The organism is Streptomyces rimosus, from assembly GCF_008704655.1.
Taxonomy (GTDB): Bacteria; Actinomycetota; Actinomycetes; order Streptomycetales; family Streptomycetaceae; genus Streptomyces; species Streptomyces rimosus.
The window spans coordinates 9270248-9361154 of the sequence record NZ_CP023688.1 but is presented as its reverse complement, the minus strand read 5'-3'; the positions used below and the strand labels follow the sequence as shown (position 1 = coordinate 9361154).

Annotated in this window: 89 protein-coding genes and 9 pseudogenes (1 of these 98 only partly in view); 44 read left to right on the top strand and 54 right to left on the bottom strand. The window is 69.5% G+C overall.

From position 1 onward, the window contains the following. Positions 1-445 precede the first annotated feature (445 nt). From CP984_RS40955 to CP984_RS40945, 3 genes are all read left to right on the top strand, one after another. Complete coding sequence (locus tag CP984_RS40955) at positions 446-3271, top strand: DEAD/DEAH box helicase (RefSeq protein WP_030183732.1); 2826 nt, start codon at positions 446-448, stop codon at positions 3269-3271. Between the two features lie 75 nt (positions 3272-3346). Beyond that, positions 3347-3895, top strand: a complete 549-nt coding sequence (locus CP984_RS40950; protein ID WP_030190736.1) for an SLATT domain-containing protein — start codon at positions 3347-3349, stop codon at positions 3893-3895. 10 nt (positions 3896-3905) lie between these two features. Beyond that, on the top strand, positions 3906-4775 hold the full coding sequence (locus CP984_RS40945) for an SMODS domain-containing nucleotidyltransferase (RefSeq protein WP_003986473.1): 870 nt from the start codon (positions 3906-3908) through the stop codon (positions 4773-4775). A gap of 126 nt (positions 4776-4901) precedes the next feature. Here the strand turns inward: CP984_RS40945 and CP984_RS40940 are convergent, their stop codons facing one another. Beyond that, a complete protein-coding gene (locus tag CP984_RS40940; protein ID WP_003986474.1) occupies positions 4902-5336 on the bottom strand; it encodes a protein-L-isoaspartate O-methyltransferase family protein in 435 nt (144 codons plus the stop codon). A 10-nt stretch (positions 5337-5346) separates the two neighbouring features. Between CP984_RS40940 and CP984_RS40935 the strand changes: the two genes are divergently transcribed. Together CP984_RS40935 and CP984_RS40930 are read left to right on the top strand one after the other, a co-directional pair. Continuing rightward, positions 5347-7506, top strand: a complete 2160-nt coding sequence (locus tag CP984_RS40935) for an HNH endonuclease (RefSeq protein WP_226048766.1) — start codon at positions 5347-5349, stop codon at positions 7504-7506. A gap of 11 nt (positions 7507-7517) precedes the next feature. Next, a complete protein-coding gene (locus CP984_RS40930; RefSeq protein WP_003986478.1) occupies positions 7518-8882 on the top strand; it encodes a hypothetical protein in 1365 nt (454 codons plus the stop codon). A 133-nt stretch (positions 8883-9015) separates the two neighbouring features. Here CP984_RS40930 and CP984_RS40925 read toward each other — a convergent pair whose 3' ends face one another. From CP984_RS40925 to CP984_RS40895, 6 genes are all read right to left on the bottom strand, one after another. Then, positions 9016-9591 (bottom strand): hypothetical protein, encoded by a 576-nt coding sequence (locus CP984_RS40925; RefSeq protein ID WP_003986479.1) that lies wholly within the window; start codon positions 9589-9591, stop codon positions 9016-9018. After that, positions 9591-11234, bottom strand: coding sequence for a helix-turn-helix domain-containing protein (locus tag CP984_RS40920; RefSeq protein ID WP_032924409.1), 1644 nt, complete (start codon positions 11232-11234; stop codon positions 9591-9593). Before CP984_RS40920 ends, CP984_RS40925 begins: the two co-directional genes overlap by 1 nt. 239 nt (positions 11235-11473) lie before the next feature. Then, a complete protein-coding gene (locus CP984_RS40915; protein WP_030183720.1) occupies positions 11474-11872 on the bottom strand; it encodes a hypothetical protein in 399 nt (132 codons plus the stop codon). A gap of 11 nt (positions 11873-11883) precedes the next feature. Next, positions 11884-12321, bottom strand: a complete 438-nt coding sequence (locus CP984_RS40910) for an SAM-dependent methyltransferase (RefSeq protein ID WP_030183710.1) — start codon at positions 12319-12321, stop codon at positions 11884-11886. A gap of 1264 nt (positions 12322-13585) precedes the next feature. Next, positions 13586-14584: an amidohydrolase family protein gene (locus tag CP984_RS40900; protein WP_003979323.1), complete on the bottom strand. Its 999-nt coding sequence runs from the start codon at positions 14582-14584 to the stop codon at positions 13586-13588. Between the two features lie 91 nt (positions 14585-14675). Further along, complete coding sequence (locus CP984_RS40895) at positions 14676-15392, bottom strand: SDR family oxidoreductase (RefSeq protein WP_030183705.1); 717 nt, start codon at positions 15390-15392, stop codon at positions 14676-14678. Positions 15393-15613: 221 nt separating this feature from the next. On the opposite strand from CP984_RS40895, the gene CP984_RS40890 reads away from it, so the two are divergent. Then, positions 15614-16651 (top strand): Lrp/AsnC family transcriptional regulator, encoded by a 1038-nt coding sequence (locus CP984_RS40890; protein ID WP_003979321.1) that lies wholly within the window; start codon positions 15614-15616, stop codon positions 16649-16651. A 1220-nt stretch (positions 16652-17871) separates the two neighbouring features. Here CP984_RS40890 and CP984_RS40885 read toward each other — a convergent pair. Both CP984_RS40885 and CP984_RS40880 read right to left on the bottom strand, forming a co-directional pair. Continuing rightward, complete coding sequence (locus CP984_RS40885) at positions 17872-18195, bottom strand: hypothetical protein (protein ID WP_003979320.1); 324 nt, start codon at positions 18193-18195, stop codon at positions 17872-17874. 335 nt (positions 18196-18530) lie between these two features. After that, positions 18531-19304: pseudogene (locus CP984_RS40880) on the bottom strand (hypothetical protein); the annotation flags it as partial. A gap of 117 nt (positions 19305-19421) precedes the next feature. Here CP984_RS40880 and CP984_RS40875 point away from each other — a divergent pair. Both CP984_RS40875 and CP984_RS42730 read left to right on the top strand, forming a co-directional pair. Continuing rightward, positions 19422-20075, top strand: coding sequence for a TetR/AcrR family transcriptional regulator (locus CP984_RS40875; RefSeq protein WP_030183694.1), 654 nt, complete (start codon positions 19422-19424; stop codon positions 20073-20075). A 306-nt stretch (positions 20076-20381) separates the two neighbouring features. Beyond that, positions 20382-20507, top strand: coding sequence for a hypothetical protein (locus tag CP984_RS42730; RefSeq protein WP_255304250.1), 126 nt, complete (start codon positions 20382-20384; stop codon positions 20505-20507). Between the two features lie 427 nt (positions 20508-20934). Here the strand turns inward: CP984_RS42730 and CP984_RS40870 are convergent, their stop codons facing one another. Next, positions 20935-21186 (bottom strand): hypothetical protein, encoded by a 252-nt coding sequence (locus CP984_RS40870; RefSeq protein WP_003979317.1) that lies wholly within the window; start codon positions 21184-21186, stop codon positions 20935-20937. A gap of 876 nt (positions 21187-22062) precedes the next feature. On the opposite strand from CP984_RS40870, the pseudogene CP984_RS40865 reads away from it, so the two are divergent. The 3 genes and pseudogenes from CP984_RS40865 to CP984_RS40855 form a co-directional block, all read left to right on the top strand. Further along, positions 22063-22593 (top strand): annotated as a pseudogene (locus CP984_RS40865) (methyltransferase domain-containing protein); the annotation flags it as partial. A gap of 1098 nt (positions 22594-23691) precedes the next feature. Beyond that, positions 23692-25147: pseudogene (locus CP984_RS40860) on the top strand (NF041680 family putative transposase). Positions 25148-25265: 118 nt separating this feature from the next. After that, positions 25266-25685, top strand: coding sequence for an SgcJ/EcaC family oxidoreductase (locus CP984_RS40855; protein WP_226048765.1), 420 nt, complete (start codon positions 25266-25268; stop codon positions 25683-25685). 201 nt (positions 25686-25886) lie between these two features. Here CP984_RS40855 and CP984_RS40850 read toward each other — a convergent pair whose 3' ends face one another. After that, positions 25887-26405 (bottom strand): phenolic acid decarboxylase, encoded by a 519-nt coding sequence (locus CP984_RS40850; protein ID WP_003979314.1) that lies wholly within the window; start codon positions 26403-26405, stop codon positions 25887-25889. A gap of 99 nt (positions 26406-26504) precedes the next feature. Here CP984_RS40850 and CP984_RS40845 point away from each other — a divergent pair, with 99 nt between their 5' ends. Continuing rightward, positions 26505-26954 carry a MarR family winged helix-turn-helix transcriptional regulator gene (locus tag CP984_RS40845; protein ID WP_003979313.1) on the top strand — a complete coding sequence of 150 codons (450 nt, stop codon included), beginning with the start codon at positions 26505-26507 and terminating at the stop codon, positions 26952-26954. A gap of 15 nt (positions 26955-26969) precedes the next feature. Here CP984_RS40845 and CP984_RS40840 read toward each other — a convergent pair whose 3' ends face one another. Next, positions 26970-27359: a TauD/TfdA family dioxygenase gene (locus tag CP984_RS40840; protein WP_003979312.1), complete on the bottom strand. Its 390-nt coding sequence runs from the start codon at positions 27357-27359 to the stop codon at positions 26970-26972. A 52-nt stretch (positions 27360-27411) separates the two neighbouring features. Between CP984_RS40840 and CP984_RS40835 the strand changes: the two are divergent. Beyond that, positions 27412-27792, top strand: a pseudogene (locus CP984_RS40835) (ATP-binding protein); the annotation flags it as partial. A gap of 50 nt (positions 27793-27842) precedes the next feature. Here the strand turns inward: CP984_RS40835 and CP984_RS40830 are convergent. Beyond that, a complete protein-coding gene (locus CP984_RS40830; protein ID WP_003979310.1) occupies positions 27843-28439 on the bottom strand; it encodes a DinB family protein in 597 nt (198 codons plus the stop codon). A 366-nt stretch (positions 28440-28805) separates the two neighbouring features. On the opposite strand from CP984_RS40830, the gene CP984_RS40825 reads away from it, so the two are divergent. The 4 genes and pseudogenes from CP984_RS40825 to CP984_RS40810 form a co-directional block, all read left to right on the top strand. Continuing rightward, positions 28806-29987, top strand: a complete 1182-nt coding sequence (locus CP984_RS40825; RefSeq protein WP_003979309.1) for a sensor histidine kinase — start codon at positions 28806-28808, stop codon at positions 29985-29987. After that, positions 29980-30645 carry a response regulator gene (locus tag CP984_RS40820; RefSeq protein WP_003979308.1) on the top strand — a complete coding sequence of 222 codons (666 nt, stop codon included), beginning with the start codon at positions 29980-29982 and terminating at the stop codon, positions 30643-30645. Before CP984_RS40825 ends, CP984_RS40820 begins: the two co-directional genes overlap by 8 nt. Positions 30646-30866: 221 nt before the next feature. Beyond that, complete coding sequence (locus tag CP984_RS40815) at positions 30867-32147, top strand: serine hydrolase domain-containing protein (RefSeq protein ID WP_176564566.1); 1281 nt, start codon at positions 30867-30869, stop codon at positions 32145-32147. A gap of 132 nt (positions 32148-32279) precedes the next feature. After that, positions 32280-32527 (top strand): annotated as a pseudogene (locus tag CP984_RS40810) (SDR family oxidoreductase); the annotation flags it as partial. Positions 32528-32880: 353 nt separating this feature from the next. On the opposite strand, the gene CP984_RS40805 reads toward CP984_RS40810, so the two are convergent. From CP984_RS40805 to CP984_RS40795, 3 genes are all read right to left on the bottom strand, one after another. Continuing rightward, complete coding sequence (locus CP984_RS40805; RefSeq protein ID WP_003979305.1) at positions 32881-33288, bottom strand: nuclear transport factor 2-like protein; 408 nt, start codon at positions 33286-33288, stop codon at positions 32881-32883. 195 nt (positions 33289-33483) lie between these two features. Beyond that, positions 33484-33753, bottom strand: coding sequence for a hypothetical protein (locus CP984_RS40800; protein WP_030183688.1), 270 nt, complete (start codon positions 33751-33753; stop codon positions 33484-33486). A 178-nt stretch (positions 33754-33931) separates the two neighbouring features. Next, positions 33932-34504 (bottom strand): helix-turn-helix domain-containing protein, encoded by a 573-nt coding sequence (locus CP984_RS40795; protein WP_030183686.1) that lies wholly within the window; start codon positions 34502-34504, stop codon positions 33932-33934. Between the two features lie 48 nt (positions 34505-34552). Between CP984_RS40795 and CP984_RS40790 the strand changes: the two genes are divergently transcribed. Both CP984_RS40790 and CP984_RS42510 read left to right on the top strand, forming a co-directional pair. Continuing rightward, a complete protein-coding gene (locus CP984_RS40790; RefSeq protein WP_030183683.1) occupies positions 34553-35410 on the top strand; it encodes a class I SAM-dependent methyltransferase in 858 nt (285 codons plus the stop codon). A gap of 312 nt (positions 35411-35722) precedes the next feature. Further along, a complete protein-coding gene (locus CP984_RS42510) occupies positions 35723-35869 on the top strand; it encodes a hypothetical protein (RefSeq protein ID WP_226048763.1) in 147 nt (48 codons plus the stop codon). Between the two features lie 483 nt (positions 35870-36352). Here CP984_RS42510 and CP984_RS40780 read toward each other — a convergent pair whose 3' ends face one another. Together CP984_RS40780 and aroB are read right to left on the bottom strand one after the other, a co-directional pair. Continuing rightward, complete coding sequence (locus tag CP984_RS40780) at positions 36353-36694, bottom strand: lamin tail domain-containing protein (protein ID WP_003979300.1); 342 nt, start codon at positions 36692-36694, stop codon at positions 36353-36355. Positions 36695-36776: 82 nt separating this feature from the next. Beyond that, positions 36777-37880, bottom strand: a complete 1104-nt coding sequence (gene aroB / locus CP984_RS40775) for a 3-dehydroquinate synthase (protein WP_003979299.1) — start codon at positions 37878-37880, stop codon at positions 36777-36779. Between the two features lie 257 nt (positions 37881-38137). On the opposite strand from aroB, the gene CP984_RS41740 reads away from it, so the two are divergent. Further along, entirely contained in the window at positions 38138-38275 is a 138-nt protein-coding gene (locus tag CP984_RS41740; RefSeq protein WP_156100321.1) for a hypothetical protein, read from the top strand. A 717-nt stretch (positions 38276-38992) separates the two neighbouring features. Here CP984_RS41740 and CP984_RS41735 read toward each other — a convergent pair. From CP984_RS41735 to CP984_RS40760, 3 genes are read right to left on the bottom strand one after another with little or no spacing between them, the layout of a single operon-like run. Beyond that, positions 38993-39136 (bottom strand): hypothetical protein, encoded by a 144-nt coding sequence (locus CP984_RS41735; protein WP_156100320.1) that lies wholly within the window; start codon positions 39134-39136, stop codon positions 38993-38995. Between the two features lie 52 nt (positions 39137-39188). Continuing rightward, positions 39189-39482: a DUF1330 domain-containing protein gene (locus CP984_RS40765; protein ID WP_003979297.1), complete on the bottom strand. Its 294-nt coding sequence runs from the start codon at positions 39480-39482 to the stop codon at positions 39189-39191. A gap of 38 nt (positions 39483-39520) precedes the next feature. Further along, positions 39521-40084 carry a carboxymuconolactone decarboxylase family protein gene (locus tag CP984_RS40760; RefSeq protein WP_003979296.1) on the bottom strand — a complete coding sequence of 188 codons (564 nt, stop codon included), beginning with the start codon at positions 40082-40084 and terminating at the stop codon, positions 39521-39523. A gap of 102 nt (positions 40085-40186) precedes the next feature. Here CP984_RS40760 and CP984_RS40755 point away from each other — a divergent pair, with 102 nt between their 5' ends. Further along, complete coding sequence (locus tag CP984_RS40755; protein ID WP_003979295.1) at positions 40187-40462, top strand: winged helix-turn-helix transcriptional regulator; 276 nt, start codon at positions 40187-40189, stop codon at positions 40460-40462. 320 nt (positions 40463-40782) lie between these two features. Here CP984_RS40755 and CP984_RS40750 read toward each other — a convergent pair whose 3' ends face one another. The 8 genes from CP984_RS40750 to CP984_RS40720 form a co-directional block, all read right to left on the bottom strand. After that, positions 40783-41478, bottom strand: coding sequence for a hypothetical protein (locus CP984_RS40750; RefSeq protein ID WP_226048762.1), 696 nt, complete (start codon positions 41476-41478; stop codon positions 40783-40785). Between the two features lie 198 nt (positions 41479-41676). Next, complete coding sequence (locus tag CP984_RS41730; RefSeq protein WP_156100319.1) at positions 41677-41826, bottom strand: hypothetical protein; 150 nt, start codon at positions 41824-41826, stop codon at positions 41677-41679. A gap of 213 nt (positions 41827-42039) precedes the next feature. Beyond that, positions 42040-42306: a hypothetical protein gene (locus tag CP984_RS40745; protein ID WP_003979293.1), complete on the bottom strand. Its 267-nt coding sequence runs from the start codon at positions 42304-42306 to the stop codon at positions 42040-42042. Between the two features lie 125 nt (positions 42307-42431). Continuing rightward, a complete protein-coding gene (locus CP984_RS40740; protein WP_030183665.1) occupies positions 42432-43163 on the bottom strand; it encodes a hypothetical protein in 732 nt (243 codons plus the stop codon). A 460-nt stretch (positions 43164-43623) separates the two neighbouring features. Next, entirely contained in the window at positions 43624-44055 is a 432-nt protein-coding gene (locus CP984_RS40735) for a hypothetical protein (protein ID WP_003979291.1), read from the bottom strand. A gap of 163 nt (positions 44056-44218) precedes the next feature. Next, complete coding sequence (locus tag CP984_RS40730; protein ID WP_003979290.1) at positions 44219-44701, bottom strand: hypothetical protein; 483 nt, start codon at positions 44699-44701, stop codon at positions 44219-44221. Positions 44702-46087: 1386 nt separating this feature from the next. Beyond that, positions 46088-47389 (bottom strand): hypothetical protein, encoded by a 1302-nt coding sequence (locus CP984_RS40725; RefSeq protein ID WP_151416131.1) that lies wholly within the window; start codon positions 47387-47389, stop codon positions 46088-46090. A gap of 96 nt (positions 47390-47485) precedes the next feature. Continuing rightward, positions 47486-47686: a hypothetical protein gene (locus CP984_RS40720; protein ID WP_003979288.1), complete on the bottom strand. Its 201-nt coding sequence runs from the start codon at positions 47684-47686 to the stop codon at positions 47486-47488. Between the two features lie 323 nt (positions 47687-48009). Here CP984_RS40720 and CP984_RS40715 point away from each other — a divergent pair, with 323 nt between their 5' ends. After that, positions 48010-48594, top strand: a complete 585-nt coding sequence (locus CP984_RS40715) for a phosphatase PAP2 family protein (RefSeq protein WP_003979287.1) — start codon at positions 48010-48012, stop codon at positions 48592-48594. A 50-nt stretch (positions 48595-48644) separates the two neighbouring features. Here the strand turns inward: CP984_RS40715 and CP984_RS40710 are convergent, their stop codons facing one another. The 5 genes from CP984_RS40710 to CP984_RS40690 form a co-directional block, all read right to left on the bottom strand. Continuing rightward, positions 48645-49118, bottom strand: a complete 474-nt coding sequence (locus CP984_RS40710) for a hypothetical protein (RefSeq protein ID WP_003979286.1) — start codon at positions 49116-49118, stop codon at positions 48645-48647. 138 nt (positions 49119-49256) lie between these two features. Then, entirely contained in the window at positions 49257-49592 is a 336-nt protein-coding gene (locus tag CP984_RS40705; protein WP_003979284.1) for a hypothetical protein, read from the bottom strand. 230 nt (positions 49593-49822) lie between these two features. Continuing rightward, positions 49823-50245, bottom strand: coding sequence for an Hsp20/alpha crystallin family protein (locus CP984_RS40700; protein ID WP_003979283.1), 423 nt, complete (start codon positions 50243-50245; stop codon positions 49823-49825). An 84-nt stretch (positions 50246-50329) separates the two neighbouring features. Beyond that, positions 50330-50710, bottom strand: a complete 381-nt coding sequence (locus CP984_RS40695) for a hypothetical protein (protein WP_003979282.1) — start codon at positions 50708-50710, stop codon at positions 50330-50332. Positions 50711-50791: 81 nt separating this feature from the next. Then, entirely contained in the window at positions 50792-51379 is a 588-nt protein-coding gene (locus CP984_RS40690) for an HdeD family acid-resistance protein (protein ID WP_003979281.1), read from the bottom strand. Positions 51380-51628: 249 nt separating this feature from the next. On the opposite strand from CP984_RS40690, the gene CP984_RS40685 reads away from it, so the two are divergent. The 8 genes and pseudogenes from CP984_RS40685 (at position 51629) to CP984_RS41720 (ending at position 56429) form a co-directional block, all read left to right on the top strand. After that, the gene (locus CP984_RS40685) at positions 51629-52054 is read left to right on the top strand and encodes an Hsp20/alpha crystallin family protein (RefSeq protein WP_003979280.1); all 426 of its coding nucleotides are present in this window, start codon (positions 51629-51631) and stop codon (positions 52052-52054) included. 38 nt (positions 52055-52092) lie between these two features. Next, on the top strand, positions 52093-52254 hold the full coding sequence (locus CP984_RS41725; RefSeq protein ID WP_156100318.1) for a hypothetical protein: 162 nt from the start codon (positions 52093-52095) through the stop codon (positions 52252-52254). Between the two features lie 719 nt (positions 52255-52973). Continuing rightward, positions 52974-53321, top strand: a complete 348-nt coding sequence (locus tag CP984_RS40680) for a J domain-containing protein (RefSeq protein WP_003979279.1) — start codon at positions 52974-52976, stop codon at positions 53319-53321. 62 nt (positions 53322-53383) lie between these two features. After that, a complete protein-coding gene (dnaK, locus tag CP984_RS40675) occupies positions 53384-55270 on the top strand; it encodes a molecular chaperone DnaK (RefSeq protein ID WP_003979278.1) in 1887 nt (628 codons plus the stop codon). A 2-nt stretch (positions 55271-55272) separates the two neighbouring features. Next, the gene (grpE, locus tag CP984_RS40670) at positions 55273-55809 is read left to right on the top strand and encodes a nucleotide exchange factor GrpE (protein WP_003979277.1); all 537 of its coding nucleotides are present in this window, start codon (positions 55273-55275) and stop codon (positions 55807-55809) included. Positions 55810-55870: 61 nt separating this feature from the next. Next, positions 55871-56074, top strand: a pseudogene (locus CP984_RS40665) (GmrSD restriction endonuclease domain-containing protein); the annotation flags it as partial. Between the two features lie 25 nt (positions 56075-56099). Further along, positions 56100-56213 (top strand): annotated as a pseudogene (locus tag CP984_RS43090) (ribosome-inactivating family protein); the annotation flags it as partial. Positions 56214-56231: 18 nt separating this feature from the next. Then, the gene (locus tag CP984_RS41720) at positions 56232-56429 is read left to right on the top strand and encodes a KH domain-containing protein (protein ID WP_003979274.1); all 198 of its coding nucleotides are present in this window, start codon (positions 56232-56234) and stop codon (positions 56427-56429) included. Here the strand turns inward: CP984_RS41720 and CP984_RS41715 are convergent. After that, complete coding sequence (locus tag CP984_RS41715; protein ID WP_176564565.1) at positions 56417-56689, bottom strand: hypothetical protein; 273 nt, start codon at positions 56687-56689, stop codon at positions 56417-56419. The two genes, CP984_RS41720 and CP984_RS41715, sit on opposite strands and share 13 nt — an antisense overlap. A gap of 174 nt (positions 56690-56863) precedes the next feature. Next, positions 56864-57778 carry a LysR family transcriptional regulator gene (locus CP984_RS40655; RefSeq protein ID WP_030183655.1) on the bottom strand — a complete coding sequence of 305 codons (915 nt, stop codon included), beginning with the start codon at positions 57776-57778 and terminating at the stop codon, positions 56864-56866. Between the two features lie 101 nt (positions 57779-57879). Here CP984_RS40655 and CP984_RS40650 point away from each other — a divergent pair, with 101 nt between their 5' ends. From CP984_RS40650 to CP984_RS40640, 3 genes are all read left to right on the top strand, one after another. Beyond that, positions 57880-58713 (top strand): oxidoreductase, encoded by an 834-nt coding sequence (locus CP984_RS40650; RefSeq protein WP_003979271.1) that lies wholly within the window; start codon positions 57880-57882, stop codon positions 58711-58713. 174 nt (positions 58714-58887) lie between these two features. Next, positions 58888-60291 carry an MFS transporter gene (locus CP984_RS40645; RefSeq protein ID WP_030183653.1) on the top strand — a complete coding sequence of 468 codons (1404 nt, stop codon included), beginning with the start codon at positions 58888-58890 and terminating at the stop codon, positions 60289-60291. Positions 60292-60371: 80 nt separating this feature from the next. Beyond that, the gene (locus tag CP984_RS40640) at positions 60372-60557 is read left to right on the top strand and encodes a hypothetical protein (protein WP_003979269.1); all 186 of its coding nucleotides are present in this window, start codon (positions 60372-60374) and stop codon (positions 60555-60557) included. An 86-nt stretch (positions 60558-60643) separates the two neighbouring features. On the opposite strand, the gene CP984_RS42500 is transcribed toward CP984_RS40640, so the two are convergent. The 10 genes from CP984_RS42500 to CP984_RS40590 all read right to left on the bottom strand — a co-directional run bounded on the left by CP984_RS42500 (position 60644) and on the right by CP984_RS40590 (position 69117). Further along, entirely contained in the window at positions 60644-61180 is a 537-nt protein-coding gene (locus CP984_RS42500; protein ID WP_003979268.1) for a nucleoside triphosphate pyrophosphohydrolase family protein, read from the bottom strand. A gap of 83 nt (positions 61181-61263) precedes the next feature. Further along, entirely contained in the window at positions 61264-61776 is a 513-nt protein-coding gene (locus CP984_RS40630; RefSeq protein WP_030183651.1) for a P-loop NTPase family protein, read from the bottom strand. After that, the gene (locus CP984_RS40625; RefSeq protein WP_003979266.1) at positions 61761-62705 is read right to left on the bottom strand and encodes a nucleoside 2-deoxyribosyltransferase; all 945 of its coding nucleotides are present in this window, start codon (positions 62703-62705) and stop codon (positions 61761-61763) included. The genes CP984_RS40630 and CP984_RS40625 overlap by 16 nt, the downstream gene beginning before the upstream one ends. A gap of 25 nt (positions 62706-62730) precedes the next feature. After that, a complete protein-coding gene (locus tag CP984_RS40620; protein ID WP_003979265.1) occupies positions 62731-63549 on the bottom strand; it encodes a PfkB family carbohydrate kinase in 819 nt (272 codons plus the stop codon). Between the two features lie 22 nt (positions 63550-63571). Then, entirely contained in the window at positions 63572-64363 is a 792-nt protein-coding gene (locus CP984_RS40615; RefSeq protein WP_030183646.1) for a DNA glycosylase family protein, read from the bottom strand. Beyond that, entirely contained in the window at positions 64344-65078 is a 735-nt protein-coding gene (locus CP984_RS40610) for an aspartate racemase/maleate isomerase family protein (protein WP_003979263.1), read from the bottom strand. The genes CP984_RS40615 and CP984_RS40610 overlap by 20 nt, the downstream gene beginning before the upstream one ends. Then, entirely contained in the window at positions 65062-66696 is a 1635-nt protein-coding gene (locus tag CP984_RS40605; protein WP_226048761.1) for a radical SAM protein, read from the bottom strand. Before CP984_RS40605 ends, CP984_RS40610 begins: the two co-directional genes overlap by 17 nt. A gap of 513 nt (positions 66697-67209) precedes the next feature. Beyond that, on the bottom strand, positions 67210-67767 hold the full coding sequence (locus CP984_RS40600) for a hypothetical protein (RefSeq protein ID WP_003979261.1): 558 nt from the start codon (positions 67765-67767) through the stop codon (positions 67210-67212). 673 nt (positions 67768-68440) lie between these two features. Next, complete coding sequence (locus CP984_RS40595; protein ID WP_003979260.1) at positions 68441-68764, bottom strand: hypothetical protein; 324 nt, start codon at positions 68762-68764, stop codon at positions 68441-68443. A gap of 17 nt (positions 68765-68781) precedes the next feature. Then, on the bottom strand, positions 68782-69117 hold the full coding sequence (locus CP984_RS40590; protein WP_003979259.1) for a hypothetical protein: 336 nt from the start codon (positions 69115-69117) through the stop codon (positions 68782-68784). Between the two features lie 130 nt (positions 69118-69247). Between CP984_RS40590 and CP984_RS40585 the strand changes: the two genes are divergently transcribed. Then, a complete protein-coding gene (locus CP984_RS40585) occupies positions 69248-70672 on the top strand; it encodes an NAD(P)/FAD-dependent oxidoreductase (RefSeq protein WP_003979258.1) in 1425 nt (474 codons plus the stop codon). Between the two features lie 1001 nt (positions 70673-71673). After that, positions 71674-72116, top strand: a pseudogene (locus CP984_RS40580) (NUDIX hydrolase); the annotation flags it as partial. 64 nt (positions 72117-72180) lie between these two features. Here the strand turns inward: CP984_RS40580 and CP984_RS40575 are convergent. Further along, positions 72181-74025: a hypothetical protein gene (locus CP984_RS40575; RefSeq protein WP_003979256.1), complete on the bottom strand. Its 1845-nt coding sequence runs from the start codon at positions 74023-74025 to the stop codon at positions 72181-72183. 864 nt (positions 74026-74889) lie between these two features. On the opposite strand from CP984_RS40575, the gene CP984_RS40570 reads away from it, so the two are divergent. The 4 genes and pseudogenes from CP984_RS40570 to CP984_RS40550 all read left to right on the top strand — a co-directional run bounded on the left by CP984_RS40570 (position 74890) and on the right by CP984_RS40550 (position 77733). After that, a complete protein-coding gene (locus CP984_RS40570; RefSeq protein WP_003979255.1) occupies positions 74890-75093 on the top strand; it encodes a cold-shock protein in 204 nt (67 codons plus the stop codon). A gap of 348 nt (positions 75094-75441) precedes the next feature. Continuing rightward, complete coding sequence (locus tag CP984_RS40565) at positions 75442-76926, top strand: DEAD/DEAH box helicase (RefSeq protein ID WP_003979254.1); 1485 nt, start codon at positions 75442-75444, stop codon at positions 76924-76926. A gap of 46 nt (positions 76927-76972) precedes the next feature. Then, positions 76973-77418: pseudogene (locus CP984_RS42495) on the top strand (CBS domain-containing protein). A 6-nt stretch (positions 77419-77424) separates the two neighbouring features. Then, positions 77425-77733, top strand: coding sequence for an SCO5918 family protein (locus CP984_RS40550; RefSeq protein WP_003979252.1), 309 nt, complete (start codon positions 77425-77427; stop codon positions 77731-77733). A 258-nt stretch (positions 77734-77991) separates the two neighbouring features. Here the strand turns inward: CP984_RS40550 and CP984_RS40545 are convergent, their stop codons facing one another. After that, positions 77992-78330 carry a MerR family transcriptional regulator gene (locus tag CP984_RS40545; protein WP_003979251.1) on the bottom strand — a complete coding sequence of 113 codons (339 nt, stop codon included), beginning with the start codon at positions 78328-78330 and terminating at the stop codon, positions 77992-77994. A gap of 796 nt (positions 78331-79126) precedes the next feature. On the opposite strand from CP984_RS40545, the gene CP984_RS40540 reads away from it, so the two are divergent. Beyond that, complete coding sequence (locus tag CP984_RS40540) at positions 79127-79516, top strand: ATP-binding protein (RefSeq protein ID WP_003979250.1); 390 nt, start codon at positions 79127-79129, stop codon at positions 79514-79516. A 336-nt stretch (positions 79517-79852) separates the two neighbouring features. On the opposite strand, the gene CP984_RS40535 is transcribed toward CP984_RS40540, so the two are convergent. Next, positions 79853-80644, bottom strand: a complete 792-nt coding sequence (locus tag CP984_RS40535; RefSeq protein ID WP_003979249.1) for a MerR family transcriptional regulator — start codon at positions 80642-80644, stop codon at positions 79853-79855. A gap of 213 nt (positions 80645-80857) precedes the next feature. Between CP984_RS40535 and CP984_RS40530 the strand changes: the two genes are divergently transcribed. Together CP984_RS40530 and CP984_RS40520 are read left to right on the top strand one after the other, a co-directional pair. Next, positions 80858-82021, top strand: a complete 1164-nt coding sequence (locus tag CP984_RS40530) for a serine hydrolase domain-containing protein (protein ID WP_003979248.1) — start codon at positions 80858-80860, stop codon at positions 82019-82021. A 674-nt stretch (positions 82022-82695) separates the two neighbouring features. Then, the gene (locus CP984_RS40520; protein ID WP_003979247.1) at positions 82696-83475 is read left to right on the top strand and encodes a class I SAM-dependent methyltransferase; all 780 of its coding nucleotides are present in this window, start codon (positions 82696-82698) and stop codon (positions 83473-83475) included. A gap of 897 nt (positions 83476-84372) precedes the next feature. Here the strand turns inward: CP984_RS40520 and CP984_RS40515 are convergent. After that, positions 84373-85266, bottom strand: a complete 894-nt coding sequence (locus CP984_RS40515) for a LysR family transcriptional regulator (RefSeq protein ID WP_003979246.1) — start codon at positions 85264-85266, stop codon at positions 84373-84375. 102 nt (positions 85267-85368) lie between these two features. Between CP984_RS40515 and CP984_RS40510 the strand changes: the two genes are divergently transcribed. Then, complete coding sequence (locus tag CP984_RS40510) at positions 85369-86457, top strand: alcohol dehydrogenase catalytic domain-containing protein (protein WP_003979245.1); 1089 nt, start codon at positions 85369-85371, stop codon at positions 86455-86457. Positions 86458-87156: 699 nt separating this feature from the next. Here the strand turns inward: CP984_RS40510 and CP984_RS40505 are convergent. From CP984_RS40505 to CP984_RS40495, 3 genes are read right to left on the bottom strand one after another with little or no spacing between them, the layout of a single operon-like run. Beyond that, the gene (locus CP984_RS40505) at positions 87157-87762 is read right to left on the bottom strand and encodes a hypothetical protein (protein ID WP_003979244.1); all 606 of its coding nucleotides are present in this window, start codon (positions 87760-87762) and stop codon (positions 87157-87159) included. Positions 87763-87764: 2 nt separating this feature from the next. Next, positions 87765-88856, bottom strand: coding sequence for a WXG100 family type VII secretion target (locus tag CP984_RS40500; protein ID WP_003979243.1), 1092 nt, complete (start codon positions 88854-88856; stop codon positions 87765-87767). A 1-nt stretch (position 88857) separates the two neighbouring features. Further along, positions 88858-89172 (bottom strand): type VII secretion target, encoded by a 315-nt coding sequence (locus CP984_RS40495; RefSeq protein WP_003979242.1) that lies wholly within the window; start codon positions 89170-89172, stop codon positions 88858-88860. Between the two features lie 537 nt (positions 89173-89709). Between CP984_RS40495 and CP984_RS40490 the strand changes: the two genes are divergently transcribed. Beyond that, positions 89710-89967 carry a hypothetical protein gene (locus CP984_RS40490; RefSeq protein ID WP_129820941.1) on the top strand — a complete coding sequence of 86 codons (258 nt, stop codon included), beginning with the start codon at positions 89710-89712 and terminating at the stop codon, positions 89965-89967. A 159-nt stretch (positions 89968-90126) separates the two neighbouring features. On the opposite strand, the gene CP984_RS40485 is transcribed toward CP984_RS40490, so the two are convergent. Further along, positions 90127-90907 carry the 3' portion of a beta-ketoacyl-[acyl-carrier-protein] synthase family protein gene (locus CP984_RS40485; protein WP_003979241.1) on the bottom strand. 443 nt of this gene lie beyond the right edge of the window, so 781 of the gene's 1224 nt are visible here — the last part of the coding sequence; its start codon lies off the right edge, out of view; it ends in the stop codon at positions 90127-90129.

The window sequence follows — 90907 nt, the reverse complement described above, 5'->3', positions numbered from 1 at the left end:
ATTGCTCCGCAATTCAATGCGGGCCGCTTTTCTATGGTGCAGCGTTCGCGGCGCTTGGCTCCTGTCACTGTGGATCAGGCCAAAGATCAGCGGGCTACTTGCCGAGGGCAGACGGATACTCGATGCGGCCCGGGGTCTGCACCGGCGGCGGCGGCGCCCTGACCCCTTCCGCTGCTGAGTGCTTCGTGAACGGACCCGTTGAGGGGCCGCCAGCCTCCACGGTTCGCGCCGCATGCCCCTATGCTACGGGACACAACTCCTCGTGTCTACGTTTCTCCAAAACTGATGCAGCGTGATGCAAGGGCGGGTAGAGTCTGGAAAAACTGGTCACCCCCGGAGCGGACGGAGACGTCTGGTTCTTCGAGTCAGACAAATTATGTAACGCGCCTCAGGGAATTCATGCGCGAGAACTCGCTTGCAAAAATCGTCGGTTGGGAGTCGGTCAGTGACTAGTAGCGGTCTTTGGCGGCATCAGGCAGAAGCCGATGACGCGATTTTCCGGGGCCTTTCCGTACCTCCGGACGGGGTGGTGCCCGCCGGGGGCCTGCGGGGGACGGTGGTGATGGCGACCGGTACCGGCAAGACGCGCCTTGCAGCGGTCTCGGCCCGACGCCTGGTGCCCCGGGGGCGCGTGGGGGTAATGGTGCCGACGCTCGAACTGCTCACACAGACCGTCGAAACCTGGCGAGCCATGGGCCACCAGGAGCCGATGATCGCCGTGTGCTCCCTCGGCGCCGACCCTCTCCTGGAGACGCTCGGCGTGCGGTGCACGACCAACCCGACACAGCTGGCCCTGTGGGCGTCGGCCAGCGGACCGGTGACCATCTTCGCGACGTACGCGTCGCTGGTGCCGCAGGGACTGGAGGACGAAGGCGCCGACCTTGCGGTCGAGGCCGGCGGGCCGGGCCAGGCCGGCGACTCGGCGCCGGGGGCGCTGGAGCGGGCGATGCGCGGCTCCTACGGACAACGCCTCGGCACCTTCGACCTGCTGATCATCGACGAGGCACACCGCACGTCCGGTGACCTGGGCAAGAAGTGGGCGTCGGTGCTGGACAACGAGCGCATCCCCGCGGCGCGCAGGCTTTTCATGACGGCCACACCCCGCCTGTGGGAGGTCCAGCCCGGCCCCGGCGGCACCCGCCGGAGGAAGGGTGAGAAGGGCGCTGAGGAGCGTTCAGAGGCCGCGGAGGGCGATGCGGGTGGTGTGGGGCGGCTGGTCGCCTCGATGGATGACGAAGCGCTGTACGGGCCGGTGCTGTTCGAGTTCGGGCTGATGGAGGCCATCGAGCGCGGCGTCCTCGCCAGCTTCGAGATCGACGTGCTGGAGATCCGCGACCCAGAGATGCCCGGAGAAGGCGCTCCGGTCGAAGAGGTGCGGGGCCGGCGTCTCGCGGCACTGCAGGCCGCCCTGCTCAAGCACCTGAGCACCGAGGCCCTGGGAACGCGCTCCTTGCTGTCGTTCCACTGGCGCACCATCGAGGCGATGGCGGCCGCGCGGGCGCTGCCGGAGACGGCTGCGGAGCTGTACGCGATGGATCCCGCGGTCTACCCGAAGCGGGTGGGTTCGGAGTGGCTGTGCGGGGAGCATCCGGCCGTCTACCGGCGTCAGGTGCTGGGGCGGTTCGCCGACGGCCTGGACGCCGAGGGCTGGGTCAACGATGTGCAGATCCTGCACAGCTGTCAGGTCCTCAGCGAAGGCATCGACATCCGCGGCCGGCGGGGTGTGGACGGGGTGATCTTCGCGGACACGCGCAGCTCGCCGGTGCAGATCGTGCAGATCGCCGGACGCGGACTGCGCCAGAACCCCGGCGAAGGCAAAGTCGCCCGGCTGATCGTGCCCATCTTTCTGAAGCCGGGGGAGAATCCCGAGGACATGATGGCCTCGGCCTCCTACCGGCCCCTGGTCGCCGTCCTCCAAGGACTGCGGGCGCACGATGAGCGGATCGCGCAGCGGCTGCTGCTCACCACCCGCACCGCCCGCGGCCGCGCCACCAGCGTCGTCGGTCTTGACCCCGACGCCGACATCGATGAGGAATCCGCCGAGGCAGGCGAAGGCGGTGTCAGCGCGGACAGCGCGGGTGACGGTGCGGGCCCGGGCGCCGCGGAGTCGCAGGCCGCTGACGGTCAGGCTCCGGGGCCGGAGGAGGATGCCGATGGCGGTCTGGAGGACGGTGGGGCCGACGTCGGCGGGCGACAGGCGCGCAAGAAGACAAAGACGCCGTTGCTGCGGTTCTCGCTGCCGAAGAACCCCGACGTCATCGCCGCCTTTCTGCGTACCCGGGTGTTGCAGCCGGATTCGGAGGTGTGGCTGGCCGGCCTGAACGCCCTGCGGATCTGGGTCGAGGAGAACGGCAACGCGCAGGTACCGCTGGACGGCACCGTCACCCTTGGTGAAGACGGCGACCGTATCTACGCCCTGGGGGCGTGGATCAGCGAGCAGCGCAGGGCGTTTCGGGCCGGGACGCTCAAGGCGTGGCGCGCCGAGCTGCTGGACGAACTCGGGATGGTCTGGTCGGTCGCCGACGCGAAGTTCATGAAGAACCTGTCCGCGGCCCGCACCTATTACGCGGTGCACGGGACGCTCGCCGCCCCGAAGGACGCGGTCGCCGACGACGTGGCGGTCGGGCAGTGGCTCGCCAACCTGCGCAAGACCGGCGGCCTCGGCGCCAACGAGGAACGGGCCACCGAGCGCCGCCGGCTCCTGGAAGCCCTGGATCCGGACTGGAACCCGTCCTGGCCCGTCGACTGGCAGCGCCGCTACGTTCTTGTGCGACGGCTGCTGGAAGACGACGGTGCTACCCCGGGCGAGATCCGGCCGGGGGTCGTCGTGGACGGCGAGGACATCGGACGCTGGCTCAAGGCGCAGCGCGAGGGCTGGGAGCAGCTCCACGACGGGCAACGCGAACGCCTGGCCGCTCTCGGCATCGGGCCCGCCTCCCCGGACGAGGACCAGGACGTGGTGGAGGACGGCCCGGTTGGTACCGAGGCGTTCCCCAACGGCGTGCCCGGCCTCGCCGGCATGAACACCTTCGAGCGTGGTGTCGCCGCGCTGACCCAGTATCAGGCCCGCGAGAACACCCTCACCGTGCCCCGCAAACACACCGAAACCCTGCGGCCCGCAGAAGCCGACGGGGACGGTAAGGACGGTGGCGAGGAAGTGCTGGTGCGACTCGGCGTATGGCTATCCAACACTCGATCCAGGCGCGCCAAACTACGGCCCGAACAGCACACGGTGCTGGCCGACCTCGGACTGGAATGGGCAGCAACGTGAGTAGAGCTCAGTTACGAGAGTTGGCTGTGTGAACGACAGGGTCTGATTGTCAGTGCGCGACGCTAGCGTTGTTCCATGCCGGAAATCAGCCACCAGTCAACCGATGCTGAACGTCGCATGGCCATCGCAAGTGAGCTGGAGCGCTTGGAGGAGAGTGCGAAGTTCAGCTCGCAGTCCCAGTTCGAGCAGTCCAAGCGCTGGCGTGCCATCAATCTCTTGCTGGGTGTCCCGGCCAGTGGCCTGGCCGCCGTCGCCGGCGCCACGGCCTTGGTGACGACCACTGGGCGAGTGGTGGCTGGCCTCGTCGCCCTGGCTTCCGCCGTTTTGGGAGCCATCTTGACGACCACCAACGCCTCGCACCGGATGAACCAGGCCGCGGCAGCGGCTAACGCCTATCTGGAGATCCAGACCGCCGCCCGCCAGGCCCGCGAGATCGATCTTCCTTACTCGTCGGTGGACGAAGCGCGGACGGTCCTGGCCGAGCTCACCGCCCGGCGCGATGAGCAGAACAAGACCGCCGAGCCACCTGGCCGGCGCGCCTACCTGCGCGGCCGAAAGAACATCGAAGGCGGCGGGCAGACCTACGCCGTCGACGCATCACCAGACCAGTCCGAAATACAGTAAAGGGGCAAACATGGCACTTTCCGTGCACCAGGGGTTCGACTCCTTCTTGCAGCAGTTGGTACCTACGGCCGGCGAGCGTGACGCGAAGGCGCGCCATCGGCGCAGTGTGGAGGCTTCGCTGGAAGCCTCACCATTCGGAGTCTTCCTGTTCCGGGAGACGGGATCGTTCACCCATGGCACTGGTGTCCGGGGGCACTGCGACGTGGACCTTCTGGTCAGCATCAAAGCCAGCCGCCCCAACAGTTCGGACACCGCCCTGGGCTGGGTGAAGTCCACGCTCCAGGCAAGCTTCCCGTCTACCGAGGTCGTGGTCCGGCGCCCCACAGTCCAAGTCAGGTTCAACGGCGGGGCAGAGACCTGGGAGGTGCTTCCCGGGTTCGTCACCCTCCGGGGCGGTGACACGCCGGTCTACGACATCCCCGGAGCCGCCGGGGGATGGTTGGACTCCGCGCCTACCGCACACCTGGGCTACGTGAACGAGGTCAACCAGATCCCTGCTGTCGCCGGCGGCGCCAAAAGGCTCGCCCGGCTGGCCAAGGCATGGAAGTACTACAACAACGTACCGATCTCCTCCTTTTACCTGGAGATGCGCGCCGCCCAGTACGTGGCGGGCATATCAAACTTTATTCCGGTTTGGGATATGTGCCTGTTCTTGGAGAAGCTCAGCGGCCACCAGCTCGCTGCCATGAACGATCCGAAGAACAAGGCGGGACGGTTTACCGCCTGCTCCAGCGAGGCAACCCGCCGAGACGCACTGTCCAAGCTCAGTACGGCGGCGACCCGCGCCAGAAAGGCGCTCGATGCCTACCAGAAGAATGATCACTCCACAGCATTCGCCTACCTTGACCTTCTGTTCGGGTATCACTTCCCTATCCGGTGACCCGCCCACAAACAGCCCGATGCATCTTTCACCGAAGGTAGGCGGCCGCGCGACGCTCTCTCCAGCATCGTGATCAGTGGTATCGGTCGGAGGATGCTGAGAGCCTGTAACGTCGGCACCGCACCGTCATGAAGCGGCCTGGCAGGGGTCACTTCCGAATTTGGATGTCTGGCTGTCGTGGTCAGCGATGACGCGCAGGTCTGGGAAGCGGAACCATCCGAGGTCGCGCCATTGGCGGTGTCCGCGCTGGCCGCGTACGGGCATGAAGTTCACGGCGGCCACCAGGCGGCCCTCGGCGGCGCCGTGGCCGTCGCAGCGCAGCAGGGCCAGGGCGTCCGAACCGAACGGGGTGGCCAGCGGGGTAAGGATGGTGCCGCCGGCGCTCATCTGGTCCAGCCAGGCCGGGGGGATCCGCTGGACGGCGGCCGTGGAGATCAGCCGGTCATACGGGGCGCGGGCCCGGTGGCCCTGTTCCCCGTCGCCGACGACGACGGCCGGGGCCAGGTCCAGCGCGTTCAGCTTGTCGCGGGCCTGCTGGGCGATCGTCGCGTCGATCTCCACGGTCGTGACGTTGTCAGCGCCGATCCGCCGGGACGGTTTGGTAGGCGTCTTACACAATTTCAGTACGTTCCGTGCCGAAATGGCTTCTGATGCGTTGTTTAAGTGTCATGCGGTGAAGGGCGGAGATGTAGTGACCGAGCGTGATACCCGACGGCTTTTCAGACAAGATCAGCGGAAGGTGCTGTTCTCCCTGGCCGAGGGGCGCTGCCAGATTTGCAGCGCGGAACTGGGTGAGGACTGGAATGCCGATCACAGAATCCCATGGTCAGAGGGCGGCCCCACCACGATCGAGAACGGTCAGGCAGTATGCGGCCCCTGCAATACAAGCAAAGGAACCGGGTCGCAGTATGCGGACGAGTTCCAAGCTCGCCCCTTTCAGCGCGAAGTTTTGTTTCAGGCGCTTGAGCGCATTCAGGAAAAGCAGCGCTTTTCGGTTGTTCTAGCCTCACCTGGCTCGGGCAAGACGCTCGCATACCAGGCTCTTGCGACCCATCTGTTCCGGCTTGGGCTGATCGACTACGTAGCTGTCTTCGCGCCGCGTATTGCTCTCGCCGTGCAGTGTGAGACGACCTGGATGTGGGTGGACCTGAACAAACAGGTCCACGGCATGTGTCATCTATTCGACCCGGCGAAGCGATTCGGGAGAATCCGGCACAAGATCAAAGAGACTCCCCTCACGAAGTGGAGTGAACCGGGCACGGGGTTCGTCGCCACGTACTGCTCGCTGGTCCACAACGAAAGTGTCTTCATGGAGTGGGGGCGGGAACATCGAGGGCGCTTCCTGCTGGTCGCCGACGAGGCGCAGTTTTGCGGATCAAATTCCGATGACAGGGAAGATGGCGGCACGAAGTCGGGAGCTCTGGTCGAGCAGTTGCACGAGTATGCGCTGCACACGGTTCTGCTGACAGGGACGCCGTACCGAGCTGACGGGCAGCCGTTGATCCTTGCCGACTATGAGTCGGATCCAGACGATCCGAAGAAGCGGATTCTGGTGTCTCACGCGCAGGCGAAGTACTCGGACGGCATCGCTGAGGGGTACTTGCGCACGTTCGAGCTGCATCGTACAGATTCTCGTGTATCGAAGCGCACACTCGGGGATCCCTGCAGCGGAGCGGGAGACAGAGTGCTGGAGTACAACCTGTCCGATGATGGCAGCGAGTTGGTTCCAGTGCTGCGCGATGAGGATGTTTGGAAGCCTCTGGTGGATCGCGTCGTGGCCAAGGTGCGCGATAAGCAGAAGTTTCACGCGTCCTACCGAGGTCTCATCTCCTGCATCGAGCAGCGTGACGCGAAAAAGGTGAAGAAGTACCTTGAGGAGCGGTATCCCGCTCTACGTGTCGGCCTGGCGGTGTCGTCCGAGACCGACGCGGCGCAGACTCTCGAAGACTTCAAGCACCAACCGATGGACATCTTGGTCACCGTTCGAATGGCATTCATCGGCTACGACTGTCCGCAGATCACTGTGGTGGGGATTCTTACCAATTACCGGCACAGCGGGCACCTCAGCCAGTTGGTGGGACGGGGCCTTCGGGTGTGGAAGGAGGGACCGCCGCCACGAGAGCAGTCGTGTGTGATCGTCGCACCGGACGACCCCAAGATGGAGGAGTTCCTGCGGTACCTGCGAGAGGAGGAGCAGCAGGGGCTGGCAATCATCGAGCGACGGGAGCCCGGTGAGCCGGACGGGCCTGGAGGGACAGTCCAGGAGGAGATTTCCTACATCGACAAGGCCTACGCGACGAATACCCGGGCGTCCGACAACGAACGCAACATGGAGGCCTCCACGCTAACGATGATCGAGGGACTGAAGGTTGCGGTGGACTCCGGCGAAGATGCCACCAAACTCTTGAGGCTCCTGGACCTGGCGGGCTTGGCGGTACAAGAGCAGGTCGTACCCGACCCGCGATCGGCACCTCCAGCGCCCCCACCGCAGGTACCCAAGACGGAGCGCCAGCAGGTCGCCGAGATCAACGCCAAGGTGAAGGATGAGATCACCAGCTACCTTCACCTCCGCGGAGTGAGCGTCAAGGCACCTGGCTATGAGCAGGCGGTGACGAATGCGACCGGCCGGGTGAACTCGGTTGCTGGCTACACCTCGGCCGAGGCCGACACGGTGGACAAGGCTGACCGCAGGCTTAGAGCGGCCAAGGCTCTAAGCAGGTATCTCGGTTAGGAAGGGATCAGATGTCTGTTCGTTCTGACTCCAACAGCTACCTCACCGAAGAGCAGCAGCAGGTATACCAGCTTCGGGAGTCGTTGGAACGCAACGGCGGCAGCCCGGTCGGCTTTCTGGGGCTGCTGGCCGCAGTCGTCAAGGCCGACACGTGGCGCAAGGTACCCTCCGGAGTCAATGGGGAGAAGCCCTTCGCCGACTTCACCGACTTCCTGCAGGCCAAGCCCCCGTTCGGGCTGGGGACCAAGGTCGAGCATGTCCGCGTTCTCCTGCAGATCCCACACCCGCATGAAGGCGTCCCCCATATCCGTCAGGAGATGGACGAGATGCGGGCCGTGGTGAATAAGCTCCTCGGCCCTGATCTCTCTGCGGATCCGGTGTTCCAAGACGCGCAGCGCTTTGGCACCTACGCAACGTCGGGCGGGTGGCTCTTCGGCCTCATGGTGGCCCGCAGCGTCCACAAGAACCGTGGTCAACGACCCGGCACGGTGGTAGCTCAGGCCGGCGAACTCGCCGGACCATCCCAGAAGATCCCTCTGACCGCTTTCGCCGCGGCTGCGCGGTGTTCCACCGACCGGGTTTCCCGGTTTTACAACGCGTGGGAACGGGCTGCCACAGCCGGCCTGGTACCCGCCTGCGACGAACTGCGGCCCGGCGACACTGTCGAACTGCCCGACACGAGCCTGTGGAGCACCTACTTCACCAGTTTCGAACGATCCACAGACCGGCGCGAGGCCATCGCCGAGCAAGCTGAAGCATCCGGCACCAGCTACAGCAAGGCCCTCGACATCGCGACAAACCCCAGCGCCCTGCGCACCGCGATCCTCGCCGATCCCAAAGCCGCCACAGCAGCACACGAGGCGCTGATGGACCGTCTGGAGGACGACAGCGAACTCCAGAGGTCAATGGCCCGTGCTCTTGCCGAAGCTCCCCAACTGAAGAAAGCGTTGGCGACCGAGGCACGGCGTACGGACCAACTCGACTACGTCCGCAAGATCGCCGAAGAGGGCACCGTCAAGACCCTGGCGGGACGATGCATCGAGGCGCCCGCGCAGGTGAAGGCCGAGGCCGAACGCTACCTGACCCAGTTGGAGAACACCGCGCTAGACGGCCCGGCCGAGTCGGTCGCGCAAGCCTACGAAGCCGTCCAGCAGCTCATCACCGAGACCATCGAGGCCAACCCGGAAATCAGCCTCCAGGAACGACGCGCCCGGTTCCACAGTCAGGTGACCAAAGCCTCCAAGACGTTCCAGCAACTCGCCCTGGACGACGTCGCCGACCTCTACGAAGCAGACGTAGTCAGCGAACTCGAGGCCCTCCAGACAGCCGTCACCACCTGTCTTGAAGGCATCAAACGCGGAGCTCTGAAGCAATAACCCCACTGTTGCGCCAGCCCGGTGTGCTCAGCGGCATTCCCGGGCACTGCATAGCGGCGCAACAGATGCAGAATGCCCGAGAAGGCCGCTTCGACCGACCATGCCGCCCATGTGATGCGGGATGGCATTGTGGTCAGGCGGCCCAGCCGACGGAGGAGACGTTGCTGTACGCGTCGTAGTCGGAGCCGAGGTCGGTGATGAGGTCATCCCAGATGCGGTCCAACGCCTCGGCGTCGTCGGCCAGCCAGGCATCGACCGCCGCATCCCAGACGCGGGGGCGTACGGACAGCCGTCGGGTGGCCAGGTCCCGCTGGTGGCGGCCTTCGACCCGGGTCTGGTCGACCGGGTTGATTTCGATGCGGGTGCCGCCGCGGGACGTCAGGCGGCGTTTGAGGTCCGCGGCCACGTTGCGACGCCGCAGGTCCCAGTACGCCACGTCCAGCTTCAGGCGGTTGGCCGCGTTCGGCGAGCGCTCCTCCGCGAGCCAGGCGTACAGGGTGCGGGTGGTCACGCTGATGCCCGCGCGCTCCATGGCCGCGTAGCCGGCCTCGGAGGCGGTCAGGTAGCGCAGGCGGGCGGCGATGCCCCGCTCGGAGTGGGGCGAGGACTGCAGGCCCGTCACCATGCGCTCGATGCCGTAGCCGAGGGCGTCACCGCCACCCATACCCTGGGCGTTGTAGCGGCCCAGCTCCATCCACCGCCCCGCCATCAGCGGGCTCCGTCAGGCGCGGTGACGGTGTAGATGACGGGTTCGCCGTCGCGGTCGGTCTTGACCTTCATCTCCCCCAGGCCCCGGCCCTCGGGGAAGACCGGGCGCCAGTCGCCGGCGACGTGCAGCTCGTCGGTGCCCATGACGCTGATGACGGTCAGGCCGGCCTGGTGGGCCTTGTAGGCGCGGTTCCACAGGTTCGCGAACGCCTGGGAGCGCACGAGGTGCATCCAGTCCGGCCGCATGATCTCCCGGTTGTGGACCGACTCGCCCAGGGTGGAGACGAACTTGGCGTACATCGCTTTCACATACGCCTCGGTGACGTCATCGCCTGCCTCGATGGCCTTGGTGCGGGCGCCGGCGAGCAGGACGCGCAGGGCGTCGAGGAAGTTCTCGGTGGCGCCGGAGGTCCAGGACTCGTGGATGTGCGGCGGTTCGTCCAGGAGGCGGTACTTGGGGCCCGCGAGGCGCAGCAGGAGGCGCAGGGTGGACTCCGTCACCCACAGGGGGCCCGGTTCGTCGCGGTCGCCGAGGGGGTTGGGCAGGTCGCGGTGGTCCCACGGGGGTGGGGTGATCAGGTGGACGCCGGCGCGCTTGCGGTCATGCGTGCCGTCGGTGGAGTGCTCCAGCTTGCCGATCGGCAGCCAGGTTTTCATCGCGGAGAGGTAGGCGGCATTGACGTCCAGGGCGGTGACGTGAAGGGGGCCGTCGGGGTGGCGGCGGTGGTCGGGGTGGCGCCAGTTCGGGCGGGCCTCCCAGATCAGATCGGGATCGCCCTTCTTCGGCTTGTGCAGGATGTCCGGCAGGGCCGGGTAGGCGGTGTAGTCGTAGCGGGCGTTGACGCGGGTCTCGTCGAACAGGGCCATCACGTCGGGGATGGCCCGCTTGATCAGCGCGGCCGTCGCGGCATCCGCGTCGCCCTCGGCTTTGTCCAGTTCGGTGCGCACCGCGCGGACGATGAGCTGCTCGGTGTCGGCCTGGGCGCGGGCGGCGGAGCGGGCGCGGCGCTGGGACTGGTGACGCTGCGCGTTGCGTGCCGCCAGCGCGGCCGGGCTCGAATCCGGCCCCGGGGCGGGGGCAGAGCTTGCGGAGGTGGTCGGCGCCGGCACAGCGGCAGCCGGCGCACCCGCGGCCGGCTCCGTGGCCGGAGCAGCCGCGGGCGGCGAAGCGGAGACCGGGGTGGCGGCGGGAGCCGGGCAGAAACCGCCCGGGTGCAGGGAACGGCCGTCGGTCGCCTTGTACGGAGTGGGGGCACCACAGCGCAGACACGGGGCCATCTCGCCCTGGACGACCAGACCGTCGGGACCGAAAGCGCTGTACGCCTCGGCGAACACCGGCGCCACAGCCGCCGCTGGCACCGGCGCGGCAGGAGCCTCGGGCGCCTCGGCCGGAGCAGGGTGGAGCTGAGCCAGGCCCTCCAACAGCCGCAGGTACGCCAACCGCGCCGGAGGCGCCGGCTCGCTGGTCCCGGCCTCCCAGTTCGCCACCGTCTGACGCCCCACCCCGCACGCCTGCGCCACCTGGGTGCGCGACAGCTTCGCCGCCGTCCGCAACCGCAACCGCTCCTCCGGAGACGGCATCACAGCCGCCAACCGCGCCTCCTCCAACAATGACTCCACACTCGGACCCTTGTCGTCAGCCATACGCCCACCCTAGCGGCATTGGGCACTGATTAGGCGACCATTAGGCGGTCATTACCGACGCGGAGGTGGGATCACCATGTGACGCTGATGGAAGGGGCGTTGTGCGGAAGGGGCGTGCCCGGCTCGGTTCACCCGCGCGCCCTCCTCAGCAGCCGCCGAGCCGTAGACAGCCCCGCCGGGTACCCGGCTTCAGCCAGCTGCCGGGCGACCTCCCCGGCCGGCACTCGTGTGCCCGCACATCACTGGGTGCAGGTAGTGGTCAGGTAAGGCTGCGAGGTGGCGGGCTCGGGGGTGCGGGCGGTGACGAGCAGGCGGCGGTCCGCGGGGGTGAAGGATTCGCCCGCATCGCCGAGGAAGTGTACGTCGGTGAAACCGGCCCCGTGCAGCCACCGCTCCCACACGTGGGGGTCGAGCAGACGCATCGACCAGTGGCAGGTGCGCAGGGTGCGGTCGCGGACCACGGTGCGGCGTGAGGCGAGACGGCCGGTGGCGTCGTCGACGGTGATCTCGTCGAGCATGAAGTCCGCGCCCACCCGGCGCAGGCACAGGACCGGGCCGGCGGCGGCCTGCTCGCGCTGAGGCAGAGGGTTGAGGGCATCGATGAGCAGCCGGCCGCCCGGGCGCAGGGCGCGGTGCAACAGGCGCAGGATCAGGTGGTTGTCGGGGTCGGTGGTGTAACCCCGAAGGTGGTGAACCGCATCAGGGCGGCGTCAAAGGCGCCGCGGGCGGTCAGGTGTCGCAGGTCGGTGGCCTCGAAGCCGGCCGGCAGGTGGTGGCAGGCGGCACCGGTGCGGGCAAGCTCGATCAGGTGGCGGCTGCGGTCGACGCCGTGCACGCTCGTCCCGTAGCGGGCCATCTCCAGCGCGATACGACCGTAGCCGCACCCGGCGTCCAGCACCCGCATCCCGGGCTGCAGCCCCGCGGCACGCATCGCGATGCCGGCCTCCCGGCGGTTGAAGTCCGCGGTGTGGTCGGCACGCATGAAATACACGTAATCCGCATCGAAGACCGCCTCCAGGTCGGCCTCGCTCATCGCGCCCCACTGCGCCAACGCGACCGCCCCCGCACCACTCACCTGCCGCACCACGCCCTCACCTCCTCCCGACCGCGCCCCGGCCCCCCAAACGCACATCGTGGCAATGCGACGCCAGGCCCCCACCACAGCCTCGCCACCGCACAACCACTCCCGACAGCGCCCCGCAGCTCACCGCGCCCACCGCCCTGGGGTGAGAAGAGCTGTGCTGTATCCCCTTGAACGGTGCCTGACTGTGACAGGCGGGCAGGTCGGGGTGTGTGCGGCCGGATGCCTTCTGCCGCGCCTGCCCTGACCGGGCGATCCGGCGGTGGTCTTCGGCGCCCGGGCAAACGCTGTCGCGGTCATCGCGATACGACCGCCACCGGAGGGCCGGCCGCGTCAACGCTGACAGGACGGGGCAAGCATGGCGCAAGGACCTGTGTCCCCCATCTCGGACAAGACGGTCCACGACTGACCTCCAACTGCCTGCCGTCACGCTCACCGACGCGGAGAACACGGAGGCCGACGCCTTGTTGCGCACCGTGGCCGATGTCCCGGTCAACGCCACTTGGGGTGCTGCACCGCACCGGGCTCGCCGCGCAGGAACTGCCGTTGCGCATCCGTACCGCTCTGACCGGAATGCGGCTCTACGACAGCCCGCGCGCCCTCGTCGTCACAGGCCTCGGCATCGACGACACCCCCGTCGCACTTCGTGCCCACAGCCGCCACGGGCCGGACCACAGCATGCCCTTGCCCAAGGTGCCCTCGGCGGGTGCGGCCTGGTCGGCCTCGAACTCCACCACCGCCTCGGGCCGTACGGGAAGGCAGGAGATGGGCGGGGAGCCGGCCAGGCCTCCGACAGTGCCCGGCAGCCCGCTGCGACGTACCAGGGTGAGGGCCTGCGGATGCAGCAGTCCGGCAAACTGATGGCACAGCGCGGCCGACAGCGGCAGGCTCCCCCGACGGCCGGCAGGGCACCGCTGGTGCGGAGCAGGCCCAGCACGAGGGCCTGGGCGGCCGGGCCGGTGCCGGTGCCGGCACCGGTGCCGCCAAGGATGGCGACGTCCAGGGTGCGGCGCCGTCTCCACTTGAGTCAGCCGGAGGCCGTACGGCCCGCGGTGTACGGACGGTCCGGCTTGGACACCATGCTTTGACGCCACCGAGCGCGCCCGCTGTCAGAACGGGTCGTCCGGAGGCGGAGGCAGACCGCGCAGCACCGTCTCCGGAAGGCAGATCGCGCACATGGTGGCCGCCTCCGGGCACTTGAGCAGCGCCCGGGGGCCGTCCCCTGCAGGAGCCTGCCGCGCACGCACCGTCAGGAGACACCCGGCCGCAATCACCGGACCTCACCCAGCCGGAACAGGGCCTCCGCGTTGCCGGAAGCGATCCTGGCGCGGTCCGCGGGGCTGGGGACGGCGTCGAAGAACTGCCCGACTGCCGCCGCGCCGGGCCGGTGGAAGGGGTAGTCGGTGGAGAACAGCACGCGGTCTGCGCCGGTGAAGTCCAGGGTGTGGCGCAGCAGCCGTTCCTGCAGCATCCCGCTGCAGGTGATGTGGATGTTGGTCTGGATGTAGTCCGACACCCGGCGTTCGAGGTGTGTGGCGACATGGGAGAGGCCCTCGATGCGGTCCATCCAGAACAGCAGCATCTCGCCCCAGTGACCGAGGACGAGCTGGAGACCGGGGTGGCGGTCGAACGTGCCCCGCAGGATGAGCCGCAGCGCGGCCAGGCCCGCGTCCATGTGCCAGCCCCAGCCGAAACTCGCCAGCGCGAGACCGATCTGTGGACCCAGCCCCCGGTAGGCGGCATCGCGCAGCTCATTGGAGGCGATCTGCGGGTGGAGGAAGACCGGCTGGTGCAGGCGGGCCGCGGTGGCGAGCAGGTCGTCGTAGGCGGGATCGTCCAGCATCCGGTTGCCGGTCCGGCCGAAGACCATGGTGCCGACGTGTCCCAGCCTGGTGGCGCACCGTTCGAGTTCGGCTGCCGCGGCCTGCGGATCGCCGGTCGGCAGCGTCGCGAACGCGCGGAAGCGGTCCGGATGCGCGCGCACCGCATCAGCGGCCTCGTCGTTCGCGTCTCTGGCCAGCACGATGGCCTCGCGGGCGGGGAGGGCCTGGGTGGCAGGTGTGACGACCGACAGGACGGAGATGTCGATGCCGGCGGCGTCCATCGCCTCGATGCGGCCCTGCCCGATGTCCTCGAGCCGGGCCTGGTTGTCGCCCATGGTGTTGAAGATGACGCTGTCGTCCCGCGCCCCGTCCGGCAGGCGATCGAGCGCCTCGCGGATGGTGACGCTGTTCCAGTGTTCTTCGATTGCGATGATTTTCACGGTCATGCCCTCCGGGCCGCCAGTGGTGTGCAGACCAGGGGTTCCAGAGATGCTCTGGGTGTGGTCGGGGGTGTGGTGGGACGTATGCCGGCGGATTTCACCACGGGACGCTCTGACCGAAGCGGTCCAGGTACGCAAGGCCCGGCTTTCCCAGCCTCGACAGGAGTACGTCCACGATTTCCGGGACCGTTTCGTCGATGGTGAAGGGCGCATCCTGTCCTCCCAGGTCTGTACGGATCCAGCCTGGCGCCATGAGCAGGAGGGCGCGCCGGGTCCCGGACTGCCGCACCGCAAAACTGCGCATGAACATATTCAGGGCTGCTTTGCTGCCGCGGTAAACCTCGCGCAGCCCGGTCGTATTGTTCGTGATGCTGCCCTGCCCGGAGGACATCACCCCGATGAGCCCGGTCGGGGAAACGAGGCCCTCAAGGGCTTCGATGACACGCAGCGGGCTGAGCGCATTGGTCATCATCACCTCGGCGAATTCGGCTGCGGGAACCGCGCCGATCGGCGTCGCCTCATTGTTCGTGGTGCCCGCGTTGACAAAGAGAATGTCCAGTTCGCGCTGCGCCAGACGCTCGTGCAGCGGAGCCAGCTGTGCGGGCTCGTTGATGTCGAGATGCTCGATAAGAACACGCCCGCCGGACCGGTCCGCCAGGTCGTGCAGGAGCGTTCGGGCAGCGGTGTCGCGGACCGTGCCGATGACATTCCACCCCCGGGCGGCCAGTTCGGCCGCCATGGCATAACCGAGGCCGCGTGACGCCCCGACGATGAGAGCGGTCGGCGTGTACCGGTCCGCACCAGTTGATGACACTTCCCTTGATGACACTTCCGCGTCATCTCCTTTCTTCGCATTGCAGGCTCGAACCGATTCGCAAGCTCAGAACGAGTCGCGGGCTCAGAACGAGTGGCGGGCTCAGGCCCGGCGGTGAACCCAGGCCGAGGCCCGATGCGCTGCAAGTGTCGCCACTCCCCCGCCTCCGGCTCACGCCCGGGAGACCAATTTGTACGATTGCCCGCATGACGGGAGCCCCCATGACCGAATCCGCCGCCGTACAGCCCGACGATGTGCGAATCATCCGCGCACTCCAAGTCGCCCCGCGGGCCTCGTTCGCCTCGATCGCGGCTGTACTCGGCCTCACCGAAGGCGCCGTCAGCCGCAGATACCGACGACTGCGCGCCGAAGGCGCCATCCGCGTCGCCGGCGTCGTCGACCCCGGGGCCCTGGGACAAAGCAGATGGCTGGTACGACTGCGCTGCCGCCCCGGCAGCGTCACGGCAATCGCCCACGCACTCGCCAAACGCGACGACGTCAGCTGGGTGGCCCTCGGCGCCGCAGGCTCCGAAATCACCTGCGCAGTCCGGTCACGGACCCGCAAACAACGAGAGGACCTCCTCGGCCAGCGGCTTCCGCGCACCGCATCCGTCATCGACATCCATGCCTCCGCCGTACTGCGCCAATTCGCCGGCGGCCGCGGCCACTACTGGGCCGCACTGAACGGCACACTGACTCCGCAAGAAGAAGCGATGCTCGGCAGCGAAGGCCCCCCGTTCACGGAAATCCCGGTCGTCACCCGCGATCCAGTGCACCTCACCCCCGGGGACGAGAAAATGCTCGAAGCTCTCGCCGCAGACGGCCGCGCCAGCCTCGTCGACCTCGGCCAAGCAGCAGACCTCACCCCCGGACGCGCATCACGCCGCCTTCAGGCACTGCTCCGCCACCGCGTCGTCTACATCGATGTCGAAATCGCCCCAGCCGCACTGGGCTACCACGCTCGGGCCCACCTGTGGCTCCGCGTACACCCCTCGGCAGTCAAGAACGTGGGACGCACCCTCGCACAAGAACCCGAAATCGCCTTCGCCGCAGCCACCTCCGGACCCCACAACATCCTGGCCACCGCACACAGCCGAGATCTCGACGAACTCTTCGAATTCACATCGGACCGCATCGGACCGCTGCCCGGCGTCCAGAACATGGAAATCTCCCCCCTGCTCGAGCAGATCAAACAGGTCGGCACACTCGTATCCGGCGACCGCCTCGTCGAACAGCGAAGCACCCCAGCGCGACACTGAGCAGCACACGCCGCAGCCGCTGCCACGCCACGCCGACGCCAGCCACCACCGGACCCCGGTCACGCACCGCGGATCGCGGAGCGCGGATCGCGTACGAAAGGGACTTCCACCGCGGCCCCTTCAAGCACGAGCTCCAGCACCACCACGGTGATTCGGCGGCGGCAAACGTGACCGACCCGGGGCCAGTGGGAGGACGCGGAGCCGTACACGGCGTGGAAAGGAGAAGAGACTGCGGTGCGTCTGCCCCGCCCCTTCCACGGCAAGCGGCCCCGCTGATGCTCAGGCTAGGCCAACCGGCCCTCGAAGGACGGCTGTTCGCCGGTGTGCCGACCGTCGAGCCGAGGGTGGCCCCGACCCGATGACCGGCCGCCGGGCCGCTGCTAGCCTCGCAGCAGCGGCTCGCGGGGGACGGGGGTCCGCGATGAGGTCCGCAGCAGCGAAAGCCGGTCGTTTCACCGCGGTGGTGGCCCTGATGGTGCTCGCCGGTGTCACGGCGTGCGGGCAGCCCGGCGGTGGTACAGGGCCCGGTGGTGCGCCCACCGGTACGGCGTCGCCCGCCGGGTCACGGAACGGCGCTCCCGCGTCCGGCGGGGCAGGCGGGGGCGGAGGCGGCGGGGGCGGTCAGGCCTCGTACAGTCAGGGCGGGGACCCGGTGAAGCCGGTGTCGCAGCCTCCTACGGATACGGGGGACCCCGAGAAGACTGGCCCCGGAACCACGCCTACGTCAGGGATCACGCCCTCGCTCAACTGTACGAGGCCTTCGGATGAGGCAGCCGAGTGCCCGACGCGGACTTCACCGTCGCCCGACAGCTCGCCCAGCCCGTCGTCCGACGAACGTGACAGTTTCCGGAACCCCGGACAGTCCGAGGGCACTCAGCAGCAGCCCGGGCAGGACGAACGGTCTGCGCAGCCGGACACCACCCGTCCCGGCCCCACCCAGCCCGCCTCCAGCACCCCTTGACGGGCGATGGCCGCCCCGCCCGCCGTACCGGGTGATCCGGACGTCGCCCGCGCCCGGCGCCGTCGGCGGATCCGCCGGGCCGCCCCGCCGCCGGGCACCTCCGGCTCTGGCCCCGACTCCGGCACGCCCTCGCAGCCCGACCCACGATTCGAGTTCCTCAACTGCCGACTCGCACGAAAGTGACCTGCGACTTTGCAATCCATGTTCCGGGCATCCCGCACTCGCTGCGCCACACGGTCCGGCATCCCCACCCCGTGGGTCAGGTGCATTTTTGGGTGGTCCGGGGCGCGGGGCCCTGGCCGCGGGTGATCTGGAAGTCGATGGGAATGTCGAAGTCGGTGGATGCGGCGTCGGTGTGTGTGGTTTCCGGGAAGTCGATGATGACCAGGCGAATCCAGGTGTCGGAGGAGCGTTTGATCACGACGGACTGGCCGACGTCGCCCGCTGAGACCTGGCAGGTGGTCCACGGGGTAATGACGGAGTAGACGGCTCCCGGGATGTTGTTGCCGTCGACCGACAGCACGCTGATCGTGACCAGGCCGTCCCGGGTACGGGCCGGGCGGGAGGAATGAGCGGTCAGCATCGCTGTTCCCGGTGTCCACGCCGGCTGAGGCACGGAAGACGGGGAAAGGGAAGCTTTCGCCGTGTTCTGTCCTGCTGTGCGCGAGCGGGTTGGGGTAGCGAGGCCCGTTGCCGAGACGCCCGGGTGGGGCCGGTGTCCGTTGCCCGGCAGCAGGAACACGCACGCCAAGACCGCGGCGGCCACCACCGCCCCACCGGCCACGAAGGGCCACCGCCGGCGCCAGACCGGCACGGCCGGCTCCTTGGCGGCCCCGGCCTGCACCGCAGCGCCGCCGGTCAGTTCCGGGACGGCCGCCGGGAGCGGCTCAGTGTCCGGACAGCGGGAGGGCTCCACTATGCGGCCTGGCCGGGCTCATCGCGTTCGTATATGCCGTTGAGCCGTACCGGGGCCTTGGTCTTTGGGTCGTGCTCGACCACTTCCAGCACTCGCCCACCGCGGTCTCCCGCGCCGCGGTAGGCCGCGGTGCCGAACCCGGTGATGGCGAGCGGCTTCGGGCCTTGGGCCAGGGTGCGCACCGCGTCCCGGAACCGGTCGGCGACCTCGGCGGAGCGGATCAGCTCGAACGTCACGATGTCGAAGGGAGCCCAGTCGACCTGCTCGAACTGGATGGATGCGTAGGTGAGCCTGCCCTGGAAGCGCTCGCGGACCGTGGCCACGGCGTCGCGGAGGAATGCGTTGATGCGCACGCCGAGCTCGCGCATCGCTTCGGCCCGCCGCTCGGGTTGGCTCATCAGCTGCTCGACCCGTTCCTCGGGGCTGTCTCCGGGCAGGAACCCGCGGTTCATCACGCTCAGCTCGACCCCTGCGACGAACACGACTGTGGCCCCCTGTTGCCGGAGCCGTTCCGCTCGCTCGGCGCAGTCGCGGAAGAGTGTGAGGATCTGCTCCGGATCCAGCTCCAGCGGGTAGGGCGAGAACCAGACCTCCATGCCGAGTTCGGCGGCGGCGCCGGCGGCCAGCTCCAGTCGGTCTGGGTCGCCGCCGATGATCTGGATCGCGTTGCAGTGCAGGTCGTCGCGGATGATGGCGAGCTCGCGCCGGACCACCGCGGGGTCGAAGTGCTCGCGGGATATCTGGCCGTGTACGACGAGTCCGGTGTCGTAGGTCATTCCTCTTGCTCGCACGGTGATGTCCTCTCTGCCGGTCCCGGTCGGGGTCGAGACTGACAGGAAAAGTGCGTGCACGCAAGTTTGCGGGCACGCAGTTCTGTGTGGAATTCTGACGCCGTGACGACACCACCATCAGGGCTGCGGGAGCGGAAGAAGCAGGCCACGCGCGAGGCGCTACGCGAAGCGGCCCTGCGCTTGGCCGTGGAGCGCGGACCGGACCAGGTACGGGTCGAGGACATTGCCGAAGCGGCCGGGGTCTCGCCGCGCACCTACAACAACTACTTCGCCAGCCGCGAGCAGGCGATCGTCTCCGCCGTCACCGCGGACCGGGAGGTACGGATCGCGGCGGCGGTCGCGGCCCGTCCTGCAGGAGTGCGCCTGGCTGACGCCGTCACCGAAGCAGTGGTCGAGCAGTACACGAACACCGGAGAGCGCGAACACGAGGCGCTGCTGCTGATCGCCACCCGGACCGCGCTGCGCGACGCGTTCCTCGACACCACCGCCGGCATCGAGCACCCTCTCACCGAGGTGATCGCCGAACGCCTGGGTGACGCCGGTGCACACACAGCCCGCGTCCTCGCGGCAAGCGTGACCGCCGCAGTCCGCATCGCGTTGGAAAGCTGGCTCCGGCCGGCCAACGCGGGGGCCGCTGGGAGTTTCGCCGCCGGAGGACTGGTCCTGCCCTCCGGCTCACTGCCCGACCAGCTCCGCGCAGCGCTGGCCCCGCTCGCGCCCGCGTTCGATGCCGCAGAGCGGCATACCCGGCCGTGAAGTCGACCCAACCGGGCATCCGCTGAACAAACAGTGGATCCGGAACATGCCGATACACCCGGCCGTCATCATCCTCGTCAGCCGATTCAACTGGGCGATGCCGTGTCAGGTCGTGCCTGCGACTGGTGCACCAGCGCCGGACGGGCGTCGCACCGTGATCTACGACCGGGACTCCACTCGCCGCGCCACATAGCCCTGCAGAAATGCCGCCATCTGCTTCCGCACCTCACACGTGACGGTCGGCACGCAGTTCGGCCAGGGCCTCGCAGGGAAAGTCCGAAAGGCCCGATAGCGCCCGATCGGAAGATGCAGGCAGAGGGGTTCACGGCCGAGAACGCGGCCGCGGTGGACGTCGGCATCATCCGGTACGCGGCCGTGCACGGAGTCGTCCTGGTGCCTGTCCACCCGCTGACCGGGGAACCGTCGGCCTAGCCGGCAGCGAGCACGGCCAGGCGCTTCGTCTCGTCCATACCGTTGTTGCAGCACTGCCCGACACCAGCCGCCGTCTCTTGGCCGCCGGTGTCCTATCCCTGGCCCACGGTGCAAGGCAGTGAGGTGGCGTGACGCGCTGACCGTATCCGGCAGATACCCGCTGGCAGCGCCCCCGACCCTGCCGTCCGTGCGGAGTTCGCCTGCGCCGTCCGGCTGAAAGCGGCCCGCGCCGCGGGCGCAGCCGCACCGGCCGGTCGCAACATGCCAGGCAGCGAAGGCGAACCAGCGCAGAGCACCCGGTCGCCGCCCGGCACAGACCCACCCTTCAGCGGCGCGCGGGAGCACGGCAAGAGCGCGAGCAGCCTTCGAAAACACCCTCTTTCAGCGCGTAGTGGCCCGGACCGCCGCCTTCGGGCGGCCGCCCCGGTCAGCGGCTGAACACCTGCGGGTAGCGGGCGCGCCAGCGGTGGGAGTCGTCGACGGTGGGAGTCGTCGACGGCGAGTCGTACCACGACTCGCCGCGCTTCAGGCGCGGCAGCGTGGTGGCCAGCACCGCGATGGTGATGTCCTCGACGTCACGGGCCAGGGCCTCGAGGCGGCGTTGAAGGAGGTGTTCGGGCAGGCCAGCCAGGACGACGTGCAGGGGCGGGTGCCACGACGAGCACGCCGCCCAGCACAAGGACCGCGGTACGCCAGCGCGGCACGGCGAGCGGTACGAGCGGCGCGGATCATACGGTGCATGGTTGCCTCCAGGTCGGATGACGGCGACACCCCGAACGACATGTCGCCTCTCGAGGACCGGTGCTTTCGCGGCTTGCGGCCCGTACCCATGCTTTCCGCTGGTCACGTACCGTGAACACACCCCAGTGGCGACCACGCCAGGAACTGAAGCGCGTCGGGGCGCATGCGCACCCTGGAGCGCTGCCGAGAATCGAGAGACAGATCAGGTCATCCCCCACAGCAGTTCGGCTAGAGGCAGGGCCGAGGTTTCCCCGTCTGCCGCCAGGGGAATCAGGGCCCGCACGGTGCCGGTGTCCCGGGGCAGTCGCGGAGACGCATCTGTGACTGCCCTCCGGCCGGTGGTCTGCGGGGTCGGCCTCAAAACCCTAGGCTCACCGGGCCGAGCGTGAGTGAAGCCGAGTTCCTCACGGCGTGCTCGCCCTGGGCGGCGCCGACCGCACGGGGCGAGCGTCCTACTCGCCGCACGGCCATGGCAGCGGCATCTGGCCTGGGGCGTTGTTGCGGAGCCGGTGGCTTGCGGTCGCCGCTGACCGGTGCCCGGCGGCCTGCCGGCGAGCGGGCGGCGAACACCGGGCCGGGGCGGCATCCGCAGGAATAGAGCAGGCCCGGGGTGACCCCGCCTGGAGATGGAGGGGTCCGTGGACGAACGAAACCTGGTGCGCCAGAGGCTGCAGCGCCACAGAACCATCACGGAACCCCAGGTGTGCACCATGGCCGGCCGGAGCTGGGATCTGCTGCCTGACGTCTTCGTCCCGATGTTCACGCGCACAGCGGAGTTCTTCGCCCGCGCTGTCCCCTCCCCTGCGGCGGATCCTTCCTGGAGATCGGCTCCGGCACGGGCATCGTCGCGGTGACCGCCGCCGTGAACGGCTGCGACCGCGTCACCGCGACCGACCTCTCTCCCCAGGCCGCCGCCAATACCGCACTCAACGCCCACCGTCACGGGGTAAGGGACATCGTCAGCACCGGCTGCGGTGACATGTACGAACCGGTCGGGACCGACCGGTACGACCTGATCTTCTGGAACTCCGGCGCCCGGTACACCGAACTGGCCTGGCCGGAGACGGAGGGCCTGGGGCGTACCATCGCCGACCCCGGCTACACAGCGCACGCAACCTACCTCGCCCAGGCACGCCAGCACCTGACGCACAACGGACGTCTGATGCTCGGCTTCGCCGACAGCGGCGACCGCGCCCGGCTGAACGCGATCGCCCGGCAACACCGGTGGCACATCCTCCATCTGGAGACCATGACGTTCGCCGACTGCCAGAGAACCTCCAGCCTCCTGGAATTCCTCCCCTGCCCGCGCACACCGGACACAGACGCCTGCCCCGCCTGCCCATGATGCCCATGTGCTCGTTTGACCCCGGCACCTTCGCCGGGACCATCCGGTTGGCACTCCCGTAGCTGCCGGCTTGTCGCTGGCCTGAAGTTCCGCGAAGAACGCCCGTACAGGCCCGACCGCCAGGCCATGCTGGTCGAGGAGCTGATACGGCTCCCAGAGATTTCCGGTTTCAACAAGCTCACCGATTTCCGGCAGGACGAAACCGGCCAAGTCCCGCTCGGGACCATTGCGCCCAAGCACGGCCGCAACGCTGCCGAGCCGCTCACGGTCACCGCGCCGTTTCCCGAGGATCAGCCGAGACCAGAGGCGAAACCAGGAACACAGCGGCTCCACCGGACGCATCGCCTCATCCAGAAGCAGCGGCGTCCCGTCCGGCACCCGGCGACGCTCGAACAGCGAGCTCAGCTGGCTGTGGCCGAGACCAGCGGCTTCCCCGGCCCTCCAGATCTTCCGCTCATCAGTGAAGGGCAGCAGCACCCGGCCTCCGCGAACCTGCCCGCCATGTGGCCGGCAGCAGCTTCACCGGTACGAAGGCCACCAGCAAGGACCTCGGTGAGACACAAGCTCGTGTCTGGAGAACCGTCGACCTTAGCCTCAAGATTCCACCCCGGGCCGGTGCGGACCTCGTCGACCGGGCGGGCCAGCGCGAGGTCGGCGGGCAACGGGAACGGCGGCACCTACCAGCCGTACCCGCGGTGGCGCCAGCCCGGTCGCTGTGCCGCCTCAGACCACTCCGCCGCACCACAACGACCAGATCAACCTGGACCTTCGAGCCATGTTCGTCCCTTAGCTTGTTCTTTATGGTCCGGTCGGGATGTCAGTGCCACCGCATAGAGTCCTCGCGATGGGGTCGGTACCGGGGCCACCAGCACCGAAGAACGGCAGCCTCCCTGGTCTGCCCGGGGGTGGTTACGGCCTAACCGGCGTCCAGGCATCAGTTGAGGGCCACGAATGCAGCCCGCCAGCCCGACCCCATCACGCGGTTCGAATGGCCATCGAACTTGGTCCCACAGCTGGGCATTCACAGGACGCTGAGGCGGCCTTCGTCTGATCATGTGCTCCGACCAAGGTGCACCGATCGAGACGAAGGCCGTGAGGGTGAGTCTGCCTCCTGATCCTGGGCGCGGGGATACGTTCGCGAAGGCATCACGCTTCACGGACGACCTGTTCGACTGCCTGACTACGCGCGGGGACGAGCTGTTCGAGTTGGTGGACGCGTTGCTGTGTGCGGACGGGTCGGTGAGGGCCCCGGTGGACTTGACGCTGGTGGCTGAGCACCGGCGCGGGCACGGCGCCATGTACGACGTGCTGAACAACGGGAGCGTGGACGTGCCCCGGCTGCGGCAGGTGTTGGCCGGCCTGCCCATGCCGCAGGCCGCCGATGGCCGCCTGGTCCTGGCGGTCGACATCAGCAACTGGCTCCGCCCTGACGCGCCGACCAGCGCGGACCGCCTGTTCTGTCACGTCTACGGCCGCAGCGGACGGTCCTCGGACCAGTTCGTGCCCGGCTGGCCCTACTCCTTCGTCGCTGCCCTCGAATCGGGCCGGACGGTCTTGGTGCCAGCTCCTGGACGCCGTCCGGCTCGGCCCCGAGGACGACGTCGCCGAGGCCACCGCCGCCCAGGTCCGCCGGGTCGTTGTCGATCTGATCGAGATGGGCCGCTGGCACGTCGGCGACCGTGACATCCTCGTCGTCTTCGACGCCGGATACGACGCCCCCCGCATGGCCCGCCTCCTTGCCGGACTTCCGGTCGAGGTGCTGGGACGGATGCGCTCCGACCGCGTCATGCGACGGCCAACGCCCTCGCTCAAGGAATACGCCCTGGCCTACCCCCAGGGCGGGCGCCCGCCGAAGCACGACAAGGAGTTCCGCTTCGCCAAGCCGGCGACCTGGGGCGAGCCGGACGCGGCAACCGTGCAGGTCACCGACCGGTACGGCACCGCCCAGGCCCTGGCCGGGGACCGCCTCCACCCCCGCCTGACCACCCGCTCCGCATGGATCGGCCACACCGGCGAACTCCCGATCATCGAAGGCACGCTGATCCGCCTCCAAGTCGACCGCCTGCCCGGCGGAGGCGACCCGCTCCCGCTCTGGCTCTGGTCCTCCGCCACCGGCCTGACCAGCGAGGACGTCGACGTGCGCTGGCAGGCGTTCCTGAGGAGATTCGACATCGAACATCTCTTTAGGACGATGAAACAGACCCTCGGGTGGACCCGACCGAAGCTGCGAACCTCCGGGGCCGGCGACCGGCGGACGTGGATCGTGATCGCCGCCCACACCCATCTCCGCCTCCTCCGCCGGGCCGCCGTCGGCCTCCGGCGTCCCTGGGAGAAGCCCGCCGATCCCGGCCGGCTCACCCCGGCCCTCGTCCGCCGCGGGTTCAGGAACCTCCGCCCGCACCTGGCCTGCCCGGCCCGTGCACCGAAACCCTCAGTACCTGGCCCGGGACGGCCACCCGGCTCGAAGAACCGACGGCCCGCCACCCGCTACGACGTAGGCAAGACCGTTCATCGACCAGAAAGCATCACCGAACGAAACCGACTCGGACCATAAAAGACAAGCTAAGGCTGCCCCGGTTCCGCGCCTCCTCGGGATGCTTACGGGCTGGGGATCGATCGACCTTGGGGCGAGGCTTGATCTCAAGTGCGATTGAGGTTCCATGATGATCGGCATGGAGACGACCGTGACGGACCAGCAAACGCAGGAAGCCGAGATCGTGGCGATCAAGCAGGTGTTCGCCACGCTTGAGCATTCCCAGCAGAACGAGTTGCCCGAGGAGTTCGTCGGCCTGTTCCGGGCCGATGCGATCTGGACGACGGGCGGTGGCAAGCGCCTCACCGGTCGTGATGAGATTTCGTCCTTCACTCACCAGGTGCTGCCGGGAGCCATGAAGGACTCGACGGCCACGTACGAGGTGGTGAACGTGCTGTTCATCCGACCCGACGTCGCCGCGGTCAAGGCGCACGCGCAGTACTGGACGCTGGAGGGGAAGCCGATCGGGAACCCGGGCACCCCGCTCTACGTGATGGCCAAGGAGGGCGGGCAATGGCGCCTGGTCGCCTGCCAGAACACGGAGGTTCTCGACCAGTGACGTGAGGAGAGCCGCACAGGTTGGGTGAGTTGTGAGACACGCCTGGGCGCCGTGCGGCCTGTTCCCATCCTGCCCTGTCGGGAATCTCCCGCGCACACCTCGGCGAGCTGCTTGAAGCACGCGGCGAGGGAACAGCGTTCACCGCGTCCCGCAGCCGGTCCGCAGCCAGCGTCAGGTACCCGGCCGGCGCGGGCGGATGACTCAGTCGGTGCGCTGGGACCAGCCGGCAGGAAGGTCGCCGGGAGCGACGGAGACGACCGAGTCGTCATCGGCGCCGACGTGTTCGAACAGCGTGATCTTCGCGAACTCGGGGACCACGTAGATGGGGTAGGTCGGGCCCTGGTCGCGGTAGGCGCGCATCGCGTCCAGGTGGTCGTTCTGGTAGCAGACGGTGCGCTCGCCGTGCCGGCGGATCCAGTCCGGGAAGAAGATCACGCCGTGCAGGCGGCGCTTGCCGGGCATGACGTTGACGGAGACCGAGGTGCCGGTGGGCTCGGTCCACGACACCTTGTAGCTGTCCTCGTCGAGCCGGACGAGGTCGACCTCCTGGTCCTTGACCCACCGGCCGCCGACGTGGCCGCTGTGTATGCGGTAGTCGATGGTGTGGTCGTTCTTCACGTACATCTCGTACTGCCAGCCGTTGGCGTACGTATAGATGAAGCGGTGGCCGACGATCCCGGAGAGGTCCTGGGCGGGGATGGGGTCAGCGACAGTGGTCATGGTGTCCTCCTCGTACGGATGGGATGAGTACGGATCCGCGTCTTCATTTTGCAGCAAAACTGTTTTGGAGCAAAATGTTAGCTGGGGCACAATGGAGTCATGGACACCGCGACCGAATTCGGCCGACTCCTCGGCCCCCTGCGCCGAGCCGTACTGCGCACCCGCCGCTCCGAGGGCCTGCCCGACCTCCCCGAGGCCCAGATCGAACTCCTGCGGGTCCTGGCCGAAGCCGGCACGATCACCCCGCGCGAAGCCGCCGCCCGGCTCAAGGCGGCCCCCTCCACCGTCAGCAACCTCATCCGCACCCTGACCACAGCGGGCCTGGTCGAACGCACCCCCTCCCCCACCAACCTGCGCACAGCCCACCTCACCGCCTCCCCCAAGGCCCTCGACATGCTCGACCGCTACGACCGCACCAGCACCGCCGCCCTGCGCCGTGCCCTGGCCGGCCTGCGCCCGGAAAGCCGCGAGGCGCTGGAACGGTCGCTGCCCGCCCTCGCCGAACTGCTCACCGCCCTGGAAGCAGAGGCCCCCACTGGCCAGGCATGAGACGGTCGTGCCCTCTCATGGCGCGCTCACCAGCCCCAGTGGCGCGCACACCTGGGATCCGGCGGCCCGGATGGCGCGGGACGGGCGCAGGTCGGCGACCGCGAAGCAGCGCCGCAGCCACCGGCCCTGCCCGTCGTAGCGGGGCCGGAAGGCTGTACGGCCGTGCACGGCGGCGCGGTTGTCCACGATGATCAGGTCGCCGGCTTCGAGGGCCGTGCCGGCGAATACAGCGAGCGTGGCCTCGCGCAGCTCGTCGAATGCGCGGGCCGCGGTCTCGTCCAAGGGTTCCATGGCATGGAAGTCGGCGACGATCTCGGGGCTGTCGGCCGGCCCGCTCAGCATGGGGAGGGGCGGCGAGACGGTGCCGGGGTGCCCGTACCTGTGTTCGCGCCCGGTCCGCCGCACGTGTTCGCAGCCCAGGCAGCGGAAGCGCAGCGGGCACCGAGGCCGCCATGCAGGCTTCCGCGTCCGCTACGTGCTGGCGACCAAACTCGTCAACGAGCTGGTCGAAGCCGCCGATGGCAAGCAGCTGTCCAAGACGACCGCCCGCTACGGACGTGTCGGTCTCTTATGCATCGATGAACTCGGCTACATGGAACTCGACCGGCGCGGGCCCGAGTTGCTGTTCCAGGTCCTGACCGAACGTGAGGAGAAGAACAGCGTCGCCGTCGCCTCCAACGAGTCGTTTTCCGGCTGGACGAAGACCTTCACCGATCCCCGGCTCTGCGCGGCCATTGTCGACCGGCTCACCTTCAACGGCGCCATCATCCAGACCGGCACCGAGTCCTATCGCCTCGCCCACACCAAAGCCCTGGCCGAGCAGACCGCAGCCGGCTGAACGGTGCCGCATAGCCGCCCCGGAACCAACGGGGTCGGCAGCAGGCGAGATCAGCCGTTCACTTCCCGCGCCACGCGCTCCAGTCGGCTCCGGTGGCCCTCCCACCACGCCTGATCCCCTGGCGGCAAGCTGTCTCTGCCTTGCAAATAGCCGACGGATCCGTCGATGAGCTCTCGCACGATGTCGGCGTGACCGGCGTGCCGCTGAGTATCGGAGATCACGCGCACCAGGATGTGGTTCAGCGTCACCTCTCGGCGTTCCTCCGGCCACCACGGGACGTGACCGATCGCGTCAAGCGGCAGCGCCGCGATCGTGCTGTTGGAGTGCTCCCACGCCTGGCGATACAACCCAACGATCTGTTCCCGTGATTCGTATGCCGCGGCCCACATGTCCGAGTTGGGCTCTGACTCCTCCGTATACCACCAGGACGGTGGCTCCTCGTTGAAGAACGGCCGCCCAAACGTGTCGCCGAAGTACCCCAACTCCACGCTGGCGACGTGCTTGACCAGCCCCAACAGATTCGTGCCCGTGGGGGTCAGCGGGCGGCGGATGTCGTACTCCGAGAGCCCATCGAGCTTCCACACCAGGGCGTCACGCCCTTCTTGCAAGTACCGGAGAAGGTCCTCTTTCGGGTTCGGTTCGATCATGCCGGGCAGTTTCCCACCCGGCACTGACAGCCAGGAGTGACATCAAAAGTCACTGGCATTGGTCTTGCCTGCTGCCGCGAAACAACTCCCCAAGTCACCTCGAAATGACTCCCCTCGAAAGTGACACAGCCACACGGCCGCGCCGGACTCACGCTCCGCCTCACCGACGGTGACGGACGCTCACTTGGAGAAGGTCCCCACCACCGTCGGTGAGGTCGCTTCCTGGAGCGTCGCCACGGTGGTGCCGTCGACGGAGCGGGCCCTTTGGTCCTCGGTGAGGCGGGTCGAGCCACGACAGCGTGCGAGTGGCTCTTTGGAGTGATGAAGGCCCGCGTGCGAGGTCATAGGGTCGGGCGGATGAGAGTAATGGACGGCAGGTGGCCCGGGTGGGGCGCTGACGCCGGGCTGGTCGTACTGACATTTCTGCCGGCGCTGCTGTCGCAGCCGTACGTGGACACCTCCGGGCCGGCCTGGACGTCGCTCACCGTGTACGAAACGGTGGGCGTGGGGGTCCTGCTGCTGAGGCGGCGACTGCCGACCACCGCTTTCGTCGTGGGTTTCGGGGCCCTTTTTGCTGCGCTGGTGGGGAGTGCGGGCGCGGGAGCCAAGCTGTCGCCGCTGGTCTTTCTGCCCCTGGCGGTGCTGCTCTACAGCCTGGGCAACCACGTCGCGAGCTGGAGGCGGACCGTATCGGCGGTCCTCGGCGTCAGCGTGCTGAGCGTGGCCGGACTGTGGCTGAATCGGATGACGACCGACTCCGGTGACTTCCAGGGCGGCCTGGATGTCCTCGCCGCGCTGGCCCCGATGCCGCTGGCGTGGGCCATGGGGTTCGCCGCGCGGACCCGGCAGGAACTCCTGGCCGCGGCCGAGCGGCGGGCGGCCGACGCACGCCGGGCACAGGCCCTGGAGGCGGCGCAGGCCACGCAACGTGAGCGGGCACGGATCGCCGGAGAGATGCACGACGTGGTCGCGCACTCGCTGACCCTGCTCGTCGTGCACGCGGAGACCCTGCGGGCCCGCGGCGGCGAGCTGCCCGACTGGGCCCGCGTCCAGGCCGACGGGCTGGCGGCGGCGGGCCGGCAGAGCAGCGGCGAGCTGCGTGACCTGCTGCGGATGCTGCGCGATCCCGCGGACGCCGCCCCTCTCCAGCCCGTGCCGGGCCTCGGTGAGCTGGAGGCGTTGCTGGACAGTCACCGTGCCGCGGGAGGAACGGCCGGGCTGACGGTGGGCATCGCGCCGGAGTCCGTACCGGGGCCGGTGCAGCTGGCGACGTATCGCGTCGTGCAGGAGGCACTGGTCAACGCGCGTCGGCATGCGCCCGGGGCGCCGGTCCGGGTGAGTGTCGACGGCGTCGCGGGAGAACTGCGGTGCGAGATCGTGAACGGTCGCGCCCCGCGGCGCGGCACGGCCGGCGCGGGCATCGGGCTCGGCCTGGTCAGCATGGAGGAACGGGTGGGGGCGCTGGACGGCGGACTCACCGCGGGCCCGACCGGTGACGGCGGCTTCCGGGTCGTGGCCACGATGCCGTTGGAGCGTGTGGATGTCTGAGCAGATCAGCGTGTTCGTCGTGGACGACGAGCCGGTCATCCGCGCCGGACTGAGCGCGATCCTGGACAGCCAGGCGGACATCACCGTGGCGGGCACCGCGGACGACGGTGAGAAAGCCGTCGAGGCGTGCGCGCGGCTGCGGCCGGACGTGCTGCTGATGGACATCCGGATGCCGCGCCGCGACGGTCTGTGGGCGCTGGCCGAGCTGGGCCGCCGGAGACTGCTCGGGCCGGGGCGCAGCCGGGTGCTCATGCTGACGACGTTCGACCTGGACGAGTACGTCGACGACGCGCTGGCGGCCGGGGCCTCCGGTTTCCTGCTGAAGAACAGCTCGTACGAGGAGCTGACCGGGGCAGTCCGTGCCGCGGCGGCCGGGCACAGCGCGCTGAGCCCCGCGGTGACCCAACGGATCATCGAGGGCCATCTCAGCGGCCGACGCCGGACCAGCGACCAGGAACTGGCCCGGCTGAGGGACCTCACTGAGCGGGAGGTCGACGTACTGCGTCTGATCCGGGACGGGCTGAGCAACGCCGAGATCGCCGACCGGCTCATGGTGAGCCTGCACACGGTGAAGACGCACGTCAGCCGCATGCTCACGAAGACCGGCTGCCAGAGCAGGGCGCAGGCGGCGGTACTGGCCAGGAACACCCTGCCCTGACCCGCCCCGGTGGGCGGGCGGGGCGGCGAGATGCCGGGTACCTCGGAGTCATTCCTTGGAGTGACCACGCGTCGCCGGGAAGCCCGCCTTCGAGCGATGTAGCGGGGGCGCGCCGCTGACTGAATGGTCGGTGTGCGCGGGACCCGCCGCAAGGCCGCCCGACGGGTGGCTGCCAGGTCCCTCTGCGCGCGCAGCAACTGTCACGCCGAAGGGAACTTGTCATGTCCTCACACATGTCGTCGCGCCGTCACCGGATCCGTCGGGGGGCGCTGACCATAGCGTTGGCGACCTGCCTGGGCGCGGCGCTCGTCAGCTGCTCGGATGCTGGGTCGGACGGGGCCGGACGGAGCGCGGCCGGCACAGCGGCCGCCGCGCGGCTGGCCGGCCTGGCGCAGAAGGCGGCGGACACCGGCTCCCTGGGCGTCATCGTCCGCATCGACTCCGGCGACGGCAAGCCCGTCGAGCTCGCCCGGCAGGCCGCCTGGACGGAGGACGACCACCGCATCGCCGCCGGCGACCGGTTTCGGGTCGGCTCCAACACCAAGACGGTCACCGCCACCCTCGTCCTGCAGCAGGTCGCCGACAAGAGGATCGGCCTCGACGACACGGTGGAGCAGTGGCTGCCCGGACTGGTCAAGGGCGGCAAGGACATCACCGTACGGATGCTGCTCAACCACACCAGCGGCCTGGGCGACTTCCTGCTGACCCCGCAGTTCCTGCCCTCCCTCACCGGTCAGGACAAGCGCGCCTGGACACCGCAGCAGCTGCTCGCCGTCACGCCCGGACAGGCCCCGCCGGCCGAGCCCGGCGAGACGTACTCGTACAGCAACGCCAACTACGAGGCGCTGGGACTGATTCTCGAGAAGGCCACCGGGAGCGGCCTGGCCGAGCTGATCAAGAAGAAAATCACCGGGCCGCTCGGCATGAAGGACTCCTACCTCGCCACGAAGGCCGGCTGGAACACCGGCCAGCAGCACGTGACCGGCTACGAGCCGGACGCCGAGCGTCTGAAGGCCATCCTCTCCGGGACCGTTGACCTGCCCGAAGGCGTCGGATTCGCCGGTCCTGAGCGTTCCGGGGGCAACATCGACACCTCTGCCATCGACCCGAGCTGGTCCTGGGCGGCCGGCGGCATGGTCTCCACCGCACACGACTGGCAGCGCTTCCTGACCGCGCTGATCTCCGGCGAACTGCTGCCCAAGGCACAGCTGGAGCAGATGCGCACCACGGTCGACGCTCCCGAGGAGGGCGGCGGCTACGGACTGGGGCTGATGCGGGTGGACACCACCTGCGGCACCGTCTGGGGGCACACCGGCGGCCTGCCCGGCTACTCCAGCGAGATCTACACCGACGCGAGCGGCCGACGCAGCGTCGCCGTCCTGACGAGCACGAACTTCGGCATCAAGGAGAAAAAGGCCGCCACCAACAACAAGGCCCTCGTCGAAGCGGCCATCTGCCAGATGCTCGGCAAACCCCAGCCCTCGGACAGCCCCGCTGGATGACGGCCGCGGACACCAGTCGCCATCGCCTCCGCCGACGACCGCCTCGCTGACGACCGGTACGGGCCGGCTGACGTCACGCGCATCCGCACGAGAGGCCGAACGAACCGCTTACCGCGCCTCCTGAGCACCGCCCTGTTCACCGTGCAGAAGGCGCTGCCGCTGCTCACGACGGCGCCTCGGACATCCTGAACGCCTCCACCGCCGCCGACAACGGCGCCAAGGGGTTCGGTCTGTACGCGGCGTCCAAGGCCGCCGTACGCTCTTTCGCCCGGGTCTGGGCCAACGAGCTCAAGGGCCGCGGCATCCGGGTCAACGCCAACTCGCCGGGCCCGGTTGGCACCTCCGGGGTCACCAACCTGGTCGGGCCAGCCGTACGGCCGGCCGCGTAGGGCCGGTCCGGCTTGGACACGATGCCTTCCACACCGCCGAGCGCGCCTACCCAGCCCAGCGCCTCGCCGAGATCGGTGGTCGCCGGGACCGGGCGAATCTGCGGCGGCCCGCCCTCCAGGAGTTCGAGAAGCTGTGCGCGCCGCGCACCGGCCGCAGCCCGTCCGCCACATACGGCCGCGCCTTTGAATGAGCCCCGGTCCCACCCCTTACAGAGGCACCAAGCAGGAGGGATAACACAGCTTCTCGCCGGCACGCTTGCGTGCAGCGTTCAGCCGCTTCCACAGGGTGTTCCACTGCGATTGCGCCACCTGCGGGCCCGAGCTCGCCCAGGCGGCGCGAGCGGCTACATCACCGCGTCGGTCTGCAACGGGCCTGCGCTGACGCGCAGTTCCCGGACACGCACCGGGTCCTCGTCAGCGAGGTAGAAGATGTGCGTGAACGGGGCGCGCACCACGCGGTCCGGTTCGCTCTTCTTGGCCATGATGGCCTCTCCCCGCAGCAGGCGGACGCCGTCGCCCGCGGTCCAGAACTCCAGGACCTCGTGCGTGATGACCAGGGGCTCGTCGATCTTGACGAAAAACGCCTTGATGGCCTCGACACCGTGGACATGCGCGGTGCCGAAGAACATGTCGGTGTCCTCCGTCAGCGGCGCGAAACCCTCCTCGAACTCCAGCGTGTCGATGGCGTCCATGAACTTCACGACCCACTCGGGCACCGGTGCTGCCTGCGCCGTGTTCGCCACCGCCATCATCCTCGCCCTCACCCTCATGTCTCGAACGAGCTGCCGTCCACCGTAACCCGACGGTCCGCAGCCGGGTCCGCGGATGGCGACCGGGCTGACGGAGGAGCCGCCCCCGCCGGTGAGCGCAGCGCCGTGGCCGTGAGGAAGAAGTCCCAGTAGCCGTCGGCGCGGCAGGCCTCGGCGAGGTCATGGAGCTGCCCCATCTCACCCGGCAGCATGCCGCCCTGGCTTGAACATCGTGACCGTCCGGGTGATCGTGACGCCGTCCAGCGCCCCGCGCGCCCGGGTGCCATCGGCCCTCAGGCGGTCGACGACGAACAGCTCACGGTGGCATCGGCGCAGCGTGCGTTGGGCGGCCACGATGCCGGGGCGCTCGATCAGCGGATAGGGGCCGAGCATCTCCATGGCGCCGGCCGGGACGTAGACCAAGCGCGGGCGGCGGCCCTTCGCGCACTGCGCCGGTCGCTGCGTCATCGCAGATCGCCCCGCCGCACCACAACGACCGGTTAAGGCCCGTCCGCCAGGTACCCGCATAGGCCGGCATCCGTGCTTCAGCCTCCTCTGGGCCGCAAGGACACGGATCACCACAGTGCCTCCGCAGCCGCGGCCTCCTGGGTGTATTGGCCACGAGCGTTGTCAACGCCTGCCGTCTTCAGGTACCGAGATGGCTGCGTTCGCCGTTGTGGTCGAGGATGATCAGGATCTCGGCGGGGCCGCGGTCGCTGCGCAGGGTGTGCGGGGTCATGGTGGCGAATGATGCGGCTTGCCCCGTCTCGACGCGGATGACGCGTTCACCGAGGTAGAGGACGACGGTGCCGGACAGGACGGTGAACCAGTCGCGACCGGGGTGAACGCCGAAGTCGTCCGGGCCGACACCGCCGGCCTGCTCGGTGATGCGCATCTTGCCGACGGTCAGGCCCTGCGGTCCGTCGTCTTTGCTGAGCAGCCAGGTGGTCAGGCCGCGGCGCTCGTCGCGCTCGGGCCGGATGACGACGTCGGAGTCGTCGGGGGACTCCACGAGCTCGTCGAGGGATTTGCCCAGTGCGGCGGCGATGGCGGTGAGCTGGTCCAGGCTGAGGCGCCGGTGGCCGGTCTCGATGCGGCTGAGCTGGGAGGGGCTGATACCCGCGCGTTCGGCGAGGTTGTCCAGTGACCAGCCTCGCGCCTTGCGCAGGGACCTGATGCGCATCCTGACAGTGGCGTCCAGCGTCGATTCTTGCTCCATTGGCAAGACCCTATGCCGTCTCGGCAGTGATCGCCTTAACGTCGAGGCATGACCACACACCATGACACGAATGGGCATATAGGGCACGAGCGGGCGGGGGGCGCGGACATCGCGATGGCGCAGCTGCTGGAACTCGATGCCGAGCTCCTCGCTCCCTACCTCGCGCAATTGACCGACCTTCTGTCCCATCTCGCCGGCCCTGCCCCGGCCCGGATCCTGGATCTCGGCAGCGGCCCGGGCACCGGCAGCCTTGCCCTCATCCGGCAGTTCCCCGCCGCGCGGGTGACGGCGGTGGACATCTCTCCGCACATGCTGCACCGACTGCAGAAGCAAGCGGCTGCACGCGGCGTCGCCGACCGCATCAGCACTCTGGAGGCGAACCTCGACGAGCCCTGGACGAAGATCAAGGAAGGAGGGCCCTACGACCTGATCTGGGCCGCTGCGTTCCTGCACCACGTAGCCGATCCCGCCGGCACCTTTACCCGGGCTTTCGAGCAGCTGCGTCCCGGTGGGCTCATCGCCGTCACCGAAATGGACTTCTTCCCCCGCTTCCTGCCCGAGGACGCCGGTGTGGGCCGGCCCGGCCTGGAGGCCCGCCTGCACAACGCCACGAATACCCAGCCGCCCCACGAATGGACCGGTGCTCTGACGGGGGCCGGATTCGTCGTGGAAGAGCGCCGCCCCTTCGGGATCCGTCTCGACGGCACCCAGGCAGGGCCAGCTCTGAACACCTACGCCCAGATCTGCCTGGCCAAGCTGCGATCCCATGCCACCGACACCCTGGACGCGGACGATCTGAACGCCTTGGACGCCCTGCTGGATGAGACGCAGCCGCACAGCATCGCGCACCGAGACGACCTGAGCGTGCGCACCACCCGCACCACCTGGATCGCCCGCCGCCCCTGAGCCGGGGTGCCGTTCATGTGAGGTGGAGGGTGGCCAGGGCGGTGGTCCAGTCGGTGGCGATGGCCTGCTGGACCTGGGCGAGGGTGCCCTGCCCCGCGCACAGCGCCTGGTGCAGCTTGTTCCCCACGGCGCCCTTGGGGTTGGTGGGCCCGCTGCCGGGCGTGTGGCCAGGGGGCGGGGGGTTCGACCCACAAGTTCCTGGCGTCGTTGGGAGCGCCGCCGAGCTCCAGGGAGATCAGGTGGCCGTACTCGGCGTCGTGCAGGCTCGCGGCGTAGCCACAGGAGCGGACGTTCGCCCTCTTCTCGACGCTGGTGACGGACACCGGCGGGCGGATCGTCGAGGTGAAGCCGCTGGTGCGGCACACGGCGGTCTTCAGCGTCGCCTGGATGACGTCCGGGTTCAGTGCGCCCGGGGTGCAGGAGGCGTCCTGCAGCGGCTGGCCGTGGACGGTGCGGTAGTGGCAGGTACCGGGGGCGGGCTGAGCCTGGACCGTGTAGTGCGCCTGCGGGCCCGGCCCGTTCGCAATCAGCGACGAGGCGGCACCGCCGCTTGCGGAAGCGGCGGAGCGGGCCGGCGCCGCGCCGGACGCCCCTGCGCTCTCCCGGCGCTTGCCGCTGGCGGAACCACCACCGTTGCCGCCGGTGCAGCCGGCAAACAGCGCAGCGCCCACCAGCACGGCCACCGCAGGCCGCAGCGCAGACGAAGGCAGGAACATCGCAGCCTCCGGAGAAGCGCGGACATGACCAGATCGGCAGGCCATTGCCGTACGGGAGGCCCCTAGGTTCGGTGTCTGTCTTGACCGCTTGGCCCGTTTCCGTCCACGCATCTGCGGGGCCGGCGTCCTGGCCCCGCAGCTTGCCGCCGCGCGGGAGTACGGCTCCGGGTGTGCCGCAGCCCCTCGGTTGCGGCACACCCGGGCCCGGTGCCGGCCGACCGGCCTGTTACCGGTGGTTCCAGTGCTTGGTGTCGACGACCAGGCGGTGGTCGTTGCGCAGGGTGGCGGTGTCGCAGTGGTTGTCCCACGCGTAGGTGCGGCGGTTCTGGTAGACACCGCGCATCGTGTCGAGGCCGCGGCCGACGTGGACGCGGACCTGCCGGTGACCGCCCAGGCACAAGTGGAAACGGTAGGTGACGTGGGTACGCTGGCTGGTCAACGTCCAGCCGGTGAGGTTGACCGCGTGGCGGCCGGTGTTCTTCACCGTGACCCACTCGGCGTTCGGGGACCGGTTGGAGCCATCGTCGCGTCCGAGGCTGTCGGCCTGGGGCCCGCGCCCAGTACGCACCCCTGCCGGACAGAGACAAGGATCCAGTGCGGCATGCTGCCCGCCGCCCGGCATTACCCCCCTTCACCGACGCGACGCTGCTTTACCGTCGTTCGGGGCGCAGGACATCGTCGAAGGCGGCCCGTGCGATCTCCCGTTGCGGCATGCAGGCCAGTGTTGCGGTGCCGCGGCGGGGGCTGAGGACGAAGGAAGGGCGGCCGGGGCTGACCTTCTTGTCCTGCTGCATCAGGTCCCACATCTGCTCGAAGGAGACGGCAGCCTGCAGGCGAGTGGGCAGTCCCACCCGGTGCAGAGCGTCTTGCGTGTCGGCGGTGACGCCGCGGGCGCCGGTCAGCAGTTCGCACAGGCGGGCCGCGTACACCATGCCCAGGGCGACGGCTTCGCCGTGTCGCAGGGTGAAGCCGCTGGCGGTCTCGATGGCCTGGCCGGCGGTATGGCCGTAGTTGAGGTGTCGGCGCAGGCCACGGTCGGTGACGTCGTCGGACAGCAGTTGCGCCTTGGCCCGTACGCTCAGCTCGATCAGCCGCAGGTACCGCTGGGCCTGGGCACGCGCCGGATCCGGCAGGAGGTCGAGGATGGCGGGGTCCGCGATGAAGCCGCACTTGATGACCTCGGCCAGACCGGAGCGCAGTTCACGTACGGGCAGGCTGGTCAGGACCGTATCGTCGGCCAGGACACGTTCGGGCTGGTAGAAGGTACCGGCTAAGTTCTTGCCGGATGGCAGATTGATGCCGGTCTTCCCACCGACGGCGGCATCCACCAGGGCCAGCAGCGTCGTCGGCGCGTGCACCAGGCGGGCCCCGCGCTTCCAGGTACTGGCGACGAAACCCGCCAGATCGGTGACGGTGCCCCCGCCCAGGGCGACGACCAGGTCGCTGCGAGTGAACCGCGCCTGGGCCAGTACCTGGTAACAGCGGCCGACCACCTGGAGGGTCTTGGCGTCCTCTCCGTCAGGTACCTCAAGGACGACGCGCCGGGCTCCGGTCTCCGCGATGGTCCGCAGAGCTCCGGGAAACAGGGCCGCCACCGGCCGGCTGGTGATTACCGCGACGGTCCGGGCGTTTCCGACGGCCTCTCGCCACGTTCCGATACGGCCGAGCTGTCCGGACGCGAGCGTAAAGGGATACGTGGCGCTTCCGGCTCTGATGACGACGGTCGCGGATGCAGGCGGGACGGCTTCCTCCACCTCGGGCGCCTTTCTCGCAGCGGCACGCTGGGTCCCGGCAAGCCGTCGTACGGCGGGCTCGCAGGCGCGCTGGGCTGCGCTGCCGTGCCTGTCCCAGTGCACCCCGGCAGGCAGTACGGTGCGCGGTGCGATACGCCGTCCGGCGGCCGACGGCGCCCCTGCCCGCCGTCCGGGAGAGCAGATCGCCGGTGGTGACGACGGACAGGCGGCGTGCGCGGTGACGAAGGCACGGGGACATGCGAAGGAGGCCGGACGCGATGGCTGCCCCGCCGGAGCCGCTTCTGCCACGCTTTGAACAAGTCGTGAAACTGACCCGGCGCCATGCGCCGAAGGCTGCGATCGCGTTCAACACGAGCGGCGGCGACCGTGTCGAATCAGCCAAGCGGTGGCTGTGAGCCAAGGTTCTTCAGCCGCGGCCAAAGGCGGTGGCCGCGGTCCGCCGCGGTCTCGGGGAAGAACAACGAGTACACGACGGGCCGGGCCGACGGCGGCCAGACGCCGGTGACGAACCGGCCCGGCCCGCCGCCCTCGGGCCCTCTGTCTTCTTCCGCATCGTTCCCAGCGTCGGCCCAGAGGGCGGGGCCAGTACGGGACGCGGTGCGGTGACCAGCACCCCGCACCCCGGGCCCTGGGCCGGGGCGTTGCCCAGCTCATCCCCCAGCCCGGCGATGCCTCCTCGGTCGGCCGCGCCGCCGCCTCTCTGACCGCGCTGCGCAACGTCACCGTCCACGCCGGCGTCCTCGAAGCCGCCGTCGCCCTCCCCGAGGAGCTTCAGGATCCAGCGCGCGGCGCGGACGACGCCACGGCGGCCATCGTGGCCGCCACCGTCTCCTTGCTGCGCCAGGCCCCACACCCCGACAGCTGACGGCCACGGGAGCGCCGACGGTTACGGCTTCTTCGACCGCGCGCCGCCTCCGTCCGGTGTTCCTGCGCGGGCGCCGACTGCCGACGGGCGAGCGCCCGTGTGCCGTCCGACGTGGAAAGCGAACCCGTCGTAGATTCGGCCGGGCGACGGCTTCCATGGCCGACGGCGCCATCGGCGTCATGGTCCGTGGTTTCCAGTCCTGCGGTTACGGTCCGAAAACCTGAGGTGGTCCGCGCACGGACCGCTGTCAGAACCGGTTGCGCTTGCACCCTCGGCGGCAGTGGGCGGGGCGCTCGGCAGCCCACCGCTGCGACCGCTCGGTGACCGAACGCAGGGCCTCGCGGGCGTCGTGGCCGAGCGGGGTGAGGGTGTAGCTGCCGTTGCACAGCACCTCGGCGAGTCGAGCTCTATGAGCCTTCAGTGAGGATCCGGCTGGGCCTCGGTCAGTCGATGCCTTCGACGATGCGGAAGTCGCGCTCGACGCCGTCGGAGAGGGCGACCAGCGCCTCCTGGTAGGCCGCACTCTCGCGCGCCGCGACGGCCTGCTCGAAGCTGTCGAACTCGACCAGGACGGTGCGCTCGGCGATTCCGGCGTCATACGCCACGACCCGACCGCCACGGACGAGGGTCCGGCCGCCCCAGGACTGGACGGCCGGACGGGCCAGCTCGTTGTAAGCAGCCAGCTTCTCAGGGTCGGAAACGGTGCGGTAGACGCTGACCCAGTAGCCCTTGGGCATGGGATCTCCAGTGCTGGGATGCGTGCATGTGACTTGGATCAGTGTGCGGAGATCGGCTCGGTGCCGGGTTCAAGGGGCAGGCGGAGCGCCCTGACGGTGAACGAGATGGCGTGGTACCAACCGCAGATCAAGATCAGGTCGAGTGCGGCGTCTTCATCGGTGGCAGCGACCAGGTTCGCCCAGGTGTCGTCGGATAGGTCAAAGGTCGCATGGAGCTCGTCGACCGCTTCGAGCACGGCACGATCGGTGGTGTGCCAGCAGTCGTCCGTCGGCCTTCCCTTCGCGAGGGACGCGAGCTGCGCCGCGTCGAGTCCCACCTTCTCGGCGAAGCCCGCGACGTGCACAGCCCACTCGTAGTCGGCGCCACACAGCGCGGTGGTCCGGTCGATGACGAGCTCGCGCTGGCGCAGAGTCAGAGCGGAGCGCCGAGAGAGGTAGTAGCTGCCCCAGCCCGCGATGGAGCGGGCGAGCTCGGGCCGGCGGGCCCACACCCGGAACAGCTGGATGGGGGAATACCCGAGGAGCTCAAGGGCCTCGCCGGCTGCCTCGCCGTAGGGCGGCGAGAGCGGCTCGATGCGAGGATGCTTCGATTTCAGAGGCATGGCGGGACGCTACCATTGACGCTTCGGAAAGGGAAGCAGATGACACGACCAACACCACTGCCAGGCCGCCGGGTCCGCGGCTCGCACACGGGGCGCCCGATCATGGCGCTCCTGGACCTCTTGGGCCGGCGCTGGGCGCTGCGCGTCCTGTGGGAGCTACGGGACGGCTCATCTCCGAGCTTCCGCCAGCTCCAGCAACGATGTGGCGGCGTCTCATCAAGCGTCCTGGCAGACAGGCTTCGCGAGCTCGGACAGGCCGACCTCGTCGAGCACGCCGGCGAGGGGTACCTGCTCACCGAACAGGGCAGGACCCTTCAGGCATCTCTCGCCCCGCTCGATGCCTGGGCCTCCAGCTGGCGGCCCAAGGCGGCGGACTGACGGCCGTGACGGCAGGACGGGCCCAGCCTCTCCAGTGGTCACAGCATGTCGCGACTCCATCTTCATCGGGACCGGCGCCCGCCTTGCCGCCGAGGCCCCCCACCGCCTATGGGCGCGAGCTCCTACGGGGTGCTCTCGGACGAGCGTCGGCGGCGAGAGCGAGGCTTGTCAGCGTCGCGACCGCCGTGGCGCCGATGCCGACCAGCGCCGCGGTGGTGTAGGCGCTGCCGCCGCCGTCACCGCCAGCAGTTCGCCGTCTGTTCCCACGGAGCGGCGCAAGGTCCCGCTCGCTGCTCCGCAGGAGAACACGTTCCGCCTGTTCAAGCAGTCCCCGGGCTGGACCCGCCCCAGGCTCTACGACCCGCGGGCTGGGGACCGGTGGACCTGGTGGTTCGGGTCGGTACGACAGTTTCAGTAGAGGCGTCCTCCACCGTCTCGGCGACACGGCTGACCAGGTCCTCCCACGGACGTGGAGCGACGACCGGCACGCCGGCCGCCCGCGCCTGTGCGGCGAGCCACCGGCCGTACAGCACGCTGACGCGTGCGCGATGGCGCTGTGGTCCGGCCTCCGGCTCCCGGCGCAGGTAGTTGGCCGTCACCTGCTCCTCGTCGTCCTCGTGGAGGAAGACGGACCGGACCGCGCCTTTGGGCGTCGCCGGTCTGGGCAGGACGTAGTCCCCTTCCAGGATCACCGGGGTGTCGGTGCCCACATGGTTGGCCACCACCGCCTCGATCGCCGGCGCCAACGTCTCGGCGATCGCGATCTGCCGCTCGACCACCGACTCGGGCGTCTGGCGGGCGGCCTGCGGGTGGGTGCGCCAGAAGTGGACCTCCGGCAGGTGCTCGGGCAGTGTCACCGCAAGGAGGGCCTCCACGATGTCGTCGACCTCCACGACGGGGACCTCGTAACGCCGCGCCAAGGCCCGCCCGACACCGGTCTTCCCCATCCCCGACGCGCCCCCGACGACGAGCACCCGCCAGCCGGGACGACTCCTCAACTCATCCGTACCGTCCACGCGGGCAGAGTACGGCAGCCACCTTCTTCCCCCGAGCCACCGCAGTCGCAGCGGTTCCCGTTCGGGAAACGGCCGCGGTGACCGTTCCCCGACCACTTGGACCAAGTTCCCATTCCGGCCTGACAGCTCTTGACCTGCTGATACAAGAAAAAGGCACTCATGGCTGCCCCCGGGGCCCGTGGAGTGTCCGTCGCCGGGTCAGCTCTCGTGGTCGTCCGGGTCGGTGAGCCAGTTGACGACGTCGGCGTCGGTCATCAGGACCGCCTGCGTCTCGTGGGTACTGTTGTGCTGGACGACGTGGCAGCGGCCCGGGTGCGGATTCTGCCTTTTCGGGGTGGGGCCGGCCATCGGGGCAAGGCGCCGTCAGGTGTCGGCCGTGAACCGCGCCAAGACGACCGTGGCGAACAGCTCGTGGGCCGCAGACATCCCGCCGAGGGCGGCGGTGTGGGGCCGTCCGTCGAAGATGATGTGGACGTGGGCAACGCGTCCTACCCAGAGGGCTTCCTCGCGCACGGCGATGGCCGGGGACGTCTTCGGGTCATCCTTCTGCCAGAAGGTCTCCTAGTAGCGGGCGAGCTGACGCAGCGTGGTGTCGGCCTCGTCGATGGCGACGATCAGGCGCGGCACGCCGTCCAGGTCGCCGTCGAGGTCGAGGCGGCGTTTCGGTTCGGAGGCGAGGTGGATTAGGGCGTCGTGGATGCCGGCGATGTTGCCGCGGTGGGTCACCGTCGGCAGGGCCTTCGCCCACAGGTGGGAGATCCGCTTGGGGTCGAGGACCAGGGCGTGGGCGCCCTGGTGGAGGAACTGGGCGGTCAGGGAGCGCAGCATCGTGGTGCTGCCGCCGCCGCTGGCGGTGCAGACCAGGACGTGCGGGGATTCGGCGTCCAGGTCGACGGCGATGGTCCGCCCGGTGGTGCTGAGGCCGATGAGCGCGGTTCACTCGGGCCGCGCCTCTATCTGCTCGCGCAGGCCGGGGGGCGCAGAAGCTCAGCGTCGTCGGGAGCGCGGTCTTCTTCATCGCGGGGTGTTCTTGTTCTGTGTGGGGCCTGGCGAGCCGGTTGTTTCCAGGGCCGGGGATCGTGTCGGCGAAAGCGGACAGGTCCGGATCGGCGGCCGGCGGGTCGGAAATCCGGCCCGCCGGCCGACGAGGGCCAGTCGAGGGCGGTGGTGCCGATGGCGGCGCGGGCCCGGTTGCGGGCCCACTTCTTGAGGTCGCCGACGCGGTAGAGGAGTTCGGCGCCGCGCTTGCCGGCCGAGGCGGGGAAGGCCGGGTCGTCGGCGCGGGCGAAGCGCAGCGCGGCCAGGGTGATGCCGGGCAGGTGGTGGTCGGCGGCCTCGCGGAGGTCCACCGCCTGGTCGCCGTCGACCCGGGCCGGGGCAGGGGTCGCCGGCGGCGTCGCCGTGGCGTTGGCCGCGAGCTCGCCGGGCGCGGCGGCCGGGGCCGGGACGAGGGACCCGGCGTCGGCGGTCCGGTCTCCGCTCGCGGGTGACTCGAGGACCGGCGGGAGTACGCCGGTGCTGGTGGGCCGGGTGCCCAAGAGGGCCTCAGCGGCTGGCTTGTGCAGCTGCACCGGGGCGGGCCCGCCGGCGGCTGCGGCCTTCTTGCCGGTGGTGGCCCACTCACGGGCTTCGGCCTCGGTGAAGAACAGGATCTGCGTCTCCCGCGCGGACCCGCCACTGACCACCTGAGCGCGGCCATGGTGCTTGGTGGACTTCGGTTCCAGGTGCTGGCCGACCTCGGACTCGAATGGGCAACGACATGAGCTGAGATGCGCAGCGGGGCCGTACCGACTGTGGTCGGTACGGCCCCGGCAGAATGAGACGGCTGGTCTATGCAGCCATGACCTCTTCGCATCCTCCATTATCGAACGGCTCGGTCCGGAGGCGGGTCGGAACCGCCGCTGTCTCCTTCTGCTGCTGGCTACTTTGTATGCGGGCGAGCAGTTTCTGGTGCGCCCTGGCCCATTTGTTGTCCGTTGTTTGCTGAGCCACCTGGTATGAGCGGCGGTGGCCTACGCGATGTCCACCGCACGCTCCAGACCTCAGCGGTCCGCGGCGCCAGCGGACCGCCTGACGCAGGCTTATCAGAGCCTCCTGGCTGTCACATACGACGACCACCGGCTCCTTCCGTGCCGGTTTGCCTGGTCAGGACCGGAAGTGTGAACGTCCGCCGTGAGTCCTGCTCGTTGTGCGCCTTTCCATTTGTCTGACCCCCAAGTTGACCAAGGCGACAAGCAATGCGGCCAGCAACGCTGGGAGCCACGGGTGATGTACCCGCAGACCAGGAGTGACATATTCGGTGAACAAGACGGCGAGGAATGTCGTCGCCACAGAAAGCGCGGCCTCCGTCACCTTTTTGGTTCGCGATGCGACGCTGGTGAGCCGTAGACCCCAGCGCAGCGGGCAGGCGAACAGCGCTGCCAGAGCGTTGCACGGCAGGAACAGCGCCACACCCCAGAACAGGGTTCCGATTCCGTCGGCTTCCACCAGGCGGAGCGACGCGGCGGTGACGGCAAGGAGGCCGAGCAGCACAGCCGCGAGGACAGCGGTGATGACCCCGAGGGCCAGGCCGGTCATGCCGAAAGCGGCCAGCGCTTTCTCCCCCCCGGGAGAGGGACGTCCAGGTGCTTTCGTCGTCGGGCTGGTGGTTGTCGTCCACCGCGCACTCCTTCCTGCGCCCAGACAGCTGCGGGTGGCACCCCGCGTCAGAAGAAGGGTGCCACCGGAGAGAATCTCCTGATCACACGGCGATCAGCATGATGGCCTTGGCGAGGTCGGCGGCGAGGTCGGCCGGCGCGCCGGCGTGCACCATGGCCACGGCGAGTGCGGTCTCGCTCCAACCTTCGACATCCTCGATCGCGTTGGCGATCTTTGCGCCATTGCGGGCGAGGAAGTCACCGGCCTTCTTGCTGACCTTGCCGACGATCTTCCCGGCCCAGACGCCGCCGTGCCACAGCCCGGCGACGATCAGCTTGCGGATGACCGTTCCCGAGCCGAGGATGCGCTCCTGGGCCTTCGGGTCCTCGAGTTGCTTGACGTACTGCTCGAACTCCCGGATCTGGTTCTTGTCCGCGCCGTCAGCCCGCATGCGGGAGACGAGGTCACGTACGTCGTCAGCGGTCGGGCGCAGCGGTTCAGCGGTCTGCGAAGCGGTCTTCGCCTCACGGTGCGCTTCGACGGCACTGGCAGCCGGCGCGGCGACGCCCAAGGCGACGGCGATCACGGCAGTGGCAGCGGCTATGCGGATATGGTTCTGTTCTCGTACGTTTTCCCTTGCAGACGGGGGAAGAGGGCACACAGGACCGCCGGAAGGTGTGGAAACTCAACGGACCTGAGTCTTCTTCCCCTTGGACATTTCGAAGCCCGCGGCGTAGCTATCGCCGCACTGGCTCGAACTGACGCTAACTCAGTTTCCAGCCAAGCTCCCAGGCCCAAAGTCCCGAAAAGCGGCCCCAAGATCATGGCCCATTCAGCATGTTTCACACACCCAGCCAAGTGGTAGTTCACGGCCTCTTGGGGTGGGGTGCTCTGATCGGTCCCCGCGACTTCTGAAGGGCCTGCAGCACATTCTGCGGTTCCTCCCACAGGGCGCGGGTGGACTGGAGAGGGTGGCGTCCGGGTGGCGTCCGGCAGGTAGCCGGTCTCGGTGACCGCGCCCATGATGGTCAGCCGTACGGCCAGGCGCTGCCACCCGGCCCGGTAGGAGGCGCGGCGGACCCGGCCCTCCATCTTCGGCGGCACCCGACGGCCCGTGCAGAAGAACGTCGCGTCCGTGCAGGGGATGCCGTCCAGGTCCCGGCCGGACAGGAACAATCCGACGCCGAACGCCAGCGTGCCAGCGGTCTCGTCCACCTGCTTGTCGAAATTGCTCTACATTATGCGTGATGCCTTTCGCTGTACCTTCTGGCATCTCACCCCCGGCAGCGGACAGCGAACGTAAACCAGCCCATCTGTGCATGAGAACAGCAAATGCCGCCACCGAGGACCCGCTCAAGCAGTGAGCGATGGTGCAGGCTGAGGACGCGACACAAATCTCGCGGCGGCAGCCAGGCCCGCCAGGGTCGGGTGCCCACCGGTCTTCACCCCGTCGGAGACCGGGCAATGCGACCCGTACGCCCCGGCCGGCCTCTTCCTCCGGCCGCTCGAACCGCTCCGGATGCAGCACACGCGCGGGCCGGGACCCGGGCTTCCTGGGCGCGGACGCCGAATCGGGGCCGGGGTAAGCGGGAGCGCAGTACGGCTACGGCTCGTCCCGCAACCACAGCAGCGGACCGCCGGCCGAGCTGCCCTCCGGCCGCGGGTCACCTGCTCGGGGATGTAGCCGGCTTGCTTTTCGGCGGGAGCGATCGGCCTGAGGGAAAGACCGCCTCCACATCGCCGGGGCGCGACGGGGCGTACGAACCGTTACGGGACGCGTGGGCCGCCGTACGGGGCGCGCCGATCGCCGGCATCCGCAACACGACTCGATGACCTGGTCGTCCGTGAAGAACAGCGCTGGCGCCCGGGAAGAGCGGGCTTCCACGCGCCGGTATCCGCTCTGCGACGTGGAGTCGGCAGACCGGAGAACCGGGCGAGGGCGTCGTCGGCCTCGTACGGAGCGGGCCGGCTCTCAGCGTGCCGTGCGGCGGCGCCACAGCACGAAACCCACGCCGGCCGTTGCCGCCGCTCCCGCTCCCGCGCCGGCGAGCACGGCCGGGTGTCCGGAGTCGTCCTTGTCCGGCTTGTCCGGGGCGGCGGCGGTCTTGTTCTTGCCTGTGGTGCCGGGGGTACCAGTGGTGCTCTTGGTTCCAGTGGTGCTTCCGGTGCCTGGGCCACTGGTGCTTCCGGTGCCGGTATCTGTGCCGGTGCCCGTGACGACGACCTGGCTGGTCTTCTTCACGCGTCCGTGGTGGCTGACCACGGTGACCGGGTACGAGCCGGGAGCCAGGTCCGGGCGGATGCGCGCGGGGGCGTAGTAGCGCGGTTCATCACCGTCGGCCGCCTTGCTGTCATCGCGCTCCAGCCGCACCGGGCGCTGGAAGGCGGGAGAGGTGGCGGTCAGCGTCGTCTCCTCGCCCGCGTCGGGGAACTCGTCCTTCCACAGCACGTTGAACGTTCCGCCGGGCTGGGTGCGGTAATGATTCTTCGCCTCATCGGCGCTGCCGGAGCGGCCGAAGAAGAACGGGCCGCGCGCATTGCCGCGGTAGTCGTGGTCGCCGGGCCGCGACGCGCGCACCGTGATCCGCTTCCGTGCGAGCACGTGTCCGGAGGGAGCATGCAGCGTAACCGTATAAACGCCGTCCTTCGCCCGCCGGGAGACCGCCGGAACGGCGTCGAACAAACGCGGGTTGTTCCAGTCCGGCCCGTCGGGGTCATGGGTGAGCGTGACCGGTTTGTCGAACGCCGCGGAACGCACGGTGAAGGTGCGACCGGTCTCGCCGGGGTAGAGGTCGTCATAGGACACCCCGAGCTGTTCGCCGGGGCGCTGCGGCGAGCCGGGGGTCTGAGAGACAGAGAACTCCGGCCGCTTGGCGGGCACCACCTGGACGGTGCTCTTGGCCACCGTCCGGCCGTCCAACGCGATGCGCACCGGATAACGGCCCGGGCGCGCAGACATCGCGACGGCGGCCCTGGCCAGCAGACTGTGATCCCCCGCGACGCCCGTCGAGTACTCGGTGAGCCGGGCGGGCCCGGCGAAGGCCGGGGAGGAGGCGATGACCTTCTGCCGGGCGTTCAGACGTCCCAGACCGTCCACGGTGACCTGGAGCAGCCCGCCCGGCCGCTGGCCCATGTCGTCGACCCATACGGTCACCTGCCGCCGGCCACCGTCGGCCGCGGCGGGCGCAGCCACCGCGCCCCCGTACAGCACGGCCCCGGCCGTCACCGTCACCAGCATCCGTCTACCGTTCACGGCACCCCCTTCCAGCAGCAAGAGGGGGAAAACCGCCCTACGGTTGTCCGCACACGCGATATTCGTGCGGGCCGACCCGTGACGCCGCGCGCCGCGGTCCTGAGCGGAGGCGCGCCCCTACAGGCCCGTGATTTGGAAGAAGAGGCCGCTGAAGGACTGCTCGGCCGCCTGGAGCGGGGCGCCGGTCGGACAGCGGTCGGCTTCGGGCTCGTCCAGGAGGCTGATGTCCTGGACGCCGACATCGACCAGGGTGCCGACTCGCGGCTCAGCGTCCGTTGCCTTCTCACGCCGGTGTCCTGATGGCGGGGGCTCTGGCATGCGCTTACGTCGGGCTGTGTGGCGCAGCGGGTGCAAGGCACCCGGAACACGAACTGCAAAGGCGCAGGACCTTTCGCGTGAGTCGGCACCTTCCCCCCGGTCAGCGAACGATGGTGGACCGGCCCGTCTCCAGGTCCAGGGTCGCTACGGGCTGACGGCGATCGTGCTGACAAGCGGCGGCGCAGCCGCATCAGGTGTCTGCGCCGCAGCACCAGCGGCTCTCCCGGATACGAGGATGCCCCCGGTGGCCGCGCAGGGAGCACCACCCCGCCACTATTAGGCACACAAGTGCAGGACCTGCTCAACACCGCGGAGACAAATGTATGACGACCACCGCTTCGACCACGACGGCCGCGCGCGCCGTGACCGACACGCTTCAGCCCCGCAACGTCCTCGTGGCGGGCATGTCGGGCATCGGCTGGGCGGCCGCGGGCGACTGGACCGGCCTGCCGTGGGGCCTGCTCGGCGCGCTGTGCGCCGGTATCGTCCCGGCCGGGTACATCGAGTGGCAGCGCAAGCGCGGTACCTGGGGTGACCGGCACGTCGTCGACCGTACGAAGCGCGGCCCCATCTTCCTGGTGATCCTGACGTCCGTCGGGCTCGGGGCGCTCGTCATGGTCCTCGGCCACGCCCCAACCGGCATCCTCGTCGCCATGCTCGCCCTGTGGGCCATGACCGTGGTCCTCCTGGCCGTCAACACGGTCTGGAAGATCTCCGTGGACTCCGCCGTAGCCTCCGCGGTCCCCGCCCTGCTCGCCGTCGTGCACTCCCCCTGGTGGCTACTGGCCTACCTGCTCACCCTCGCGGTGTGCTGGTCCCGGGTCACGCTGGCCTACCACACCATCGCACAGACCGTAGCCGGCGCGTCCTGCGGCGCCATCACCGCCGCCGCGTTCCTCCTGGCCTGACCCGGCAGACAACAGCGCCCCGGACCTCCCGGCCCGGGGCGCCATGGCGTTCAGGCCGTGCCCATGTGGAACTGGGGTTCGACTACCTCCTGGCGCTGCAGACGGGTGGCGGCGCCGCGGCCGCCGGGCGGGCGGACGCGGACCCGGAGTTGGCGTTCGTCCTGCTGCGGCTGGCCGAGGACATCATCTGGGTCGCCACGGCCGTGGACCGCGGCATGCCCGCCTTCGGCGGCGCGGTGGGCGGCGCCGCGTTTGCCGGGCAGGCTGTTGCAGCCGGAGCCCGAGTAGCACGGCACACCGAACGGCTCGGCGACGGCCGCCAGCTGCGGCACCATGCCCGCGGTCTCGCAGAACAGCTCGATGCGAGCCGGCTGGCCCGCCTGACGGTCCAGCCGGTAGGCGCGGGCCGCCTCGAGCTGCGCCTGCTGGAAGTCGACGACACTGGTGAAGGCGACCGGCTCGGCGGCGGTCTCAGTGTCGTCGCGGATCGCGTTCCAAGGGATCCGGCCGGAGCGGCGAGCCATGCCGCACAGCTCGACCAGTCCGCTTGTAGGTGCGCTCCTGCTTGGCCAGGACGTCGTCCGAGACAAGCGCGTAACAGATCTGGCGGGTCGTGAGCAGCAGGTGGGCGGCGTAGCGGGCGAGCACCCGCTCCACCGCCGTCAGCAGCTGACCGGCGGGGCGCCTGGCAGGCCGCCGACGGTGCCCGGCAGCTGACCGCGGGCCCCGCCGCCTTGTGGGTGCAGCAGGCCGGTGAGCTGTGGGCACAGTGCGGCCGGCAGCGGCAGGCTCACCCCGACAGCCTGCAGGGCGCCGCGGGTGAGGGGCAGGCCGAGCGCGATGGCCTGGGTGGCCGGGCTGGTGCCGGTGACGCCGAGGACGGCGATGTCCAGGGTGTGGCGCCGTTTCCACTTGAGCCAGCCGGAGGCCGTACGGCCGGCAGCGTACGGACGCTCCGGCTTGTACACGATGCCCTCGACCCCGCCGAGCGCGCCCACTCAGCCCATCGCCTCGCCGAGGTCGGCGGTCGCCGGCACCGGGCGGCTCTGCGGCGGCCCGCCTTCCAGTAGCTCCAGCAACTTCCCGCGGCTCCCCGTACAGGCTCGGACGGCAGTCCCTATGCTCACCGCGCGCTCACAACAGCGCAGGCGACCGCTGGGGGTCCCGGACAGCGACAGGGCCCCGGGCCATGGCCGGCCCGGGGCCCTGCGGACGTGGCTTGCCGCCGTCAGCTGCCCAGTTCCTTGCGGTCACCGCCGCCGCTGATGGCGATCTTGCGCGGCTTGGCCTGCTCGGTGACCGGGACCCGCAGCTTCAGCACGCCCGCCTCGTAGGAGGCTTCGATCTTCCCGGTGTCGAGGGTCTCACCGAGGAACAGCTGCCGGCTGAACGTCCCCACGGGACGCTCGGTGATCACCGTCTCGGTGTTCTCGCCGTACGTCGGCTTGCGTTCGGCCTTCACGGTCAGGACGTTTCGCTCGACATCGAGATCGATGGACTCCGGGTCCACACCGGGCAGTTCCAGCTCCACGAAGAAGCCGTCTCCCTCGCGCCAGGCATCCAGAGGCATGCTGGCCGGGCGCGCGGCCGTACCCCAGACGCGCTCGACGAGCCGGTCGAGCTCGCGGAAGGGATCCGTACGCATCAGCATGTCTCGTCCCTCCTTCGACATCGTCCCGCATAGTGCGTTCTACTTCTTACATACCCCGCCAGAGGAAAGTTGACAAGGCCCGACTCAGCCTCGTGCCGCCCTGGTGGCCTGTCGCAGCCAGGCCGCATCACCTTCGGGGTCCGGTGTCGAAACCGCCAGACGGGCATAGGGGGCGTCGGGGCCGGAGGCCGATCCCACGAGCACCGGCCCCTGCGTGCGCAGGGCGACGAAGTCCCGGCCGTGGACCTGCTCCAGCTCGCCCACACACCAGCGTCCCGGGCGGAAGCGGTAACCGCGCCCGGGGCGCGGGCGCACCGCCCGCCACCAGTGCGGCTCCACGCGGATCTCACCCACCGAAGCCAGCGGCAGGCGCACGGTGGCGCGCCGCGCCGCGAGCGCCCACCGCCAGGGCAGGCGCACCACCAGATCGCCGTCCTTGACGTACAGCCGTGTCACGATGCTCACCCGCCTTGCGAACTTTCCCTCGGCGCACCGCAGGCGGCGGCCCGCGGTGCGCCGTGACGGGACGTACGAGGGCCGGAGTCGTCAGTGGGCCACGCGGGCCCCGGAGGCGGGCCGCCTCCACGACCGGTGCTCGCGCCCGGTGTGCGCGCGGTGCTCACGCCAGGCCGAGGCCAGCCACACACCGCCCGCGACCAGCGCGTAGACCCCCAGAACCAGAGAGATGACCACCGCGCCGGCATCCGGGCGCAGCCACAGCAGCACACCCGCCACCACCGACACCACGGCGGAGGCGAGCCACAGCCACGCGTGCCGCAGCTCCCCCCGCATCCGGAGGGCGGCCCACAGTTCGAGGCAGCCCGTGACAACGGCCCAGGCGCCTGCCATGACCACCAGCGCCAATGCCGTCAGGCCCGGCCACAGGGAAGTCACCATCGCGGTCACCACGCTCAGCGCACCGGCTGCCGCACAAGCCAGGGCGGACCAGCGCTCACCGCGATTCCGCCAGGACGCGCCCAGGAGTATCACCCCGTCCACCAGCGCGTACGCGCCGAATGCCAAGGCCAGGGCCAGCACCGTCAGCTGCGGCCAGAGCAGCGCCAGCACACCGAACACGACCGCGGCGGCCCCGCGGGCCCCCAGCAGCCAGACAGCCTTCGTTCCTTCCGCCACCAACGGCCTCCCTTCCAACTCCCTGCGTCGGCAGCCCCGAACCCGCCTGCGGAGAGGCGCGGCCGTCGACGCGACCGAGTGACACGACCGTCATACAAATTGAGTCTCCTGCTGTCAACTTGCTCCAGTCCAGCCTTGTCAAGAGATCTGCGGTGAGTTACATAGATACGTGGCTGGGCAAGTGGCTCAGGCGGCAAGCGCCGCCACTTGCGACGGCTGTGACATCTGAAGCGAAAGGAGAACAGGGGAATGCTTGCGCGCAACGGCGCCCCGGACGGTCTCGACCGGCTGGTGCACCAGCTCGCACACACCGCCACGACCTCGGCGGGCGCCGTCATCCCGGCGGATGTCTGGCGCGACGACGAGGCGCTCTACCTACAGTTCGACCTGCCGGGCATGGACCGCTCCAGCATCGAACTGGCCACGGAAGGCAACACTCTGACCCTCCGTGCTGAGCGCCCCTCGCCGGTCCCGGCCGACGCCCGGGCCGTGCTCACCGAGCGTCCCACTGGCCAGTTCGCCCGGCGCCTGCCCCTGTCCGACGCCCTGGACACCGCCGCCGCCGAAGCGGCCTACGACAACGGCGTGCTCACCTTGCGCATCCCGCTGGCCGCACACGCCAAACCCCGCAAGATCACCGTCTCCCGCAGCACGCCCAAGCAGCTCACGGCCTGAGAAGCCGCCCGTCCCGCCCCACCGAAGGAGGTTGAACCGTGAGCGCCCTGCTGTGGCTGCTCATCCCACTGACCACCGGCATCGCCGCCAGCGCCTGGGCCTGGAACGCCGGACGCAGCAACCCCGGCCCGCCCGACCGCGACATCTTCGAGGACCTCGACCACCACCAGCGGCTGCGGACCGCCCTCGGCAACCACTGACCGCCGCCGCCGTCCCTGCCCGACCATGCCGCCACAACCCACCACCACGAACAGCGGCTTGGCCTCGATGGGCGATGCGCCCACAACGCAACAAACATGCCGGCCCGACCGTCCTCGCTGGACAGGTGGGGCCGGTTTTCGCAGAGTTGAAAGGTCCAGGGCCGCACTGCGAGCCGACCTGCGTCCGATGGCGCGCTTCGACTGCTCGGGACAGGAAATTCCGCCGGAAACCCGCTGGCGGGCGGTGCGGTCTCCAGATCCTCGAACTCACCGAAGGGGGTCCAGTTTCCGAGGACGTCGCCTGGGCCGCGGCCAGGAAAATCGGCGTCCGCACAACGACAGCAGGTCTGGCCTGGACAGCCTCGGCGACGGTGGCGGGATCGACGCCGGGCAGGTCGAAGTGAACGACCGGGCTGCCGTCGTCCCGGTGCGCGTCGAGCGGCATGGCGGCCGGTCCGGCGGCTGTGCCGAGTACCTGCCGGCGAGCCGGTCGAGCCCTGGAAGGCTTCCGCGCGAAGGATCCGCACGAAGGAGGGGCATCGTCGTACATATTTCGTCCGATCGGTTCCGTCCGTCCGGGCCCGGGAGCCCGGTGCGCCTTCTCCTTGCGCCTGCTCCACAGACCGCGGCCTTGACAAGGTACCGCTCAAGTTTTATCTCTATCGATAGGCAAGTCTGTCCGAACTCGCAGCTCGCGGCTGGTGAGGAGGCGACGTGAAGTGCGGGATCAGCACCGGACGACGGACTTGTACGCGATCCTCGGAGTGCGCCCCTCGGCCACGACCGAGATGATCACCTCCGCTTTCCGTGCCCGCGTGCGGGAACTGCGTCCCGACACGCGTGTCGACACCGACACGGCGGAGCGGTACGGCCGGCTGCGCGCCGCCTACGACACCCTCCGCGACCCCGGGCTGCGCGCCGCCTACGACCGCGAGCACACCGTGCCCACCCCGAACCCGGCCCCGGCCCGCCCGGTGCACCGGGTCGCGGCAGTCCGGGTGGACGGTGGTGTACCGCCCGAGCCGCCGCTGCGAGTGGGACCGGTCCGATGGGAGCGGAGAGCCTGAAGCGGACGCCGTCCGGATCCGCGAGCCCGGCAGTTTCCGGCAACCGTGAGGAGGAGAACAAGATGGCGCGCTCGGTCGGCATCGACCTCGGCACCACCAACTCGGTCGTCTCGGTCCTCGAAGGCGGCGAGCCCACCGTGATCACCAACACGGAGGGGGCCCGGACGACACCGTCGGTCGTGGCCTTCGCCAAGAGCGGTGACGTACTGGTGGGCGAGGTCGCGAAACGGCAGGCCGTCACGAACGTCGAGCGCACCGCGCGCTCCGTGAAGCGGCACATGGGGGACCACGGCTGGCGGTTCCCGGACAGCGGCGACATCGACGGCCGGCGGTACACCGCGCAGGAGCTTTCCGCGCGCGTCCTGCAGAAGCTCAAGCGGGACGCGGAGGCGTACCTGGGCGAGGACGTCACCGACGCCGTCGTCACCGTCCCCGCCTACTTCGACGACACCCAGCGGCAGGCCACCAAGGAGGCCGGTGAGATCGCCGGCCTGAACGTCCTGCGGATCATCAACGAGCCGACGGCGGCGGCGCTGGCGTACGGGCTGGACAAGGAGAGCGATCAGACGGTGCTGGTCTTCGACCTCGGCGGCGGCACCTTCGACGTCTCGCTCCTCGAAATGGGCGAGGGCGTCATCGAGGTGAAGGCCACCAACGGTGACACCCACCTGGGCGGCGACGACTGGGACCAGCGGATCGTCGACCATCTCGTCAAGCAGTTCAAGAACGGGTACGGCGTCGACCTGTCCAAGGACAAGATGGCCGTACAACGACTGCGCGAGGCCGCGGAGAAGGCGAAGATCGAACTGTCCTCGTCCACCGAGACGACGATCAACCTCCCCTACATCACCGCATCCACCGAGGGCCCACTGCACCTGGACGAGAAGCTCACCCGCGCGCAGTTCCAGCAGCTGACGGCCGATCTGCTGGAACGCTGCAAGGGGCCCTTCCACAACGCGGTCAAGGACGCGGGCATCAAGGTGTCCGACATCAACCACGTGATTCTGGTGGGCGGTTCGACGCGGATGCCGGCCGTCACGGACCTGGTGAAGGAACTCACGGGCAAGGACCCCCATAAGGGCGTCAACCCGGACGAGGTCGTGGCAGTCGGCGCGTCGCTCCAGGCCGGCGTCCTCAGGGGTGAGGTCAAGGACGTCCTCCTGCTCGACGTCACCCCGCTGTCCCTCGGCATCGAGACCAAGGGCGGCATCATGACCAAGCTCATCGAGCGCAACACGACAATCCCGACCAAGCGCTCGGAGACCTTCACCACCGCCGAGGACAACCAGCCCTCCGTGGCCGTGCAGGTCTACCAGGGCGAACGGGAGATCGCCGCCTACAACAAGAAACTCGGCATGTTCGAGCTGACCGGCATCGCCCCGGCCCCGCGCGGCGTGCCGCAGATCGAGGTCACCTTCGACATCGACGCGAACGGCATCATGCACGTCTCGGCGAAGGACCTCGGCACCGGCAGGGAGCAGAAGATGACCGTCACCGGCGGCTCGGCGCTGCCCAAGGACGACATCGACCGCATGGTCCGGGAGGCGGAGCAGCACGCCGAGGAGGACCGCAGGCGGCGCGAGGCGGCCGAGACCCGTAACCAGGCCGAACAGCTCGTCTACCAGACCGAGAAGCTCATCGCGGACAACACCGACAAGATTCCCACGGACGCGCGGAGCGAGACCGAGACGGCCCTCGCCACCTTGAAGGAACGGCTGAAGGACGAGAAGGCGGACACGGCGTCGGTCCGGCAGGCCATGGACCGCGCCGCACAGTCGGCCCAGAAGATCGGCACGGCGCTGTACGAGCGGTCGCGCGCCGAGACCGCGGGCACGTCCGGGGCGCCCGGCGGCTCCGACGCTTCCGGCGGTTCCGGAGGGCCCGGCGGTTCCGACAACGAGGTGGTGGACGCCGAAATCGTCGACGAGGACCGGCCGGAAGCGAGGTAACCATGGGCAACGGCCGACCGCGCACGGAGAACACCGAACTGCAGCGCCTGCTGGAGGAGCGCACGGCGGATCTCCAGCGGGTGAAGGCCGAATACGACAACTACCGCAAGCGGGTGCGGCGGGACCGGCTGGCCGTGCGCGAGGCCGCCGTGGCCAATGTGCTGACCGCCTTGTTGCCGGTACTGGACGCCGTGGACCGCGCGTGCGAGCACGAGCCCGTGACGCCGGGCCTCAAGGACATCACCGGCACGCTGGAGACCCAGCTCGCGACGCTCGGAATGCAGGAAGTCGGCGAGGAGGGAGAGAAGTTCAACCCCACCCGGCACGAAGCCGTGACCCACCACCTCGACACCACGGCCAGGCACCCGACCTGTACGAAGGTGCTGCGCCCCGGCTACCGGCTCGGTGACCGTCTGCTGCGTCCGGCGTACGTGGAGGTCACCGGGCCACCCCCGCCCGACGGGCAGCCGGCCCGGAACGAACCACGGGTGGCCGACAGTCGGGCTGAGAGACGGAACATTCCACGCCTTCACCGCTGACGCCGGGTTGGTCAGCGGCGCTACGCGTCGGGTTTGTGGTGGTCGGCGCCCGGAGATCGGGCCGAAGTGCACGGTCCTCACCGGCCGCTGGTACTCGTACGACGACGTGACCGTGACGAACCCCAAGGGCCTGGACATCGATCACATGGTGCCGCTCACGGAGGCGTGGGGCTCCGGGGCCTCGCGGTGGACCGCGGCGCGCCGCGAGGCGTACGCCAACGGCCTCGGCGCCGAACGCTCCCTAGTCGCGGTCACCGCGAAGACCAAACTGGCATGAGGCGCGGCCCGAGATCGCTTACATCATCGGCGCCACCGCCGAAGCCGCCCGCTTCGGTTGGATCGAGAACCGCATCGCCCGGAGCATCGGCGCGGGCAGCGACAACGGCGGGCAGGGCTACTACGCCAACATCGGTGGGTTCGGCGTGGATCTGGAGAACAACTGGTCGCGCCTGTCGCACATCGTGCACCAGGGTATGCGCAACGAGACCGTTCCCCGCGCACAGCACGCCCTGATCAACGGACGCCGCTACGCGAACCTCCAGGAAATCCAGTACGGCACTGTGCAGGACAACCGCAACGGTCCCGGCCTCACCCCCCTCCTCGCCCTCTACGGCGCCTGACGCCGCCCGGCGGGGGCGCGGCCCGCCGCGCCCCTGACCGGCGTCGGCCCACCCGACCGCGGAGTGCGACGGCTGGGCCGGCGCCCGGCCACCTTTCGGACAAGGAGCACACCGAGACATCCATGCTCGCGCTGCACCTGCTCCAGTCCGCGCTCGTGCACGTCGACACACTGCTGCCCCAGCAGGTCCTGGTCGAAGTGGGCGAAGAAGCTCACGCCCGAGGACCGGCGCGGCCTGACCGCGCTGTTCTGGTCGAACATCAACCCGTACGGTACCTTCCGCCTCGACATGGACAAGCGCCTCGAACTCCCTCTGCCCGCCTCTGTGCCCGGTCCTCGCCGCGCGGCCGGTGACGCAGCCCGTAGGACGGGCCCGGCCTCATGACGGCTTGGGCGAGCCACGCGAGCTCGTCGAGGACGAGCTGAACGACCATCTCAGAGGGCGGTACGTGTCGTCCCGGTCGCCAGCGCGCACGCGCGCGCGTACTCCTGCACCAGCGGGCGGCGGTCGTCGGCGCGCCAGGCCAGGGCGAAGCGGCTGGGCGCGATGCCGCTCACCGCACGGGCGACGACTCCGCCGAGGGTGATCAGCGGCGTGTTCCCGGCTGCCAGCAGGACCACGCCGAGACCCGCGACGAGTGCCTCGTACGTCTCCTCGGTACTTGCCACCTCCGCGCCGATGCGCACCGGCCTCCCGCCGCGGGCGTCGGTGGCGAGCCAGTAGTCGCGCAGCGGCCCGGCGCTGCCGGGCAGGGCGAGGAACGGCTCATCCAGCAGGTCGGTGAAGTCGATGATCTCTCTGTCGGCGAGCGGGTGAGTATCGGGCATGGCGAACAGGCGCGGTTCCTCGGCGACCACCACCCACCGGTAACGCTCGGGATCGGGCAGCGGCAGCCAGACGAACGCCGCGTCGCACGTGCCGTCGGCGAGCCCGGCGGTCGAGTCGTGCCAGGGGACCTGGCGAAGTCTGAGGCGGGCGTCGGGGCGCGCGGCGGTGAAGCGGGAGCGGATCGCCGGCAGCACACCCCCGCGGCCCGGACTGGTGCTCATCCCCACGACGAGGACGGCAGCCTGGTCGGCCACGGCCCGGGCGACCGCTTCCTGGGCCGCCTCCCACTCGGCGAGTATGCGCTGAGCGTGGGGCAGCAGCGCAGCGCCGACCGTGCTCAGGCGTACCTCGCGCCGGTCACGCTCGAACAATGCCGCCCCCAACCGTTTCTCCAGCATCCTGATCTGCTTGCTCAGCGCGGGCTGCGAGACGTACAGCCGCTCGGCCGCGCGCGTGAAGTGCAGCTCCTCGGCCACTGCGGCGAAGTACCGCAGGTCCCGTCCGTGAACGTCCATAACCATCGGTTATCACAGTGAATCTTGGACGGGCAACTGGTGCGCCTTGCAGGGTGGTTCACATGAGCCGCTGAGAGCGGCGGATCACCCGGCACAAGGAGAAGATCATGAACAAGGTATGGCTGGTCACCGGGGCGAGCAGCGGGTTCGGTCGGGCGATCACCGAAGCGGCGGTGGCGGCGGGCGACATCGTGGTAGCCGCCGCCCGCCGCACCGCGCCGCTCGACGACCTGGTCGCCACGCACCCGGACCAGGTCGAGGCGCTGCCGCTGGACGTCACCGACGTCGCCGGCATGCAAGACGCGGTCGACGGCGTGGTGGCCCGGCACGGCCGCATCGACGTCCTGGTCAACAACGCCGGACGGGGCATGGTGGGGGCCGTCGAGGAGACCACCGACGCCGAACTGCGGGACCTGATGGACCTGCACTTCTTCGGCCCGGCCGCGCTCACCCGGGCCGTACTGCCGCACATGCGCCGCCGGTCTTCAGGCGCCATCGTGCAACTGACGAGCATGGGAGGGCGGTTCGCCTTCGCCGGGGTCGGTGCCTACTGCGCCACCAAGTTCGCCCTGGAGGGTCTCTCCGAGGCGCTGGCCGCCGAGGTCGCCCCGCACGGCATCCGGGTGCTGATCGTCGAGCCTGGCGCGTTCCGCACCGGCTTCGCCGGCACCGGAACCTTGCAGCAGTCCGCGGCCCTGAACGCCTACGAGGACACCGTAGGCCCCGTCCGTTCCGGCCTGCCGGGCGGAGCCGGCCAGGAGCCCGGGGACCCGGCCAAGGCCGCGGCCGCCATCCTCACCGCGCTGGACGCCGACGAACCGCCGCTGCGTCTGCCACTGGGCAACGACGCCACCGACGCGATCATCGACCACCTCGACCGTGCCCGCACCGAACTCCACTCCTGGGAAAAGCTCACCCGCTCCACCGACTTCGACAACTGACGGCCCTCCGGCCGCCCCGCCCCTCGTCCCGCCGCCGTCCCCGCGCGGACGCGGCGGCGGGGACCTGCCGCGCGCGAGGCGCGGCTTCCTGTTGCAGGGCCGGCCTGTCCGTGGTGGCCGCCATCGCCTCCCGTACCGGTCGCGCACCTCCCCGAACGTCTCAGGAATGCCCTCATGAGATCGCTGCAAGCGTCCTCCATCGCCTCCCGCACTGCAGGCCCGGCCCGGGGCGGGGTCCCCGTGGTGCTTGGCGCCGCCCTGCTGGGCTTCTTCCTCATCTCGCTGGACGCACTGATCGTCACCGTCGCCCTGCCCGACATCGGCCGCAGCCTTGGCGGCGGCATGTCCGGGCTGCAGTGGGTGGTGGACGGCTACACCCTCGTCTTCGCCGCCCTGATGCTCTCTGCCGGCGCGGTGTCCGACCGCATCGGCGCCCGGCGGGCATACGGCGGCGGGCTGGTCCTCTTCGCGCTGGCCTCGGCCGCCTGCGGGCTGGCACCCGGCCTCGGCGCGCTGGTGGCCGCCCGCCTCGTGCAGGGCGGTGCGGCCGCGCTGATGATGCCGGCATCGCTGGCCCTGGTCCGGCAGGGCTTTCCCGACCAGGCCAAGCGGGCTCGGGCGATCGCCGTATGGACCGTGGGCGGGGCGGTCGCGGTGGCGGCCGGGCCGGTCCTGGGCGGGGCGCTCACCGCCTCCGTGGGCTGGCGGTGGATCTTCTTCGTCAACCTGCCCGCGGGCCTGCTGGCGCTCGCCCTGCTCACCCGGGTGCCCACGTCCCCCCGGCTGCCCGCGCGACTGGACACGGCTGGGCAGATCACGGCCGTCGCCGCGATGGGAGCATTGACGTACGGAGTGATCGAGGGCGGTGAGAAGGGCGTCGGTCGGCCGCTCGTGGTGGTATCACTGCTGGTGGCCGTAGTCGCGGCGGGCCTCTTCCTTGCCACGCAGGCCAGGGGCGCGCATCCGATGCTTCCGCTGCCATTGTTCCGCTCCCGCGTGGTGGCGGTCTCCCTGGTAGTCGGCTTCATGCTCAACGCCACCTACTACGGCGGAGTGTTCGTCTTCAGTCTCTACCTCCAGCAGCAGCGCGGACAGTCGGCTCTGCACGCGGGCATGCTGTTCATTCCGATGACGGCCCTTGTCGCCGTGGTGAACCTGGCCTCGGCGAAGCTTGCCGCGCGGTTCGGCCCCCGGGTGCCGATGGTGGCGGGGCAACTGGTCGGCGCGGCAGGCTCGCTGGCACTGCTCACGGTCAGCCCGCACACCCATGTGGGCACGGTGGCGGCGCTCATGGTGCCGGTCGGCCTCGGCGGAGCGCTGGCCGTCCCCGCCCTGACCGCCCTGCTCCTCGACGCCGTGCCCGCGGACCGGGCGGGCACCGCCTCCGCCGTCCTCAACACCGCCCGCCAGGTCGGCGGAGCCATCGCGGTGGCCATCTTCGGCGCGCTACTTGCCGGAGCGGACACGTTCCTGTCGGGCATGCGGTGGAGCATGCTGCTCGCCGTGGCCGGGCTCCTCCTGACGGCGGGTGCGGCAGCGACACTCCCCAGGGCCGGGCTCCGGCCCACGGAGCCGTGAGGCCGGGATTGGGCCCCACCGGGCCTGACAGCATTGCCGTCCGCGTGCACCAACCGATGATCCGTTGGGGCGATTCGGGCTTGGAGAAGGTCATCGACGACGACATGGCCGCCTACGCGCACAGCCTGCGGGCCAACGGCGTGCCCGTACTACAGATCGCGAGCAAGCTCGTCATCAACTCGGGCATGGACAAGGGCGAACATCCCTTGGTCGCCACCGTCTACCACGTCCTCGCCAAGGACGACGTCACCGACCCCACGGCCTGAGCATCACAGATGGCTACTTTGCCCCTGGGGACAGACAGGAGTCCGGGGCCGACCTCAGGTGCTCTCCGCGCGTGCGGAGGTGAGCCTTACCCCTCAGTGCTCTGAGGCGGTGGTGTGTGTTCGCGAACTCGGATGGGGACTCCGTGTTCGTTTCGGGTGTAGACGCGCCCGCGGTTCTTGGTGACTTTGTGCTGGAGTTCGGCGTACAGGTCGCGGCCGTTCATCTGGGCGAGGGCCGAGGTGCGGAGGGCGATGTCGGCCAGTTCCCCGCCGAGAACGGCCCGGTTTTCGCGCCAGGCGGTGAGGGCGTCGCCGATCTTTTTGGTGAGGAGGCCGAACTCCAGAGGAACGCTGGTGGCCGCCTCGGGAGCGCTATGCCCGCCAGAGTCTTTTCGTTCGATCTCGGCCTGCAGGTCGATGCCGTTCATCTGGGCGAGGGCGGTGGTGTAGAGGGTGATGTCGGCCAGTTCTTCCCCGAAGTCGGGGAGGTTCTTGCGCCAGGCGGTGAAGGCTTCGCCGACTTCACTGATGAGCAGGGCGACCTCCAGCGGTACGTCGGTGGTGTTGAACCCCTTCTCGATCTTGTTTTCCCAGGTGTGTTTCTGTGCGGATCGGATGTCCACGGTTCCTCCGGGGCACGGTGGGGTGCTGGTGCCGCCGGAGCCTAGCGATGGCCACGGTGCGGGCGCTGGAAGTCGGGCCTCTGTCATCCGGCCGGGCCGGAGGGCCTGGTAGTGGTGTCGATGGTCAGGACGGGCGCGTAGGCGGCGAGCATCGCGAAGGTGCGGTGGTAGCCGCAGGTCAGGGCGGTGATCTGGGCCGTGGAGGGGGCGTGGCCGTCTCGGGCCATGAGTCGCGCGCGTATGGTCGGCGGGGTGGCGGTGATGTGGACGAAGAGCCCGTCGCGCTGGGTGACGTGGGCGGCGAGTACGAGGATTTGCTGCCAGGTCAGCCGTGAGCGGCCGCGGAAAAGCGGGCCGTAAACAAGTTCGCTGAGGAAGCAGCGGTCCAGGATCAGGCGTCCGGGCCGGTCCAGCAGCGTGCGGTAGTGGTGGGTCAGTTCCAGGTGGTCCGGGGTCGGCGGGCAGTGGACGAGCGTGAATCCGTGCTGGGTGGCCAGGCGTCGGGCCAGGGTGCTCTTGCCGGCTCCGTCGCATCCTTCTATGGCGAGGGTGCGATAGGAGGCGAGGTCCTGTTCGGCGTTCACCGGTGCAGCCACGACGTGAGGTCGTCGGGAGTGCTGAGGTGGTGCCCGGCCGCGTACTGGATCATCAGGTTGCGCCAGTTCGGTTCCCGGCCGGGAGCGTGGGTGAAGACGGGGTGTGGCAGGTAGACGCCGATGCGGCGGCCCTGGGCGGCGGCTGCGCCGATGAGGGCGGCGGCGCCGGGCGGTGCCTCGGGCCCGGAAACGTCAGCGATCAGTGTCTCGGCGTGCCGGGCTTCCTCCCAGTCGGTGCGGGCTGCCACAGCGGTACCAGCGGCCGCGAAGCGCCGAGCCGCCCTCAGGTCGTATCCAGCGGTTCGTACAGCTTCGGCCACCTGCTCCGGCACGGGTGTGTACGGGGAGGGCTCGAAGAAGACGCTGCCCGCACGGGCAGGTGCCGTATGAGGAACTGCCCGATCCCCGGTGGCCGCGTCGAGAAGCGCGTCGACGCTGCGCGCGACGACTTCGTCCGCCTGGCGGTGATTGCGGGAGGCAAAGGTGGCGAACCGGTCTGCGGAGTGGTCGGCCGGCGGAAGGGGACCGAGGCGAGGGACGCGCACGACGCGGCGCGTGATCGTTTCGATCAGCGGGTCGGTGAACTCCCATCGGGGGCTGTTCGGGTGATGCGAGTAGGTCTGGAAGTCGGTGGTCATGACGATGACGGGTACGCCGAGGGCAGCGGCATAGCCGATTTCCATGCAAACGCCGTCATCCAGGCTGGGCCCGTGCAGGATGGCGATCATGCCGGTGAGGGTGCGCAGGCGCCGACGGTCGAGTTCGAACAGGCGAAGGCCTTTGACGGGTGCTTGCAAGGTTTCTTCGTCGGTGTCGCAGAAGGGCAGGAAGACGGCGTCGGCGCCGGTCTTGGCCGCCAGATGGTGGGCGAGATGTGCGGCCAGGGCGCGGTCGTGGGCGGCGAAGAGACGGTGGGCGATGTAGAACACCGGGCGGCTCCCTTCGGGTGAGACGTCAGGGGCTGTGCGGGGCGGGCAGGGGCCGCGGGCGGGTGGTGGTGTGGTGCGCGGCCGCGGTGACCGCGGCTTCGAGGGCGGCTGCGGGGGTGGCGCCCGCCAAGCGACGGGCCAGGAAGGTGCCGGCGAGGGTGTCGCCCGCGCCGGTCAGTTCGACGGCCTTCGTCGTGGGTGGGCAGGCTTCCGCGACGGGCCGGGCGTGGTGCAGCAGGCGCGCCGGGCGGGGCCCGTCGGTGACGATCACCGCGTTCAGCGTGGCCGGGTCGACGGTGCGGGCCAGGAGCCGGTATTCGGCGGCGTTGACGAAAATCCAGTCGGCGGCGGGGAGCCAGGACGCGGCCGCGGCGAGCAAGGAGTGGGCGCTGGGCAGGAAGAAGTCGGCGCTGAAGCGGGCACCGACGGTGGCCAGGCGGCTGAGGACGGCCGGCACGTGCAGGGGGCGGCGGCAGCACAGGTGGCAGAAGTCGCCGGGATGCCGGGCAAGGTGGCCCAGGGCGTGTGCGGTGAGCTGGTGAGAGACGCCGTAGGTCGCGCTGGTGCAGCGCACCGCGCCCTGGGTGTCGTAGACCATCGCGAAGGCCGCGGAGTTGCCCGTGGCGTGGCGCAGGGCGGACCAGTCCAGGCAGGCGAGATCCGGTTCGCGGGTGAGGAGGGCCAAGTCGTCGCCGATCACGGCGACGGGTGCGGCGTGGGCGCCGGCACGGGCGGCGGCAAGCGCGATGTGCAGGGCAGCTCCGCCGAGGTAATGGCCGCTGTGTCCGTCGGCATAGCGGATGTGGTCGCGGGAGATGTTGCCGATGACCGATATGCGCTGCATGGCCGCTCCCGGCAGGCAGAGGTCAGGGACGCAGGTGGGTGCAGTCGAGAACTGAGGGGCACAGGGGGCGTTGGGGGCACAGGCGGGGTGAGGGTCTGTTGAGGTAGAGGCGTTTGAAGTAGATGAGCACGAGGTGGGTCCACCAGGTCGGGGCGGCGTCGGCGGGGAGGGTGAGGGCGTGGCGGGCGGCCAGGGCGCGGTAAGCCGATGGCCGGGAACGGACGGCGGCTTCGAGGTGGTGGCGCATTTGTTCGTGGGCCGCAGGGCCGGGCGGCAGGGCCAGGCCGAGGGCGGGGGCCAGTTTGCTGACCATGCCGGAGTCGACGGGGATGATGCCGCAGTGGTAGCCGCGAGCGTACAGCAGCGCGCACTGGGCGACCTTGTACGAGGCGCCGTGGACCTGCTCGGCAAAGGAACGGATCATCGCATCGGCGTCGAGGGGGCCGGTGGCCGGGTCGATGCCGTCCTTGGCCCACCCTTGGGTCACTTCGCTCAGGGAGCGCAGGTAGGCGATGCGGGCGCGGGGCAGGCCGAGCGGGGCGACCAGCGAGGCGACTTCGGCGTCGGTGCTGTCGGCCAGCGCGTCGAAGCCGAGAGCCGCGGCGTCGCGGATGACGCGCGCGTAGGTGTCGATCATGCGGTAGGAGACGCGGCTGGACCAGCCGGCCGCGAGCATCCGCACCCGGAAGTCGGTGACGGCGGTCGGCCACCACCGGTTGTCGTCATGGTTGGCCTCGACCTCCCGGCGCACGTCGGCGAGGACCGCGGCGCGTGCCACGAGCGCCAGGACTCTGTCACTTGGGCTGGTGCTCACAGGGGGCTCCCATCGCGAGGCGGGCGGCATACAGGGCCATGGCGAGGGTGGAGGAGAAGACCGGCACCCCGAGGGCCTGCTGCAGTTCGGCCAGGACGGGCAGAGTGTGCCAGCCGGTGCACGAGAGCACCACGGCATCGGCGGTGCGCAATGCCACAGAGGGGAGATGTCGCACGAGCGTGCGGATCTGGTCCGCTGTCACCGTGGGGTAGCCGTCGGCCAGGTCCAGGCTCGCGTGGGCGGTGGTCTCGATGCCGTAGGCGGCCAGGGCGGCCGCCTCGGCAGCGGTGACCTCCTGCGGATACGGCGTGGCCAGCACGATGCGCCGGACGCCGAGGTGGGTGAGCACACCGGTCAGGGCGTCGAAGGCGGTCCGAACACCCGGCGGCAGGACAGGCGGCGCGGGGCCGGTCGGGAAGCCGGCCGAGGTGCACGCCAGGAACACGGCGTCCAGCGGCACCGGGGACAGCGCATCGAGCCCGCCGGCGGCCGCCGACCGCAGCCCGTGCCAGAACGCGGCGTCGACCGCGGTGGTGCGCGAGGCCGGCACCAGACGCGTGTAGTGAAAGACGGTGTGCGACAGGCCCAGGCGCGGCAGTTCGTCTTCCACCGCCACGTTCGCCCACGGCAGCAGCATCCCGATCCGCACGGTGCGCTCGGCCTGCCCGTCCCACGAGGCGAGCAGTCCGAGCACATCGTCAGCGCGCGGCCGCACGACGCCGCCCGTAGAGCATGCGGGGGGCATGGCCGGTGACGGTCAGGTCCCCGGCCGTACCGACCGGCGTGACCACATGCTCTTCGACAACCTGGATCGAGTACGAGCCCAGGCGCCGCCACCACGTGCCGTTGCGGCCGACGAAGTAGGACTGCAGACCCGGAATCTTCAGCCCGAGCGGGTAGACCCGCTCCTTCATCGGCCGGTCCCAGCCGTGGTCGATATCGGCCTTCCAGGAGGTGAAGTGCTCCGCCGAGGGCACCTGCTCGCGCCTGGGCAGGGCGGCCAGTGGGGTACCCGGGTAGGCCCGCACCTGGCGCACATTGGTGCGGTGGCACAGATACCCCGCCTCCAGGATCCGGCCGAGCCAGGTGAGGTTGGCAATGTGCGTGCCATGACTCTCACCGGGCAACCCGTAGACCAGATTCAGGCCCGGCAGCAGTTTCGGCAGACCGCCCGGGCCCCGCCCGGCCCCCGCCTCGTTGACATGCGCGACCGCCCGCAGCAGGACCTCGGGCGTACAGGTGAGATGGTTCTGCTCGATCACATGCCGGTCAAAGGACTCAATACCCATCGGCGCACAGTTGCCCTCCGTGCACCACTCCGCGACCAGACGGGCGATGCGAGCACCGACGGGCGAAGCCACCGCCAGCGGATCGGCGTTGTCGATGTGCAGCACCACCGACTGCGGGCACCGCTCCCAGAACCCCGAAAGCAACGCCCTGATCGCCTCCTCGTCACGGTTGCGGTAGGAGAAAAAACAGGTCTGCTGCCCCAGACGGAAGTGCCGCACCCCGGCGGCATACAGCTGCTGCGCCTCCTCCAGGACGTCCTCGACGCTGCGGAAGGCGACCACCGGGGCTTTGCCCGGCTCGTTGCAGAAATCGCAGAACACCCGACGGGTACAGCCCCGGTAGAGCTCCAGCTCAGCAATCGGCCGCCAGCACATCTGCTCGACCAGCCCGGCGAAGGAACCCCGCTCGGCGCGCAGCCGGCCGTAGTCGGTCGGCACCCGGCTGCCGACCACCAGGTCACCCGAGGTCACGCTGTGCGTATGCACCGCATCGAACAGGCCCGCGAACTCGTACGGACTGATGCGCGCGTAGGTCGCCAGCGGCCCCAGCAGATACCGGCGCCCACGCACACAGGCCAGCGCCCGGCAGATCTCCTCCAGGCTCCCGTTGACGGCGTGCAGGTGCACCGACGGCACCTTGTCCCCGGCGACGACCACCACCGCCTCAGCGTCGTGCAGCAGCGCAATGGCCCGCTCGCGGTTCACGGTCGCCGAATAGGTACGCGGATCGCTCACCGGCGGCGCCACCTCCGGCTTCCCGCCCGCCAGACACCAGCGCACATCATCGATCGTCAGATAACGCACCTCCGCACCCGGACGGGCCCGCCGCAGAGCCGACCAGGCCGCCCGCACATACGTCGACACATAAGGCGGCACACCCAGACCGCTCGGCTCCACGGTGTAACAGTCCAGCAGCACACAAACGTCCGCCATGCCTGAACCCACCCCTTCACCACAGACGAACAGAGACTCAACCGGGACTCCGCCAAGCCATCCGCTGCCGGCCGCACCCAGCGCCCAAGCCTCCTCGGAAGAACGCACCATGCGGCGGACCGGACCCTGGCACTTGTCCCAGCACCAGGTGCTGAGGCAGCTGCACGCCTTGTAGCAGCGCCTTGACCTCATCGCTACAGCCGAGCTTTCGCGCAAGCGGGAACACTCGTCGACACAGGGCACTGCATTCCCCCTCACCTCGGAATCCAGCAGGACCGAAAGCCGGCAACGCGTGAGGACCGAGCCAAGGACGCCCGAATCAGGGCTGAGCCAAGTGAACCCTCGAATCGGCGAACAAGGCCCCCGTGCAACCAGACTTTCTACCCGCCCTGGAGCCGGTGCTTCCCGCGCTCATCGGCTATACCGTGCACCGCGCTCACCACAGAGAGATGTGCTCTCCGTGCAGGCGGAGGTGAGCCGACACGGAAGAGTGATGCACGCCGTCGCGCCCCCGCATGTGCGGGGAACACGATACGAACCCGCCCCGCCGACCGCGCCCCGGGAAGCATTGGCCGGCACCTGGTCGAGGTCGGGTGCTCTCCGCGCAGACGGGGGTGTACCCGGTCATGGGTTGATGCGGTGCTGGCGGGTGGCTTCTGCCTCGATGTCGTTGAGGAGGTCTGTCACGGCCTGGCGGGCGTCGGGCTCTGTGACCACGCCTTGCGCGAGGTGGCAGAACGAGCGGATGGAGTGGTGGTCGTCCAGTTCCCCGATGTGCTGCTGGATGAGACATCGCAGCCGTGCCCATCGTCTGGCCCATTCCTCGACATGCCACCGGATCATGTCGTCCAGATACCTCAGAGCAGGACCGGTGCCATTCAGGCGCCGCTGCCGCACCAGACTCTCCCGTCCCGCACGGATCCTTTCGAAGCACCACAGCAGAGCAAAGTAGTGATCAAGTACCTGCCGGGTCTGCTCCACGCTGCGCCGCTCACCACGCCAGTAGAACTCCAGAGCACTCCTGGCCGCCGACGTGCCCTCCGACGTCAGATCGCAGTACAACGACCGCGCCAGAACGAAACTCTCCTTACTGCTGGCCCCACGAGTGGCCCAGGCCGACAGGGCAGCCGCCCCCAACGCCACAGCCGCCGAAAAACCGGCGACCCACACCTCCGGCTTCACTATCCCCTCCCCTAACGCACACCCACCCTTCCACGCCGACACCACGCGAAGAGCGGGAACAGCCAGAGGCTGCCACGCCCCACCCGCCGACGGAAGATCATCACGTCACGACGCAACGCCGTACCGGGACAGCCCGGGCTCGACCAGCGCCGTCACACAGCACACTGCGCTCCGGCGCATCATCCCTCGCCCGGCAAATGACCCTCATGCAACAGGAGTTCGCACATCACGTAACGGCAAGCCCTTCTAACGTCGCGGTTCGCGAAGGGCGCTCTCCGCGCGCGGGATTGGACCCGCCGTCTGCCAGCACTGGGAGACTCCCGGGAGTGGTCCCCGCCCGCGCAGGGTTGATCCCCGGCTCACGGTGGCCTCGGGGAGACCGTCTACTGGGCCCCACCTGCGCGGGGCTGTTGCCAGGCGGTACCGCGCGAGCAGAGGTGAACCGGCGCTCTGGGATTACTTAACCCCTGGCCCAGCGCTCTTCGCGCGAGCGGAGGTGAGCCGTGGATCCCGACCCTCGGCTCTGCGCACACCACGGGCCCGCGATGAGCCCGGCAAGCTAGCGCTGGAGCCGCCGACAGCGGAAGGCCCGCACCATGAACCTCACCGTGGACACAACCCTTCGATGCGGGCGGTCAACCCCACCGCCGCTTCGGTCCGGGGTGTCTGCTCGTCAGTGGTGGCCGAGCATTCCGGACGAGTCGATGTCGACGGTGACCACGCCGGGCGGGTAGGCCTCCTCTTTGCCGGTCAGCAGGATCGACATGCCGGTGAACTCGGGGCGTGGCAGTGCGCAGTACAGCGCGTGGCAGGTGTCCGGGTCGCCGCAGCCGTCGCGGATGAGGGTGCCGACGCTGACGGCGGCCATCATGTCGAGGCTGTCGACGACGACGGAGGAGAAGGCGAGGACGCGCTGCGCGAGGTTTTCTTCACCGGCTTCGGCCTGGGTCAGGCACAGGGCGGGGATTTTCAGGCGTTCGCCGGGTGTCTTCGCCATGTTGCCGACCAGCAGGTTCAGCGTTTTGTGGCCGCCGGCGAGCGCCGTGACGGCGCTGGTGTCCAGGATGATCGCGTTGCGGTTCCCTTGGCGGCCCGGACCTTCTCGGCAGCGATCTTGTAGATGTTGCCGAGCACGTCGGGGGCCCGCTCGAACTCCTCGTCGCGGAGGTCCACGCCCATCATGCGGCGTACGGTCTCCCGGTCGGCGGCCAGTCGCTCGGCCCGCTGCGCCGCTGTCAGCTGCTCCGCGGCAAGCGCTTCGACCAGCTGGCCGATGCTCACACCGCGCTCCTTGGCCAGCTCGGCCAGGTGATCACGCGTCTCCCGCAGAACCTGAATCGTCGTCGCCATAGCGGCAGTACAGGGTTGCTAAGGTGGATTGGCTCGTTGCACGCCAGGACACTCGTGCTGGTCACCGGCCCGGGGCACTCCGACAACTGTCACGCAGCCTGGCTACATGCCACTCAGGGGAGCGCTACCTGTGACCACCCGCCGCATCCCGTACTCCCCCACCGCCGTGGTGCTCGGTGGCGGCCTCACCGGCATGCTGGCCGCCGCCGTACTGGCCGCTCACGCCGAGGTCCACATCGTCGAACGCGACGTTCTGCCGGCGTCCCCCGCCCCGCGCAAAGGCCTGCCTCAGGCCCAGCACGCCCACTTACTGTGGTCCGGCGGTGCCCGGACCATCGAAAGTCTGCTGCCCGGCGTCACGCAGCGGTGGCTGTCGGCGGGCGCCCGCCGCATCCCGCTGCCCACCGGGCTGGTGTCCCTCACCGCCCAGGGCTGGCTGCGCCGGTGGCCCGAGATGCAGTACCTCATCGCCTGCTCACGCGATCTGCTCGACTGGGGTGTACGCCAGCAGGTCCTGGACCACCCCGGCATCCGCGTTCATACCCGTACCGAGCCCGTCGGGCTGTCCGGAACCGCCGGCCACGTCACCGGTGTCGAGGTGCGCGACACGGCCACCGGGGACGTCCAGCGGCTCGACGCCGACCTCGTGATCGATGCCACCGGGCGCGGCTCCGCGGCGACCACCTGGCTGGCCGCGCTCGGCCTGCCGCCCGTAACGGAGGAGCACGTGGACTCCGGCCTGGCCTACGCCACCCGGATCTTCCGCGCCCCGGCCGGGACGGAGCACTGGCCCATCGTCAACGTGCAGTCCGACGCCTCGGCCCCGGTTCCCGGCCAGACGGCGACGCTCGTTCCCCTCGAAGAGGCGCGGTGGCTGGTCACCCTGTCCGGCACCCGCGGCGGCCAGCCGACCAGGGAAGCCGACGAGTTCCTGCCGTTCGCCCGCAACGTACGCCATCCCATCGTGGCGGAACTCATCGCCGGCGCCGAACCGCTGACCGACGTCCACCTCTCCCGCAGCACCGTCAACCGGCGCCGCCGCTTCGACCTGTTGCGGGCCTGGCCCCGCGGTTTCGCCGTGCTCGGTGACGCCGTCGCCACCTACAACCCCCTCTACGGCCAGGGCATGTCGGTCGCCGCCCAGGAAGCCGCCGCCTTGCGCGATGCGCTGGACCGGTACGGTCTCGACGATCCGGTCCTGGCCCGGCTCTTGCAGCGCACTGTGGGGCGCCTCACCCAGGCTCCTTGGGCTATGGCCACCGGCCAGGACATCCTCTACCCCGGTGCCGTGGGCCCACGGCCTCCCGCGGCCACCCGGCTCCTGCGCGGCTACACCGACCGGCTGCTCAGGACCGCCACCGGCGACCCGGTCGTCACCCGGGCCCTGCTCGACGTGATGACACTGTCCGCGCCGGTGCAACACCTGATGCGCCCGAACGTGGCGGCCAGAGTTCTGCTGGGCCCCGCACGGCCGCCCCTGACCGGGCCTCCGCTGAATCTGCCGGCCCGGCACGTGCCGTCCGGAGCCTGCTCCCGGTACTCCGCGGGGAGATGACCGCGCCGGTTCGTAACTGCTCTGAGAAAGGCCCTCGACCAGCCACCGGCGGAACGCCAGGTGACGCGGACGACCAGCCCCGGCACCCACCGCGCGCCATGTGGTGCCGACCGGCGCACTGGCCACCACGGCGTCCCGGGCCTTCGCCGCTCCTGTCGCGTACGCGGCGGACCGTCCCTGCGGACCCGGCTCCCCCACCGGGGCCAGGCTCCCTGCAACGAGCCAGGCCCTGCTGCGCGCGGCGAGCAGATGCTCGGCGGTACGCCTCACGCGCCTCCCGCGCGGCGGCGTCAGCAGCCAGCTCGACAGCGCCGGCCATGGGCGCAAGTGACCGCGGCGCCACTGCGCGGCCCAGACCTGCCTCCGCCCCGTCCTCCGGGGAACGGCCGAGCGCTCGCAGCGCCGACCGGCGACGTCCGCGCAGGAGGGATCCGGCGGCCAGCCGGCCCACGACCACGGCGAACACCTCGTTTCTGCCGTCCGTACGGATCCGGTCGCCGGCGCACTGGAGGCAGGTGCGCATCGCGGCCTCGGCGTCGGAGGCCAGCGCCGCACCGGAGTCCACCGGATGGCCGCAGCCGGCCACGACCGCGGCGACCGCCTGCCGCGCAGCCCCTTGGTCTCGTCCCGGACCAGGCACACCGCGCACAGCCCGCCCGCCTCGGGCGCCCCGCACCACTGGCACGGCCGGGCTCAGCGGCCTGCTCGGCAACCTCTGTCTCCGCCCGGGCACACTGCCCGGCCGCCGTGCGGGCGGCTTCGGCCTCGACGGCCCCGTTCGTCCCCGGTCAGGTCAGCGGTCACCGCCTCGCGCAGCCGACGCTCCACCGCCTGCCGACATGCCAGAGAATCGGCGTCGGGCAGCTCGGCCCGTCCCTGGCCTGCGACGCGGGCGCGGCGCCGACGGCGGTCGGCGCGCAGTTCGGCGCACCGCTCGCAGGCGGCGCCGGTGAGCATCAGGGTGCCTTCGTCGCGGCGGGCGTAGGGGTACGAGCTCGACCATGAGGCTGCACCATGTGGCCGTCGTCGCTGTGCGGGACGATCAGGACCGGGTGCTCATGATGTGGCGGTACCGCTTCGTACCCAAGCGGTTCGAGTGGGAGTTCCCCGGCGGGATCGCGGACGAGGGGGCAAGCCCGGCCGATACGGCGGTCCGGGAAGTCGAGGAAGAGACCGGCCGGCGTCCGAAGTCGGTGGAGCACGTCGTCAACTACCAGCCCATGGTGGGCATGGTCGACTCACCGCACGACATCTTCGTCGCGCAGGGGCCGAGCAGCTCGGCTCATCCACGGGCCTCGAAGAGGCCGGCCGTGTTGAGTGGGTTCCGCTGTCGGACATCCCCGCGTTGATGGCCCGTGGTGACCTGATGGGTTCCGGCACGCTGGTGGCCCTGCTCCACATCGTGGCGAGCCGCCGAAAGCAGGGCCCGCCAATTGCGGACTGAGAAGCTCGCGTACCTACGTGCCGACCGGAAGCGCCACCGCCCGCACCGCCCGTATAAGGCAGCGCTACGAAGCGGTTATCCGCGTGGCGACAGCGCGGTGGGCCGCCCGGATCAGCTCCTGGTGGTCGCCGTCCAAGCTCCCAGGGCGGTGAGAACGGGGGCTTACCTGGAAGAACGCGACAGGTCCGTACAGCTTGTCTCCCTGGTCGCCGAGGAGCCTGAGCATGGCGTGGGCAACGCGGTTCTCGTGCTCTGCCGTGGCTGGTACGAGCTCTCCGATGTACGCGTTGACAGTCGTGGTGCTGTCGAGCACGATGCGGTCCACGACCCCTGCACCGGCCGAGCTGGCTTCGTTCCTCATCCGTGCGGTGGTCGCCGTCTTCATCTGCATCTCCCCGTCCGGGGTGACCAGCGCGTACGTCAGCACGGGTGAGTCGTCCTCCTCGGCGCGCCCCTCGCGGAGATTCGTGAGCCACTCCAGGACCTGGGGCCCGACCTCCTTGAAGCCTCCGCCGTCATCGAGCTCGTCATGGAATTCCACGGGGCCTTCAGCCAGGGCAGTGACCCGCTGGTGGATGTTGCGAAACGCGGCCAGGGCCTGGCTCGCCCCAGCTCGTTCCGCCAGGATCCGCCGTGCGGGGGCGAGGATGGCCGGCTTCTTCAGCCAGTGCGGGAGGTCGTACTCGGGCACTCCGCGGTCTTTGGCGTAGCCGACTCCCTTGCCGAGGTTGGTGACCGTGGCGGAGGCCACCGTGCCGGGCTTGACCCACTGGGTGCGTGCTCCCCAGGCCACGGACCGGGAGGTGGCGCTCCAGGCTACGGCCAGCATCTGCCTGAGGGTGAAGCCGTCCTTGAGGGCGGCGCGGGCCGTGTCGTGGGCTTCAGGCAGCCGTGACTCGGGGATGGGGGCCTCGCCGTACTTGTGCTTCAGAAGGCCGGCCAGGTACTGGACCACCATGCCGGCCTCGATGTCGTACACCATCTCCTGGATGGCGTCGGTGTCCTCCGACGCATGGAGTTTGTGACGCAGGATGGTGCGGATGTCGCGGGAGGCATCAGCGGTGTTGTCTCCTTCCCAGTGGGCCAGTCGCCACGGCACAGGTTCCAGGTAGACACCGCTTACGGTGTCGTCGTCGTTGTAGGCGAAGTCGTCGATGGTGACCGGTGGCGTGGGAGCGATCCAGTGGCCGGCGTACAGTTCCCGCAGCACGTCGATGTCGCGGTCTCGGGACCCGGTGAACGTGTAAGAGATCTCGTCCAGGGGACCGACCGAATCGGCGCATCCTTTATCCATGATGTCCGCCATCGCCAGGAGCACGAGCGTGCCCGTCAGGCTCGGCATCTCCTGCCAGCACGCGTGGTCGCGATGCCCGGCGAGCCAAGCGCCGACGTTGGCGCGGCGCCGCTCACGCCGTTCTTCGAGCTTCGCCTTCTCTGCCGCGGCTTGCTGGGCGCGTACGACTCGCTGCGCCCGCTCACAGTCGACGCACGGCCCGGGAGCAGTCATCGGTTCCTCCGGCATGGTGCCGGCCTTCCAGAACCCGGTGGCGGCCACCTCGGAGCGGCTGGTGACGGTCACTGGGCCGGCGCAGGCGGGGCACTGGACGGTCAGGAGGTAGGCCGTGCACGCCTGCTTCACCGTCCCGTAGACGACGCTGGTGGGACCGATGGCGGACACGTTCCGTACCCAGGTGCCAGGTTCGGTGAACTCCCAGTAGGCGAGACACAGGGCGCGTACGTCCTCGGGCGTGCCGGCGGCAACGGTCACCTCCAGCAGCGGTGGTCCGTCCGCGGGGAAGTGCGCCACCACCGGTTCCGGCACCGCGGTCGGACGCCGCCCGGGCACCTGCTGGTTCGGCTTGCTGTTCCCGGTCTGCCGGCGCTTGCGCCGACGCTGCCGCTTTCCCATGGCCACCCCCAAGTGAACGGATTAGCCAGCGTAGCGGCGGGCACTGACAACCCCGGACGGAACAAGGAGGACGGGAGAGTCGTGCGAACGCCCCCGCCGGATGTGCGGGCAGGGGCGTAGCTGTAGTCGCACCACAGGTAGCGTGTCCAGGTCGCGGCGGATGTGCATCCTGGGGGGCGTACACGAACCGGGCGCGGACGCCGAGGCCGGTCGCGGACACCTTGCGGTCTTTGACGATGCTGTCGTGGCTGTCGTGGCTGTCGTGGAGCATGGTGGCTTCGGCATCGTGCACGAGGTGGTAGCGGGTCATTCATCTCTTTCAGGGAGAGATATGGTCAGCGACCGGCGCGGCGGTTCAAACAGGGCAACCTCTCTCGCAGGAGGCGGTCCTCGAGGACGCAGGCACCCTCGAAGGCAGCGTTCGTTCCCGGACAGCTGGTGGCGAGCTTGCGCAGCGCAGCGTGGTGGAGGTCCAGCGGAGGGCCGATCGACAGCACAGCCTTCAAGCCCCGCTTGCGGCTGAAGTCTTCGCTTTTTTCTGGAGGCTGCACTCCAGGTCGACCAATATCTGTACCCGCGAAGTGAGAGTTTGACGGGCCGCGTAGTTAGGGTTTGACGAGCCACCTAGTAAGAGTTCCTGCCACAGTGAGCGGAGTGGAAATATTCAAACGACAGGGCCGTTGCGGCGTGCTACTGTCGTTCCCAGTTGCAGTTGTGGTTCCCGAACTTCAAGTGCCCTCACTCGGCTCCAGCCGGTGGGAGCGTTTTTGTATTTCCGGTCATTTTCCGGGCGGGGTAATCATTACGGCGACACGGCGTCCGCGCAGTGCGGATCCCGATGTACTGCCCCAAAGGAGATATGACATGGCTGCTGGCACCGTGAAGTGGTTCAACTCGGAAAAGGGATTCGGCTTCATCGAGCAGGACGGTGGCGGCCCCGACGTGTTCGCCCACTACTCGAACATCGCCGCCCAGGGCTTCCGTGAGCTGCTCGAAGGCCAGAAGGTGAACTTCGACATCGCGCAGGGCCAGAAGGGCCCGACGGCCGAGAACATCGTTCCGGCCTGACACTGACGCACACTTCGCAGCTGGGGCCCGCATCCTTTGGGGTGCGGGCCCCAGCTGTACGCGATTTCCGCAGCGGCATCATCGGCGGGGCGACTGGCGACGCAGAGGAATCCGTAGCCCCGCCACGCGCGGATCCCCGTTCAGCGGTGCATAGGCATCGTGAAGGACGATACCGAAGTCGACGCCCGGGCTTTACGCATCCCGACGCGTCACCTGTTTCAGCACCTGCGCCCACGCGTCTCTCCATCGGACAGGTGTATTTTTACTATCGGTCCATACTTGAAATTCTCCATGCCGCTCATCGCTGCGGGGATTCCTTGATATGCGCCGTATCGAGGAAGGTTCCGCATGAACCGCACACGCACGAACGACCGTTTTGACCGCACCCACAGTGCCGCCGCTGGAAAGGGCGCCGGCCGCTCCGGCTCGACGCCGCGCCGTTCCGGCGGGCCGAACCGTTCCGGCGGTCATGGCCGCCGCCCCGCCGCGGTGCAGGGCGAGTTCGCGCTCCCCAGGACGATCACCGCCGGGCTGCCCGCCGTTGACAGCTTCGCCGATCTCGGCATGCCCGAGCAACTCCTGGCCGAACTCGGCAGGCAGGGCGTGAGCACCCCGTTTCCGATCCAGGGCGCGACGCTGCCGAACTCCCTGGCGGGCCGTGACGTCCTGGGCCGCGGGCGTACCGGTTCCGGCAAGACCCTCGCCTTCGGCCTCGCTCTGCTCGCCCGCACCGCCGGTCAGCGTGCCGAGCCTCGACAGCCGCTGGGGCTGATCCTCGTACCGACACGCGAGCTGGCGCAGCAGGTGACGGATGCGCTCACTCCGTACGCCCGCTCCGTCCATCTGCGGATGGCCACGGTGATGGGCGGCATGTCGATCGGCAGGCAGGCCGGCGTGTTGCGGGGCGGGGCCGAGATCGTCGTCGCGACCCCGGGCCGGCTCAAGGACCTCATCGACCGTGGCAACTGCCGGCTGAACCACGTGGGCATCACGGTGCTGGATGAGGCCGACCAGATGGCCGACATGGGGTTCATGCCGCAGGTCACCGCGCTGCTCGACCAGGTGCGTCCGGAGGGGCAGCGGATGCTCTTCTCCGCCACGTTGGACCGTAACGTCGACCTACTGGTGCGCCGCTATCTCACCGACCCGGTCGTGCATTCGGTCGACCCGTCGGCCGGCGCGGTAACGACGATGGAGCATCACGTCCTGCACGTCCACGGCGCCGACAAGCATGCCGCCACCACGGAGATCGCCGCCCGCGATGGCCGCGTGATCATGTTCCTGGACACCAAGCACGCCGTCGACCGGCTCACCCGGGACCTGCTCAACAGCGGGGTACGGGCGGCCGCGCTGCACGGTGGCAAGTCGCAGCCGCAGCGCACCCGCACGCTGGCGCAGTTCAAGACGGGGCATGTCAGCGTGCTGGTGGCGACCAATGTCGCGGCGCGCGGCATCCACGTCGACGACCTCGACCTCGTCGTCAATGTCGACCCGCCGACCGATCACAAGGACTACCTCCACCGCGGTGGCCGGACCGCCCGCGCCGGTGAGTCCGGCAGGGTCGTCACCCTCGTCACACCGAGCCAGCGCCGCGGCATGGTCCGTCTGATGTCGGACGCCGGGATCCGGCCGCAGACCACCCAGGTCCGCTCGGGCGAAGAGGCGTTGAGCCGGATCACCGGCGCCCAGGCCCCGTCCGGTATCCCGGTCGTCATCACCGCGCCGGTGGCCGAACGCCCGCAGCGCAGCGCTTCCTCCCGGGGCCGGCGCCGCTCCGCTTCGGCGACCCGGCGTGCACCCGTACGCAAGTCTGTCGTCGATGCGGCGGCCTAGAACCTTCACGACCAGGAAGCTGACCCATCTCCGTAGGAGGCACCTTTTGACGCTGGTTCAGATGCAGACCCGCCCGGCGGGCGCCGGCCCCACGCACAGGAAGGCGGTTGAGGCCATGGACTCGGCCGGACCGCAGGTCTGGGATGACATGAGCGTCGAGGTGGCGTTGTCCGTCATGGCCGCGGCCCGCACGGGCCGGCTGGTCGTCTGCGATCAGGACAGCCAGTGCACCGCTCTGGTCACCCAGAGGGAACTCACCGCCATCCGCAACAGCTCCGCATACACGGACCGCGTCCGCCTGCGCGACGTCCTCGGTGTCCACGCGCCGTTCGCCGCACCGTGACCACGATGGCCGAAGCCGAGCACGCGATGTGCACCGGTCGGCTCGGTGGCCTGCCGGTGGTCGATGAGCAAGGCGAAGCTCCGGGCTTCCTCGCCCCTCCCGCTGAACGGTTTCGCCCCGGCCGGGCCGTTCTTCCCCTCTCCTTGTGAGGTCTCATGCGCTGTGTCATCGCCCGCTTCCCCTTCGAGCTCACCAAGAGCGGCGTGCTGGAGTCGATGAAGGGCATCACGCCCGAAGCCGGCACCGGTGAATTCGTGGCCATCGGCCGCCGCCGCTATCCCGTCAAGCAAGTCGGCCAGGTCATCGCCGGCCAGGACCGCCGCGATTTCACCGCCGGCGAAGTCGTCCGGGCCATGACGCGGCTCGGCTTCACCTGCCACACCCTCCCCGAGGCCGCACCCGTAAGCGCCCTCAGCCCGCTCCAGCACGCTTCCGCGATGCTCGGCACCACCCTGCCTGCCTGACCGAGGAAACAGGTACGAGCCGATACCTGGACAGCGTGTGGGCCCGGCCGGAACGTGTCGGCCGGGCCCACACGGCTTGCAACGGGTTCCCGGCGCTCGCGGAACGTGGACGAACCCTCGGGAGAACGACGGGGCGTGACATCCGTGGCATGAGGCAGCTCCCGGCCCGGGCGAAAGCCCTTGAAACGCACGGCGCTGCAGGCAGCCTGCGCGGGCGGCAGTCACGAAGCTTCTGAAGGTCGCCTGGCCCCGCCCGTCTCAGGGCTCGGTCGGCGGGTTCGGCCGTTCGGCGGCGCGGCGGTATTCGGCGTTGATCCGCTGGGCTTCTTCGAGCTGGTCTTCGAGGATGATGATGCGGCAGGCGGCCTCGATGGGGGTGCCCTGGTCGACGAGCTCGCGGGCACGGGCGGCGATACGCAGCTGGTAGCGGGAGTAGCGGCGGTGGCCGCCGGCGGAGCGCAGCGGGGTGACCAGGCGCGCTTCGCCGATGGCGCGCAGGAAGCCCTGAGTGGTGCCGAGCATCTCGGCAGCCCGCCCTATGGTGTACGCGGGGTAGTCCTCGTCGTCGATCCGGCCGTACGAGTCGTCTGCTGTCATCGAACCTCTCTCATGGAACGCGTCGAGGGGCCCGGATGCCATACAGGCACCCGGGCCCCGAAGGAACTGCTACACCATCTGCCGACCGTGATACTGCGTCGGCCTTCTGTATCCGCCGACCCGGCCGAAAAGCTGCCGGGACTGCGGGGATCGCGGTTGCTTGACCGGAGACCACCTCACTATCGATGTCCTGCGGTACCCGGACCTCACACGTACGCCCGGGCGATCCTGATGGCGCTCGCTCCTCCGTCCTTCCCTCGTGATCAACTGCTCTACTGCGTACTACTGGTGATGCGAACTGCTCAGCGGCCTGTGGCAGCGCCGCTTTCCGGCAGTCGGCCCCGTTGCCTGTCCTGCGGCACGCGGGTCGCTGCCTTACGTCCGGTGCGCGCGCCTGCAGCCGACGCCTTCACCGGGGTCCTGCTCACGGCGGCCCCTGATCACTGCGGGCCACCCGGTGCGGCCGTCAGCCCCGTCGCCATCCTGCAACCGTGGCTTCGGAACTCCACCGCCGCACCGTCCTGCATGCTGCATATGCGGGTCCTGCTGCCCGGCAGTTCGTCCCTGCCGGGCCCTGCGGTCCTTCTGGGTTACGAGAGAAATCGTAACCACGCCACCGCCCGATGTCTACTCCGGCCGACATAGATTTTTGCGTGTTCGACCGAGAGATAATCGGCTTCGAACGGTGACGGGGCCGAGGCGCAGCCCGCACCGCCGGAGTAGCGGGCGGCAGGCCGGGGCACACGCAGCGGACAGGCGGGACCGGGCATGGACGAGTCAGAGACCAGGTGACCTGGTGGACACGGTGAACCTCAGCGCCGCCCCCGCCCGCTCCGGGAACTCCGCCGCCGACGCCCGCGAGCGCGCCCGGGCCTTCCTGGACGGCCTCTTGCCTCCGGTCACGTCCGAGGCCGCGGGCACCGTGCTCCTGGTCGTCTCCGAACTCGTCACGAACGCCCTGCGCCACGCGGGCGGCACCTGGTCCCTGGAGCTGACCGCGCACCCGGACGGCATCGAGGTAGCCGTGCACGACCCCAGCCCGCAGGCACCGCGCCCGCGCACCCCCGACCTGAACGGCCGCACCGGAGGATTCGGCTGGCCCCTGGTCACCCGCCTCGCCCGCACCACCGCGATCACCCCCGGGCCGTCCGGCGGCAAGAGGGTCAGCGCGCTCCTCCCCCGGTAGCGCCACCGTCGGCCCTCTTGGGGTCGCTGAGACCCGCTGCCGGAAGCCGGAATGCCAGGGCCTGCGCACCGTTGGCCTGCCCCCGCGGGCGACCGCCTGATGACCAGCCGTGTCTGCGACGCCCGTAGGACCGGCCCCAGCCTCCTCGCGGGCTACGCCGGTCAGCAGCTGCCCGTGGCTGCGGGCGTGATGGCGTACGGCGTTCAAGGCGTGGTTGAGATAGGTGTTGCGGCGAGCGGCGAAGATGCCTTGCACCGCCTCACCGAGCCATACGCGACACCTCAACATGCGCACCCACCAGTCCCGAGGCCGGATGACCTGGGAGACGGGTGGCCGTCATGACTGCGGGACGTCGATGCCGGCCGCGCGCAGATTCGCCTCGACCAGCGCGTTCAGCCGGGCGATGGACGGTGCCTCGTCCGCCCGGTGGCCGTTGATCACCGCGTACCGGGAGGCGGCGTCGGACCGCTTCCGGAACCCGGACGGCATCGACGGCAGCGCGCGATCGGCCAGCACCTTGCCGGCCAGCCCGGCCGCCAGCTCCTCGATGCGCGGGTCGTCCGGGTCCCAGGCCCTCGCCTCCCAGCCGCGCCGGGTCAGCTCGACGTGCTCGGGGTCGTCCAGGAGACGTTCCAGCCGGGTCAGGAAACTGTCGAGGATCTCCGGCATCAGCGCCCGGACCAGCACCAGAGCCTCCCGTTGGACGGCCACGTAGTCCGGGCCGAAGTCGGCACCGGCAAGCCGGTCCAGCACCGCGCAGGCCCGGTCGGGCAGCAGGGCCCGGTCGCCGTGGGTGAGCCGGTGCAGCGTGTCGCGGCGCGCGGTCAGGTCCTCGATCTGTTCGGTGAGCCGGCGACGGACGTCGTCCAGGGCGGCGGCGAACCGCTCGGGTCCGGCGTCCAGCAGGTCGGCGATCCCGACCAGCGGCACGCCGGCCCCGGCCAGGGTCCGGACCTGGATCAGCCGGTGCAGGTCGGCCGACCCGTAGCGCCGGTAGCCGGAACTGTCCCGGTCCGGCTCGGCGACCAGGCCGAGCCGGTGATAATGCCGCACGGTCTTGACCGTGACGCCCACGAACGCCGCCGCCTGGCCGATCGTGAGCCCGTTCGCCGGGTTACGGGTGATCACAGCGGTGAGGGTAGCGCGCCTCCGCGCCAGTGCGGCACCCCCCCTCGGGGACCCCGGCAGCGCAAGGTCACGGCACGAGTTGACCTTGACCTTGGGTCAGGGTGAACGCTCGTCTCATCGCCGCCTCGAAGGGGCCGGTGGCCACCTTCCGGTGCCACCGTCGCGCGGCCCGAGCGGTGCCGCGTACCTGCTGACCCGAGACAAGGAATGACCATGAGCGAGTCCCTGTACACCGCCGAGAACTCCACCGCCGGGCCGGACCGCCCGAAGCTGCGCAAGGCCCTCCAGGAGATCGTCGATTCCGGTATCACCGGAGTGCACCTGCGCGTGCACGACGAGCGGGGCGTGTGGACCGCCAGCGCCGGGGTGGCCGAGCTGGGCGCCAACGCCGAGCCGCCGGCCGACGGGCACGTGCGGATCGGCAGCAACACCAAGACCTTCACCGCGACCCTGGTGCTGCAGTTGGTGGCCGAGGGAAAGGTCGAACTGGACGTCCCGGCAGCCGTTTACCTGCCCGGGTACGGGCTGGACGAGCGCATCACGGTGCGGATGCTGTTGCAGCACACCAGCGGGGTGTTCAACTTCACCGGCGAGTACTACGAGGACGGGACGGTGGCGCCGGGGATCCCCTCCACCATCTCGGGCAAGGAGTGGGTGGACAACCGGTTCCACACCTACCGGCCCGAGGAACTGGCACGGCTGGCGCTGTCCCGGCCCGCGCGGTTCGAGCCGGGGACGGACTGGAGCTACTCCAACACGAACTACGTACTGGCCAGACTGCTGGTCGAGAAGGTCACCGGCCGCTCGTGCGCCGAAGTGACACAGGAACGAATCGTGCGGCCGCTCGGTCTGTCGGGCACCGTCGTGCCGGGCACCTCGCCGGAGATCCCCAGCCCGTACGCCCACGCGTACTACCGGTACGAGGTCGCCGGCCGCCAGGAGACGGTCGACGTCACCCGCCACAATCCCTCCTGGATCTCCGCCGGCGGCGACATGATCTCCACCCCCCAGGACCTCCACACGTTCATCTCCGCCCTGGCAGGCGGCCGGCTCCTGCCCGCCCCGCTGCTGGCCGAGATGGCAAAGCCGCACCCCAAGAGCGGTTTCGGCCTGGGGCTGCGCGTGCAGGAAACGGGCCCCGGCGGCGACACGCTGCTCTTCCACAATGGCGGCGCCGCCGGCCACGCCGCGCTGATGTACAGCACGTCCGACGGCAGCAAGACCCTGACCGCCTCCCTGAATTATGTGGACGACGCCGCGTTGTCCCTGGCCGGAGCGTTCCTGAAGGCGCAGGACAGGCTCGTGCAGGAAGTGTTCTGCGGTGAGGTGACCGGACCGGCCGGCGAGGCGGCTGAGACTGCTCAGTCGGCGGGCTGAGGACGGCGGGGCCGCCGCCTCGGGCGTGTGCGCGGAGTGCACGTGACATCCGTGGCTTCTGGGCCTCGGCCCGTCTTTCCCTGCACCCGCGCTGATCTATCCGTTCTGCATGACGCGGGTGGTCTCCCAGCGCACCGCGGTGGGCCGCTCTCCGAAGGGTGCGCTGTTCCGGCTCGCCAAAGATCGGACACACGAGGACATCTGTCCCCTCAATCCCACCGAGGTCCTGCGCCGGATTGCGCACGGTTCGCTGGGCGGGGCCCGCGGCCTTCGCCTCCACCGCGCCCAGGCGCTTCTCGTGCATCGTCAGGACCTCGGCGGAGCTGTCCTGGCAGCCCAGGAAGTCCGCTGTCTTCTCCAGGCAGGGTGCCACCTGGCGGATGTCCTCCACCCGCACCCCGGCTCCGAGCAGTTCACGTACGTTCACCACCCGGTGCACCGCGCGCGTCGTAGGTCCGCCATCCCCTGCCCGTGCGCTGCGCCGCCAGCAGCCCCTGCTGCTCGTATTAGCGAATTGAGCGCCGGCTCGCCCCCGTACGCTGCGCCAGCTCCCCGATCTGCATGGTCCCTCCGCGTTCTTCACGGCCGGGCCCGGTGTGCGGCACCGGGCGGGTGCAAATGGTCACGGCCAAAAACGATCACCGGAACCGGGGTCCGGGGGCGATGATGGGCAGATGGCTGTCAGCTCACGTGCTCATGCGTTCAATTCCGCTGCCGCCCAGTACGAGGCGAGCCGCCCTTCGTATCCTCCGGCGCTCTTCGACGCCGTCGAGGAGTTCCTGCAGTGCCCTTGGGCCGAGGTGCGTGCCGCCGATGTCGGCGCGGGCACGGGTATTGCGACCGCGCTCCTGCGCGAGCGGGGCGCCGAGGTGATCGGCGTGGAGCCCGGGGAGGCGATGGCTGCCGAGTTCCGCCGGGTCCTGCCGGACGTACCGATCGTCCGCGGTGACGGCGACCGCCTGCCCCTGGCGGGTTCCTCGCACGACCTCATCACCTACGCGCAGTCCTGGCAGTGGACCGACACCAGCCGCTCGGTCCCAGAGGCATTGCGAGTCCTGCGGCCAAGCGGTGTGCTCGCCATCTGGTGGAACACCACAGCCTTCGACGTACCGTGGATCCATGCCCAGCACCAGCGCATCGCGCAGCACTGCGGGGTGCCCCCGCGCTCTGCGGCGCGTCCTGATGACCACGAAGCCGTCCGGCTCGCCGGTCTGACCGGGCTACAGGTCACGCGCCGGCACATCCGCTGGCAGCGCACCGTCTCCCTCGACACCCACCTCGCCAACATCAGCAGCCGCTCCGCCTTCCTCATCCTCGACCAGAACGCAAACCGCGCCTTCCTCACCGAGGAGCGCGAACGACTGCGTGCGGCGTTCCCCGAGGAAGTTGTGGAAGAGACCTACGTTGTTGATCTGCTGATAGCCCGTTCGCCGATGACGCGTGCTGTGCCCTGACGCCTCGTGAGGTGAGGCACCTGCGTCTCGCGGGCCTGCGCCGGTGTCGGCTCGATCGGCGGAGTCAGCACGAGCCCAGCCTCGCCCTCGGCTGCCGTGGAACCGGCCCGCTGGGCGGGTGCGTACGGTCTTACGGCCTGCCCTTCAGGAACACGGTGGCTCGCTCATGAGCTGCGCTTTTGGACCGGGTGTTGGACGGGGCTCCGCTGCTGGTCTCCACCACCCAGCTTCCCCGCGTCGTCTGCGGGGCGCCGCGCCGAGCGACGCCCAGCGCGCTGCGGTACGCCGTGCCGTACGCCGCCTCCAGGACCAGGAGCTGATCGAGGTCCAGCGGCGGGGTGTCGGCCGGACGTACCCACCGGCATCGTGCCCATCCGCGCTACGAGCGACAGCTGGCGGTGTGCCCCGGGCCGGAGCAGGGCTGTGCGGGGTGCGCGTCGGCGACGTGGTGCGCTGCGACCTCGACGGCGAGGCCGCGGGCCACCGCCCGCGCGCGGCGCTGGTTTCCGGTCGAGCAGTCTCGATCCGAGGCGGACTACCGCACGTACGAGGTCGAGATCACCGGACTGTCCGCGCGGCGCGCGCCCTGACCGGCGATGAGCACGCGCAAAGAGACAGGTGCCCAAACCCAGACCACAACAGAGCCAACAAGCCGACTTCGGCCCCGCAGGCAGAGCCGCGGTGGGCAAACTGAAAGGAACGGACCACGAGCATCAGGAGAACGGCCGTGGATACCTCGCACACCACCAGCCCGACCACCCTGAGACTCGGGCACCGGCGCAGCGCCGGTGTCAGTAGTCCTATGGGCGCGGCCTGGTCGGCTTCGGTCTCCACCACCTGATACGTGCCGCCAGGGCCGTACGGGAAGGTAGGAGCCGACGGCCCTGGCGGCACGTATCAGGTGGTCGAGGTAATTGCCCGGGTGACGGATGTGATCGCCGGGGTGGGGCGGCCGGGGAGGCGCGCCACGAGAACCCGGCGGATCTCGGGAGGTGCGCCTTCGACATGCAGCAGGCTCACCCCGGGTGGCAGCACCGGTGAGAGCCGCGAGGGCACCGTTGTCACCCCGAAACCACCGGCGACCAGCTGAAGCTTCGTCAGCCAGTCGCGCGCACGGTGGACGATGTCCGGTCGTCCGGGCAGGCCGGGCCAGACGCCGAGCAGCGGCTCGGCGTTCGTCGCCGGGGTGGCGATCCACGGGGCGTCGACCAGTTCGTCGATGTGCACCACGGTGCGGCCGGCGAACTCTCCGGTCGAAGGCACCGCCACGACCAGTTCGGTGTCCGCAACGGTCTCGACGTGCAGGCGTGGCGACTCGCCGTCCAAGGGCCGGTGGGGCGGGCGGGAGGTCAGTACGGCGAGGTCGATCGAGCCCGCGCGCAGTGCCCGGATCAGGGAGGGTGTGGTGCCCTCGGTAGTCCTGAGCGTGATGTGCGGGTCGGTCACCGCCAGGCGGGCGAGCGCGGGAGGCAGGAGGGCCGCGCCCGCGCTCAGGAACAGTCCGAGCCGCACCGGTTCGGTCCGCGGGGCGGTGCCGACGAGGTCGCGCTCGGCCGCCGTCAGGCAGTCCAGGATCGTGCGGGCGTGACGCAGCAGGGTCAGGCCCGCGGGGGTGAGCCGCACTCCGTCGGGGCGGCGTTCGAACAGGGCGGCGCCCGCGCTGCGTTCGAGGGAGGCGGCCTGGCGTGAGACCGCCGACTGGGTGTAGCCGAGCCGGGTGGCTGCTGCGGTGAAGCTGCCGGACTCGGCGATCTGCCGCAGGACCCGCAGACCTGTGCTGGAGATGTCCATGCGGCATACGCATACCACGGATGCGTGATCGTCGCTTCCCGCATGCCTGCCGGGTTCCTAGTGTCGATCGCGACGAGCACGGACGAACACGGAGGTCATCACGTGCGAGCAGCAGTTCTGACGCAGTTCGGCGCCCCGCTCACGGTGCGGGAGGTGCCCGATCCCGAGGCCGGCGGCGGCGAGGTGGTGGTCGAGGTCCTCGCCGCCGGAGTGGCGCCCTACGCGGCCGAGGTCTTCAGCGGCGAGCGGAACTACCCCCTGGTCCCGCCCGTCGTGCCCGGGATCGGCGGCGTGGGACGGATCGTCCACGTCGGCCCGGACGCCACCCGGCTGCGCGTCGGCGACCTGGTGTGGTGCGACTCGACGGTGCGCTCGCGGGACGACGCACTGACGCCCGACATCACGCTCCAGGGCTGGAGTTCCCGCGGCGAGGGCGGCGCGCGCCTCGCCCGGTACCTGCACGACGGATCGTTCGCCGAGCTCATGCGGGTTCCGACGGAGAACGTCTTCCCGCTGCCCGCAGCGGCGGGTGACGACCCGGCCCGCTGGGCCGCCCTGACCGTGCACGTCATCCCTTACGGCGGGCTGCTGGCCGGCGGGCTCGCAGCGGGCGAGACGCTGCTCGTCAGCGGGGCCACCGGCAACCTCGGCAGCAGCGCGGTCGCGGTCGCGCTGGCGATGGGCGCGGGCCGCGTGGTCGCCCCCGGCCGCAACAAGGCCGCGCTCGACCTCCTCGCCGACCGGTTCGGACCGCGTCTGCGCCCGGTCCCGCTGACCGGGGACGAGGCCACCGACCGCACGGCGATGTCCACGGCGGCCGACGGCCCGATCGACATGGTGATCGACTTGCTCCCGCCGAGCGCACCCAGCTCGGCAGCGCGCACGGCGGCCATGACCGTACGCGAATACGGCCGCGTCGTTCTCATGGGCGGCGTCGGCATGCTCGGTGGCCATGACCTCGCACTCCCGTACCCGTGGATCATGCGCAACTCGATCACCGTGCGCGGCCAGTGGATGTACCCGCGGTCGGCCAACGTCGGCATCATCCGGCTACTCGCCTCGGGCACCCTGGACCTCGCCCCCGAAAAGGTCCGGTCGTTCGGCCTCAACGCCGTCAACGACGCCGTCACGTACGCCGCCTCACATGGCGGCCCGTTCGACCGCACCGCCCTCATCCCGTCGGCTCGCTGATACGACCGGCTGGTCCGGGGTGCCGCTCACGCGAGGTGGAGGGTGGCCAGGGCGATGGGAGACGAGGTGGTCGTACTTCGGCGTCGTGTCAGACTCGCGGTGTAGTGGTAGGAGCGGGCGTTGGCCGTCTTTTCCGGGCTGGTGACGGACACCGCGGCGGGCGGATGGCCGAGGTGTATCCGCTGGGGCGGCACCCGAGGCCTTCAGCGTCGCCGGGCTCACGTCGGGGTTCAGCGCGCCCGGCCGCTGCACGAGGCATCCTGCAGCGGCCGCGGCCTTGGACGGTGCGGCAGGGGCACGTACCGGGAACGGGAGGCCTGCACTGTGTAGCGGGGGTGCGGGCCGGGACCTTAAACGATCAGCGGCGGCGCTCCTACTGCTGCTTCCGTTCCCGGTGGCGGGCGTGCGGGCCGGTGTGGGGGCGGCTTTCTTGTCGGCCCCGCGGTTCTTGCCTCCGACGGCGCCACCGCTGCCGCCGGTGCAGTCGGCGTGTCGGCGTACACGCTGGCGTGCCCAGCGCCGTACGGATTAACAGGGGCCGTTGTTGATGCGGTGAGAGCTGTTGCTCGGCACGCTGCTGCCTGATCGTTAGGGACAGCGGAGGGCGGCTTACGGTGGTCTTGGACCCGCATCGCCGGATGAAGCTGCGGGGCCGAGCCGCTTGCCTGCGGGCGAGTCCAGTCTTGGGTGTGCCGCAGCTTACTTGGGCCAGTACCACGCCTGTTCGGGAAAGCTGTCGATGATGGTTGCGAGGGTTTCGGCGAGGGACAGAAGGTCCTCGTAGGTCTTGCGCCCATGCGTCCACCCGATCATGCGGTTTCCCTCGATGCGCCAGCCCAGTCGGGCGCTGTGCATGAGCCGTTCCATGGCGTACGTACTGATGAGCTCCGCGAAGTCGGGATCGTCGGCGCAGTAGCGGACCAGGTGGGTGCCGAGGTGGGGCAGGTCCTTGGCGCGGCCCGTGGCACGGTTGAGCGCGCGGATTCTTTCCATCCGCGATGACGCCAGTCGGCGGCTCGTCAAGGCGGTGGCCGGGAGGGCACGGGGCAGGGGAAAAACGGCCACGGAATAGGTCCATGCAACATTGGCCTTTCCGGTGCGCTGCCATGCGAGGAGGTGGAACAGGCTCACCTCCTGACCTCGGAAGCTGCCCTGGAGCAGATCGCGAAGGGCGATTCCATCGGGGCCGAAGCTGAACGGATAGCCGCGACGGTCGAACGTGTCGAGGTAGTCCCGGGCGCGCTTGCGGTACGTCCAGGCCGGGTCGTCCCGGAAGCGCTTGATGCTTTTGCGGACTTCGAACACGGTCAGTCAGAGCTGCCCAGTTCGGTGTTGGCTGCGTTGCCGGCGCCGTAGATGAGACCGTCGGCGGGTATCTGCTGCCATCCGGGGAGCCCCTCACGACCGGTCGCGCGGTGCTGGCCGCCACCGTCGTTGATCTTTTCGCCTGCGTGGTTCACGCCACCGCCGGCGGCTCCGGCAGCACCGCTGAACGCCGCGTCCCGGAGGATGTCCTTGTCCTCTCCTTCGATGATGATCTCTGCTCCGTCCGCCGCGGTCTGCCCGCCCGCGCTGCCCACCCCCTCCACGGCCATTCTGCCGGGCAGGTTCTTGCCGCCCAGTCCCTCTCCTAAAGCCTTGCCCGGAGCCCAGTCGGCTCCGTGTCCCCCGGAACTGCGCGCCCAGCCCTCGACTTTGCCCCCGAGCTTCCCCGCGCCTTCGACGATCCCCGTGCTCACCACACCGGCGACAGCGGCGTCCTGGAAGTCCTGCCCCCAAGTGATCTTCTGTCCCGTGAGCGCCTGTCCGCCGACGTTGCCGATGAAATTCGCGCCGGTGTTCTTGCCGAACTCGACGGCGAACTTGAGCAGCTTGCTGTCCTCCATCGCCTTCTTCACCGTCTCGATCGCCTTGGCGGCCCTGATCAAGAGCTGACCGAGCCGGGTGACCTCCGCCGTCGCCTCGGCGATCTCCGCCGAGGCCGCGCCCGCGGCGATGGCGTCGGAGAAACCCGCGGTCAGCACCGTCAGGCCGATGCCGATCGCCACCGTCGCGGCGATCTCCTCGACCACACGGTGCACCTCGTCATTGGCCTTCTCGATCGCATCAGCGGTGGTGTCGAGCTGATGAGCCACGGTTTCGAACTGTGGCAGCGCCTTGTCGACCTGGCTTCTGGTGTGCTCCCAGTGGGCGTGGAAGGCATCAGCCGCGGCGCCGGTCCAGTTGTCGCCGAGCCGGGTGACCTCGTGGTCCTGGGCCTCGACCGTGCTCTTCACATCGTGCGCCATGTGCCGCCACGCCTCGGCACACGCCCGCAGGACAGACGGGTCCCCACCAGGATTGAACAGATCGAAGCTTTTTTCGATCTTCGGCTGCTGCTCCTGCTCCTGACCGGGCATGTCACTTCCCCCCGAACTGCTGCGCCTGAGTGGAATCGGCCCCCTGATAGGACGCAACGGTGTACTGCAGGCCCGCGGCGTAGTGCCTCAGCCCGGCACTGAGCTGCCGCAGGGACGTCACCGTCTGGCGGGTCATCTCCACGTACTGGGACAGGACCTCGGTGGACTCGGACATCACCCCGAAGGCGTCGTTCACGTTCTCCGCACGGGTGGCGAAGGTACTGATGCGGTCGTCCAGACGTTCGGAAGAGGCCGTGAAGTCCCTGGCCAGCGCCGTAACCGGCGCGGGATGTATCGAAAAATGCTCGTGTGCCATCGCGGTCCCCCTGGCCGTGCCATGTCGTGATCAGTGCGCCCGGCCAACGTAGGCAGATGAACATCGCAAGTTGTGTTCAGCAGGCACCGATTTAACGGCTCATTGACCCGCTCCAGAGACCGGGCAGACTCGCCCATGGCGCCGGCCGGTGTCGGCGGCCGCGCGATGCCCCGGCGGCTGGAGGTGTCCATCGCTCTCCCGACGGCTGTCCTCGCGTCCGTGCACATCGAGCCGGACCGGCGGTGGCCACACCAATCCGCAACACGCTTTCGCGCGAGTCGACAGTCGCTCCCGAGGAGCGTTGGTGAAGACCTTGCAACGATAACCCAAACCCCCCTTGAGGTGCCTTCTGGCCAATGTTTCTACTGGAATCTCCGCGCCGCCACAGAGACACCCTCGAAACAGGAGGAGATTTTGCGCACAGCAATGCACAGGACTGTAGTGGCAGCCGCTGGCGCGACACTACTGGCAGGCACAGTCGGCGCCGGCCCGGCGGAAGCGAAAGGAAAGGATGTAATAGTTCAAAATTCCCGCGGCATGGCCAAGTTTGATCATCGAAGCGACAAGGTGGTCGCATGGGACAAGAAGCCCGACGGGCGCTGGATCGAGGCGGAAATCATGTGGAACCTCGGAGGCAAGCCGGGTACAGAAGGTTTCAGCGTTTACGCAAAAGGGGCCGGCACGCTGAAGACGAAACGTGCCCGTATCCCTGAGGGCAGGGCAGTAGCGATCCGGATGTGTGTATGGAAGCCTGGCCGCACGGATTGCTCGGCTTGGCATTATGGACGCGCCTGATCCTCGAATGCGAATGCCCTGCCTCCACCCTGGAGAGGCAGGGCATTCGGAAAATTGATCAAATGGAATCGCCCTATGAGGCAAGAACGCAGGCCACCTTCGCCCCATCCCGCCTCGGGTGAAGACACCCGAATTCCACGAATACGCCGGCACGAAAGCTCAAGCCCGCTGCAAGATCAGCACCGTGTTGTGCCCCCCGAATCCGCAGGAGTTGCTGGCGACCGCGTCCATGCGGTGCGAACGCGGGGCTTTGGCGACGACGTCGAGGGCGATGTCGGGGTCGAGGTGTTGGAGGTTGGCCGTGGGCGGGATGGTCTGGTGGTCGAGGGTCAGGGCGGCCAGCGCTGCTTCGATGGCGCCTGCCGCGCCGAGGGGGTGGCCGGTGACTCCCTTGGTGGAGGTGACGGGGGGCGGGTGGCCGTCGAAGACGCGGGTGAGGGCGGCACCTTCGATGCGGTCGTTCAGCGGCGTACCGGTGCCGTGGGCGTTGACGTGCCCGATGTCGGAGGTGGTCAGCCCGGCGTCGGCGAGGGCGGCCGTGAAGGCCTGCTCGATGCCCACGCCGTCGGGGTGGGGGGCCGCGTAGTGGTAGCCGTCGGTGGAGGTGCCGTATCCGCTGAAGTACGCGTAGGGCCGGGCGCCGCGGGACCGGGCGTCGGCCGCGCGTTCCAGGACCATCAGGCCGGCGCCTTCGGCGAGGACGAAGCCGTCGCGGTCCACGTCGAACGGGCGGCTGGCGCCCTCGGGGTCGTGCAGGCGGGTGGACAGGGCTCCCATCTGCGCGAAGCACGCGGAGGGCAGCGGGTGGCAGGGGGCTTCGGCGCCGCCGGCGAGGGCGATGTCGCAGCGGCCGGCCAGGAGCAGGTCGCGTGCGGTGCCAAGGGCGGTCGCGCCGGAGGCGCAGGCGGTGGTGACGGCCATGCTGGGGCCGTGGGCGCCG

Excerpts from the sequence above, each read along its gene's own strand:
- CP984_RS40800 (WP_030183688.1), bottom strand. The coding sequence starts at position 33,753 with ATGACGCAGCGACCGGCGCAGTGCGCGAAGGGCCGCCGCCCGCGCTTG.
- CP984_RS40920 (WP_032924409.1), bottom strand. The coding sequence starts at position 11,234 with ATGGCTGACGACAAGGGTCCGAGTGTGGAGTCATTGTTGGAGGAGGCG.
- CP984_RS40890 (WP_003979321.1), top strand. The coding sequence starts at position 15,614 with ATGACCGAATCCGCCGCCGTACAGCCCGACGATGTGCGAATCATCCGC.
- CP984_RS40950 (WP_030190736.1), top strand. The coding sequence starts at position 3,347 with ATGCCGGAAATCAGCCACCAGTCAACCGATGCTGAACGTCGCATGGCC.
- CP984_RS40825 (WP_003979309.1), top strand. The coding sequence starts at position 28,806 with ATGGACGGCAGGTGGCCCGGGTGGGGCGCTGACGCCGGGCTGGTCGTA.
- CP984_RS40815 (WP_176564566.1), top strand. The coding sequence starts at position 30,867 with ATGTCCTCACACATGTCGTCGCGCCGTCACCGGATCCGTCGGGGGGCG.
- CP984_RS40700 (WP_003979283.1), bottom strand. The coding sequence starts at position 50,245 with ATGCTGATGCGTACGGATCCCTTCCGCGAGCTCGACCGGCTCGTCGAG.
- CP984_RS40595 (WP_003979260.1), bottom strand. The coding sequence starts at position 68,764 with ATGGCGAAGACACCCGGCGAACGCCTGAAAATCCCCGCCCTGTGCCTG.
- CP984_RS40565 (WP_003979254.1), top strand. The coding sequence starts at position 75,442 with ATGAACCGCACACGCACGAACGACCGTTTTGACCGCACCCACAGTGCC.
- dnaK (WP_003979278.1), top strand. The coding sequence starts at position 53,384 with ATGGCGCGCTCGGTCGGCATCGACCTCGGCACCACCAACTCGGTCGTC.
- CP984_RS42730 (WP_255304250.1), top strand. The coding sequence starts at position 20,382 with ATGCAGGCAGAGGGGTTCACGGCCGAGAACGCGGCCGCGGTGGACGTC.
- CP984_RS40570 (WP_003979255.1), top strand. The coding sequence starts at position 74,890 with ATGGCTGCTGGCACCGTGAAGTGGTTCAACTCGGAAAAGGGATTCGGC.
- CP984_RS40765 (WP_003979297.1), bottom strand. The coding sequence starts at position 39,482 with ATGCCCAAGGGCTACTGGGTCAGCGTCTACCGCACCGTTTCCGACCCT.
- CP984_RS40745 (WP_003979293.1), bottom strand. The coding sequence starts at position 42,306 with ATGCTGCGCTCCCTGACCGCCCAGTTCCTCCACCAGGGCGCCCACGCC.
- CP984_RS40900 (WP_003979323.1), bottom strand. The coding sequence starts at position 14,584 with ATGACCGTGAAAATCATCGCAATCGAAGAACACTGGAACAGCGTCACC.
- grpE (WP_003979277.1), top strand. The coding sequence starts at position 55,273 with ATGGGCAACGGCCGACCGCGCACGGAGAACACCGAACTGCAGCGCCTG.
- CP984_RS40685 (WP_003979280.1), top strand. The coding sequence starts at position 51,629 with ATGCTTGCGCGCAACGGCGCCCCGGACGGTCTCGACCGGCTGGTGCAC.
- CP984_RS40530 (WP_003979248.1), top strand. The coding sequence starts at position 80,858 with ATGAGCGAGTCCCTGTACACCGCCGAGAACTCCACCGCCGGGCCGGAC.
- CP984_RS40845 (WP_003979313.1), top strand. The coding sequence starts at position 26,505 with ATGGACACCGCGACCGAATTCGGCCGACTCCTCGGCCCCCTGCGCCGA.
- CP984_RS40495 (WP_003979242.1), bottom strand. The coding sequence starts at position 89,172 with ATGGCACACGAGCATTTTTCGATACATCCCGCGCCGGTTACGGCGCTG.
- CP984_RS40490 (WP_129820941.1), top strand. The coding sequence starts at position 89,710 with ATGGCCAAGTTTGATCATCGAAGCGACAAGGTGGTCGCATGGGACAAG.
- CP984_RS40575 (WP_003979256.1), bottom strand. The coding sequence starts at position 74,025 with ATGGGAAAGCGGCAGCGTCGGCGCAAGCGCCGGCAGACCGGGAACAGC.
- CP984_RS40850 (WP_003979314.1), bottom strand. The coding sequence starts at position 26,405 with ATGACCACTGTCGCTGACCCCATCCCCGCCCAGGACCTCTCCGGGATC.
- CP984_RS40790 (WP_030183683.1), top strand. The coding sequence starts at position 34,553 with ATGACCACACACCATGACACGAATGGGCATATAGGGCACGAGCGGGCG.
- CP984_RS41715 (WP_176564565.1), bottom strand. The coding sequence starts at position 56,689 with ATGTTCGACCAGAACAGCGCGGTCAGGCCGCGCCGGTCCTCGGGCGTG.
- CP984_RS40795 (WP_030183686.1), bottom strand. The coding sequence starts at position 34,504 with ATGGAGCAAGAATCGACGCTGGACGCCACTGTCAGGATGCGCATCAGG.
- CP984_RS40655 (WP_030183655.1), bottom strand. The coding sequence starts at position 57,778 with ATGGTTATGGACGTTCACGGACGGGACCTGCGGTACTTCGCCGCAGTG.
- CP984_RS40720 (WP_003979288.1), bottom strand. The coding sequence starts at position 47,686 with ATGCCAGAGCCCCCGCCATCAGGACACCGGCGTGAGAAGGCAACGGAC.
- CP984_RS40945 (WP_003986473.1), top strand. The coding sequence starts at position 3,906 with ATGGCACTTTCCGTGCACCAGGGGTTCGACTCCTTCTTGCAGCAGTTG.
- CP984_RS40605 (WP_226048761.1), bottom strand. The coding sequence starts at position 66,696 with ATGGTGCGTTCTTCCGAGGAGGCTTGGGCGCTGGGTGCGGCCGGCAGC.
- CP984_RS40925 (WP_003986479.1), bottom strand. The coding sequence starts at position 9,591 with ATGGCGGGGCGGTGGATGGAGCTGGGCCGCTACAACGCCCAGGGTATG.
- CP984_RS40590 (WP_003979259.1), bottom strand. The coding sequence starts at position 69,117 with ATGGCGACGACGATTCAGGTTCTGCGGGAGACGCGTGATCACCTGGCC.
- CP984_RS41740 (WP_156100321.1), top strand. The coding sequence starts at position 38,138 with ATGGCTGCCCCGCCGGAGCCGCTTCTGCCACGCTTTGAACAAGTCGTG.
- CP984_RS40520 (WP_003979247.1), top strand. The coding sequence starts at position 82,696 with ATGGCTGTCAGCTCACGTGCTCATGCGTTCAATTCCGCTGCCGCCCAG.
- CP984_RS40650 (WP_003979271.1), top strand. The coding sequence starts at position 57,880 with ATGAACAAGGTATGGCTGGTCACCGGGGCGAGCAGCGGGTTCGGTCGG.
- CP984_RS40515 (WP_003979246.1), bottom strand. The coding sequence starts at position 85,266 with ATGGACATCTCCAGCACAGGTCTGCGGGTCCTGCGGCAGATCGCCGAG.
- CP984_RS40735 (WP_003979291.1), bottom strand. The coding sequence starts at position 44,055 with ATGACCGGCCTGGCCCTCGGGGTCATCACCGCTGTCCTCGCGGCTGTG.
- CP984_RS40855 (WP_226048765.1), top strand. The coding sequence starts at position 25,266 with ATGGAGACGACCGTGACGGACCAGCAAACGCAGGAAGCCGAGATCGTG.
- CP984_RS40755 (WP_003979295.1), top strand. The coding sequence starts at position 40,187 with ATGGCGCTCCTGGACCTCTTGGGCCGGCGCTGGGCGCTGCGCGTCCTG.
- CP984_RS40710 (WP_003979286.1), bottom strand. The coding sequence starts at position 49,118 with ATGGCTCGCCGCTCCGGCCGGATCCCTTGGAACGCGATCCGCGACGAC.
- CP984_RS40550 (WP_003979252.1), top strand. The coding sequence starts at position 77,425 with ATGCGCTGTGTCATCGCCCGCTTCCCCTTCGAGCTCACCAAGAGCGGC.
- CP984_RS40500 (WP_003979243.1), bottom strand. The coding sequence starts at position 88,856 with ATGCCCGGTCAGGAGCAGGAGCAGCAGCCGAAGATCGAAAAAAGCTTC.
- CP984_RS40930 (WP_003986478.1), top strand. The coding sequence starts at position 7,518 with ATGTCTGTTCGTTCTGACTCCAACAGCTACCTCACCGAAGAGCAGCAG.
- CP984_RS40620 (WP_003979265.1), bottom strand. The coding sequence starts at position 63,549 with ATGCAGCGCATATCGGTCATCGGCAACATCTCCCGCGACCACATCCGC.
- CP984_RS40830 (WP_003979310.1), bottom strand. The coding sequence starts at position 28,439 with ATGATCGAACCGAACCCGAAAGAGGACCTTCTCCGGTACTTGCAAGAA.
- CP984_RS40545 (WP_003979251.1), bottom strand. The coding sequence starts at position 78,330 with ATGACAGCAGACGACTCGTACGGCCGGATCGACGACGAGGACTACCCC.
- CP984_RS40715 (WP_003979287.1), top strand. The coding sequence starts at position 48,010 with ATGACGACCACCGCTTCGACCACGACGGCCGCGCGCGCCGTGACCGAC.
- CP984_RS40820 (WP_003979308.1), top strand. The coding sequence starts at position 29,980 with ATGTCTGAGCAGATCAGCGTGTTCGTCGTGGACGACGAGCCGGTCATC.
- CP984_RS40885 (WP_003979320.1), bottom strand. The coding sequence starts at position 18,195 with ATGCTGACCGCTCATTCCTCCCGCCCGGCCCGTACCCGGGACGGCCTG.
- CP984_RS41730 (WP_156100319.1), bottom strand. The coding sequence starts at position 41,826 with ATGGCCGGCCCCACCCCGAAAAGGCAGAATCCGCACCCGGGCCGCTGC.
- CP984_RS40805 (WP_003979305.1), bottom strand. The coding sequence starts at position 33,288 with ATGATGGCGGTGGCGAACACGGCGCAGGCAGCACCGGTGCCCGAGTGG.
- CP984_RS40760 (WP_003979296.1), bottom strand. The coding sequence starts at position 40,084 with ATGCCTCTGAAATCGAAGCATCCTCGCATCGAGCCGCTCTCGCCGCCC.
- CP984_RS40645 (WP_030183653.1), top strand. The coding sequence starts at position 58,888 with ATGAGATCGCTGCAAGCGTCCTCCATCGCCTCCCGCACTGCAGGCCCG.